This window comes from Acinetobacter sp. ACNIH3, assembly GCF_002918965.1.
GTDB classification, from domain to species: domain Bacteria; phylum Pseudomonadota; class Gammaproteobacteria; order Pseudomonadales; family Moraxellaceae; genus Acinetobacter; species Acinetobacter schindleri.
This window is the reverse complement of record NZ_PQLP01000006.1, coordinates 1-114743: the sequence shown is the minus strand read 5'-3', so window position 1 is coordinate 114743 and position 114743 is coordinate 1. Positions and strand designations below refer to the sequence as shown.

General features: G+C 41.9%; 95 protein-coding genes, 3 tRNA genes, 1 other RNA gene and 3 pseudogenes. 56 read left to right on the top strand and 46 right to left on the bottom strand.

Annotation, left to right across the window (positions count from 1 at the left end; all coding sequences use genetic code 11):
- Nucleotides 1–179: 179 nt before the first annotated feature.
- Both C3420_RS05015 and C3420_RS05010 read left to right on the top strand, forming a co-directional pair.
- Nucleotides 180–776, top strand: coding sequence for a hypothetical protein (locus C3420_RS05015; protein ID WP_103857225.1), 597 nt, complete (start codon nucleotides 180–182; stop codon nucleotides 774–776).
- Nucleotides 777–1862: an SIR2 family protein gene (locus tag C3420_RS05010; RefSeq protein ID WP_103857224.1), complete on the top strand. Its 1086-nt coding sequence runs from the start codon at nucleotides 777–779 to the stop codon at nucleotides 1860–1862.
- A 30-nt stretch (nucleotides 1863–1892) separates the two neighbouring features.
- On the opposite strand, the gene metH is transcribed toward C3420_RS05010, so the two are convergent.
- On the bottom strand, nucleotides 1893–5579 hold the full coding sequence (metH, locus tag C3420_RS05005) for a methionine synthase (RefSeq protein ID WP_103800735.1): 3687 nt from the start codon (nucleotides 5577–5579) through the stop codon (nucleotides 1893–1895).
- Between the two features lie 516 nt (nucleotides 5580–6095).
- Here metH and C3420_RS05000 point away from each other — a divergent pair.
- Nucleotides 6096–7715, top strand: coding sequence for an inorganic phosphate transporter (locus tag C3420_RS05000; RefSeq protein ID WP_103800734.1), 1620 nt, complete (start codon nucleotides 6096–6098; stop codon nucleotides 7713–7715).
- Nucleotides 7716–8022: 307 nt separating this feature from the next.
- Here the strand turns inward: C3420_RS05000 and C3420_RS04995 are convergent, their stop codons facing one another.
- Both C3420_RS04995 and C3420_RS04990 read right to left on the bottom strand, forming a co-directional pair.
- Entirely contained in the window at nucleotides 8023–9564 is a 1542-nt protein-coding gene (locus tag C3420_RS04995; protein ID WP_103800733.1) for a hypothetical protein, read from the bottom strand.
- A 200-nt stretch (nucleotides 9565–9764) separates the two neighbouring features.
- Nucleotides 9765–10382 carry a rhomboid family intramembrane serine protease gene (locus tag C3420_RS04990; RefSeq protein WP_103800732.1) on the bottom strand — a complete coding sequence of 206 codons (618 nt, stop codon included), beginning with the start codon at nucleotides 10380–10382 and terminating at the stop codon, nucleotides 9765–9767.
- Between the two features lie 160 nt (nucleotides 10383–10542).
- Here C3420_RS04990 and nfuA point away from each other — a divergent pair, with 160 nt between their 5' ends.
- Nucleotides 10543–11181, top strand: a complete 639-nt coding sequence (gene nfuA, locus C3420_RS04985; RefSeq protein ID WP_004810902.1) for a Fe-S biogenesis protein NfuA — start codon at nucleotides 10543–10545, stop codon at nucleotides 11179–11181.
- Between the two features lie 177 nt (nucleotides 11182–11358).
- Nucleotides 11359–13422 carry a TonB-dependent receptor domain-containing protein gene (locus C3420_RS04980; RefSeq protein ID WP_103800731.1) on the top strand — a complete coding sequence of 688 codons (2064 nt, stop codon included), beginning with the start codon at nucleotides 11359–11361 and terminating at the stop codon, nucleotides 13420–13422.
- A gap of 39 nt (nucleotides 13423–13461) precedes the next feature.
- Here the strand turns inward: C3420_RS04980 and C3420_RS04975 are convergent, their stop codons facing one another.
- Nucleotides 13462–14469: a hypothetical protein gene (locus tag C3420_RS04975; RefSeq protein ID WP_103800730.1), complete on the bottom strand. Its 1008-nt coding sequence runs from the start codon at nucleotides 14467–14469 to the stop codon at nucleotides 13462–13464.
- A gap of 14 nt (nucleotides 14470–14483) precedes the next feature.
- On the bottom strand, nucleotides 14484–15521 hold the full coding sequence (locus tag C3420_RS04970) for an alpha/beta fold hydrolase (RefSeq protein ID WP_004810894.1): 1038 nt from the start codon (nucleotides 15519–15521) through the stop codon (nucleotides 14484–14486).
- A gap of 306 nt (nucleotides 15522–15827) precedes the next feature.
- Here C3420_RS04970 and C3420_RS04965 point away from each other — a divergent pair, with 306 nt between their 5' ends.
- On the top strand, nucleotides 15828–16442 hold the full coding sequence (locus C3420_RS04965) for a carbonic anhydrase (protein WP_004810892.1): 615 nt from the start codon (nucleotides 15828–15830) through the stop codon (nucleotides 16440–16442).
- A gap of 34 nt (nucleotides 16443–16476) precedes the next feature.
- Here C3420_RS04965 and C3420_RS04960 read toward each other — a convergent pair whose 3' ends face one another.
- Entirely contained in the window at nucleotides 16477–17043 is a 567-nt protein-coding gene (locus C3420_RS04960; RefSeq protein WP_372510645.1) for an arylesterase, read from the bottom strand.
- Nucleotides 17044–17121: 78 nt separating this feature from the next.
- On the opposite strand from C3420_RS04960, the gene C3420_RS04955 reads away from it, so the two are divergent.
- Together C3420_RS04955 and C3420_RS04950 are read left to right on the top strand one after the other, a co-directional pair.
- On the top strand, nucleotides 17122–17847 hold the full coding sequence (locus tag C3420_RS04955) for an ABC transporter ATP-binding protein (RefSeq protein WP_005221214.1): 726 nt from the start codon (nucleotides 17122–17124) through the stop codon (nucleotides 17845–17847).
- Nucleotide 17848: 1 nt separating this feature from the next.
- Nucleotides 17849–20323 carry an ABC transporter permease gene (locus C3420_RS04950; RefSeq protein ID WP_103800729.1) on the top strand — a complete coding sequence of 825 codons (2475 nt, stop codon included), beginning with the start codon at nucleotides 17849–17851 and terminating at the stop codon, nucleotides 20321–20323.
- 18 nt (nucleotides 20324–20341) lie between these two features.
- Here C3420_RS04950 and C3420_RS04945 read toward each other — a convergent pair whose 3' ends face one another.
- Entirely contained in the window at nucleotides 20342–21160 is an 819-nt protein-coding gene (locus tag C3420_RS04945) for a rhomboid family intramembrane serine protease (RefSeq protein ID WP_103800728.1), read from the bottom strand.
- 77 nt (nucleotides 21161–21237) lie between these two features.
- Between C3420_RS04945 and mtgA the strand changes: the two genes are divergently transcribed.
- Both mtgA and ppk1 read left to right on the top strand, forming a co-directional pair.
- Nucleotides 21238–21912, top strand: a complete 675-nt coding sequence (gene mtgA / locus C3420_RS04940; protein WP_103800727.1) for a monofunctional biosynthetic peptidoglycan transglycosylase — start codon at nucleotides 21238–21240, stop codon at nucleotides 21910–21912.
- 127 nt (nucleotides 21913–22039) lie between these two features.
- On the top strand, nucleotides 22040–24121 hold the full coding sequence (gene ppk1 / locus C3420_RS04935; RefSeq protein WP_103800726.1) for a polyphosphate kinase 1: 2082 nt from the start codon (nucleotides 22040–22042) through the stop codon (nucleotides 24119–24121).
- A 113-nt stretch (nucleotides 24122–24234) separates the two neighbouring features.
- Here ppk1 and oxyR read toward each other — a convergent pair whose 3' ends face one another.
- The 4 genes from oxyR to rubA form a co-directional block, all read right to left on the bottom strand.
- Nucleotides 24235–25134 (bottom strand): LysR family transcriptional regulator OxyR, encoded by a 900-nt coding sequence (gene oxyR, locus C3420_RS04930; RefSeq protein ID WP_103800725.1) that lies wholly within the window; start codon nucleotides 25132–25134, stop codon nucleotides 24235–24237.
- 12 nt (nucleotides 25135–25146) lie between these two features.
- Nucleotides 25147–26091 carry an esterase EstB gene (gene estB / locus C3420_RS04925; RefSeq protein ID WP_004893468.1) on the bottom strand — a complete coding sequence of 315 codons (945 nt, stop codon included), beginning with the start codon at nucleotides 26089–26091 and terminating at the stop codon, nucleotides 25147–25149.
- 56 nt (nucleotides 26092–26147) lie between these two features.
- Entirely contained in the window at nucleotides 26148–27326 is a 1179-nt protein-coding gene (locus C3420_RS04920; protein WP_103800724.1) for an NAD(P)/FAD-dependent oxidoreductase, read from the bottom strand.
- 78 nt (nucleotides 27327–27404) lie between these two features.
- Nucleotides 27405–27569: a rubredoxin RubA gene (gene rubA / locus C3420_RS04915; RefSeq protein ID WP_004783011.1), complete on the bottom strand. Its 165-nt coding sequence runs from the start codon at nucleotides 27567–27569 to the stop codon at nucleotides 27405–27407.
- Nucleotides 27570–28066: 497 nt separating this feature from the next.
- Between rubA and C3420_RS04910 the strand changes: the two genes are divergently transcribed.
- Nucleotides 28067–28609: an adenine phosphoribosyltransferase gene (locus tag C3420_RS04910; RefSeq protein WP_103800888.1), complete on the top strand. Its 543-nt coding sequence runs from the start codon at nucleotides 28067–28069 to the stop codon at nucleotides 28607–28609.
- 68 nt (nucleotides 28610–28677) lie between these two features.
- Here C3420_RS04910 and C3420_RS04905 read toward each other — a convergent pair whose 3' ends face one another.
- Complete coding sequence (locus C3420_RS04905) at nucleotides 28678–29184, bottom strand: YqiA/YcfP family alpha/beta fold hydrolase (protein WP_004810867.1); 507 nt, start codon at nucleotides 29182–29184, stop codon at nucleotides 28678–28680.
- Between the two features lie 376 nt (nucleotides 29185–29560).
- Here C3420_RS04905 and lysS point away from each other — a divergent pair, with 376 nt between their 5' ends.
- Nucleotides 29561–31090, top strand: coding sequence for a lysine--tRNA ligase (gene lysS, locus C3420_RS04900; protein WP_004810866.1), 1530 nt, complete (start codon nucleotides 29561–29563; stop codon nucleotides 31088–31090).
- Between the two features lie 394 nt (nucleotides 31091–31484).
- Here lysS and trpS read toward each other — a convergent pair whose 3' ends face one another.
- Nucleotides 31485–32498 carry a tryptophan--tRNA ligase gene (gene trpS / locus C3420_RS04895; protein WP_071319960.1) on the bottom strand — a complete coding sequence of 338 codons (1014 nt, stop codon included), beginning with the start codon at nucleotides 32496–32498 and terminating at the stop codon, nucleotides 31485–31487.
- Between the two features lie 189 nt (nucleotides 32499–32687).
- Between trpS and C3420_RS04890 the strand changes: the two genes are divergently transcribed.
- Nucleotides 32688–33614, top strand: coding sequence for a DUF808 domain-containing protein (locus tag C3420_RS04890; protein ID WP_048882292.1), 927 nt, complete (start codon nucleotides 32688–32690; stop codon nucleotides 33612–33614).
- A 49-nt stretch (nucleotides 33615–33663) separates the two neighbouring features.
- Nucleotides 33664–34566, top strand: a complete 903-nt coding sequence (locus C3420_RS04885) for a neutral zinc metallopeptidase (protein ID WP_103800887.1) — start codon at nucleotides 33664–33666, stop codon at nucleotides 34564–34566.
- Between the two features lie 85 nt (nucleotides 34567–34651).
- On the opposite strand, the gene C3420_RS04880 is transcribed toward C3420_RS04885, so the two are convergent.
- Nucleotides 34652–35206, bottom strand: coding sequence for a hypothetical protein (locus C3420_RS04880; protein WP_103800886.1), 555 nt, complete (start codon nucleotides 35204–35206; stop codon nucleotides 34652–34654).
- Between the two features lie 222 nt (nucleotides 35207–35428).
- On the opposite strand from C3420_RS04880, the gene C3420_RS04875 reads away from it, so the two are divergent.
- Nucleotides 35429–36928: a cation:proton antiporter gene (locus C3420_RS04875; RefSeq protein ID WP_048882295.1), complete on the top strand. Its 1500-nt coding sequence runs from the start codon at nucleotides 35429–35431 to the stop codon at nucleotides 36926–36928.
- A gap of 120 nt (nucleotides 36929–37048) precedes the next feature.
- Nucleotides 37049–37381, top strand: a complete 333-nt coding sequence (locus C3420_RS04870; RefSeq protein WP_103800885.1) for an MGMT family protein — start codon at nucleotides 37049–37051, stop codon at nucleotides 37379–37381.
- Between the two features lie 48 nt (nucleotides 37382–37429).
- Here the strand turns inward: C3420_RS04870 and C3420_RS04865 are convergent, their stop codons facing one another.
- Nucleotides 37430–37876, bottom strand: coding sequence for a universal stress protein (locus tag C3420_RS04865; protein WP_004810852.1), 447 nt, complete (start codon nucleotides 37874–37876; stop codon nucleotides 37430–37432).
- Between the two features lie 259 nt (nucleotides 37877–38135).
- Complete coding sequence (locus tag C3420_RS04860) at nucleotides 38136–38636, bottom strand: hypothetical protein (RefSeq protein WP_103800884.1); 501 nt, start codon at nucleotides 38634–38636, stop codon at nucleotides 38136–38138.
- A 79-nt stretch (nucleotides 38637–38715) separates the two neighbouring features.
- On the opposite strand from C3420_RS04860, the gene C3420_RS04855 reads away from it, so the two are divergent.
- Nucleotides 38716–38792 (top strand) — tRNA-Met (locus C3420_RS04855).
- Between the two features lie 208 nt (nucleotides 38793–39000).
- Here the strand turns inward: C3420_RS04855 and C3420_RS04850 are convergent.
- The 3 genes from C3420_RS04850 to gltA all read right to left on the bottom strand — a co-directional run bounded on the left by C3420_RS04850 (nucleotide 39001) and on the right by gltA (nucleotide 42923).
- Nucleotides 39001–40626 carry an NAD+ synthase gene (locus tag C3420_RS04850; protein WP_005221245.1) on the bottom strand — a complete coding sequence of 542 codons (1626 nt, stop codon included), beginning with the start codon at nucleotides 40624–40626 and terminating at the stop codon, nucleotides 39001–39003.
- A 341-nt stretch (nucleotides 40627–40967) separates the two neighbouring features.
- Complete coding sequence (locus C3420_RS04845; protein WP_171294439.1) at nucleotides 40968–41462, bottom strand: hypothetical protein; 495 nt, start codon at nucleotides 41460–41462, stop codon at nucleotides 40968–40970.
- 186 nt (nucleotides 41463–41648) lie between these two features.
- The gene (gene gltA, locus C3420_RS04840) at nucleotides 41649–42923 is read right to left on the bottom strand and encodes a citrate synthase (protein ID WP_008301877.1); all 1275 of its coding nucleotides are present in this window, start codon (nucleotides 42921–42923) and stop codon (nucleotides 41649–41651) included.
- Nucleotides 42924–43925: 1002 nt separating this feature from the next.
- On the opposite strand from gltA, the gene sdhC reads away from it, so the two are divergent.
- The 13 genes and pseudogenes from sdhC (at nucleotide 43926) to pgaD (ending at nucleotide 62220) form a co-directional block, all read left to right on the top strand.
- Nucleotides 43926–44324, top strand: coding sequence for a succinate dehydrogenase, cytochrome b556 subunit (gene sdhC, locus C3420_RS04835; protein WP_008301879.1), 399 nt, complete (start codon nucleotides 43926–43928; stop codon nucleotides 44322–44324).
- Nucleotides 44324–44689 carry a succinate dehydrogenase, hydrophobic membrane anchor protein gene (gene sdhD / locus C3420_RS04830; RefSeq protein ID WP_103800603.1) on the top strand — a complete coding sequence of 122 codons (366 nt, stop codon included), beginning with the start codon at nucleotides 44324–44326 and terminating at the stop codon, nucleotides 44687–44689. The genes sdhC and sdhD overlap by 1 nt, the downstream gene beginning before the upstream one ends.
- Nucleotides 44690–44698: 9 nt before the next feature.
- Nucleotides 44699–46597 carry an FAD-binding protein gene (locus C3420_RS04825; RefSeq protein WP_004810838.1) on the top strand — a complete coding sequence of 633 codons (1899 nt, stop codon included), beginning with the start codon at nucleotides 44699–44701 and terminating at the stop codon, nucleotides 46595–46597.
- 14 nt (nucleotides 46598–46611) lie between these two features.
- On the top strand, nucleotides 46612–47322 hold the full coding sequence (locus C3420_RS04820) for a succinate dehydrogenase iron-sulfur subunit (RefSeq protein ID WP_004810837.1): 711 nt from the start codon (nucleotides 46612–46614) through the stop codon (nucleotides 47320–47322).
- A gap of 837 nt (nucleotides 47323–48159) precedes the next feature.
- Nucleotides 48160–50982 (top strand): 2-oxoglutarate dehydrogenase E1 component, encoded by a 2823-nt coding sequence (locus tag C3420_RS04815; RefSeq protein WP_008301892.1) that lies wholly within the window; start codon nucleotides 48160–48162, stop codon nucleotides 50980–50982.
- 18 nt (nucleotides 50983–51000) lie between these two features.
- Nucleotides 51001–52221, top strand: coding sequence for a 2-oxoglutarate dehydrogenase complex dihydrolipoyllysine-residue succinyltransferase (gene odhB, locus C3420_RS04810; RefSeq protein ID WP_103800602.1), 1221 nt, complete (start codon nucleotides 51001–51003; stop codon nucleotides 52219–52221).
- 67 nt (nucleotides 52222–52288) lie between these two features.
- The gene (gene lpdA, locus C3420_RS04805) at nucleotides 52289–53719 is read left to right on the top strand and encodes a dihydrolipoyl dehydrogenase (RefSeq protein WP_004893506.1); all 1431 of its coding nucleotides are present in this window, start codon (nucleotides 52289–52291) and stop codon (nucleotides 53717–53719) included.
- 179 nt (nucleotides 53720–53898) lie between these two features.
- A pseudogene (gene sucC, locus C3420_RS04800) lies at nucleotides 53899–55068 on the top strand (ADP-forming succinate--CoA ligase subunit beta); the annotation flags it as partial.
- 11 nt (nucleotides 55069–55079) lie between these two features.
- A complete protein-coding gene (gene sucD / locus C3420_RS04795; protein WP_004810828.1) occupies nucleotides 55080–55970 on the top strand; it encodes a succinate--CoA ligase subunit alpha in 891 nt (296 codons plus the stop codon).
- Between the two features lie 149 nt (nucleotides 55971–56119).
- Complete coding sequence (locus C3420_RS04790; protein WP_103800601.1) at nucleotides 56120–58573, top strand: poly-beta-1,6 N-acetyl-D-glucosamine export porin PgaA; 2454 nt, start codon at nucleotides 56120–56122, stop codon at nucleotides 58571–58573.
- Nucleotides 58573–60378: a poly-beta-1,6-N-acetyl-D-glucosamine N-deacetylase PgaB gene (gene pgaB / locus C3420_RS04785; protein WP_103800600.1), complete on the top strand. Its 1806-nt coding sequence runs from the start codon at nucleotides 58573–58575 to the stop codon at nucleotides 60376–60378. Before C3420_RS04790 ends, pgaB (C3420_RS04785) begins: the two co-directional genes overlap by 1 nt.
- Nucleotides 60375–61637, top strand: a complete 1263-nt coding sequence (pgaC, locus tag C3420_RS04780) for a poly-beta-1,6-N-acetyl-D-glucosamine synthase (protein ID WP_004810822.1) — start codon at nucleotides 60375–60377, stop codon at nucleotides 61635–61637. The genes pgaB (C3420_RS04785) and pgaC overlap by 4 nt, the downstream gene beginning before the upstream one ends.
- Before the next feature lies 1 nt (nucleotide 61638).
- Complete coding sequence (gene pgaD / locus C3420_RS04775; protein ID WP_008301905.1) at nucleotides 61639–62220, top strand: poly-beta-1,6-N-acetyl-D-glucosamine biosynthesis protein PgaD; 582 nt, start codon at nucleotides 61639–61641, stop codon at nucleotides 62218–62220.
- Here the strand turns inward: pgaD and pgaB (C3420_RS04770) are convergent.
- From pgaB (C3420_RS04770) to C3420_RS04755, 4 genes are all read right to left on the bottom strand, one after another.
- Entirely contained in the window at nucleotides 62198–63400 is a 1203-nt protein-coding gene (pgaB, locus tag C3420_RS04770) for a poly-beta-1,6-N-acetyl-D-glucosamine N-deacetylase PgaB (RefSeq protein ID WP_034591915.1), read from the bottom strand. The genes pgaD and pgaB (C3420_RS04770) overlap by 23 nt on opposite strands.
- Before the next feature lie 178 nt (nucleotides 63401–63578).
- Nucleotides 63579–65285, bottom strand: coding sequence for a flotillin family protein (locus C3420_RS04765; RefSeq protein WP_103800599.1), 1707 nt, complete (start codon nucleotides 65283–65285; stop codon nucleotides 63579–63581).
- An 82-nt stretch (nucleotides 65286–65367) separates the two neighbouring features.
- A complete protein-coding gene (locus C3420_RS04760; protein ID WP_004810814.1) occupies nucleotides 65368–66003 on the bottom strand; it encodes a YqiJ family protein in 636 nt (211 codons plus the stop codon).
- A 582-nt stretch (nucleotides 66004–66585) separates the two neighbouring features.
- Nucleotides 66586–67146: a hypothetical protein gene (locus tag C3420_RS04755; RefSeq protein ID WP_376749424.1), complete on the bottom strand. Its 561-nt coding sequence runs from the start codon at nucleotides 67144–67146 to the stop codon at nucleotides 66586–66588.
- Nucleotides 67147–67449: 303 nt separating this feature from the next.
- On the opposite strand from C3420_RS04755, the gene cysD reads away from it, so the two are divergent.
- From cysD to C3420_RS04730, 5 genes are all read left to right on the top strand, one after another.
- Nucleotides 67450–68364 carry a sulfate adenylyltransferase subunit CysD gene (cysD, locus tag C3420_RS04750; protein WP_048882305.1) on the top strand — a complete coding sequence of 305 codons (915 nt, stop codon included), beginning with the start codon at nucleotides 67450–67452 and terminating at the stop codon, nucleotides 68362–68364.
- 144 nt (nucleotides 68365–68508) lie between these two features.
- A complete protein-coding gene (cysN, locus tag C3420_RS04745; protein WP_103800598.1) occupies nucleotides 68509–70122 on the top strand; it encodes a sulfate adenylyltransferase subunit CysN in 1614 nt (537 codons plus the stop codon).
- 142 nt (nucleotides 70123–70264) lie between these two features.
- On the top strand, nucleotides 70265–70531 hold the full coding sequence (locus C3420_RS04740) for a hypothetical protein (protein WP_004810806.1): 267 nt from the start codon (nucleotides 70265–70267) through the stop codon (nucleotides 70529–70531).
- Between the two features lie 240 nt (nucleotides 70532–70771).
- Nucleotides 70772–71290: a PadR family transcriptional regulator gene (locus C3420_RS04735; protein ID WP_103800597.1), complete on the top strand. Its 519-nt coding sequence runs from the start codon at nucleotides 70772–70774 to the stop codon at nucleotides 71288–71290.
- A 32-nt stretch (nucleotides 71291–71322) separates the two neighbouring features.
- Nucleotides 71323–71580, top strand: coding sequence for a DUF2798 domain-containing protein (locus tag C3420_RS04730; RefSeq protein WP_103800596.1), 258 nt, complete (start codon nucleotides 71323–71325; stop codon nucleotides 71578–71580).
- 46 nt (nucleotides 71581–71626) lie between these two features.
- Here the strand turns inward: C3420_RS04730 and C3420_RS04725 are convergent, their stop codons facing one another.
- A complete protein-coding gene (locus C3420_RS04725) occupies nucleotides 71627–74023 on the bottom strand; it encodes a glycerophosphodiester phosphodiesterase (protein WP_103800595.1) in 2397 nt (798 codons plus the stop codon).
- A gap of 258 nt (nucleotides 74024–74281) precedes the next feature.
- Here C3420_RS04725 and C3420_RS04720 point away from each other — a divergent pair, with 258 nt between their 5' ends.
- Both C3420_RS04720 and C3420_RS04715 read left to right on the top strand, forming a co-directional pair.
- Entirely contained in the window at nucleotides 74282–75274 is a 993-nt protein-coding gene (locus C3420_RS04720; RefSeq protein WP_103800594.1) for an NAD(P)H-quinone oxidoreductase, read from the top strand.
- A gap of 357 nt (nucleotides 75275–75631) precedes the next feature.
- Nucleotides 75632–75811, top strand: a complete 180-nt coding sequence (locus C3420_RS04715) for a hypothetical protein (protein ID WP_004810797.1) — start codon at nucleotides 75632–75634, stop codon at nucleotides 75809–75811.
- Nucleotides 75812–75953: 142 nt separating this feature from the next.
- Here the strand turns inward: C3420_RS04715 and C3420_RS04710 are convergent.
- A tRNA-Leu gene (locus C3420_RS04710) sits at nucleotides 75954–76039 on the bottom strand.
- A 10-nt stretch (nucleotides 76040–76049) separates the two neighbouring features.
- A tRNA-Cys gene (locus tag C3420_RS04705) sits at nucleotides 76050–76123 on the bottom strand.
- 153 nt (nucleotides 76124–76276) lie between these two features.
- On the opposite strand from C3420_RS04705, the gene folD reads away from it, so the two are divergent.
- Nucleotides 76277–77125, top strand: coding sequence for a bifunctional methylenetetrahydrofolate dehydrogenase/methenyltetrahydrofolate cyclohydrolase FolD (gene folD / locus C3420_RS04700; protein ID WP_008301933.1), 849 nt, complete (start codon nucleotides 76277–76279; stop codon nucleotides 77123–77125).
- Nucleotides 77126–77386: 261 nt separating this feature from the next.
- Nucleotides 77387–78055: a class I SAM-dependent methyltransferase gene (locus tag C3420_RS04695; protein ID WP_103800593.1), complete on the top strand. Its 669-nt coding sequence runs from the start codon at nucleotides 77387–77389 to the stop codon at nucleotides 78053–78055.
- A 49-nt stretch (nucleotides 78056–78104) separates the two neighbouring features.
- On the opposite strand, the gene C3420_RS04690 is transcribed toward C3420_RS04695, so the two are convergent.
- The 3 genes and pseudogenes from C3420_RS04690 to C3420_RS04680 all read right to left on the bottom strand — a co-directional run bounded on the left by C3420_RS04690 (nucleotide 78105) and on the right by C3420_RS04680 (nucleotide 81059).
- Nucleotides 78105–78527, bottom strand: coding sequence for a hypothetical protein (locus tag C3420_RS04690; protein ID WP_034424215.1), 423 nt, complete (start codon nucleotides 78525–78527; stop codon nucleotides 78105–78107).
- Between the two features lie 197 nt (nucleotides 78528–78724).
- Nucleotides 78725–78921 (bottom strand): annotated as a pseudogene (locus tag C3420_RS17560) (alpha-ketoglutarate permease); the annotation flags it as partial.
- A 308-nt stretch (nucleotides 78922–79229) separates the two neighbouring features.
- Entirely contained in the window at nucleotides 79230–81059 is a 1830-nt protein-coding gene (locus C3420_RS04680) for a phosphoenolpyruvate carboxykinase (GTP) (RefSeq protein ID WP_103800641.1), read from the bottom strand.
- A gap of 1221 nt (nucleotides 81060–82280) precedes the next feature.
- On the opposite strand from C3420_RS04680, the gene C3420_RS04675 reads away from it, so the two are divergent.
- Both C3420_RS04675 and groL read left to right on the top strand, forming a co-directional pair.
- Entirely contained in the window at nucleotides 82281–82571 is a 291-nt protein-coding gene (locus C3420_RS04675) for a co-chaperone GroES (protein ID WP_004810787.1), read from the top strand.
- Between the two features lie 71 nt (nucleotides 82572–82642).
- Nucleotides 82643–84277 (top strand): chaperonin GroEL, encoded by a 1635-nt coding sequence (groL, locus tag C3420_RS04670; protein ID WP_004810785.1) that lies wholly within the window; start codon nucleotides 82643–82645, stop codon nucleotides 84275–84277.
- A gap of 75 nt (nucleotides 84278–84352) precedes the next feature.
- Here groL and C3420_RS04665 read toward each other — a convergent pair whose 3' ends face one another.
- Nucleotides 84353–84835, bottom strand: a complete 483-nt coding sequence (locus tag C3420_RS04665) for a copper resistance protein NlpE (RefSeq protein WP_004810783.1) — start codon at nucleotides 84833–84835, stop codon at nucleotides 84353–84355.
- 213 nt (nucleotides 84836–85048) lie between these two features.
- On the opposite strand from C3420_RS04665, the gene C3420_RS04660 reads away from it, so the two are divergent.
- Nucleotides 85049–86203, top strand: a complete 1155-nt coding sequence (locus C3420_RS04660; RefSeq protein ID WP_103800640.1) for a helix-turn-helix transcriptional regulator — start codon at nucleotides 85049–85051, stop codon at nucleotides 86201–86203.
- 46 nt (nucleotides 86204–86249) lie between these two features.
- Here C3420_RS04660 and C3420_RS04655 read toward each other — a convergent pair whose 3' ends face one another.
- The gene (locus C3420_RS04655; RefSeq protein WP_103800639.1) at nucleotides 86250–87605 is read right to left on the bottom strand and encodes a hypothetical protein; all 1356 of its coding nucleotides are present in this window, start codon (nucleotides 87603–87605) and stop codon (nucleotides 86250–86252) included.
- A gap of 191 nt (nucleotides 87606–87796) precedes the next feature.
- On the opposite strand from C3420_RS04655, the gene C3420_RS04650 reads away from it, so the two are divergent.
- Nucleotides 87797–88384: a 1-acyl-sn-glycerol-3-phosphate acyltransferase gene (locus C3420_RS04650; RefSeq protein WP_103800638.1), complete on the top strand. Its 588-nt coding sequence runs from the start codon at nucleotides 87797–87799 to the stop codon at nucleotides 88382–88384.
- Between the two features lie 67 nt (nucleotides 88385–88451).
- On the opposite strand, the gene C3420_RS04645 is transcribed toward C3420_RS04650, so the two are convergent.
- From C3420_RS04645 to C3420_RS04635, 3 genes are all read right to left on the bottom strand, one after another.
- Nucleotides 88452–88772 carry a hypothetical protein gene (locus C3420_RS04645; RefSeq protein WP_004893562.1) on the bottom strand — a complete coding sequence of 107 codons (321 nt, stop codon included), beginning with the start codon at nucleotides 88770–88772 and terminating at the stop codon, nucleotides 88452–88454.
- Between the two features lie 151 nt (nucleotides 88773–88923).
- On the bottom strand, nucleotides 88924–89685 hold the full coding sequence (locus tag C3420_RS04640) for a 3-oxoacyl-ACP reductase (protein WP_103800637.1): 762 nt from the start codon (nucleotides 89683–89685) through the stop codon (nucleotides 88924–88926).
- Nucleotides 89686–89777: 92 nt separating this feature from the next.
- On the bottom strand, nucleotides 89778–90515 hold the full coding sequence (locus C3420_RS04635; protein ID WP_103800636.1) for a sulfite exporter TauE/SafE family protein: 738 nt from the start codon (nucleotides 90513–90515) through the stop codon (nucleotides 89778–89780).
- Between the two features lie 245 nt (nucleotides 90516–90760).
- Here C3420_RS04635 and C3420_RS04630 point away from each other — a divergent pair, with 245 nt between their 5' ends.
- On the top strand, nucleotides 90761–90964 hold the full coding sequence (locus tag C3420_RS04630) for a hypothetical protein (RefSeq protein WP_004810769.1): 204 nt from the start codon (nucleotides 90761–90763) through the stop codon (nucleotides 90962–90964).
- An 85-nt stretch (nucleotides 90965–91049) separates the two neighbouring features.
- Here the strand turns inward: C3420_RS04630 and rsmD are convergent, their stop codons facing one another.
- Both rsmD and mrdA read right to left on the bottom strand, forming a co-directional pair.
- Nucleotides 91050–91601, bottom strand: coding sequence for a 16S rRNA (guanine(966)-N(2))-methyltransferase RsmD (gene rsmD / locus C3420_RS04625; RefSeq protein ID WP_103800635.1), 552 nt, complete (start codon nucleotides 91599–91601; stop codon nucleotides 91050–91052).
- A gap of 3 nt (nucleotides 91602–91604) precedes the next feature.
- Complete coding sequence (gene mrdA / locus C3420_RS04620) at nucleotides 91605–93653, bottom strand: penicillin-binding protein 2 (RefSeq protein ID WP_103800634.1); 2049 nt, start codon at nucleotides 93651–93653, stop codon at nucleotides 91605–91607.
- A 240-nt stretch (nucleotides 93654–93893) separates the two neighbouring features.
- On the opposite strand from mrdA, the gene C3420_RS04615 reads away from it, so the two are divergent.
- From C3420_RS04615 to C3420_RS04600, 4 genes are all read left to right on the top strand, one after another.
- Nucleotides 93894–94412 carry a hypothetical protein gene (locus tag C3420_RS04615; RefSeq protein ID WP_004893576.1) on the top strand — a complete coding sequence of 173 codons (519 nt, stop codon included), beginning with the start codon at nucleotides 93894–93896 and terminating at the stop codon, nucleotides 94410–94412.
- A 66-nt stretch (nucleotides 94413–94478) separates the two neighbouring features.
- Nucleotides 94479–95795 (top strand): hypothetical protein, encoded by a 1317-nt coding sequence (locus C3420_RS04610; RefSeq protein ID WP_004893578.1) that lies wholly within the window; start codon nucleotides 94479–94481, stop codon nucleotides 95793–95795.
- Between the two features lie 84 nt (nucleotides 95796–95879).
- Entirely contained in the window at nucleotides 95880–96539 is a 660-nt protein-coding gene (adk, locus tag C3420_RS04605) for an adenylate kinase (RefSeq protein ID WP_103800633.1), read from the top strand.
- An 86-nt stretch (nucleotides 96540–96625) separates the two neighbouring features.
- Complete coding sequence (locus C3420_RS04600; protein WP_004810756.1) at nucleotides 96626–96838, top strand: hypothetical protein; 213 nt, start codon at nucleotides 96626–96628, stop codon at nucleotides 96836–96838.
- A 65-nt stretch (nucleotides 96839–96903) separates the two neighbouring features.
- Here C3420_RS04600 and nth read toward each other — a convergent pair whose 3' ends face one another.
- Nucleotides 96904–97608, bottom strand: coding sequence for an endonuclease III (gene nth, locus C3420_RS04595; RefSeq protein ID WP_004810755.1), 705 nt, complete (start codon nucleotides 97606–97608; stop codon nucleotides 96904–96906).
- Between the two features lie 4 nt (nucleotides 97609–97612).
- Nucleotides 97613–98404, bottom strand: coding sequence for an RnfABCDGE type electron transport complex subunit B (locus C3420_RS04590; protein WP_103800632.1), 792 nt, complete (start codon nucleotides 98402–98404; stop codon nucleotides 97613–97615).
- A 347-nt stretch (nucleotides 98405–98751) separates the two neighbouring features.
- Here C3420_RS04590 and gdhA point away from each other — a divergent pair, with 347 nt between their 5' ends.
- Nucleotides 98752–100095 (top strand): NADP-specific glutamate dehydrogenase, encoded by a 1344-nt coding sequence (gdhA, locus tag C3420_RS04585; protein ID WP_004810752.1) that lies wholly within the window; start codon nucleotides 98752–98754, stop codon nucleotides 100093–100095.
- Nucleotides 100096–100168: 73 nt separating this feature from the next.
- Here gdhA and C3420_RS04580 read toward each other — a convergent pair whose 3' ends face one another.
- From C3420_RS04580 to rlmH, 3 genes are all read right to left on the bottom strand, one after another.
- Entirely contained in the window at nucleotides 100169–100939 is a 771-nt protein-coding gene (locus C3420_RS04580) for an META and DUF4377 domain-containing protein (protein ID WP_213064667.1), read from the bottom strand.
- A 184-nt stretch (nucleotides 100940–101123) separates the two neighbouring features.
- Complete coding sequence (locus tag C3420_RS04575) at nucleotides 101124–101900, bottom strand: dioxygenase (protein WP_103800630.1); 777 nt, start codon at nucleotides 101898–101900, stop codon at nucleotides 101124–101126.
- Between the two features lie 113 nt (nucleotides 101901–102013).
- Nucleotides 102014–102496, bottom strand: a complete 483-nt coding sequence (gene rlmH, locus C3420_RS04570; RefSeq protein WP_103800629.1) for a 23S rRNA (pseudouridine(1915)-N(3))-methyltransferase RlmH — start codon at nucleotides 102494–102496, stop codon at nucleotides 102014–102016.
- Nucleotides 102497–102650: 154 nt separating this feature from the next.
- On the opposite strand from rlmH, the gene C3420_RS04565 reads away from it, so the two are divergent.
- Nucleotides 102651–103598, top strand: a complete 948-nt coding sequence (locus C3420_RS04565) for a M28 family peptidase (protein ID WP_103800628.1) — start codon at nucleotides 102651–102653, stop codon at nucleotides 103596–103598.
- A gap of 61 nt (nucleotides 103599–103659) precedes the next feature.
- Here C3420_RS04565 and lon read toward each other — a convergent pair whose 3' ends face one another.
- Together lon and C3420_RS04555 are read right to left on the bottom strand one after the other, a co-directional pair.
- Nucleotides 103660–106086 carry an endopeptidase La gene (gene lon / locus C3420_RS04560; RefSeq protein WP_103800627.1) on the bottom strand — a complete coding sequence of 809 codons (2427 nt, stop codon included), beginning with the start codon at nucleotides 106084–106086 and terminating at the stop codon, nucleotides 103660–103662.
- A 142-nt stretch (nucleotides 106087–106228) separates the two neighbouring features.
- Nucleotides 106229–106819, bottom strand: coding sequence for a 5-formyltetrahydrofolate cyclo-ligase (locus C3420_RS04555; protein WP_103800626.1), 591 nt, complete (start codon nucleotides 106817–106819; stop codon nucleotides 106229–106231).
- A 350-nt stretch (nucleotides 106820–107169) separates the two neighbouring features.
- Here C3420_RS04555 and C3420_RS04550 point away from each other — a divergent pair, with 350 nt between their 5' ends.
- Together C3420_RS04550 and C3420_RS04545 are read left to right on the top strand one after the other, a co-directional pair.
- Complete coding sequence (locus C3420_RS04550) at nucleotides 107170–108360, top strand: YncE family protein (protein ID WP_228152932.1); 1191 nt, start codon at nucleotides 107170–107172, stop codon at nucleotides 108358–108360.
- A gap of 69 nt (nucleotides 108361–108429) precedes the next feature.
- Complete coding sequence (locus tag C3420_RS04545) at nucleotides 108430–108882, top strand: hypothetical protein (RefSeq protein ID WP_005221315.1); 453 nt, start codon at nucleotides 108430–108432, stop codon at nucleotides 108880–108882.
- 89 nt (nucleotides 108883–108971) lie between these two features.
- Here the strand turns inward: C3420_RS04545 and ssrS are convergent.
- From ssrS to C3420_RS04530, 3 genes are all read right to left on the bottom strand, one after another.
- Nucleotides 108972–109156: non-coding RNA, 6S RNA (gene ssrS, locus C3420_RS04540), on the bottom strand.
- A 97-nt stretch (nucleotides 109157–109253) separates the two neighbouring features.
- Nucleotides 109254–109541, bottom strand: coding sequence for a cell division protein ZapA (locus C3420_RS04535; RefSeq protein ID WP_004810731.1), 288 nt, complete (start codon nucleotides 109539–109541; stop codon nucleotides 109254–109256).
- Nucleotides 109538–110095 (bottom strand): hypothetical protein, encoded by a 558-nt coding sequence (locus tag C3420_RS04530; protein WP_004810729.1) that lies wholly within the window; start codon nucleotides 110093–110095, stop codon nucleotides 109538–109540. Before C3420_RS04530 ends, C3420_RS04535 begins: the two co-directional genes overlap by 4 nt.
- A gap of 64 nt (nucleotides 110096–110159) precedes the next feature.
- Here C3420_RS04530 and C3420_RS04525 point away from each other — a divergent pair, with 64 nt between their 5' ends.
- The 4 genes and pseudogenes from C3420_RS04525 to C3420_RS04510 all read left to right on the top strand — a co-directional run bounded on the left by C3420_RS04525 (nucleotide 110160) and on the right by C3420_RS04510 (nucleotide 114228).
- Complete coding sequence (locus C3420_RS04525; RefSeq protein WP_103800624.1) at nucleotides 110160–110795, top strand: UPF0149 family protein; 636 nt, start codon at nucleotides 110160–110162, stop codon at nucleotides 110793–110795.
- Nucleotides 110796–110904: 109 nt separating this feature from the next.
- Nucleotides 110905–112239 carry a Xaa-Pro aminopeptidase gene (gene pepP / locus C3420_RS04520; RefSeq protein ID WP_103800623.1) on the top strand — a complete coding sequence of 445 codons (1335 nt, stop codon included), beginning with the start codon at nucleotides 110905–110907 and terminating at the stop codon, nucleotides 112237–112239.
- Nucleotides 112240–112450: 211 nt separating this feature from the next.
- Nucleotides 112451–113407: pseudogene (locus C3420_RS04515) on the top strand (diguanylate cyclase).
- Between the two features lie 578 nt (nucleotides 113408–113985).
- Nucleotides 113986–114228, top strand: a complete 243-nt coding sequence (locus C3420_RS04510; protein WP_004810720.1) for a DUF378 domain-containing protein — start codon at nucleotides 113986–113988, stop codon at nucleotides 114226–114228.
- Nucleotides 114229–114743 lie beyond the last annotated feature (515 nt).

The window sequence follows — 114743 nt, the reverse complement described above, 5'->3', positions numbered from 1 at the left end:
TTCTTGACTCAAGCATTAATGCAGTACGATCTTCAAAGTTAAGATGATGGTATGACAATTTTATATACTCCATAAACCCTTTAAATTAATTAGGTGGTTTATGTCGCACTTCAAGTTTTACTCTGCCGTTCTATGCATATGCAGTTTGTAGTGATTCATCGGGAGTATTTAATTTTTCTATGTCTCTATCATTTTCTAAAAATAAAGAAAGTTACTTTAATCAATTAAGAGAAAGCTTGATATCAATTAATAAAAAATTTATACAGAACAGATATAATGCAATCGTCTTTCACATAACAACAAGAATATCCTATTATGAAATGACAAAAATTCAAGAAATAATAAAGGAGATATTTAATAGAGACATCAAATTATTGATATTAAAAGTCAGTAAGTCGAAAAAATATATAGGGTTTTCTCTTGATCGCAATGATTGCATTGTAAAGAAAGGAAGTATTTTTTCTGTTGATACTCAGAAAACACTTCTATGGGCTGATGGCTGTATTGGAAATGAAAAAATATCCAATCGCCCCTCTAAGCCTTTAGATATTGAATTATTATATCCCTCTGAAGGTGAAAATCAGATTGATTATCTAGATGATATATACAAACTTTCAAATGCAAATTGGCATGGATTCAATTCTAATTCATTACCTGTAAGTTTGGTTTATTCTAAAAATATAGCTAATTTTGTCGCATTACTTTATGAATATGGAAAAGAAGAAGAGCTTTCAGAGCTTAGTTTAATTCAAACTAATATACCTTGGTTTTTATAAATGAATAGTATTGAAATTTTAGATAGTGAAAGTATTATTTTTGTGCTAGGAGCTGGAGCTAGTGTTGATTCAAATATACCTCATGCAGGAAAAATGGTTTCCAAGTTTGAGGGAATTTTATCAGGGGAAAAGTACTTAAAAGAAAAAGAGCTATATTTATTACTAAAAAGTTCAATTCTATATCAGCGAGGATTAAGAGAATTTAACCCCTCTAGTGTTGTTAGTATTGAGGATATTTTGAATGTAATAGAGTCTTTAAAGCAAAAACAAGAGAATATTTTATATCCATTTATTGGGAATTGGTCTAATCAGCTTATTAAGACTTCTGGGGAAAACTTTGAAATAGTAGATAAGTTAGACGAAATGATTCGTAACTCATTATATGAATGGGTAACTTTGGATAACTATAATATATCATCTTATTATTGTGCTATAGGTAGTTTATCTCGTGAGGTGAGTTTTCCAATAAGAATATTTTCATTAAATTACGATATTTGTGTTGAAGAAGCTTTTAAGAAAAATTCTTATTATTTAGAATCTGGTTTTGATTTTGAGACTTGTATTTGGTCATATGATAGGTTTGATTTACCTTTGGAAAGTAATGTAGATGCATATCTATATAAATTGCATGGATCCATTAATTGGAAAAGAAATGAAAAGGGAGAATTAATTACATCTGCATCTATACCCCAAGATCCTCAAGTGATTTTTGGTACAATGATGAAGATGAAATCTTTAGATCCTTATTTGTTTAGTATATATGAACTTAGGCGTTGTTCATTACATTCAAATCTGAAGTTTATAGTAATAGTGGGATACAGCTTTAGTGATGATCATATTAATAAATTAATACAACAAGCTCTCATAAAGAATGAAAATTTGAAATTATTAATAGTTGATCCTTGTATTGATCAGCTTGCTCAAGAAAGAATCTTAAAGACACTTAATACTGGATTACAATTAGGAAATCCAAAAATTGATATAGAAAAATTAATTCCTATGAAACAGACCGCAAGAATATTTTTTGAAAATTTATCTTTAGATATTTTTAAACAACATTTAAATTCAGAAGATCTCCCATTTTAGGAAGACCTTCTAAATATTCTGTATGTTCAGTTAAACCACTGAATCATCCAAATTCGGCGCTAACCAACGTTTCGCCTCATCCAAGGTCCAACCTTTACGCTTCGCATAATCTTCCAGCTGGTCGCCAGAGATTTTACCCACGTTAAAGTATTCAGTTTCAGGGTTCGCATAATAGAAACCGCTCACTGATGAAGGTGGCCACATCGCAAAGCTAGAAGTCAGATAAGTCCCCATCTTCTCAGTAGTACCTAACCAGTCAAACAATGGCGCTTTTTCAGAATGTTCAGGACAAGCAGGGTAGCCCGGTGCAGGACGGATGCCGACATACTTCTCTTTGATCAATTCATCATTGTTCAGAGTTTCATCTGCCTGATAGCCCCAGAACTCTTTACGGATACGCTGATGTAAATGCTCTGCAAAGGCTTCCGCAAAACGGTCACCCAAGGCTTGAACCATAATTGCATTATAGTCATCACCTTTGGCTTTATATTCCTGAGACAGCTCTTCTGCACCGAAGATCGATACAGTAAAGCCACCCAGATAATCCTGAGTCACATCTTTAGGTGCAATAAAGTCAGCCAAAGAGTAGTTTGCTTTACCAGTCACTTTGTCAGACTGCTGGCGTAAATGCTCGAAAGTATGGGTTACATTGCCAGCTTCATCCGTCACCGCAACGGTATCCGCTGCGACACGGTTGGCAGGGTAGATACTAAAGGTTGCACGCGCATCGAAACGTTTATTCTCGATGATGTCTTTCAGCATTGCTTGCGCTTGTTCATACAAATCACGCGCTGCTTCACCTACCACTTCATCTTCAAGGATTTTCGGGAATTTACCCGCCAGGCTCCATGAAATAAAGAACGGTGTCCAGTCAAAGTATTCCACCAAGGTTTCTAAAGGATAGTTGGTGAATGTTTCAGAACCAATGAAGTTTGGTTTTACTGGTGCATTCTTGTCGAAGTCGATTTTAAAGCCATTTTCAACTGACTCAGCATAAGAAAGCTTCGCAGCTTTCGGTTGCTTGTTGGCTAAACGAGTACGAATTTTTTCATAATCCGCTGCATAGTCTGCCATCAATTGTGGTTTCATTTCGGCAGAAAGCAATTGTGTGGTTACACCTACAGCACGAGAGGCATCAGCCGTATAGAACACACCATCATTTTGATATTGCGGAGCAATCTTCACCGCAGTATGTGCTTTCGATGTGGTCGCACCACCAATCATCAGTGGAATGTTAAAGCCTTTACGTTGCATTTCTTTGGCAACAAAGACCATTTCATCCAATGACGGAGTGATCAAACCAGACAAACCGATGATGTCCACTTTCTCATCAATGGCCGTTTGTAGAATCTTCTCACATGGCACCATTACGCCAAGGTCAACGATGTCATAACCGTTACAGCCAAGTACCACGCCCACGATATTTTTACCGATGTCATGTACGTCGCCTTTTACCGTTGCAAGCAAGATTTTACCTTTGGCTTCGCCTTGGGTTTTTTCCGCTTCAATAAACGGGTTCAACCAAGCCACAGCCTGCTTCATCACACGTGCAGATTTTACCACTTGCGGTAAGAACATTTTACCCGCACCGAACAGGTCGCCGACCACGTTCATGCCCGCCATCAATGGACCTTCAATGACATCTAAAGGACGGGCAGATTTTAAACGAGCTTCTTCAGTATCTTGGTCAATGTACGTGGTGATGCCTTTCACCAATGCATATTCAAGACGTTTTTCAACACTTTCATTACGCCATTCCAGGTTTTCTTCGGCTTTTTGTGCGCCTGCTTGACCACGGTATTTTTCAGCAATAGTCAGTAATTTTTCAGTCGCTTCCTGACCGCTTTCACCTTGATTACGGTTCAAGACCACATCTTCAACAGCTTCTTTCAGTTCTGCATCGATATCATCGTAAATCGCAAGCTGACCTGCGTTGACGATCCCCATGGTCAAGCCTTTCTGGATCGCGTGATACAGGAACACTGCATGGATCGCTTCACGAACAGGTTCGTTACCCCGGAATGAGAACGACACGTTGGAGATCCCGCCTGATACCATTGCATTTGGCAGGTTTTGTTTAATCCAGCCTGTTGCTTCAATGAAGTCTACGCCATAGTTATTGTGTTCTTCGATACCGGTTGCCACCGCGAACACGTTCGGGTCAAAGATGATGTCTTCGGATGGGAAGCCGACTTCATTCACCAGCACATCGTAAGAACGCTTACATATTTCTTTTTTGCGTTCAGCAGTATCCGCCTGACCATTTTCATCAAAGGCCATCACGATCACCGCAGCACCATACTGACGGCAGAGGCGGGCACGTTCTACAAACTCGTCATAACCTTCTTTTAAGGAAATCGAGTTAACAACCGCTTTACCTTGCACGCATTTCAAACCTGCTTCAATGATCTCCCATTTTGAAGAATCAAGCATGATGGGCACACGTGAAATATCAGGTTCAGATGCGATCAGATTCAGGAAATGCACCATCGCACCTTGTGAATCGAGCATACCTTCATCCATGTTGATGTCGATGATCTGCGCACCGGCTTCAACTTGTTGACGGGCAACGTCTAAAGCTTCTGTGAAGTTTTCTTCTTTAATTAGACGAAGGAATTTTTTAGAACCGGTTACGTTGGTACGTTCACCGACGTTCACGAATAATGAATCTTTGGTGATGTTAAATGGTTCTAAACCACTTAAACGGCATGCAGGCTCAATTTCAGGAATCTGGCGAGGAGCAATCCCTTCAACCGCTTGTGCAATTGCGCGGATATGATCTGGCGTCGTACCACAGCAACCACCCGTGATATTGATCAAGCCACTTTCTGCAAATTCTTTAATGAATGCAGCCGTTTCTTCAGGGGTTTCATCATAACCACCAAACGCATTTGGCAAGCCTGCGTTTGGATGTGCAGAAACGAAAGTATCAGCAACGTCAGATATGGTTTTTACGTGTGGACGCATCGCATCTGCACCCAGCGCACAGTTAAAGCCGATTGAAATCGGTTCTGCATGACGCATTGAATTCCAGAACGCTTCAGCGGTTTGACCGGTCAATGTACGGCCTGATGCATCGGTAATCGTACCTGAGATCATGATTGGCAATTCATAACCAATTTCTTTAAACACTTCTTTTACCGCAAAAATGGCAGCTTTGGCATTCAAGGTATCAAATACTGTTTCGATCAGGATGATGTCCGCACCACCTTCAATCAGTGCTTTGGTCGATTCGATATAGTCGACTTTTAATGCATCAAAAGTAATGTTACGGAATGCAGGATCATTTACGTTTGGTGAAATAGAGGTGGTACGTGAAGTCGGACCAATTACACCTGCCACAAAACGTGGTTTTTCAGGGGTTGAATATTTCGCGCAGGCCTCTTTGGCAAGACGTGCTGCCTCACGGTTAATTTCCGGTACCAGATCTTCCATGTGGTAATCCGACATTGAAACACGCGTACCGTTAAAGGTATTGGTTTCAATAATGTCAGCGCCCGCTTCAAGATACGCTTCGTGGATACCTTGAATAATGTGTGGTTGTGTTAAAACCAGAAGGTCGTTGTTGCCTTTAAGGTCATATGCCCAATCAGCAAAACGCTCACCCCGATAATCGGCTTCTTCCAATTTATGGCGTTGGATCATGGTACCCATCGCACCATCGATAATTAAAATTCTTTTGGCAAGAAGTTCTTTCAGGGTGGCAAGTGTGGACATTCAGACTTTCTCAGTAAGCATCAAAAACGGTAATAATCTTAACAGATTAGTGCGCAGTTTTCTGTAGCCATTATTCAGAATGCTGGATATGGCTGATATGAAAATCTGATAAGCAAACTGAACTGTACATAGAAAGCTGAAAACAGATAGAAAACAGAAAGCCCTAAGTCAGTTATGTAGGAATTGAACCGAAAATAAAATATAAATGAGTTTCATGAAAGTGTCATATGGCTGGGGCAATATAGAGTCAATTGTGACAGGCTCAGGAAGATGACAGTTCTGAGAAAATGATCAATTTTATTGCAAAACATGAATGAAGTTGAGTGGATAAACGGTTTCTATTTAAATAAATTATTGATTTTTATTTTTTAATTTTAATATTGATAGTATGTAGCTTTAGGATGAACGGCAGCAAGAAAGTCTAAAAAATTGGTCTATATGACGGCGCTTTGTCATATAATTGTCACAATTAAACTGAACAATATGGGGATTCTTGAATCCTCTATTCCTGCTTGCATGAATTCTAATCAAACTCCCTCAGGTTCAGCCCATCAGTCGCCTTCACATAAGTCGACTAATGTTCATGTGCCAACACCGAAATTTTTTATGCCGGTGTTTCTGACTGTAATTATTTCTACGCTGATTTATATCGGCTTTCAGTTGACTTCAGATCTGGCGCATGTTCCAGCAATCGGTCTGTATTCGATGATTCTTTTAGCCACAGCGCTATTTATTGCGCTGGGCTTTGAATTCGTCAATGGTTTCCACGATACAGCCAACGCGGTTGCCACCGTAATCTATACCAACGCATTGTCTGCACCGGTTGCAGTCATGTGGGCAGGTTTCTGTAATTTCCTTGGGGTAATGGTGGCCAGCGGTGCCGTTGCTTACGGGATCATTGCATTACTTCCTGTTGAACTGATTATGAACGTGGGTACAGGGGCCGGTTTTGCCATGGTCTTTGCCATGCTGATCGCCGCGATTCTCTGGAATCTGGGCACCTGGTTCCTGGGTATTCCTGCTTCGAGTTCACATACCCTGATTGGTTCGATTCTGGGTGTGGGCATCATGAACTATCTGCTCAACGCAGGTGGCGGTGCTTCCGGTGTGGACATGGAACAGGTGATGAAAGTCGGTAAGGCGCTGTTATTTTCGCCTTTGATCGGTTTTGCTTTTGCTGCAATCCTGTTCTTGCTGGTGAAAAAAATCTTCAGAAAGCAGCTAGAACTGTTTAAGCCACCTGAAGGTAACAAGCCACCACCACCACTGATTCGTGCCATTCTGATTTTTACCTGTACTGGCGTAAGCTTTGCCCACGGTTCAAATGATGGTCAAAAAGGTATGGGCCTGATCATGCTGATCTTGATCGGTTGTGTACCTTTGGCATACTCGTTAAACAAGAATCTTGATGCACAGCATATCCAGTCTTTCGGTCAGTTATCTGCTCAAACTGCTGATGTGATCTATCCACAGCATGATGATATTTCGGATGAGCAGGCACGTGCCGTAATTACCAAATATATTCAGACTAAAGAGTTAAATGCTGAAGTTGTACCAGCATTGGCAAGCTTAACGGATCATTTGGGTGAAAAAGTAGGTTCATACACGAACATTAAAGATGTGCCTGAGGCGCAAGTTTCAGAATTCCGTAATGACATGTACTTGAGCACCACAGCATTTAAACGCTTGGATAAAGCAGAAGCTTTACCTGCGATGACTGCTGCACAGGAAAAAACAGTTGACGACTATCGTGATAACCTGGATTCATTCCTGCAATACATCCCGACTTGGGTAAAAGTGGCAGTTGCTTTGGCACTTGGTCTAGGTACCATGGTGGGCTGGAAACGTATTGTAGTGACTGTAGGTGAGCGTATTGGTAAACAACATATGACTTATGGTCAGGGGATGTCTGCCGAGCTGGTAGCCATGACTACAATTGCTGCTGCAGACGGTTTCGGTATGCCGGTATCAACGACTCATGTCCTGAACTCTGCGGTTGCAGGTACGATGGTAGCGAACAAGTCTGGCCTGAACTTCCAGATGGTGAAAACGATTCTGTCTGCCTGGGTGTTCACACTGCCAGCAACGATCTGTCTGTCAGGTGGTTTGTACTGGGTACTGTTAAAAGTTTTCTAAGAAAATTTGATTTAAAAAACGCTGCCTCGGCAGCGTTTTTTATTGGTGATTTTTACCTCTCCCTTTCGCACTCGGAATATATTCTAAGGATGCTCATCTCCTAAAAAGAGAGGAAGAGCTTTATATTTAAATAGAGTGATTTAAGTAGAGAATAACCTCTCCCTGACCCTCACTTGTACTTCGTTTTAAAAGCAGTGCTTTAAAACTTGCTCAGGAGAGGGCTGGGATGAGGGAAAAGTAAAAAAACTTTTTCTCACCAATACCTGTGTAGTGCTTTAAAAACTTGGACAGGAAAGAGCGATTACTATTATTTCTTCAACTTGCCTAACAATCCTTTCGGCAACTTATCCGTCGCAAAACCATACAGCGCCGCAAAAGGCAGTGCAGTACGTGCCAGATAAGCCACTCGCCATAAACCACCATGATTTGCACCAGACATCATCAGCTCAAGTGGATGATTCAGTTTTACATCTGGATTAGCAACAGACTCCGGATTACGCAGATCATGAATCCATAAGGCTGCCATAATCGCATTGGTAGTTTCCGGTGCAAAAGCTTCGACATCAAACAGGCTGGCACCATTAAACGCAGCTTTAAGCAGCGGATTCTTGGTTACAGAATAAGTGGTTGTAGAAGGTGCGATATTAATACTGACACGTTGGCCATTGGCACGTGCCAGTGTCGCACGCCATTGCTGGATGCGTTTTGCCAGCGCATAGTTCGGGCCTTGTTCAACGACCAGACAGTCACATATGCCATAGGATTGATCAGCAACTTTGAATAAATCTTGTGCATTTTTCTTAAAGAAATATTTGCGTGAGATTAGCGAAATACCTTTGGTCAAAGTGCTTTCCAATTTAGACAGTTGCTGGTATTTGCTTTGTGATGCTTGAACCACTTCTTCTGGCACAGCATAGACGTCAGTTGGCGTGCACATATACATCAAACTGGTATTGGCTTTCTGCTCGCTAACGTGTTTCATGATTGCATCCATTGCCATGGAAACACGCACATGTTTTTCACCATCCAGATAGGCGATTGCTGCCAGATCCAGGTTTTGCTCGAACTGAATCAGCCCTTGGGCAATTTCTGGAATTTGCGTCAGCAGGTTGGCACCGAGCTTTTCTTTTAGAATTTCAATTGAAGTATCCGCTGGCAGAGTTTCAGCTGAAGGCGCATATAAAGTAGCATTACCTTCACTTACCGTATCCAGAATCTTGCTCCAGATACGGGTATTTGGCAGGTCAATTGCCACGATATTGGCTTTCCATTTAGATAACCAGGTCAGTGGACCTGCTTCAGAAGCAGCACCGAACAGCACCGTGGTACGATCTGACAGATCAAACCATTCCGGGTGAGCAATACATTCACGCAGGGCATGGGCATGACTTGGCTCGACGATACCACGTTCTTCCCATAGTTGGATCTGGTCCAGTAGGGCTTGTCCCTGCAATTTTTTACCATGATAAGGCACATACCATTCAGGAGCTTTTTCAGACTGACCTTTCAGCTGAAAGGTACTCAGGTTTTGCGCAGGTAAAGACATTACATCTTTAAGTAGATGCTTCTGGCCATCACGGTAATATTCAAAACTGGCATGCGCTGTTTCCAGACCTTGTTGGGCAATATTCAGTGCTGCACTTGGAGAGCGCAGGCCGTCTTCAACTAGATGTTTAAAATGAACCGGATATTGCTTACGCCAGTTTTTTTCCTGTTGAGCTGCGCTGGCATGTACAGGATCAACAGCGTTTAAGGCTTCAGAAATGATAGTGCGGCCAATTTTTGAAGTGCTAGGTTTTTGTTGTGAAGCAGAAATAGGGAATTGAAGACCGTCTGGGGAATTGGACATGCAAAATATCTCGTGATTTACAGCAATTAATATACAGATGTATACATTATCACTGCAAAATCCACTCCAAGGTTGGCAATATATGACATCCTGACTTTTAAAATTATTACGAGATGTTTCGAAATAAAAGGAAGCATATGGCTTCCTTATCATCACTCGTTTAAAAACTAATTCTCAGTACCCTTGATGAATGAAAGAATCTAGAAGGGGAGTTGAGCCAGTTTATTCAGGAAGTGTGCAATAAGTCGAGGTTCCAGGATAATGGTCATAATCACACCATAAGCCGCCCCCCAAAGATGGGCGCTGTGATTGATATTGCTGTTCCCACGTTTGCCAGACCAGACACTATAAGCGACATAAAGTACTGCAAAAATAATGGCTGGCACAGGAATAAAAAACACGAAAATCAGTTTCCATGGCTCAAACAGAATATAGGCAAATAATACTGCTGATACTGCACCCGAGGCACCCAGACTTGCCCAGCGTGGATTATTTTTATTTTGCAGATAACTCGGAATAATGGCTGCAATCAGACCACCCAGATAGAACAGGACAAAGCCCAGATCATAAAGATACTGGCGATAAAAGCTCTCGATAATACTGCCAAAGAAGAACAGCGTAATCATATTGAACAGTAGATGTGTGCCATCTGCATGAATAAAGCCATGCGAAATAAAACGGTCATATTGACCACGTTGAATTGCTGGTGGCCAGAAAATCAAACGGTTCATGACCTGCTCTTTGGAAAAGGCAATAAAAGAGATGATGCAGGTAATCAGAATAAGGGTAACGGTATGATTAAAGGGTAAATGCAGCATAGACGGCAGTTCTAATTCTGAAGTAGTGATCCCTAATCTTGCCATTATTCTGACATTTAAGTAGTACTTTTATAATAAATCCGACAATTTTAGTTGAAATTTTAAATTTACCCCGCATCTTCAGTTAAAATGGCAGCTTCAGCTTGAGGAAATTATTGTTATGTCGACTGAGAACAGCAGCACTGCAGTTACAGAAGAAATTCCAAATCTATTGATTACACCGACTGCACAAGAGTATTTAAAGGATCTACTGGAAAAGCAAAATACACCAGGTATTGGTGTACGCGTTTTCGTGGAAAATCCGGGTACACCGCGCGCTGAATGTTGCATGGCTTATAGTGCACCAGATGAAGTTGTACCGACAGATTACAAACAGGATTATCCAGAATTCCCTGCGTACATCGATACTCCATCTATTCCTTATTTGCTTGATGCAGTAATTGATTACAACAAAGACCGTTTTGGTGGTCAGCTGACTTTCCGCGCACCAAACTCTAAAGTGCCACGTGTAGGTCCTGATGCCTCTGTAGAAGAGCGTATTACTTACGTGCTTCAGTCAGAAATTAATCCAGGTCTGGCAGGTCATGGTGGTAACTGTGCACTGGTTGAAGTGGTTGAAGATCCTGAACACGGTTTGACTGCTGTACTTAAATTTGGCGGCGGTTGTCAGGGCTGTTCAGCAATTGACGTGACTTTGAAACAAGGCGTTGAAACGACTTTGAAACAGCACGTTCCTGAACTTGCACGTGTGGTTGACCAGACTGACCATAGTCAGGCTGAAGGTGCATACTTCAAGTAAGTAGCGAATAAAATTTAGCTTATAAAAAAGGCCTCAAATATTGAGGTCTTTTTTTATTTGTATTTAATAATGATAATAATTATCAATATTAATTGTATTTAGAGTAACATTTGATACAATGCGTCACAATTCCATCAATATTTCTTCATAAATCTACTTTTGGGGCGTAAATAGAGTATGAACACACCGTTTTTGAAATCGACGTTAGCTTTTGCAATCGGCTCGGCAATGGCGGGCAATACATTTGCAGTAGAAGTTGGTGCTCCACAAGTTGAAGCTGCGAAACTGCAAACGATTGTGGTAACTGCAACAGGTTATGAACAAGACCTGGCTAAAGCACCTGCATCCATTACGGTCATTGATCGTGAAGAATTAGAAAAGCGTGAATATAACGACATTACCGATGTATTGCGTAATACGCCAGGGGTCGTAGTTTCAGGTGCAGGTTCTGCACAGACCATCAGTATTCGTGGCATGAGCTCAAATTACACCTTGTTTCTAGTAGATGGTAAGCGTCAATATGGTAAAGATGTGAACCCAAATGGTGATGACGGTGGTTTTGAAAAAAATATCCTGCCACCAATTGCCGCAATTGAACGTATTGAAATTATCCGTGGTCCAGCATCAACTCTTTATGGAACAGACGCCATGGGCGGGGTAGTCAATATCATTACCAAAAAAGTGTCTGATGAATGGTCTGGCAATATTGAGTTAGGGACCATCATTCAGGATAGTAACCGCTCAGGTGATATCAAAAATGGTTCTGTATATCTTACCGGTCCTTTAATTGCAGATAAGCTTGGCTTGCAACTGGCAGTCAATAAGCAGGAACGTAATGAAGATCGTTATGTTGGCGGCTTCCGTGGCACCGAGCGTGAAAGCTTAAACTCGCGTTTGACCTATGCGATTAATGATGATCATGATGTGCAAGTTGAAGCCAATTTTGTACAACAGGAATCTACGACTTCAGTCGGTAAAACGGTAGCACCCGCTCAAGGTGCTGCAGATTCGTTTTCGCGCAATTATCGTAATGTTTATTCAGTAACTCATAATGGCCGTTATAACGATAACTTGGACAGTTCATCATATATTCAATATGAAAATTCAAAAAATCCGGATCGAGGCAATACGGAACTGGGTACCAAAGGAATTACCTTGGATACCTGGACTGCTAACAGTCAATGGAATTTGTTATTGGGTGACCATACTTTATCATTTGGTGGATATTTTAAAGATGAAAAGCTCGAGGATAAAGCCACTAACCGTAATCCGAATTCACCTGAGTTTAGTGAATTGACGCGATGGTCTGCTGCAGCATTCTTGGAAGATACCTGGAGCATGACAGATCGTTTCGATTTAACAGCCGGCCTACGTTATGACCATGATGAAAACTATAGTGGTCATTTATCACCACGTCTGTATGGGGTGTACGCTATAAATGATAATTTTGTTGTAAAAGGCGGTGTAGCTACAGGTTATAAACAACCTGATATTCGTGCAGCCACTGAAGGTTTCTATAGTGTTACCGGTGGTAGCGGTTCACCATTACCAACAGGGCGTGGCATCATTCGTGCGAATCCGGATTTAGAACCTGAATCGAGTCTATCTACTGAACTGGGCTTCAACTGGAAAAATGATTATATCAGTACTTCTATTACCGGCTTTATCACTAAATATGAAGACCGTATTACCGAAGTGCGTGCCTGTGAAACCGATACCGATGGTACAACGACAAACCGAAATAACTGGCAAAACTGGACATGTTTCGAAGGAGACACGCCGTTTTACTTCATCAGTGAGCGTATTAACGTGGATGAAGCAGAAATTCGTGGTGTGGAAGCTACTTTAGAAGCTACTTTAAATGACTATACGACATTAACTGCAAATTATACTTATACAGATTCCGAGTTTAAGTCGGGTGATTTTAAAGGTCAGCCACTGAACCAGATGCCAGAACATATGTTCAATATCGGGGTAGATTATGAATTAAGCGATGCATTAAATGTATGGAGCCGCTTGCACCATCGTTCTGAAACATCTGCTTACCTGAGTCGTACCTCTATAGCCCAGCCGAATCCAGGCTATCAATTTATAGACCTTGGTTTTAACTACAAATTTAGCCCGAGCCTGACAGGTAAATTTGGGGTCTATAATCTGCTGGATGAAAAAGCAGAAGATATTGATGGTGACCAATTATTAGATGGTCGTCGTTACGGTATCAGCTTAAATGCAAAATTCTAAATCTGTGAGTATAAAAAAAGCCGCGTGAAGCGGCTTTTTTTATACTTCAATCTTTAAGATATTCAGTGTACTTTTGGAATAATAAAACTGTTCCAGATATTGGCGTGCACGTTCACGTAAATAGCCTTGTGAAATCATCTGCTGAATAATCGGTGTCAGCAAGGCATTCAGTTCATGTTGAATCAGCGACTCATTGATATTCAGATCACGAAGTAGCAAATCAAAAGTGTGTTCCTGATTACGGACATACCAGGCATGTACGCCATCCTGTATCTGCTGTTGCAGATAATCGGTCTGGCGCATGTGATCCCAGATCTCATGGCCCAAATTCACAGTCTGGGTCAGGTCTTGTACTTCAATATAATTCTTTAATACGGACAGAGGCATGTCTTTGATTTTATGCCAGAGATTTGCTTGAAAATGATAGAGTTTTTCATCATCAAAATGCTGGTTCAGGATATTTTCACTCAACTGGCCAAGCTTCAGAATATTCTTTTGCAAGTATTTGGCAATGGTATTGTCCAGACTGGTATCAGTGACATTTTCCAGTACAGACTTGCCCATTTTCATGAAGCGGGAAACGCCCGGTACACTCTTGGCAATCACCGAGTTGTCCAGATAATCCTGAATTGAATGTTGGATCAATTGGCTGATCATGGCAGAGAAGGCCGGATTACTCACTACTTTCTTGATCAGGCGCTGACGATGACCACTTTTACTTGCGACATACTGAGCAATCTTATCAATGGTCAGTACAGGAATCACATCGGCAATCTTGGTGTTGTCATTTGCAGGATGGACCAAAGCAAAACGGATATGTTCTGCAATTTGTTCAATCAAAAAAGAGCTGGCTGCTGTGCCTAATATTTGTTTTTGCAATAGCAGGTTAATTTGCATTGGACTCCACAGATCTTTCAGGGTCTGTTTGCGGAACCAGAGATAAAAAGTCTGAAACTCATTTTGAATCGTTTCAGATTGAGCAAATGACTGATCTAGAAAGTCAAGCTGAGCTTCGATCAATTGCTCAATCATCGGGTGTTTCTGCATATTGATTCTAAAAGTTAATTTAAAGGGATGAGTTTATCAGCAAGTGGATTTTTTAGGGTCTGTGTCTTTGCAAGAAAAGGTAAATAATACTGTGCAACCTGTCTTTCTGCTTCAAGAATCGGTATATGACCAACATTGTTCAGAATCACTGGTGTTTCGGCACGTTTAAATAGAGAGTGCAGCTCTTTAGCTACTTCAACATTAATAATACGATCCTGCTTACCCCATAAAATCAACGTTGGTGCTTCTACAGTACGGGTCAAACGAGCAAATGTTTCCGGGGTATAAATCCGGCTCAGCATGACAATTTGATCAATAGCTTTGCTGGTCTGCTCGGAACGGGAAATCAGCAGTTTTTCCTGGGCGTGTTTTAACTGATCTGAGAGAGCAGGCGGATGCTGCATCAGTTTATGACTGACATCTTCCAGATCTCCCGGTTTGCTTACAATCAGGTTCTTTAAAGCATATGGATCACGGGTATAGCGCGTATTGGCGTTTTTATAGATTCCGGCACTATTCAGTAAGAACAGGCTTTGCGTATCGAAAGGATATTGAGAAGCATAAACTGTGGCAATCGACCCCCCTAGAGAATGTCCAGCAACATGCAGATTCTCATCGACATCCAAAGCTTCCAGAAAGATACGCAGTTGAGAGGTTACATTCGGTACTGAGAAATCAAAATCTGCGGGTGTACGGGTGTCACCATTATTGGGTAAATCTGGAACGATCACATGATAATAAGGCGTAAGAAACCGTGCGACACGATTCCAGTCGTCTTTGGTGCCCGCCAGACCATGAATCAGTAAAATAGAGGGTTTATTGACATTCCCGCCCTCGTTATAGCTCCAGGAAATATGACCGACTTTCAGCGTTTTGCTTTTCAGACCCGCCTGTAGCCGTTCCTGAACCAGATACTGGCTAAGAATATTATTGCCTGGCTGAGCACGCGTAGGAAAACTGACTTGGGCCTGACTTAGTGTGCTGAAGCTTGGGGCTAATATTAGAGTCATGGCGCAGAGTAATTTTGAGCGCTTTATTAATTTTCTTATCATGGCGTCACATTCCTTGTCTTGCATCCAGTGTACTGTTCAAAACAGTTTTATCCTGAAGCAAATCCACCTTGTTCGGATAAAATCATAGAGTTATTTCTATTGTAAATAATTGTGAAGTAATGTCACCAATAAGTTATCCACATAAGTGAAAAAAATTCAGTTTTCATGTGAACTCTGATTAAAATTGAAATATTAGTGTGATACAGGTCTACTGATAGAAATTTAGACAAGCTGATTTTTTGCAAGTGACATTCATAAATCAGAGGATTAAAATATTGCAACTTAAAACAACGGTGGTAAACACGAATGCTCACAGCTCAGGAAGCTATAGAACGTCTTAAAAAGGGTAACCAACGCTTTGTCAACGGTGAAACGCAGCATTTAAAATTATTATCGCATCAGCAACGTGCTGAAATGGCAGAAAGTCAGGAACCATTTGCTATTGTTTTAGGATGTTCAGATTCACGTGTGCCAGCAGAAATGGTATTTGACCAAGGTCTGGGTGATCTGTTTGTCATTCGCGTAGCAGGGAATATTGTCGCGCCGTCTCAGGTTGGTAGTGTTGAGTTTGCTGCAGAAAGCTTTGGTTGTCCTGTAGTCATTGTTTTGGGTCATACCCATTGTGGCGCAATTCATTCTACGATTGAAGCACTAACCAATCCGGCAACTCCGCCATCTGCAAATCTGATGTCAATTGTTAACCGTGTACGTCCATCAGTTGAAATTCTAATGCAGACTGAACTGAAGGATGACCTGAACAAACTGTCTAAGCATGCAGTACGTTCGAATGTATTTGCTTCTGTGAACCAGTTACGTCATGGTTCAGCAGTACTGGAAAATCTCATTGCACAAGGCAAATTACTGGTGGTGGGTGCTGAATACTCACTGGAAACTGGTGAAGTCACCTTTTTTGATTTCTAATTTGAATTTAAGAATGAATGATATTAAAGGCGCCTTAGAGGGCGCCTTTAATATATGGATAAGCATTGTTTAACAGGATACTTTGTGCCTTGGCATTTGGATGTACCAGATCCTGTTGCATCAAGTTTTTATTTCCTGCTACCCCATTCAAAAAGAATGGTAACAATTTCACTTTATATTGCTGGCTCACCACCTTGTAATTATTTTCAAAAGCTTTTGTATAACTTTGACCATAATTTGGCGGCATTTTCATGCCAAAAAGAATGACTTTTGCTTTGGCTTTCTGACTTTGCTGAACCAGATTTGCCAGATTTTTCTGAATCATCTGTGGCGGCTGACCACGTAGGCCATCATTACCACCCAGTTCAATCACGACAATATGTGGCTTGTGGGTCTGGAGCAGTTTAGGCAGACGTGCCAGTGCACCGCTGGTGGTTTCACCGCTCACACTTGCATTGACCACTTTATGCTGTTTCGGATACTGTTGGTTTAAACGTTTTTGCAACAGATTGACCCAACCCTGTTCAGGTTGAATACCATAACCCGCACTTAAGCTGTCACCCAGAATCATAATGGTCTTTGCTGAAACCAGCACCGGCATCAGGCACAGGCCAAACAGTGCTAAGCTGCGGAATAGATAAGACTTTAGAATTTGAATATTCAGATGCATAGGAAAAGTATGATTCAAGATCGCCAGAAAGCTACCATCATGCCACAGCCAATAATTTCTGCTCAACAATTGACACAAAAGATACAACTATCACAAAAACAGTTGACGATTTTTGAGGACCTCAATCTGGAGATTCTGGCTGGAGAACAGGTAGCGATTACCGGACGATCCGGCTCTGGAAAGTCCACCTTGCTGGGCATACTGGCAACCCTGGATCAGGCCAGTTCAGGTCAGTTACAGGTCTGTGGTGAATCGATTACTGAAATGAATGAAGAACAGCGAGCCAAGGTCAGACTGGAAAATATTGGTTTTGTATTTCAGTCTTTTCAGCTGTTGCCACATCTGACTGCATTAGAAAATGTGATGTTGCCCTTACGTTTACAGCCAAATTTCAATTATGCCGCAGCTGAACAAAAGGCGTTGAATCTGTTGCAAAGAGTAGGGCTGGACCGTCAGGCCCAGCAAACCCCTAAAGTGCTTTCTGGCGGGGAACAGCAACGTGTTGCGATTGCCCGTGCCTTGGTGAGTGAGCCAAAAATCATTTTTGCTGATGAACCGACTGGAAATCTGGATGGGGAGACCGCCAAGGAAATTGAACAGCTGTTATTTCAGTTAAACCATGAATTGGGTACCACTTTAATTCTCGTGACCCATGACCAGAAACTGGCACAACTATGCCAGCGTCATTTTGAGTTAAGCAATGGTCAGTTGACTAAACATGTGAATGGAGGATGATATGAACCTCTTCCGTCCTTTACTGACTCAAAGTTTTAAGACTACGGGCATTTATCTGCTGATTATTGCATTGACCCTGGCAATTAGCGCGACCACAGCGCTTAAGTTCAGTAATGAGCAGATTCAGAATGCCGTGGCATTGCAAGCTGCGGAAATGTTGGCTGGAGATCTGCTACTCAGTAATAACGAGCCAATCGAAGATGCCTGGCGAGAAAAGGCTGATCAGCTGGGTTTGCAGCAATCGGAGGTTACTGTATTTGGCAGTATGGCACATACCAATGACGAATTTGTCATGGTCAATGTCAAAGCGATTGATACTGCTTTTCCTTTACGCGGTGAGCTAAGAGTCAAACCTGAAGCTAAACAATTAAAACCGGGTGAAATCTGGCTCAGTCAGCGTGCCATGGATCTGCTCAAAGTTAAAGTGGGGGATCAGGTCAATATTGCCGATGCCTCATTCAAGATTACTGCCGTGATTGACTATGACTCTAATCAGGAATTAGGCTTCTCAGGTTTCTCACCGACCGTAATTATCTCTCAGGCAGATGTGACACGAACCAATGCGATTCAGGTTGGTAGCCGGATTGATTATCGCCTGCTCATGGCAGGTGATCCGGACAGTATTCAAACCTATCAAAAAGACTTTAAGAAGATTGTTAAACCGGGTGTGGATACAGAAGCTGAGGAACAACAGTTTGAGGAGCAGAATAGTCTGCGTCTAAGAAATGCCAGTGAAAGCAATACCCGTTTGATGAAGCCGATTGCTAATCTGGATACCTTTTTGCAGTTGGCAAATATTTTGACCATCTTGCTTTGTGGTATCGCGATTGCCTTAACCGCACAGCGCTATGTACAGCAGAATCAGGATCATATTGCGTTAATGCGTTGTATCGGCGCGACGAAACAACAAATTTTGGCGGCTTATCTGGCATTACTTGGACTGGTACTGGCAATCGCGATGCTCATAGGCACCATTGTTGGCATCAGTTTAGGTTATGCTTTGCTGCAACTCATGTTACAGCTGATTCCACATCTGCAGCTACAATTCTCGGCGATGGCGATGCTCTCAGGTCCATTACCGATTGCGATGCTGACCAGTGCTGTGGTGTTGCTTGGTTTTGTGCTACCAAGTTTGTGGCAATTACTCAATACTGCACCGATCCGGGTCATCCGTCAGGAAGAAAAATCCGTACATTCCATGTTGTGGATGCTGGTGAGTGGGACACTGAGCCTGATTATTTTCAGTGTGGTGCTCACCGAGAATATTGTATTAACGGCTTGGGTAATTGGTGCCATTATTCTGCTTTGCGCTGTGCTGTATCTCACCGTATGGGGATTGCTGAAAGTCCTGCGTAATACAAAATCCCGGATTTCCGCTTATGTACGGACACCGTATCAGACTGCATTACAGATCACCGCTTTGGCACTGGGCTTGAGTCTGATTACTGTATTAGCCGTATTGCGTACCGATCTGCTGGAACGCTGGCAACAGCAGTTACCAGAAGGTACACCGAACCAGTTTGTCTATGGCTTGCCGCCTTTTGAGATGCCACAGTTGAGGGCCGAGTTAGAGCAAAATGGCTGGAACAGTACGCCGCTATATCCGAATATTCGTGGCCGTCTGATTGCCAAGAATGATCAGCCATTTGCTGCAGACTTAGTCAAGAAGAGTAATACACTACGCCGTGAACTGAACCTGACCCAGACCGATCAGTATCCACAAGATAATGTGATTTTAACTGGCGAAGCGCAATTGAAACAGCCGGGAGAAGTTTCGGTTGAAGCCACGACTGCGGAAGAGCTGGGAATCAGGATTGGAGATAAGCTGACGTTTAGCTTACCTGAGGGACCACTGGAAGCCAAAGTAGTGAATCTACGTAGTGTGGAGTGGGAAAGCTTTAGTCCGAATTTCTTCTTTATCTTTACTCCGAATACCATGGATGCCAATGCCGGTAGTTATCTGGGCAGTTTCTATGTACCGGAACAGGAACGACCAAAACTGGTTCAGTTGATCCAGCAGTTTTCTAATACGGTCTTTATCGATGTCAGCCTGATTCTGAACGAGATCAAGCGTATTGTGAATGTATTGGTGCAGATCGTGACGATCCTGGCCTTACTGGTGAGTGTAGCAGGGATACTGGTTCTGATTGCCTGTCTGAATCTGCTCATGGATGAACGCAAGCGGGAAGTGGCTTTACTTCGCTCATTCGGAAGTTCCAAACAGAAACTGAAAACCATGCTTAGTCTGGAAATTGGTTTTATTGGTCTATGTGCCGGAATTGTATCTTGCCTGTTTGCCGAAGTGATTAGCGCCGTCGCCAGTTACCGCATGGAATTACCGATTCAGCCACACTGGGAAATCTGGCTGATTCTACCGATCTTTATGACTTTACTCTGTGCGCTGATTGGTCGTTATCGACTGAGTTATCTGAGTGATATTCCACCGCTGCAAAGTCTGCGCGAACTGAATCAATAAAAATCGAAGATGCGTCAGTTACAGCTTTAACTGCTGACGCATCATCTCCAGAATTTCCTGCCAGAGCGGCTTAATAGGATCAATCAGGATCAAGTTATATTGATAAAGCCCATAGCAGGCTGCTAAAGCAGCTATGAGTGCGATGAATTGAATAAAACCTGCGCGTTGCAGCCTTTGCCCGGCATACCAGAGTGTAGCCAGCACAGCGCCCATAATCATGCCACCAATATGTGCAGCATTGTTAATGCCAGCAATCATAAAGCCCATGAACAGGTTAATCCCCATCACCATCAGCAGGGTTTTTTTATCTAAAATAAAGCGCTGACGTGGAAGAACTGGCAGAATCGACAAGATTGTCAGTGCACCGCCCAGGCCCATGACAGCACCCGATGCACCAGCACTTACGCTTGGTAAAAGTCCTGGATTGGCGACCCCACCTTCAATTAAGGCATAACTATCCTGAATATTCATATAACCGCTGAACAGACTGCCCATCAGCCCAGCACAAAGATAGAGGCCAACAAAATACCAGCGCCCAAATAGCTGTTCTGCCACGCTTCCAAAAATATAAAGCGCCCACATGTTTAACATTAAGTGAATCAGGCCAAAATGAAAAAACATGCTGCTGAATACGCGAATGGGTTCCGCCAGATAAGTCAAAGGTGCATAATCAGCACCCCAGCGGATGGCATCTTGCGTACTTGGATGGCTGGCATCTGTGCCAGTAAAAATCTGCCAGGCAAACAATCCGACATTGACTGCAATCAATACCGCAGTAAACCACCAGGTGTGGACGTCCAGTTTACGGTGAATGGAAGGAGGTGCGTATTCAGACATGCTATTCTTGCGCTGTATGAGATATTTCAAATAAGCTTAACACGAAAAAATAACATCTTCAGGAGTAACCCACTGACATGAAAGCTTTCCTAATCCGAATATTCTTGCTGCTGTTCAGTGTGGTTTTATGTATTCAGCTCTGGATCTTTGCCAGTCTGGCCTGGTGGCGTTTTAATCCGGTCAATACCACGATGATGATGCGGATCGATTATTGGACTGAACCCTCCAAGCCCATTCAACATCAATGGCGTCCTTATGATGAGATCAGTACCAATCTGAAAAAAGCAGTGGTAACTGCGGAAGATGGAAAATTTGTGCATCATCATGGTTTTGACTGGGATGGGATTCAAACAGCTTTAAGCCGTAATAAAGAGCAGGGTAAAGTTGTTGCGGGGGGATCTACCATTTCCCAGCAGCTGGCAAAAAATCTGTTCCTGTTCAACAAACGTTCTTTCCTGCGTAAAGGTCAGGAAGCGGTTGCCACCTGGATGATGGAACGCATGTGGTCGAAAGAGCGTATTCTTGAAGTGTATTTAAACTCGATTGAGTTTGGTCATCATATTTACGGGGCGGAAGCGGCAGCCAAACATTATTTTGGTAAAACTTCAGAAAGTCTGACCAGAGAAGAGGCAATTTTCCTGGCGGCAATTTTGACCAATCCAAAATATTTTGAAGAAAATCGCAATGCTTCTGCTTTAAAAGCACGTAAACGCATGATTCAACGTTATATGCGCTATGCAGAATTACCCTGACATTAAAAAATCGTTATAAAAAAATTGCCATAAAGCCCGAGAATTCGGGCTTTTTTTATGAAATTGTCATAAATTTGAAGCATACTGATACTAATGACTCAGGCTTTAAAACGATTAAAGGTTCGATATGAATACGGCAGCCAACAGCCCTTCGGTACAAACTGAATATACCTATAATGACCGGTACATTAACCGGGAATTGTCTATTCTGGATTTCCATTTGCGTGTCTTGGAACAAGCTGTCGATCCTTTACATCCACTGCTTGAACGCATGAACTTTCTGCTGATTTTCTCGCGTAATCTGGATGAGTTCTTTGAAATTCGTGTGGCTGGGGTGATGGAACAGCTGGATCTGGGCAATGAAAGTCGTAGTCCGGATGGGCTAACGCCGAAGCAGGTGCTGGATCAAATTTCCAGAACTGCGCATGCTGCCATTGAACGCCAGTACCGCATTCTGAATGAAGAAATTCTGCCTAAACTGCGTGAAGAAGATATCTGTTTCCTGCGCCGCGGTGAACTGACACCAGCACAGTCACAATGGATAAAAAAATATTTTCAGGAGCAGGTGGCACCAGTCTTAACCCCGATCAGCCTGGATCCAGCCCATCCATTTCCACGTTTAGTGAATAAGTCGCTAAACTTTATTGTGACGCTGGAAGGGAAGGATGCTTTTGGGCGTCAGATCGATCTGGCTGTTGTTCCTGCACCACGTTCACTACCACGTGTGGTGCGTTTACCGGATGAATTAACAGGTGGCAAGGAACATCATGTGATGCTTTCCGCAATTATACATGAACATGTTTCTGACCTGTTCCCGGGTATGACTGCAACAGGTTGCTATCAGTTCCGTGTAACCCGTAATGCTGATCTGGCTTTAAACGAAGATGTCGAAGATCTGGCGATTGCCTTAAAAGGCGAATTGAACTCGCGTCGTTTTGGGCGTGCAGTACGTCTGGAAGTTACAGAAAACTGTCCAAAGCATATTTATGAATACCTGCTGGATGAATTTGATCTAGAAGAAGAGCATCTGTACAAGGTTGCCGGACCGGTCAATCTGGCACGTCTATTATCGAATTTTAAACGTCCACATTTACGTTATGATTCACATACGCCAATCGTACCGAAAGTACTAAAGAAATCAGAAAATATCTTTAGCGCGATGCAGAAACAGGACATCCTGCTACATCATCCCTTTGAATCATTCTCGCCCGTAATTTCATTATTGCGTGAGGCTGCGCGTGATCCACAAGTCTTGGCGATCAAGCAGACCTTATACCGTAGTGGAGCAGACTCGGAAATTGTTCAGGTACTGGCTGAAGCAGCACGGAATGGCAAGGAAGTGACTGCGGTCATCGAATTGCGTGCGCGTTTTGATGAAGAGTCCAATATCGCCGTAGCCAATGTCCTGCAAGAAGCGGGGGCCGTAGTTGTCTATGGCATTGTTGGCTATAAGACTCATGCCAAGATGATTCTGGTGGTACGCCGTGAAAATAACAAGCTGGTGCGCTATGTACACTTGGGTACCGGGAACTATCACGCGGGTAATGCGCGCATCTATACCGATTATGGACTGTTAACCACAGACAAAGAACTGTGTGAAGATGTACACCGTATCTTCCAGGAACTCACCGGTATGGGAAAAATGGCCAAGCTGAAAAAGCTGTTACATGCTCCATTTACACTACATACCCAGCTGGTGAATTACATCGACAATGAAATTGCCAATGCCAAAGAAGGCAAAAAGGCTCAGATTATTGTCAAAGTGAATGCGCTGACAGAACTACAGCTCATTAATAAATTGTATGAAGCATCGCAAGCAGGCGTGCAGATTGACCTGATTATCCGTTCGATCTGCTGTTTACGTCCTGGTTTGCCGGGCTTGTCGGAAAATATTCGCGTTCGTTCCATCGTCGGACGTTTCCTGGAACATACTCGCGTGTATTACTTTAGCAATAATGGCAATTCCCGTATCTATTGCTCAAGCGCAGACTGGATGGACCGTAACCTGTTTAATCGTGTTGAAGCCTGTTTCCCGATTGAAGATGAAACATTGAAAAAACGCATCTATCAGCAAGGCTTATTGAACTATCTCAAAGATAATCAACAATCCTGGTTACTGCAAAGTGATGGTACCTGGATCCGTGCACAACCTGCGCAAGGTGAACAGCCGCATAATGCACAGCGCGTGTTACTGGAAACCTTTAAATAAGACATAATCTTTTAAAAAGAGACTGAATTTTCAGTCTTTTTTATATAAATATGCTGTCTCTAAAAACAAAAAAAGGAGCCAGTGTGGGCTCCTTTTTTACGCTAGCAGTATCATTATTGCTGCGCGATCTTTTGCAGAATGGGTAGCAGTACATCAAATTCGCTTTGTAGCGGTGTACTCTTGCGTGTCACCAATGCCAAGGTGCGGCTTGGTGCAGCAGCAATCTTTTTCACCTGAAGTTCAGGATTGGCTTTAATCATGTTGGTATGAAGTGCAATTTCAGGCAACAGGGTAAAACCAAGATTGGAAGACACCATCTCGATCAGCGTTGGCAATGAGCTTGCTTTCAGGCGATGATCATTCTTACGCTCACCAATTGGACAAGCACTTAAAGCATGATCACGTAGACAGTGGCCTTCTTCAAGTAACATCAAACGAGAAAGATCCAGATCTTCTAAGGAAGTTGCCTGAGCTGCATTCTGATCTGACTTGTGATGAACCACATGCAGATCTTCTTTCACAATTTCAGCAACTTTCAGGCTGCGTGTATCAAAAGGCAGGGCCAGTACAACCATATCCAGGTTGCCATGTTCCAGCTTTTCAACAATTTTTTCACTTTGTGCTTCGTGCAGATGCAGCTGAATTTTCGGCAACTGTTTATGCACTTCATCAAGAAGTTGCGACAGAATGAATGGCGCAATGGTCGGAATCACACCTAAATGCAGATCACCTGTTAAAGGTTCACTCATCTCACGACTTAAACGCATTAAGTCCTGAGCATCAGCCAGTAGAACACGAGCGCGTGCAACCACTTGCTCTCCGAGTGGAGTCAAGCGTACATTCTGGCGATCACGTTCAACAAGAACGCCACCGAGTAAACGCTCCAACTCCATGATCCCGCCCGATAGGGTGGACTGGGTCACAAATGAACGGCGAGCAGCTTCTGTAAAATGCAGCGTCTCAGACAGTGTTACGAGATATGACAGCTGTCTTAGGGATGGTAATGCAGCCATAGTGTCCTAATTTTATGATTTAAAATGATCAGCAAATAATTCGCTAAGATATGGAATAAAATGCGGTGGGATATCATGCCCCATTCCATCAATTAATTCAAATTTAGCACCAGATATTGCTTTCGCAACAGCCTTACCATGGCTGGGTGGTAGCAAGCGATCTTGAGAACCATGAACTACAAGTGTCTCTTGTCGGATTTGCTTATCCAGTTGCAGCAACGAGCCCGTACATAATATTGCTAAAAACTGTTGAAGTACACCCGCTGGGTAATAACTTCGATTATATAATTTACGGGCGGTCTGCATTGCCTCAAGCTGATTGATATAACCAGGCGAGCCAATGATGTTAAACAGTTTCAAACTATGGTCAATTATACCATTTTCATCCTGCGAAGCGGGTTTGCCAATCAGACTAAAGAGCTGTTTTGGAAATGGTGGAGGTAACAGACGCTGATTGTTACTGGTAAATAACAGGGCCAGCTTTTTAACCTTTTCAGGATAACGTGCTGCCAGAATCTGGGCAATCATACCACCCATCGAAGCACCGAGCACATACACCTCGTCCAGTTCCATTTTATCAATCAGTAGACTGACGTCATCTGCCATGTCATACAGGGTATAAGGTGCTCCTTGGTTACCCAGGCCTAGCATGAAGCGACCCATTAGTTTAATGGTATTTAATCGTGGACCTTTATGATGGACTTTAGAAGATAGGCCAATATCGCGGTTATCAAAACGGATGACCCGGAAACCTTGGTCGATAAAAGATTTACAGAAAAAGTCCGGCCAATACAGCATCTGTGCACCCAGGCCCATAATCAGCAACAAGGTCGGGTGATTCTCCTGACCACCTACCTCTACATGCAATTCAATACCATTGCCAAGGTCAACCTTGGTTTCATGCATGAAAGCAGTATATGGTGATGGTAATAGACTCGATTGCACATGACTATTCATGTTAAGTTCCCTATAAAAGGACATTCTGTACAAAGAATGTCCTTTGTATTTAAACCTTAAACTGATACAGGAATCAAGTCAGGAACCTGCTTAGTCAATGTAAGACGCTGTTTCGCTGCGGTAGCGCCTAATAGTACAAAGCCGCGCAGGGTTCCTTCAGTATCTGTGGCTTTGGCAATCATGCCATCCTCAAACTCTTCAGTGTCCCAGCTTACATCAACATTGGCGGGTGCAGGCAGTACAGTCAGGGGGGCAGCAGGTGTTTTTACTGCAACAGGCATTGCTGGATAATGCACTGCTGTCGTTTCACCATTCAAGGTTTTAGCCAGCGCACGCGCCTGCTGCATGATTGGCATCACATAAGGCAATAAAGTACCATTCACTTCAGCACAGTCACCGACAGCGAAAATATCAGCTAAATTCGTTTCGAGCTGGCTATTGGTCAAGATACCGCGACCGATTTGTACACCAGACTCTTTGGCTACTGATGCATTTGGTTGCAAGCCCACCGCCGACAGAACCACATCTGCAACGACTGATTGACCATTGGCTAATGTCACCAGGTAGTCACCATTTTCAACTTTAGAGACTTTCTCTACAGTCGTGCCTAATACAAAGTTAATACCAGTTTCTTCCAGGTTTTGCTGGAAAACATCTGCAACATGTGAAGGCAATAAACGGGCTAGAGGCTGAGGTGCCAAGTCAATTACAGTCACTTGATGGTCCGTGTGCTGAAGGTCATTGGCAAATTCACAGCCAATCAAACCAGCACCCAAAATCACTACGCGCTTATCTTCACGTTTTTCCAGGCTGGTACGGAAAGCTTTATAATCAGTCAGGTTGTTGACCACGTGAATATCGTCACTGCCATCACCAGCAATTGCCAGACGAATTGGCTGTGCACCCACGGCAAGAACCAGTTTTGAATATGCCTGTTTTTGCTCAGACTGATCTTTTACAACAGTCAGTTCATGTGCAGTAGCATCAATGGCTTTAACCCAGGTATGCGTTTCAATACGCATATTTAACTGAGCTGCCATTTTGGCAGCATCGCCCAAGGCAATATTTTCGGGTGCTTTTTTGCCCACTAAAGCATTGGAAAGTGTCGGTTTGGCGTAGTTGGTTGCATCATCGGCACAAATCATGACGAGTTCATGGTCTGGATTCAGCTTGCGGAATTCGCGTGCAACAGCATAGCCTGCCATACCTGAACCAATGATGACGATAGGATGCATATTTAACTCCATGCTTTTTTATAGATAGTAGAAAGGCATAAAAAAAGACCACTCAATATGGCCTTTGTTTGGGCGAAATCAGATTTCGATCATTTCAAAATCGACTTTAGAAACGCCACAGTCTGGGCAGGTCCAGTCATCTGGAATATCTTCCCATTTAGTACCAGGGACGATCCCGTCCTGAGGCCAACCTTCCGCTTCGTCGTAAATCCATCCACAAACGATGCATTGATATTTTTTCATGTAACTCTCCAAAACCAGCGAATATGGAAGCTGGCTCAAAAATCCTAAACAGGCAAGACTCTAATAATATGGCATTTAATAGCGGACATATTTGGCTAAATTTTTACGCAGTTCTGTTTAGAAAGTAAAGTAGATAACAGTTTAAACAGCAAAATTAAAAGCAGAATAGTTATCCGGGCCAGTAAAAGTCCTTTACTCAAGCTTTTTATTCTCTTAGAAATGCCGGAATATAATTTTATTTATGCAAATAAATAAAAGCTTATTGTTTCTCACACTGAGAGAAATAAAACAATATTTTACCGTCGGGTAATGATTCATGGATTTAAAACAATCATTAAAGTTTTTATGAAAAAAGTGCTCTTATAAATTAATGAAATATAAGTAAATAATTGCATGTCAATAGGGGTGCTGCTGCAATAATACTCGATTTTCCCTATCCTTTAGTCGTAATTCAGTTTAAAATTTGCCGGTTCCTTTTTCTTATCTAACGATCTCCCATGAGCAATATGTCTACTTCATTGTGGTCTCACATTCGTACTGTCCAGAATTTTCCAAAGCCGGGTATTAGTTTCTTTGACTTAACACCGCTTTTCATGAATAACATCGGTTCATTAACTGATGCTTTGATTGCAAGCATTCCTGCTGAAAAACTGGCAGAAGTAGATAGCTTTATTGCTGTTGAAGCACGTGGCTTTGTATTGGCAAGCTTGTTGGCACAACGTACCGGCAAGGGCCTGTTGTTGGTTCGCAAGGCAGGTAAATTACCACCTCCAGTGGTTGGTGTGGGTTATAGCCTGGAATACGGTCTGGACCGTCTGGAAATGTCTGCTGAGGTTCAATCACAAAAAGTGATTATTGTAGATGACGTATTGGCTACTGGCGGTACATTGAAAGCTGTCAATGAACTGGCTGAAAAATGTAATCATAAAGTACTCGGCGCGAGCATTTTTCTTGATCTACCTGATTTACATAGTGATCTTGGGCTGAATATCTGGTCTGTATTGGATGACAAATCTAAGCCTCAAGCTAATGCCGCTTAAGCGCAAAAGATGAATAAAAAGCCCTGCAATATGCAGGGCTTTTTTTATGGCTTCTTTAAATGTAATACTTAACTTTTTTGCAGATTCTGTTGGATTTGCAGGATCAGGGGATTGATCCGTTCCGGTGTTTCAAGGCGATGATGTCCACCGGGAACCGCTTCTACCTGCATATAATCTTCTAGTTGGGACTGTACTGCATGCATATCCAGTATTTCATCGCCTAACTCAATATAGGCAAGCTGAGGAATATCATGTTGTAGGTCATTATCACAAATTGCAGGATAATCATCGCGGAAATAGGGGGCTAGGCTTGGATTGGCAATTACACAAGGAATCTGGTGTTGCTGTGACATTTTCAGTGCCCAGTAACCCCCCAGACTGTGCCCAACCAGAATATCGGGATGAATTTTTTCAATCATCTCGTTATAAAACTCTGCCACAGTCGCATAATTGAGGTTGCGGTAATCCACATCAATGCAATATTTATGATCGGCATCGATGGCATGGAATTTCGTAGATTCTCGTGAAGAATCAAGTCCATGAAAAAACAGGATTTTAGAGGTGCATTGGCTCATTATGGTGGTTCGTATCAATTCGTTTTATGGTCCGGCAATCATTTGCGTCAGAGAGCATTGTAGAACTTCTATACAGGGAATGAAGTTAGCATTTGGTCTAAAGACTTTAGTCCAAGCCGACCTTAGTCAAAAAGACTGAAAGGTTCTGTAAAGAATTTGATATTAAAACGTTATTTTTTGATTAATTGGTCAATTAAAACTGTGCATTCCTCGGCTTGGTTAGGGTGAAAGGCCCTGCCCAAAAGAGGAATTTGAGCCTTCCCCAGATATTTGAAAAGAAAAGCCAATTGAGATGCTGCTGGACGCTACGATTTAACTGCAAAATCTGCTATTGTATGCACCTTCTATTTTTTAACTAATCTTATTCGAGGCAGAGATGACGCAAACTAACGCTCAATCGACTTCTGAACAAATCATTTCCGAAAACGATTTAATTGCACAGCGTCATGCCAAGTTAAAGCAAATCGAAGATCAAGCCAAGGAAACCGGCAAGAGCCCATGGCCAAATACTTTCAAGCGTGAGCACTACGCGCAAGATCTTCAAGACCAGTTCGCTGACCAGTCAAAAGAAGAAATTGAAGCAGGCGAAAAGGTGTATGTAAAAGTTGCGGGTCGTGTGATGTTGAACCGTGGTTCATTCATCGTGATTCAGGACATGACTGGCCGTATTCAGCTGTATGTTCCTCGTAAAGAATTAGATGCTGAAGTACTTGCTACAATTAAAGGTCTAGACCTTGGTGATATCATTGCCGTTGAAGGTTATATCGGTCGTTCGGGTAAAGGCGACCTGTATGTACATATCGAACAATTCGAATTATTAACAAAATCACTTCGTCCACTTCCAGACAAATTCCACGGCTTAACAGATACAGAAGTGAAGTATCGTAAGCGTTATCTGGATCTGATCGTGAACGAAGAAACACGTAAGACTTTTGAAATCCGCGCTAAAGTTGTCGCTGGTATCCGTAACTTCCTAACTGAAAAACGTTACATGGAAGTGGAAACGCCAATGATGCACGTGATTCCTGGTGGTGCTTCTGCGCGTCCATTTGAAACGCATCACAATGCGTTGGACATGCCACTGTTTTTGCGTATTGCACCTGAGCTTTATTTGAAACGTCTGGTTGTCGGTGGTTTTGAGCGTGTGTTTGAAATTAACCGTAACTTCCGAAATGAAGGTGTTTCAACTCGTCATAACCCGGAATTCACCATGATCGAGTTCTACCAGGCTTATGCAGACTATAAAGACCTGATGGAACTGACTGAGCAAATGCTGGAAAAACTGGCATTGGATATTTTGGGTACAACTGATGTGCCTTATGGCGAAGAAGTATTTAGCTTCAAAGGTCCATTCAAGAAAATCTCAATGTTTGATGCAATTCTTGAGCACAACCCACAGTTCACGCCTGAAAATGTAGGCGACCGTGACTTTCTGGCAAAATACGTTCAGGAAGAGCTGAAAGAACAGGTGAAACCAGGTTTTGGTTTGGGCAAACTGCAAACTATCGTGTTTGAAGAAACGGTAGAAACCAAACTGCGTCAGCCAACATTCATTACTGAATATCCAGCAGAAACTTCTCCACTGGCGCGTCGTAATGATGACAATCCACACATCACTGACCGATTCGAATTCTTTATTGGTGGTCGTGAGCTGGCAAATGGTTTCTCGGAGTTGAATGACCCGATTGACCAGGCTGAGCGTTTCCAGGCGCAGGTTGCCGAGAAAGATGCAGGGGATGATGAAGCAATGCACTTCGATGCAGATTTTATTGAAGCATTAGAATATGGCTTACCTCCAACAGCGGGCGAAGGTATCGGTATTGACCGTCTGGTGATGATCTTTGCCAATGCGCCAAGTATCCGTGATGTGATCCTGTTCCCGCACATGCGTCATAAACACGCTTAAGGATAAAAACAAAAAAAACCCGCACATGTTGCGGGTTTTTTTATTAGCTTTTTTTGCTACATAAGCTAGACATTGTAAAAGAGCAGCGTGAGCTAAAATGATTTTTATAAAAGTTTAAAACAAAAAAAACGCAATGATTGGGGTTGTCATTGCGTAGAAAAAGGAAAAACTTGTTGCAAATGAAACTGTGGAGAATGTTTCTTGCTATTTCCTAAATATGTTTTCATATTAAAACTGGCTTGTTATTTTTACATTGGTAAACGTGTAAAAAGCTGTTAACTAAAGTAAGTTTTTCTACCTTTGTGTGACAGAAAAAAGCAACTATGAATCAAATGTGTAGGAATTCAATAAAAAAGCCCTTCATGTGAAGGGCTTTTCAAACTTTATCCAAGCATTAGAAGTGGAACACGCCAAGGGCAGTTTTAACTTCATCCAAAGTCGCTTGAGTAATATCACGGCATTTGTCTGTACCAGTCTTGAGTACATCCATAATGTAGTCAGGATCTTTAGAAAGTTCCATACGACGTTCACGAATTGGACCGATTAATTCTTTCAGAATACCTTCAAGACGTTTTTTCACTGTACCATCACCCAAACCACCACGGCGGTAATGGGCTTTTAGTTCTTCCAGTTCTTCTTTGTTGGTATCGAACGCATCCAGGTAAGTAAATACCACGTTACCTTCAACCTGACCTGGATCTTCAATACGCAGGTGGTTCGGATCCGTATACATTGCGTTAACGGCTTTTTTGATATCTTTGTCTGATGCATCTAGCACAATGGTATTGCCCAGAGATTTAGACATTTTCGCTTTACCATCAAAGCCTGGCAAACGGCCAACGTTAGATAGCAGGGCTTTACATTCTGGAAGTAGCTCACGACCTACCTGACGGTTCAGACGACGCACGATTTCGTTAGTCTGTTCAATCATTGGGATCTGGTCTTCACCCACTGGAACCACAGTCGCTTTGAATGCAGTAATGTCCGCGGCCTGCGCCACTGGATAGCACAAGAAGCCTGCCGGAATATCACGCTCAAAACCACGCATCTGAATTTCAGACTTAATCGTTGGGTTACGCTCGAGACGTGAAACAGTCACGAAGTTGAGATAAAGCATGGTCAATTCATTGAGGGCAGGAAGGCAAGACTGAACACAGATTGTGGTTTTGGTCGGATCAATGCCTACCGCAAGATAATCTGTTGCAACTTCAATGATGTTACGACGTACTTTTTCGAAGTTATCTGCATTGTCTGTCAAGGCCTGTGCATCTGCCAGCAGAAGATGCTGATGGTGAGAATCCTGTAAACCCACGCGAGAGCGTAATGAACCAACAAAGTGACCGAGGTGAAGTTGTCCGGTAGGACGGTCGCCAGTCAAGATCACTGGACGATTATCTTGATTACTCATTATTTATTCCAAAACAGTAGTCGTACTACATTCAAATTTTTAGGATCGCAACATTGTACGGCATTCTGTTTTTGAATGTCAGTCACAATGAATCACAGTAATAAAAAATCTCTGAAATTAAAGAAGTAAATACAATCTTTCTGCTGCTTTTTGATTAGAATATTTTTACATTTATAAGGAATAACAAGAATGGCGAGTAGCTTATTAATATTATTGGATGATATAGCCACAGTTCTAGATGATGTTGCAGTCATGAGTAAAATGGCAGCAAAAAAAACGGCCGGGGTCTTGGGAGATGATCTGGCGCTCAATGCTCAACAGGTAAGCGGTGTACGTGCCGAACGTGAACTTCCGGTGGTATGGAGCGTCGCCAAAGGTTCTTTTGTCAATAAACTCATTCTTGTTCCTTTGGCTCTGCTGATCAGTGTGGTTGCACCATGGTTAATTAATCCTTTATTGATGATTGGCGGCTTGTTCCTGTGTTATGAAGGCGTAGAAAAAGTCCTGCATAGCTTAAAGCATAAGAAAGCCAAAACTGAAGAAGATGCTGAGGCTGAATTCACTACGATCGAAACTGACTTAGCCACATTTGAAAAAGAGAAAATTAAGGGTGCGATCCGAACTGACTTTATTTTGTCTGCGGAAATTGTAGTGATTTCTTTGGGCACCGTGGCAGCCGCAGCTTTTACCACCAAGGTCATCGTACTAGCAGGGATCGCCATATTAATGACAGTCGGGGTGTACGGCTTCGTTGCCATGATTGTTAAAATTGATGATTTAGGTTTGCACTTGAGCAAGCAGGCATCGAGTTTCAAGCAAAGTGTAGGACGAGGCTTGTTAGCTTTTGCACCCAAACTGATGAAAACTTTAACTATTGTGGGAACAATTGCCATGTTCCTGGTCGGTGGCGGGATTATTGCTCACGCGATTCCATGGTTTCATCATTTCACTGAAGATTCAGTCGAGTATGTAGAGCATATTCCTACAATGGGCAGTATTATAGGTGCTCTTACACCAACACTCATTAATTTAGTCATTGGTTTTATCGCAGGATTATTGGTATTCATTGTGATTGGCTTTATTCAAAAGATCAGAGCAAAATCAAAGCAGGCATAATTTTGGTTGGCTAGAAGTAAGTCAAAAATAAACTATAAGGAATCTTACTATGCGCTGGAAAGGTCGTCGAGTTAGTAGCAATGTTGAAGACCGCCGCGGTGGGGGTGCCAAAGCGGGTGGTATCAGTATTCTAGGGCTGATTGTAGCCTTTGTTGCCTGGAAATTTTTTGGTGTAGATCCGCAACAAGCTTATCAAGCCACCAAGCAGGTGACACAAGGCGTTTCTAGTGCTGAAACGCGTGGTCTGGAAAATCCAACGCCAGAGCAGCAAGAAGCAATTGACTTTGTCGGAACTGTTCTGGCCGATACAGAAGATACCTGGTCACAAGTGTTCCAGCAGCAGCTAAATCAGCAGTATACCGCCCCTAAACTGGTACTCTTCAGCGGTGTGGTGAATTCTGGTTGTGGTGCGGCGCAATCCGCCATGGGACCGTTTTATTGTCCGGCAGATCAGAAAGTGTATATCGACACGACCTTCTTTAGGGATATGCGTAGCCAGATGGGCATTAGTGGTGAGCAGAATTCAACTGAGCTATCGCGTAATGATCAGGCTGGTGACTTTGCTCAAGCGTATGTCGTGGCACATGAGGTTGGACATCACATTCAGACCATCCTGGGTATTTCTTCTCAGGTGCAGCAGGCACGCCAGCAAGCCACAAAGGTGCAAGCGAATCAGCTGTCAGTCTATCAGGAGCTGCAAGCCGACTGTCTGGCGGGGGTATGGGCTTATCATAATCATGAGCGTACTCAATTCCTGGAGCAGGGTGATGTACAGGAAGCCATGGATGCAGCGCATAAGATTGGTGATGACTATTTACAGAAAAAAGCCCAAGGACATGTGGTGCCAGATAGCTTTACTCATGGGACCAGTGCGCAGCGCGTGCAATGGTTTAATACCGGCCTGAAATCTGGTCAAATGGCAGATTGTGATACTTTTAATAAAGGCATTTAATATCGTAAAGGTATTTAGATCTATTTAAAGCGCCAGATGAAATCAAAAAGGAGCAGTTGCTCCTTTTTCTTGAGCATAGAAAAACTTATTTATTCAGAAATCGCTGAAAATTCCTGATCAGCTTGAAGCTGACAAATAAAGCAGCTAAAGCAAATAAGCTAATACCAAAGACTACATATTTCAACCCAGCAATGTCCTGCTGATAAAATTGCTGGATCTCATTAGCAGAATAGGAAAATTCTGAAACCTGACCAGTGCGGCTATCTTTATATTTAACCTGTTGAATATAAGAAAACTCACCTGCCTTAAACAGTTTTACCTGATCAATCTGACGGGTATGAGACTGATTAAAGTCATCGCTACACAACGCCGTATAATGGGTACAACTACTTTTGGAAATATAACCATTCCCTGCAATCAGAACAAAAATGGCATGATCTGGTTTCTGGTTATTGGACAGCAAAACATACTGCTGATCTGGTGAGCTGGTTAAGTTAAGTGACTTGCCTTGTTGATAATACTGCTCGGCCTGCATGATCTCCTGAATTTTGGCAAAACAGGTAAAACACAATGCAAGCGTGACCAAAAAAATCACAGTAGCAAGAAAAAGACGGAAAACAAGTTTAACGGTTTGATGCATGGGAGAAGGATTCAGAAGAACTGGTAAAAGAATACAGCAAAGTACTAAGATAGAATTGTATGATAAACCACCATTTGGAACTATTGAAAAGAAACTTAACTAAATAGCAAAATAAACAGGATTAAAATTATTTCATCCAGAAATGCTTTTTCATTTGATATTTTATTTTTAAATAAGCCAAATCACTCATTTTCAGGAATGAGGCGCGCTTTAAGGGAACCCATGGGCAATTTCTTTTTCTTGCAACTTTTGACCGTTGTTTTTGCATTATCTATTGCCACGACATTATTTAATAAAAGAGTGCTAGGTTTTCCTCAAGCGATTGGTGTTCCGATTGTTTCTGCAATTTTTGTATTTATCCTGCAATGGGGCGCGAGCCTGCTGCAGGGCAATCCTTTTTTCAGTATCAATATTGCCAATATTGAAAATGCAGTCCGGCATATCGATTTTTATGATTTTCTGATTAACGGCGTCATCTGTTTTATTTTGACCTCATCTGCGCTGAAATTTAAGGTTTCCGATTTGCGCAATCACTGGCGTCCGATCGGAATTCTAGCCAGTCTGGCGCTGGTGATCTGTGCAGTCTTGTTTGGTCTAGTCCTGTATGGTTACCAGTTCCTGATCGGTAAGCATGTTGATCTGTTGGTATTGCTATTACTGGGTGCAGCATTAGGTGCAACGGACCCGATCGGAATTAAAGGGGTGCTCAGTTCAGTTCGTGCACCGCATCACTTAATGGTAAAACTGGAAGGTGAGTCATTGTTTAACGATGCGATGTGTATTGCCTTGTTTATGACGCTTTTGAATGTATTACAGGGTGAGAACTTTACTTTATTGGGCGTACTGCAAACACTGCTCTACGAAATTGTGGTGGCTGTATTCATTGGCGTGGTATTCGGTTGGGCAATCCTACGCATTCTTCGCGGCAAACATGAAATGGAATCCCTGATTCTAACCACTGCATTACTGGCTTGTGGTTCCTATCTAGTGGCCTTGCTAGCGCATGCTTCTGCACCAATTGCCTGTGTGATTGGAGGCCTGATCGTTGGTAATAAATGGAAGGAAATTCTGGCAGATGCCGATATTGGTGATGTGAACCATTTCTGGCATACGGTTGAAGGAATTATTAACTCTTTCCTGTTTACCCTGATTGGTCTTGAACTGTTTATTCTGGATTTAAGCACTAGCCTGATTCTGGGTGGAATCGTGGCTTTTATTATTCTGCATGTGGTGCGTTTCGCAGCAAACTTCCTGTCTTTTTCCATGTTTCCACATTTGCGTAAAAAACGTTATAACGGCAGTCTTGCGATTCTCTCTTGGGGTGGTGTCCGTGGTGGGATTTCTTTAGCTTTGATTCTGGCTGTTGCCAATGTTCCGCAACTAAAAGAGTACAGCAGTATTCTGGTCGGTTATACCTTTATTGTGGTGCTGTTATCCGGTGTGGTTTGTGGTCTAGGTTTACCAGCTGTAATGAATGCCTTTTATTATAATCCGAATGAAGAGAAAGAAGGCTGGAAAGGCTGGTATCAGCGAATGTGCCATAAAATGAACCGTAAAGGCTTCCAATACATTATCGGTGAAGATGCAAATGGCAATGAAATTATTACGGTGTACAAGCCTGAAAGCCTGATTGATGAAAAAGATGAAGATGGCGTAGCAGCAGTGCATAATCCTGAAAAAGTACACGAAGTGAAACGTCTGGAAAGTCCGGATAACTTCTGAAATAATTTTGATTTAAAAAAAGAGAATTTTTGGATTCTCTTTTTTTATTTCCTAGATATTAACTTGGTGAGTTTGAATCCAAATATTATGATCAAAGCAGCTTAAATGGATATATTGAAAATGCCAGCCAAACCCAGTGATGAACTTGCTCGAATGATTCTTGGTGTGATTGCATTAATCCCTCGAGGGAAAGTTGCCAGCTATGGTCAGCTGGCCCAGCTTGCAGGATTGCCACGACATGCACGTCTGGTTGGACGGGTACTGAGAGAGATGGATGAAGCATCTGATCTGCCTTGGCATCGCGTCGTTAGTTCGCAAGGTAAAATCAGTGTGCAAAAACTGGATGAGCAGGGGATGAATATTCAGGCAAGTAAATTACTAGAAGAAGGCGTTGCAGTTATTAATGGTAAAATTAATCTGAAACTATACCAATGGAATGGCAGCATCCAATAAAAATACCCCATGTGTACATGAGGTATTTAAAGAGGATAAAATAATAATTTATGCCTGACCACGAACCACAAGCACTGGAACATCGGACTGTCCTAGAATGCTTTGAGCTACACTGCCAAGGAAGAATTTCTTGAACCCGGTACGGCCATGTGATCCAATCACAATCAGGTCGGCACCTAAAGTTTTTGCTGCTTTGGCAATCTCGGTATTTACCACCTGACCTTCAAGCAACTGGGTATCGACCTGTACACCAGCTGTTTCAAAACGTTTTTTCGCTTCATCCAGGTTTTGCTGGATTGCAGTACGTGCACGTTCAATTAAATCATTGGTTTGTGCTGCGGTAATGTATTCAGCCGCAATATAAGGGTCTAAGGTCATCACCTGAACCACAGTGATTTTACCATTAAAAGTTTTCGCCAGTTGTACTGCCTGATCTACCGCAGCATAAGCCGTTTCTGAACCATCAATTGGAACTAAAATATGTTGAAAAGCCATGATCATTCTCCACATGTGTTTATGGGTATTATAAAAATTTTAAACAATGCCTAGGATCCGTCGGGCATGGTATTTTTTAAATAATAACGCTAATTAGGTTAAAATAAAACCAAGTAAATCCATATGGTTAAATAATGTTTTAGTAAAAATATTTTTTATAAATTATTGTTTTATATTAAAAATAATAAACTATAAATTCGTTTGAATTTTAAATGCTTCAAGCTGTCAGACTAAGGTCGCGCCTAATAGATCATCTGCATTATTCACATTGAATTTGTGTCGTATCTATTTTAAATTTTAATGCGAGCCGTTGATACTGTTGTTGAATAGAGGCATTGGCTGATCCATAAATTTGTTGTTGAAGTTGGGAGATTTTGGATTCTGTAATATGTATGCGTGCACAATGCAGGGCGATTTGGTTTTCTTGGGTAACTTTCATTTGTTCAGTTGCATCATATTCAGCAAAATGCTTCAGTTTTTGCTGTGCTTTACTCAGTTGAACCAAACTTCGTTTTTGTTGCATGCTCATAAGTTGATGATTATTAATCCAATGTGCAACATCACGGCGTACACCGTTATAATCCACCATAAGTGGTGAAATCAATTGGCAAGAACTCAGGTTGAGTGCCGTAGAAATGGTCAAGAAAATTTTAGTTTTAATCATATCTGAGTAACTTAAAACGGTTTTAAAATTCATATTAATACGTGAAATACATAATAAAAACTGATTTTGGTTAAAGTTTGATGCAAATACACGCATTTGCCTAAAGACTGAACATTTGTGAATTAAAATGCTTGACGGGGAATGCGGAAGTTACGATAATGCGCACACAGTTTACGGCTATGTAGCTCAGTTGGTTAGAGCACCGCACTCATAATGCGGGGGTCACAAGTTCAAGTCTCGTCATAGCCACCATTTTTATAGACCAAGCTCTCAGCTTGGTCTCTTTTTTTGTGTCAAATAAATATATTCAAGCCTATAAAATTGTTGCACTATTCTTGTTAATTTAAATTTTCCAGCGCCAACTTATTAATATATTTGAGTTATACATTTATCTTAAATCACTACCAATAAAAAAACGCCTAAGCGGACTTGGGCGTTTTTCTGAATAAACAGGGTTAAATCAGATACCCGCTTTCCATCCATTTACGATTGGGTAGCGACGTTCGCGGCTGAAAGCACGTGAGCTGATACGAGGACCTATCGCACCTTGACGACGTTTATATTCATTCACGTCAACCAGACGAATCACACGTTTTACCACTTCTTCCTCAAAGCCTTTCTCAATGATGTCATCCTGACTCATGTCTTCTTCGATATAAGAGTAAAGGATTGCATCCAATACTTCATATGGAGGTAATGAATCCTGATCAACCTGATCTGGGCGTAATTCTGCCGAAGGTGGACGGGTAATCACACGCTCAGGAATCACTGGTTTGTCTGCAATACTGTTACGATATTTCGCCAGTTCAAACACAATAGTCTTATACACATCTTTCAGTACTGAGAAGCCACCAACCATGTCACCGTACAGAGTGCAATAACCCACAGCTACTTCTGATTTATTGCCCGTCGATAGTACCAGGTTGCCAAATTTATTCGACAAAGCCATCAATAGTGTGCCACGTGAACGAGCCTGCAGATTTTCTTCAGTTGCATCCACTGGAGCATCACCGAAGAACGGATACAGGGTTTGCAGGAAACCATTTACGATCGGGTTGATCTCGGCAATACCAAAAGTCACGCCCAGTGTTTTCGCCTGTTCAGCTGCATCTTCCACACTGATCTGAGCCGTATAGGTGTAAGGCATCATTACCGCTTGTACTTTATCTGCACCGATGGCATCTACAGCAATCGCAAGTGTCAAGGCAGAATCAATGCCACCAGACAGACCTAGAATTACACCCGGGAAACCAGAACGTTGTACATAGTCGCGTGTTGCCATGACCAGGCTTTGATAGATCTCTGCCATGGTGTCAAGAGTAGGGGTAATGCTGGTTTTGCTAAACGCAAGGTTAGTTGCATCATATTCAGCAATAGATAGATTTTCCTGGAAACTTGCTGCTTGCAGCGCAACTTCGCCAGATTTATTCAGTACGAAACTCGTGCCGTCAAAAACAAGATCATCATGACCGCCGACCTGGTTGCAATATACCAGGTTGATATTGAGCTGTTTAACCAAAGCTGCCATGGTTTCAATACGGTGCTGTGGCTTACCGACTTCATATGGAGAAGAGTTCAGTACCACCACAGTATCAACATTCAGCTGAGCCAGCTGTTGAACCACATTCAGAGACCATACATCTTCACAGATCAGCACTCCAAATTTATGACCGAGGTATTCAAATACCAGATGTTGATGACCTTCATTAAAATAACGCTTCTCATCAAATACAGCATAGTTTGGTAAAGTCTGCTTGTTATAAATTCCCAATACCTGACCGTCTTTCATCACTGCAGCAGAGTTAAAACGCTGACCATCTTCAGTCTGGTTGACAAAGCCAAAGACCATTACGATATCTTTGACTTGTGCCAGTTGATCAAATGCCTGTTGGGTACGTTTAGTCAAGCTTGGACGCAGAATCAAGTCATCTGCAGGGTAGCCCAGAGTCGAAAGTTCTGGAAAGATAATCAGGTCTGCATTGTCTTTTTTAGCCAGATTGGCCTGTTCGATCATTTTTTGCGTATTTGCATCGATATTGCCAACATGTGGAGAGAATTGAGCAAGGGCAATTTTAAAACTTTTCATTCCAACTAAATCCTAATCCTGATAGATTTTTTGCACTAATCGGCTATTGTTTAAAATTATAGTTATTTAGCCGAATGCAATCTGGTACTTACATAATGCCAAATGGCGGGAAACATGAACACAATAATAAAAGCTTGATACCTAATCTCATTTTTGGAAATAAAATATCATACAAGAGTTATTCTATCGAAATTTGAAGCAGATGCTAGCGTTGTTTGCATAGATTTATTGTTGAAATGCAACTGGATGATTAAAAATAAAGGGATCACATATTGTTTTGTATCGAATCTGCCTGGCCAGGGCGAAAAGATTTATATATAAAAATTTTAATATATTACTCTCTAATCCGTTTCCTGAATGATATTTGGCAGCTTTTGAAGATAAATATCACGTGCAATATCACCTTGCTGCTCAATATTGTAGGTCCAGAAAGACTTGCCGGGAATATAGGAGTATTGATAAGGATTATAGCGGCCAAAACTCAAAAAATAAGCGGTTTGTAATATCGCGCCACGCAATACCACATTAATGCCATGCTGATGCTGGAAAATATGCGTCATCTCATGAATAAATACTGCACGATAACTTGCAGTCTCTTTGGAATAATCATCTTTAAAAAGTGCATTGCGTACATGAATATAGCCATTAGGTGCCATCAGAATATGCTTGGGTTGCCACGGCAGGAAAGGATGGTTCATAACATGCACCTTGCCGTAATCAATCCGGTCTCCAAACACTGAACGGCACATCTGGATTTCGCCCACAGTCAGCTGACGGCATTTAAATTGTGGAAATCGGATCAGTCTTAACAGCAGGACTAAAAAACGGTAGGGCATAGTATTTATGAATAGTCAGGATGACCTGATTATAACGGGATTATAGGCTTGGATTTGTAAGCATCTTTATCATTCTATTTAAGACAATAATCTCAACTTTTTATTTGCTGCTGTGCTTAATATTTTCATTGCCCATAAAAAACCGCCCGAAAGGGCGGTTTTTTGGGTCTTTCGACGCGATTCGAATTAACGAGCGATATCGCGTTGAGTTTCGCCAGTATAAAGCTGACGAGGACGACCGATCTTGTAAGGACCGCTGTGCATTTCTAACCAGTGGCTGATCCAACCAACTGTACGTGCAAGCGCAAAGATCACAGTAAACATTTCTGTTGGGATACCAATCGCTTTAAGGATGATACCTGAGTAGAAGTCTACGTTAGGGTAAAGGTTACGTTTGATGAAGTATTCGTCAGAAAGCGCGATACGTTCAAGTTCCATAGCAAGAGCAAGCTGTGGATCGTTGATGCCAAGAGCACCAAGAACTTCGTCACAAGTTTCTTTCATTACTTTCGCACGTGGATCGAAGTTTTTGTACACACGGTGACCGAAGCCCATGAGTTTAACTTCTTTAGTTTTCACTTTTTCCATGAAGCCAGCAACGTTTTCTACAGTGCCGATTTCATCCAGCATCTTAAGAACAGCTTCGTTCGCACCACCGTGAGCAGGACCCCAAAGTGCAGAGATACCAGCAGCGATACATGCATATGGGTTAGCGCCAGTAGAACCAGCTAAACGTACTGTAGAAGTAGAAGCATTTTGTTCGTGGTCAGCGTGAAGTGTGAAGATACGGTCCATTGCTTTCGCAAGGATTGGATCTACTTTGTAGTCACGGTCTGCTGGAGTAGCAAACATCATGTACAGGAAGTTTTCAGCGTAAGTCAAATCGTTACGTGGGTAAACGAATGGTTGACCAACAGTGTATTTGTAGCTCCAAGCTGCCAAAGTAGGAATCTTAGCGATTAAACGAATCGCAGTGATTTCACGATGGTTAACATCTTCGATGTCCAGATTATTGTGATAGAACGCAGACAACGCACCAACAACACCAACCATGATTGCCATAGGGTGAGCATCACGACGGAAACCGTTATAGAAGCGGCTTACTTGATCGTGAACCATAGTGTGGTTACGAACTTTAGCGTCGAATTCTTCTTTTTGCTCAGCTGTTGGAAGCTCGCCATTAAGAAGTAAGTAGCAAGTTTCTAGGTAATCAGCTTTAGTTGCTAACTGGTCAATTGGGTAGCCACGGTGTAAAAGAACACCTTTATTACCATCGATGAAAGTGATTTTAGACTCGCATGCAGCTGTTGCCATAAAACCAGGATCAAAAGTAAAGTGACCTGCAGCCAACACATCTTTAACGTCGATTACATCTGGGCCCAATGTGCCGCTGTAAATTGGTAATTCAATTTCTTTGCCATCAAGCTGTAAAACGGCTTTCTTGCCAGTTGCTTCAGACATTCAATAGATCTCCTGTCCTGGTGAATGTTTATCCGAGTTGTCTATCAATCTTTTAATGTACAAAACGGACGGATCAAAAATTTGCTATAAGATTAGTGAGTACTGAAATTTTGTCAATTATACTTATGGATAAAAAATGACGTTACACAGCGGCTTAGTCACATAATCTCTGTATAAAAAGCTTTATTAAAATCACAGCATCAACGCGCTATAATAAGATAAAACATGCAGGAGGTGCAGAAAAAAATGCATTGTTTGCAGCGATAATCATCATCTTTTAATCGTAAAAAAATGTTTAAAATGATTAGGTTTATAATGATAAAGTGGCTAAAACTATATAAATTTCACTACTTACAGCTTTTTCAAGGGTTGGTAGTTTTTGTCAGGTCTTATAAATAAAAGCACTTAATAGAATATTTGAAAATGTCTGTTTGATTAAAAAATGACTTATTTTTGCTCGATTAAATCATGCTAATTTGATTTATTTGGAGACCTGTTTCACATTTTTAAGTTGAATAGTATAGATCGGTACTGAAATGCGTTTTATCTGCCTAAGTGACGTATTCATTCAACTATTATAAAGATAGTTTTGTATTTACCATTTGGCTTATCGTAAATCTTTAAAAAATAGAGGGTTCTGTATAGTTTGAGTGATATTTTCAATCGAGCGCTAAGTGCTTGAATCTTCACCTTTAGTCTAAAGAACAGATGTTTCTATTATGTCTCCATATCGGACTAAATTAATCGGCTTTATTATTTAAAAACATATATATAAGTATTGATTAGAAGGCAATTATAAAATTATTGCAGATTAATCTTATTGTTAATGATTCTTATTTAAAGGATTTTTAGCCAAAAAGCTTATGAGAGTTGTTTGTATTTTGATAGTGAGCGTTTTATAATTCAGTGTCGTTTTACGTTTAGGCATGTATTTGCCTAATCAATGCCAGCTTTCCTTCGAATTAATTCCAACAAACTCCGGATGGAGTTTTTAACTACAGGATGCCCGCTGTGAAAAGCAACAGACCTGTCAATTTGTCCATGGGTCAAGTTTTAGAAGTAAACTTAAAATCACCTGTGGCTATTGCATCAATTCTACACCGTCTTTCTGGTGTGATCGTATTCTTACTCGTACCGGTCCTTTTATGGATTTTAGACAAGTCATTGTCTTCGCCTGAAGGTTTTGCTCAAGTGCAAGAAATCTTTAACGGTTTCATCGTGCGTTTTGTTGTATGGGTATTTGTAGCCGGCTTAATTTATCATACGTTTACTGGTATTAAGCACTTACTTGCAGATGTTGGCGTTGCAGAAGAACTGCAAAGCGGCCGTACTGCAGCTACTATTTCATTAATCTTGTCTGCGATCGGTATTGTTGCAGCATTTGTATGGATCGTACTCTAATGAAAAGTGCTACTGGTTTAACGGGTTCAGGTTCTCGCGATTGGTTTCTTCAACGTGTGAGTGCAGTGGTTCTAGCTGTGTATACTGTTATCGTTTTGGGTTGGATTCTACTGAATGGTGGCTTCAACTTTGAACAGTGGTACGGCTTTATGATGACTACACCAATGAAGATTTTGTCTTTATTGGCAGTATTCTCTCTTGTTGCACACGCATGGATTGGCATGTGGCAGGTTTTCACTGACTATGTGACTACTCGTCAAATGGGTCCATCAGCATCAGGTTTACGCATTGTATTGACTTCAGCAGTGATTATCGCTGTATTAGCATACGCAATCTGGGCAATCCAGATTTTCTGGGCTCGATAGGAAGAGATCATGGGCGCAATTAACCCTAAAGAAGATTACACAAATATTCCACATGAAACTTTCGATGCTGTCATCGTCGGTGGCGGTGGTTCAGGTATGCGTGCATCTTACCAACTTGCTCAAGCTGGTTTAAAAGTTGCTGTACTGACTAAAGTATTTCCGACACGTTCACACACTGTTGCGGCACAGGGTGGTATTGGTGCATCTCTTGGTAATATGCAAGAAGATAACTGGCACTACCACTTCTATGACACAGTTAAAGGTTCTGACTGGTTGGGTGACCAGGATGCGATCGAGTTTATGACGCGTGAAGCACCTCAAGTGGTATACGAATTAGAACATTTAGGTATGCCATTTGACCGTAACGCAGACGGTACGATTTACCAACGTCCATTCGGTGGTCACTCTGCAAACTATGGTGAAAAAGCGGTTCCTCGTGCATGTGCTGCAGCTGACCGTACAGGTCACGCACTTCTTCATACGCTTTATCAAAGCAACGTGAAAATGGGTACACAATTCTTCGTAGAATGGATCGCACTTGATTTGATCCGTAACGAAGCTGGCGATGTACTTGGTGTAACTGCTATCGATCAGGAAACTGGTAAAATTGCAGTATTCCAGGCGAAAGCTACTCTATTTGCTACTGGTGGTGCAGGTCGTGTTTACCGTGCATCTACTAACGCGTATATCAATACTGGTGACGGTCTTGGTATGGCAGCTCGTGCAGGTATTCCATTACAAGATATGGAATTCTGGCAGTTCCACCCTACAGGTGTTGCGGGCGCAGGCGTATTGCTAACTGAAGGTTGTCGTGGTGAAGGTGCAATCCTTCGTAACAAAGATGGCGAACCGTTCATGGAACGTTATGCTCCAACTTTGAAAGACTTGGCACCACGTGACTTCGTATCACGTTCTATGGACCAAGAGATCAAAGAAGGTCGTGGCTGTGGTCCTAAAGGTGATTATATTCTTCTTGATATGACGCACCTGGGTGCGGATACGATCATGAAACGTCTTCCATCTGTATTTGAGATTGGTAAGAAATTCGCGAACGTTGATATCACCAAAGAGCCAATTCCGGTAGTGCCAACAATCCATTATCAAATGGGTGGTATTCCTACGAATATTCATGGTCAGGTCGTTGTTCCAGAGTCTCCGGAAACTGAAGCACTGGTTACTCACTACGACAAGAACACTGATACATACTCGACTAACCAAGAAGGCCGTAACTTCACTAAACCAGTGAAAGGTTTCTATGCGATTGGTGAATGTTCTTGTGTATCTGTACATGGTGCAAACCGTCTAGGTACAAACTCACTGCTTGACTTGGTTGTATTTGGTAAGGCTGCTGGTCAGCACATCATCGATTATGTGACTAAACATCACGGTGATGAATATGAGCCGCTTCCTACCACTGTACTTGAGCAAACTGTTGCACGTATTCGTAAACTTGACGAATCAACGACAGGTGAAAATGCTCAAGAAGTTGCTGATGCGATTCGTGACATCGTTCAAGACCACGCTGGTGTATTCCGTACATCTGCACTTCTTGAAGAAGGTGTGAAACAGATTCTTGCAATTGAACCGCGCGTGCGCAACATTCACTTGAAAGACAAATCTAAAGTATTCAACACAGCACGTATTGAAGCGCTTGAAGTTGAAAACTTGTATGAAGTTGCTAAAGCGACTCTAATTTCAGCTGCAGCGCGTAAAGAATGCCGTGGTGCGCATACGGTAGTAGACTTTGAAGAGTCTCCTGACCATCCTGCATACCCATACGGTCGTCGTGATGATGAGTGGATGAAGCACACATTATGGTTCTCTGCGGACAACCGTCTTGAGTACAAACCAGTGCGTTACCGTCCATTGTCGGTTGATGCAATTCCACCTAAACCACGTACATTCTAATTCGGAGAAGTAAGATGAGTAGAGGTACTCGTACATTTAATATCTACCGCTACGATCCTGATAAGGATGCAGCACCGTACATGCAAACTTTTAAACTGGAATTGACTGACAAGCACCGTATGTTGCTTGACGCACTTCTGGCATTAAAAGTACAAGACGAATCTTTAACGTTCCGTCGCTCATGTCGTGAAGGTATTTGTGGTTCTGATGGTGTAAACATTAATGGTAAAAACGGTCTTGCATGTCTGTGGAACCTGAATGATTTACCAGAAACAATCACAATCCGTCCACTGCCAGGTCTTCCAGTAGTTAAAGACCTTGTTGTAGACATGAATCAGTTCTACGATCAGTACAACAAAATTCATCCGTTCTTGATCAATAATCAGCCTGCACCGCCTAAAGAGCGTCTACAGTCTCCTGAAGAACGTGAACATCTTGATGGTCTGTACGAATGTATTCTTTGTGCATGCTGTTCAACTTCATGTCCGTCATTCTGGTGGAATCCTGATAAGTTCTTGGGTCCTTCAGCATTGTTGAATGCTTACCGCTTCATCATTGACTCACGTGATACAGCAACTCAAGAGCGTTTGGCTCGTCTTGACGACCCATTCTCGCTGTTCCGTTGTAAAGGCATCATGAACTGTGTATCTGTATGTCCTAAAGGCTTGAACCCTACGAAAGCAATCGGTCACATCCGTAACATGCTTCTAGATATGGCTGGCTAATTCAGACTGCGAATAACAGTTTGTCAAAAAAGCACACCACTTGGTGTGCTTTTTGCTTTATAGGGGCGCTGAAAAGGGTAAGACTAGTCGAAAAGCAGGTGTTATCAGCAGGAGTTCTGGTGCAATCATAAAGGGTGATGAATCATTTCAGAGCATTTTACTCAGGTTTGTGCACTAATATGATGTAGTTCGATTTATTTATGATTTTTAGATGTAAAACTGACCTGAAAAAGATTCCCGATAATGTTATTATATAACGCAAGATTGCAAAGGGAGTGGATTGGAAGATTTACTCTCTTTTTGTTTATCAGTGGTATGGTGGATGGATGTAGGACTTTAGTCTACGGAGATTGTATTTTTCATTTAAAGCTCCCTATGTTAGAGTAATTTCTGGTTGATGTATTTGACTAAAAAACACACATTTCTCGTCAAAAAAATCAATTGATTAGTCGAGATCGTGATAGCATTTAGCATAAGACTATATCCAAAAAATGTAAGGATTAATGTACACTTTTTAAACACGGAAAAACCTGCGACTGGTATATAAAGGTAAGTTAGAGTCGCTTTAGAAAAAATACAGCTTAAGCCTTTGTTTTTTCTAAGTCGATTTGCAAAAAATTGCTCGGTTTTTATCGGGTATTCGATGAGTGATGATGCCGCTGAGGGGCGTTATTGTTCATTAAACATATCAAGAGTTGCTCTTGGTGTGGTGATAGCGCCTCATGGCTTATGCCTTATGGGGGACTAATGTCATCTTACCAATTTGACATTACTAATCCTGGGTTTTGCTTAAAAAGCATCCTGAAAATGTTTTTGCAATAGGAAATGGGTCCACAAATGCAAGAAGTTGCTGACGCTCTGCGTCTTGACACTGAACTTAGCGCTGATAGTGCAGCGTATATTGAAGAACTTTATGAGCAGTATCTGACCGCTCCAGACTCAGTGGGTGCTGACTGGCAGGAATACTTCGGTAAGTTCCCTAAAGGTGACCAACCACACAGCAATGTACGTGAGCAATTCCTACTGTTAGGTCGTAATTCAAGCCGTGTTCAGCCTGTCATTCAAGCGACAGTAAGTTCTGATCACGAGCGTCGTCAAATTGGCGTATTACAACTCATTGCGGCTTATCGTAACCGTGGTCACCAGAAAGCTAAATTAGATCCATTAGGTCTTGCAAAACGCGAACAAGCATTTGACTTAGAACTGGATGCACATGGTTTAACCAAGTCTGATTTAGACACAGTATTCAATACTGGTAATCTTGCGATCGGTAAAGAAGAAGCAACGCTTGCTGAAATTCTTGCTGCATTAGAGTCTACATACTGCGGTACTGTTGGTTCAGAATACATGCACATCGTTGACACCAAGGAAAAACGTTGGATTCAACAACGTCTTGAAGGTGCACGTGGCCAGTTTGGTTTCAACACACAACAGAAAAAACATGTACTTGAGCGTTTGACTGCAGCAGAAGGCTTGGAAAAATACTTAGGTAACAAATTCGTTGGTGCAAAACGTTTCGGTGTTGAAGGCGGTGAGTCTTTCATTCCGATGGTTGATGCAGTGATTCAACGTGCAGGTTCTGTTGGCTGTAAAGAAGTTGTAATCGGTATGCCACACCGTGGCCGTCTGAACCTTCTGGTTAACATCATGGGTAAAAACCCGGCTGACCTGTTTGGCGAATTCGAAGGTAAGTCTCTTCATAAGAAAGGTTCTGGTGACGTTAAGTATCACCAAGGTTTCTCGTCTAACGTGATGACTCCAGGTGGCGAAGTACACCTGGCATTGGCGTTTAACCCATCACACCTTGAAATCGTTGGACCGGTAGTTGAAGGTTCGGTACGTGCTCGTCAGGTACGTCGTAAAGACATCGGTGGTGATGACGTATTACCAATCATCGTTCACGGTGATGCAGCATTTGCAGGTCAAGGTGTCAACCAGGAAACCTTCCAGATGTCACAAACGCGTGGTTACACCGTTGGTGGTACAGTGCACATTGTTGTGAACAACCAGGTTGGTTTCACCACTTCTGATCCACGTGATGCGCGTTCTACAGAATACTGTACTGACATCGCGAAAATGATTCAGGCACCGATCTTCCATGTCAATGGTGATGATCCGGAAGCTGTATTGTTTGTTGCTCAGCTTGCACATGATTTCCGTCATACTTTCCGTAAAGACGTGGTTATCGACATGTTCTGTTACCGTCGTCGTGGTCACAACGAAGCGGATGAACCGGCTGCAACTCAGCCAATGATGTATCAAGTCATCAACAAGAAAGCGACGACTCGTACTTTGTATGCTGACAAACTTGTGCAAGAAGGGATCCTTGACCGCGCAACTGCAGATCAAATGGTTGAAAACTATCGATCCGATCTTGAAGCAGGTAAACACGTTGCCAATGCCTTGGTGTTAGAGCCAAACAAGAAAATGTTCGTAGATTGGTCTCCGTACTTAGGTCACGACTACACAGACGAGTGGGATACAACTTGTGATCTAGAACGTCTTAAAGAACTTGGTCGTAAAATGCGCGAGCTTCCAGAAGGCTTCGTGATGCAGCGTCAGGTTTCTAAAGTGATTGATGACCGTCTGAAAATGCAGACTGGTGAAATGCCACTGAACTGGGGTGCTGCTGAAACTCTAGCCTATGCATCGCTTCTAGACGATGGCTACTTGGTTCGTTTAACTGGCGAAGACGTGGGTCGCGGTACCTTCTCACACCGTCATGCAAAACTGCATAACCAGGTAGATGGCTCAACCTATATTCCACTTTGTCATATCAAAGAGAATCAGCCACGCGTTGCGATCTATGATTCATTATTGTCTGAAATGGCAGTATTGGCATTTGAATACGGCTATGCGACGACTCTTCCTAAGAGCTTGATCATCTGGGAAGCTCAGTTTGGTGACTTCGCGAACTGTGCACAGGTTGTGATCGACCAGTTCATCTCATCTGGTGAAACCAAGTGGGAACGTGTGTGTGGTCTGACTATGCTTCTGCCACACGGCTTCGAGGGTCAAGGTCCAGAGCATTCATCTGCACGTCTTGAGCGCTTCCTGCAGTTATGTGCAGAAGACAACATGCAAGTGATGACTCCAACTACACCTGCACAGATCTTCCATGCATTACGTCGTCAGGCAATCCGCCCAATCCGTAAGCCAATGATCATCATGTCGCCAAAATCATTACTGCGTCACAAGTTAGCTGTGTCTAACCTTGATGAACTTGCAAGCGGCACATTCCAGACTGTGATCGATGAAGTAGATAACATCAACAAATCAGACGTAACTCGTCTGGTGCTGTGTGGTGGTAAGGTTTACTACGACCTAGTTGAAAAACGTCGTGAAAAAGAATTGAACAATACAGCGATCGTTCGTATTGAACAATTGTATCCGTACCCAGAAGCACGTCTTGCTGAAGTTCTTGCTCAGTATCCAAACCTGAAAGAGCTGGTTTGGGCTCAAGAGGAACCGAAGAACCAAGGTGCTTGGCTGTTCATCGCGCCACGTCTGTATGACGACGTGATGAAGTCTGGTAAACAGGTTCGTATTAGCTACGCTGGCCGTGAAGCTTCTGCTGCACCGGCGTGTGGTTCACCATATTTGCATGCAAAACAACAAGCTCAGCTCGTTAACGACGCTCTAGCGATCGATGCTGAATAATCCAGGAGATTCTAAGTAATGGCAACCGAAATTAAAGCACCGGTATTTCCAGAGTCAGTTGCGGACGGCACGATCGCAACTTGGCACAAGCAACCAGGTGAAGCAGTATCACGTGATGAAGTGATCTGTGATATTGAGACTGATAAAGTTGTTTTAGAAGTTGTTGCTCCTGCTGACGGTACAATTGCATCAATCATCAAAAATGAAGGCGACACAGTGCTTTCTGCTGAAGTGATTGCACAATTCGAAGAAGGTGCTGTTTCTGGTGCTGCGCAAACTCAAGCAGTTCAATCTGAATCTGAAGCATCAGTAGAACAAGCAGCTGCGAAAACTGAAGCAGGTAATGCACCGATCGTTGAGCGTCAACAGGTTCAAGACCAAGCACCTGCAGTTCGTAAAGCGTTAACTGAATCTGGTATTGCTGCATCTGACGTATCTGGTACAGGTCGTGGCGGTCGCATCACAAAAGAAGATGTTGCAAGCCACCAAGCGAAACCAGCGGCTCCTGCTGCTGCACCGTTAAGCGTTGCAGTTGGTGAACGTATTGAAAAACGCGTTCCGATGACTCGTCTTCGTAAACGTGTTGCTGAACGTCTGCTTGCTGCGACTCAAGAAACAGCAATGTTGACTACGTTCAACGAAGTAAACATGAAACCAATCATGGAAATGCGTAACCAGTACAAAGATGCGTTTGAAAAACGTCATGGTGCGCGTCTTGGCTTTATGTCATTCTTCGTTAAAGCAGCGACTGAAGCGCTTAAACGCTACCCAGCAGTGAATGCGTCTATCGATGGTGACGACATCGTTTACCATGGTTACTATGACATCGGTGTAGCGGTTTCTTCTGACCGTGGTCTGGTGGTTCCTGTACTTCGTGATACAGACCGCATGAACTATGCTGAAGTTGAAAATGGTATCCGTGCATATGCTGGTAAGGCACGTGAAGGTAAACTTGCAATTGAAGACATGACTGGTGGTACTTTCACAATTACCAACGGTGGTACTTTCGGTTCATTGCTTTCAACTCCAATCTTGAACACGCCTCAAACTGCGATTCTGGGTATGCATAAAATCCAGGAACGTCCTATGGCAGTGAATGGTCAAGTTGAAATCTTGCCAATGATGTACCTAGCGCTTTCTTATGACCACCGTCTAATCGATGGTAAAGAAGCTGTAGGTTTCCTTGTAACAATCAAAGAATTGTTAGAAGAGCCAGCACGTCTTATCCTTGATCTATAATTTTAGTTTTTAAGAATAATCAGAGCGAGTTCGAAGCGATCCTTTGAACTCGTTTTTGGAGATACAAATGTCTCAGTTTGATTTAGTTGTAATCGGTGGTGGTCCAGGCGGCTATGAAGCTGCTATTCGTGCAGCTCAACTTGGTTTTAAAGTTGCGTGTATCGAAAAACGTATTCATAAAGGTAAACCTTCTTTAGGTGGTACTTGCTTAAACGTAGGTTGTATCCCTTCTAAGGCACTTTTGGATTCTTCTCATCGTTATGAAGATACTGTTCATCACTTAGATGATCACGGTATTACGACTGGTGAAGTCGCATTTGATTTGTCTAAAATGCTTGCGCGTAAAGATAAAATCGTAAACCAATTGACCATGGGTATCGACGGTCTGCTTAAAGGCAATGGCGTTGAATGGTTAAAAGGTACTGGTAAATTACTTGCTGGCAAAAAAGTTGAGTTTGTTTCACATGAAGGCGAAACTCAAGTTTTAGAACCTAAATACGTGATTCTTGCAACTGGTTCTGTGCCGGTAAATATTCCTGTTGCTCCTGTAGATCAAGACATTATTGTTGACTCTACTGGCGCGCTTGAATTCCAGGAAGTGCCTAAGCGTTTAGGTGTCATCGGTGCAGGCGTAATTGGTCTTGAACTTGGTTCAGTATGGCGTCGTCTGGGTGCTGAAGTTGTTGTATTTGAAGCAATGGATGCATTCTTACCAATGGCTGATAAAGCATTGGCAAAAGACTATCAAAAAGTATTGACTAAACAAGGTCTGGATATCCGTGTTGGTGCGAAAGTATCTGGTACTGAAGTTAACGGCCGTGAAGTTACTGTTCAGTACACTCAAGGTGGCGAAGACAAAACTCAAACTTTCGACAAGTTGATCGTTTGTGTAGGTCGTCGTGCTTATGCTGAAGGTCTATTGGCTGAAGATTCAGGCATTAAATTGACTGAACGTGGTTTAGTTGAAGTAAACGATTGGTGTGCAACTTCTGTTGAAGGCGTATATGCAATTGGTGACTTGGTGCGTGGTCCAATGCTTGCACATAAAGCAATGGAAGAAGGCGTAATGGCAGTTGAACGTATTCACGGTCACGCTGCGCAAGTCAACTACGACACGATCATTTCTGTAATTTACACACATCCAGAAGCAGCGTGGGTAGGTTTAACAGAAGAGCAAGCGAAAGAAAAAGGCATTGAGGTGAAAACTGGTCAATTCGGTTTCGCTGCGAACGGCCGTGCAATGGCTGCTGGCGAAAATGCTGGTTTCGTGAAGTTTGTTGCTGATGCGAAAACAGACCGTCTACTTGGTATGCACGTGATTGGACCTGCTGCGTCTGACATCGTTCATCAAGGTATGATCGCACTTGAATTTGTATCTTCAGTAGAAGACCTACAGTTGATGACTTTTGGTCACCCAACTTTCTCTGAAGTCGTACATGAAGCTGCTCTGGCAGTGGATGGTCGTGCAATTCACGCGATCCAGCGTAAGCGTAAATAATCTAAAAAAGAGCGGCTCCGGCCGCTCTTTTACATTTGGTGGTTGTTTTTGTATGAATAATCATCTAAAAATAAAGATAAGAATCAAAACATCGTTTTAATAAATTCCAATATCGATGTTGCAGCGCCACAGGATATTGGACGCAGTAATAACAAAGTGAAAAAGTAGTAAAAGGTCAATCAATGAATTTACATGAGTATCAAGCAAAAGCGTTATTAAAAAAATATGGCATGCCAGTTCAGGAAGGTATTCTTGCCACAAATGCTGAAGAAACCGTGCAGGCTTTTCAACAGCTGGGCGGAAAATTTGCCGTATTAAAAGCACAGGTGCATGCCGGGGGGCGTGGTAAGGCGGGTGGGGTAAAGGTAGTTAAATCTGCCGACGAAGCCGCTGAATATGCCAATCAAATTATTGGCTCACGTTTAGTGACTTATCAAACCGATGCCAATGGTCAACCAGTCAACAGCATTCTGGTCTCTGAAGATGTTTATCCGGTAGAGCGTGAACTTTATCTGGGTGCTGTGGTAGACCGTTCAACTCGTCGCATTACCTTTATGGCATCGACTGAAGGCGGTGTTGAAATTGAAAAAGTGGCAGAAGAAACGCCTGAAAAAATTATTAAAGTTGAAGTTGATCCACTCGTTGGTTTATTGCCGTTCCAGGCACGTGAAGTTGCATTTGCTTTAAACCTTAAAGATGGACAAATCAACCAATTTGTTAAAGTCATGACCGCGGCTTATCAAGCCTTTGTGGAAAATGATTTTGCCCTGTTTGAAATCAATCCGTTATCAGTCCGTGAAAATGGTGACATTCTTTGTGTCGATGCCAAAGTAGGGATCGATTCGAACGCGTTGTATCGTTTGCCTGAAGTGGCGGCACTACGCGATAAATCACAAGAGAATGAGCGTGAGCTAAAAGCCTCTGAATTTGATCTGAACTATGTTGCCCTGGAAGGTAATATTGGTTGTATGGTCAATGGTGCTGGTCTTGCGATGGCTACCATGGATATTATCAAGCTTTATGGTGGTCAGCCCGCTAACTTCCTCGATGTCGGTGGTGGTGCAACCAAAGAGCGTGTGATTGAGGCGTTCAAAATTATTTTGGCAGATACTTCTGTGCAAGGTGTGTTGATTAATATTTTTGGTGGAATTGTACGTTGCGACATGATCGCTGAAGCAATTATTGCAGCAGTTCAAGAAGTAAATGTCACTGTGCCGGTTGTGGTTCGCCTTGAAGGGAACAATGCTGAGCTTGGTGCCAAATTACTGGATGAATCTGGTTTGAAATTAATTTCTGCAAATGGCCTGGCCGATGCTGCAGAAAAAATTGTTGCTGCAGTAAAAGCTTAAGGAGTATCACAATGAGCGTATTAATTAATAAAGACACCAAAGTTTTAGTTCAGGGCTTTACTGGTAAAAACGGAACTTTTCATTCTGAGCAGGCAATTGCTTACGGTACTAAAGTGGTCGGTGGGGTAACACCGGGTAAAGGTGGTCAATCACATCTGGATCTGCCAGTATTTAATACCATGCGTGAAGCGGTAAAAGAAACTCAGGCCGATGCTTCTGTAATTTATGTACCTGCACCATTTGTATTAGACTCTATTGTGGAAGCGGTTGACTCAGGTATTGAGCTGATTGTAGTGATTACTGAAGGTGTACCAACACTGGACATGCTAAAAGCCAAGCGCTATCTGGAAACCAATGGTAATGGCACGCGTCTGATTGGCCCAAACTGTCCGGGTATTATTACGCCTGAAGAATGCAAAATCGGAATTATGCCAGGCCATATCCATAAGAAAGGCAAGATCGGGATTATCTCTCGTTCAGGTACTCTGACTTATGAGGCTGTATCGCAAACGACTAAACTAGGTCTAGGTCAATCGACTTGTATCGGTATCGGTGGTGATCCAATTCCAGGTATGAACCAGATTGACTGCTTGAAACTGTTTGAAGAAGACCCTGAAACAGAAGCTATTATCATGATTGGTGAGATTGGTGGTACAGCTGAAGAAGAAGCTGCTGAATATATCCAGTCTAATGTAACTAAGCCTGTGGTGGGTTATATTGCGGGTGTGACAGCACCGAAAGGAAAACGTATGGGGCATGCAGGTGCGATTATTTCAGGTGGTAAAGGCACCGCGGAAGAAAAATTTGCAGCCTTTGAACGTGCTGGCATGGCTTATACCCGTAGTCCTGCTGAGCTTGGTTCAACCATGTATCAGTTGCTGAAGGATAAAGGCTTAATCTAAACAATAAAAATCCAATATAAAGCCCTCTTATTGAGGGCTTTTTTTAGAAGAAATACATAATAGTTTAGTCTGACAGGATGAAATTGTGAGCTAAATCGCACTTTGTTATAATGTTTGTATAAATAAAATACATAACAAGACAAATGCCAATGCTAAACAACAATAACTATTATTCAATCGCCTATGTGTTACTTGCTACAGGAATCAGCTTGAATCCTTTATATGCAGCTATTACAGACACGCAAAGGCATCAGGTGGTCAAGCAAATTAAGTCTGGGGATACCCAAAAAGGTCTAAAAATACTCGCAGAAATGGTACGCAAAGATCCTGCGAACATGAACCTGCTGGCTGACTTTATTTTGTTAAGCCGACAATATAATTTCCCCCTAATTCAGCAAGATTACAATCTGAATCACTTAAAAATTTCAATATATCCAGTCTATGGGCAACTGCCTCTGGTGATGTTATTGCGTGATCAGGGTAAATTTTTGCTGGCTGAACAATATGCAGCAAAATTTCAGAAAAACAGCACAAGTGATATTCCATGGGATTTATACCGTGGCATGTTGCTCGCGGAAAGTGGTCAGTTGGAGCAGGCAGAGCAACAAATCAGAAAAGTTGACCAGAAACAGCTGAATGCTGATCAGCTAGTACAATTGGCTTATACCTATCGCTTATTAAGACAACCTATACAGGCACTGAATACCGCAACTCGCGCTTTATCGATGAGTCGTTCGGAAAGCGTGCAGGAACAGTATGTGCTGGCTTTGGCAGCCAGTGCTGATTATGACAGTGCAAACCGTTATCTACAGCAGCAGGGTAAAGGGCAAAGTCGTCTCAAGCATGAAGTACAGCTGATCAAGTTTAGTCAACATATTCGGAATGCCATTGATTTCTATAAAGTACAAAGTGAAAAGGATCAGGGCAAAATTGCCTATACAGAGCTGGATCAGGTGATTTCGGAAATGCAGGCTTATGAAAATGAGCTAGCCCAATATCCCGAGTTACGTCAAAGATTTTATTATGAATATATTTTTGCCTTAAGTGCACGGCAACGTTCTACTGAAGCTTTGGGCCAACTGGCTAAAATCAATCAGCCGGTAGAACAGATGCCTGCTTATACCAGACATGCACTAGCTGATAGTTATTTGCGCAACCATAAACCAAAGCAGGCGGAAATATTGTACCGCAGTCTGTTTAAAGAAAAGAACTATGTGGACTATGACGTCTATGCAGGTTTGTACTATAGCTTGATTGAACAAGAAAAATTTAAAGCCGCTGATGAAGTAATTAAGGAAATGGATCAGCGCTTACCAATATTCTTCTATAGTCAGGCTAAAGGTGTAGACCGTACGATTCATATGGACCGGGATGAGTATATGATCTTAAGAGGTCTTCATTATAGTTATAAAAACCAGTTGGATAAGGCAGAACTGTATTTTCAGGACCTGGTAAATAAATCTCCAGGAAATCGTAATTACATCAATTATCTTGCGACTATACAGCGTTGGCGTGAAAAACCTTTGCAAGCACAGGCAACGGTTTCCTTACTCAATGGTACAGAGCCATCAATACAAGCAACCCGAATTAATAGCATGCAAAATGCACAAGCTGTCTTTGATGTGCAGACATGGCGTAGTAGCAATACTGATCTTTTAGAGCGGGCAGGAACTGATACCGGGGTAGTACGTAGTCATAAGGAGCTCAAAGATCGTGAGCGGTTTACCATTTCACATAATAGTCTTTATGCGAAAAGTGAAACGGATGATCAAGATCTGGTCAATAATCTGAATGGTTCTCGTGAGAAACAAAGCTGGACGCGACTCAATACCCCATGGTTTTCAGATTATTACCGGGCCTTTGTGGAGCATCAGTACCGTAGTGGAGAGTATGAAGAAGGTAAGCAAGATGATCAACGGATCGGTGTAGGACTGGAATGGGTCGATAACCGTAAGTATGCCACTGTAGCACTTTCACAAGCGACCGAGGGTGATCGCTTTGGTGTGAATATAACCTGGAATCATTGGTTAAGTGATCACTGGAATTATGGTCTGGCTTATAACAGCCAGGCAGAGATTCCATTGCAGATACAGGATGAACATGAAGGGCAGTCTTATCGTTTCGACTTAAACTGGCAACAGCATGAATCTACAAAGGCTGGATTGAGCTATCAGTTTACTGATATTGATGACGGAAATGAGCGTGAGGAACTAGGTACCTATTTCAAGCAACGTATTTTCCAGGCTCCACATCATTTAACCCATCTGAACTTATATGGATTTTGGGCATCGAATAAAGATGATGTAGAAACTTCCTATTTCAATCCATCTTCAAGTTGGAGTGCAGAAGCAGGTCTGGAACATGATTGGGTAACCTGGCGTAGTTATGATCAGTCGTTGACTCAACGTTTTTCATTAAATCTTGGTGTATTTGACCAGGAAGATTATGACTCAGGCCTGATTTATTTGGCGAAATATCAACACCTCTGGCAAATCACCAGAACTTGGTCCCTGAATTATGGGGTGTCCTATGGGCAACACCCTTATGACGGTGAAGATGAAAATAGACTCGAAGCAAGTTTTGGATTTGAAGGGAGATTCTAATGAAAACAATAAAAAATACACTCGCTCTATTAGGATGCTTAAGTCTTTTTATGGCATATAGTCATGCTGAAAATAAAGCGATGGATCTGCCTGAAAACCAGTTCGTAACACTCACTTTTCATGATGTCAGGAATGATGTAGCACGTCAGGGTGATCGTGATCAATATGCAATTAGTACTGAATATTTGGCGCAATATTTTGCTTGGTTAAAACGTGAAGGTTGGAAAACTATTTCTTTGGAAGATATCCGCCGTGCCCGTGAGAAAAAAATTCCATTACCAGAAAAATCGGTACTTTTGACCTTCGATGATGGGGCGCTAAGCGGATATACCCAAGTATTTCCTTTATTAAAGCAATATAAATTACATGCCGTTTTTGCTATTCCAACCAGCTGGATTGGTACCAAGCATAAAGATGCCATAGAGTCCTATGGGGCAAATAATCTGATGAATTGGGACCAGATGCGGGAAATGCAAAATAGTGGCTTAGTCGAGTTTGTATCGCATTCACATAATTTGCATCGTGGAGTTATTTCGAATCCACAAAGAAATATGCAGCCTGCTGCAACTGCACGTATATATGATTTGACAAAGGCACGTTATGAATCTGACCTTGCTTATAGGCAGCGTGTGCTGGAAGACTTAAAGCGTTCTAAAGCCATTCTGGAACAGGAATTGTCAGTACCGACTCATGCTATTTTCTGGCCCTATGGTGCTGTAACAGCAGAAACAGAAGATATTGCTAAGCAGGCAGGACTAAGCATGTCTTTTAGCCTCGGGACTATGGCGCCATTGGCTGATTCAGTAAAAACCTATCAGCGTGCCTTGATTATGAATAACCCGAACCTGGCAGAAATTAAAGAGGCAATGTCTGAGTTTTTGTATCACACCAAGCAACCCTATCTGGAGCAGAAGAGCTTTATTCAGTTTAATTTGAAAGATCTTGCGCAGCCCAGTATAAAACAGGCTGATGAAAAACTCGGTCAGTTCCTCAACCAGTTAGATGCGCTGAAAACCAATCAGCTGATCTTGAAACCTGTTGCCGATCTCGATGGTAATGGCACGGTCGATGTGGCTTACTTCCCGAACAGCCAGTTAAAAATGCAACAGGATTTACTGAACCGTACTTTATGGCAAGCACGTACCCGTACGTATCAGCGTGTTTATGCAGAGTTACCGCTCAGTATGATGAATCAGGGCTATAATATGGTCCAGCTGGTTGAAGATATATTCAAATATAACAGCAATCTGGAAGGCTTGGTGATAGATGCTGGCCAAGAGTTAAATTGTGCTGTAGAGAGTACACAGTGGTCGGCTGAATGTAAGAAACAGATTGAGCGAGTTATTAACTTAAAACAAAATACTAGTCGACGTGCCAAATACTATACCAATATCAGTAATGTCTATTTAGCAGTACTGAAAATAAATACTCATAAAACTATGGGGCTGAAGGCCTTATTTGAAACCCTGGCAGATGATTCAGACTATATCTATCTGGTTTTGGATCAAAAAACCAGCAAAGCTGAGCATAACCAGTTGCTCAAAAATATTCAGCAGTTGACCTCCGTACAAAAACAACGTTTGATGATCGGTTTTGATCTGGCAGGTCAATCAGAACAAGATCAATGGATTACTAATAGTATTGCGAATTTACGTAGACAAGGTATCCAGAAAATTTCGCTTGAAAATTATAACTTTAAAAATGCCGGGCAGGTTCAACAAAGACTTTATGCATCGATTAGCTTAAACAGTAATCCTTTCGTTTATCGTGATCCCTTTCAGGCTCAGCAGGGAGAACGTAAATGATTAATAGTATCAGTTTACATGATGTCATCTTTGGCTTTGCTTTTTTCTATCCATTGTTTATGGCCTGGATGTGGATTGCTGGCGGAATCTGGTTTTTTATAAAACGCGAATTGAATCAGAAAGCATTACCTGAACCCAAAGAAGCAGGTTGTAGTATTTTAATTCCCTGTTTTAATGAGGCTGAACAGGTCAAGCAAACTATTCGCTATGCCATGCAAAGTCAGTATCCAAAATTTGAAGTGATTGCGATTAATGATGGCAGTTCGGATCAGACAGGAGAGATTCTGGATGAGCTAGCAGAAAAATATCCAAAATTACGTGTAGTACATTTGGCCGAGAACCAGGGTAAAGCGTATGCACTACGTGCAGGCGCAATGGTAAGTGGTTATGAGTACCTGATCTGTATTGATGGCGATGCTTTAATGCATCCACATTGTGTACTCTGGATGATGCACCACTTAACCATGTTCCCGCGTGTCGGAGCGGTAACGGGTAACCCGCGTATTATCAATCGCTCCAGCATACTAGGCAAAGTCCAGGTTGGAGAATTTTCCTCTATTATCGGATTGATTAAGCGGGCACAACGTACTTATGGTCGTATTTTCACTGTCTCTGGTGTTTGTGCCGGATTTAGAAAAACTGCTCTGGATCGTATTGGTTACTGGCGTGATGACATGATTACCGAAGATATTGATGTGTCATGGCGTTTGCAGTTTGATCATTGGGATGTGCAGTATGTCCCTCAAGCACTCACCTATATTTATATGCCCGAAACTTTTAAAGGGTTGTGGCAGCAGCGATTACGCTGGGCACAAGGTGGTATTGAAGTACTCTTTGCCTATATTCCTAAAATATTTAAATGGCGTTTGCGCCGCATGTGGCCGATCGCACTGGAATCTGTGATTAGCGTGTTATGGGCATATACCATGTTTGGTGTATTCGTCTTGTTCTTTTATGGTTTGTTCTTTCCTGTGGCCCCAGAGTGGTATATCAATTCTCTGTTGCCGCAGTGGTATGGTGTGATTCTCGGCGCAAGCTGTTTGATTCAGTTCATGGTCAGTCTATGGATTGACCGCAGATATGATAAAGGTCGAATGTTTAGAAGTTATTTCTGGGTAATCTGGTACCCACTATTTTTCTGGATTTTAACCATGTTAACGACCGTTGTATCGTTGCCGAAGACCATTTTTAAAACCCAAACCCGTGCACGGTGGATCAGTCCAGACCGAGGCTTCCGTGGTGAAACAGAGGTAAAATAAGGTGAAAAACAATAAAAATATTCCTGCCAAGCCGCAGGTTAAAATTGCCGAGTATATGGAGCTACCAACAACTGTTGAACTTTCTGAACTCAGTGTCGCAGCAACTGTTAAAGAATCTAAACTCGATATTCCGGAGTATATCGATGTTCCAGAATATGTAAGTGGTCGAACGAGTGGTTATAGCCTGATGGCACTAGGCTGGATGGCGTGGATATGGTTATTTATGCCATTGGCCTCCCTGGGTTTATGGTGGTTTGAATCGAGTCTGATTGTTGATCATGTGTTAATAGACCATAAACCTTATCAGGGAATGACGCTACTTGAACTGGCCCTACTGATTATTATTGCTTTTTCAAGCTTGTTGTTATGGGCGTGTTATAACTGGATCCGATTCAATCGAGTAGATCGACGTTCGGCACCTAGACCGGTTGAACTTCAGGAGATTGCTTATAGCTTTGAGGTTGAAAAGCATGCTCTACTAGAAATGGTACAGGCCAAACAATTGACTCTGTACTATAATCAGGAGGGGAGATTAGAGCAGTACGACATACAAGGTAGGCCTATGAAAATTTCTTTGGCTTAAAAATCGTTGCATGTGGGTGTGGCATAAAAGGATCTTCTGGATAATAGCCAATATGCTGCACTCCTTGTTCTTTTAATAGATGTACCGTTTCTAATAACTCCTCATTTGAAAGTTTGTGCTGTGTATTCCAGTCTATGGTTTGAATTTCAAAAATGGTCCGAGATAAAGTAGGGTCATACTGCCGTGCTTTTTCTACCAAATTAAGATAGAACTTGGAGTGGTCTGGGGCTTTTTCCATATAGGGCATAGCCATAACAGCATTATAATCATAATGTTGTAGGGTACTTGAGGTTGATTGTGCAAACCATTTCTCGCTTTCAGGATTTAACATCACAGGCGCATAAGAGTTTCGGGCGAATTTGAGGGAGGGATGGGTGATTTTAAGCTTATTACTCAATTTTAAAGCAAGGTTATCTAAATAGGCGGTTTTAGCTTTAGCAAACTTCATTTGTTCTGGATGTTGAGGATGACGTAATATTTTTTCAGCATCTTTAAATCCCCAATATTTATATACTTGCATGGCAGAGGGGGAACTATCCTCATAGTCATTCAAGGTAATATCATCATGATACAAAATACCGTCCACAGTTATCTTATCTGTTAATGCCTTATAGATATCATAGACATAATCAAAGTTTTTTGGATCAAATGGCGACAGGCGAATATAACCTTTTATGTTCTGGTTTGTAGTTTCTACATAATTTGCCCGGTAGTGCTTTGGCAGTTCCCAAGCCCACATGGGTAACCAGGCATAGATTTTTTTAACAGTGGTGCGATTTCGAATCTGTTCAGTGACTTTTTTAAATAAATCTTCCCTGACAGGCATATGTGGGTTAGGGAAATACACTTCATTTGCTGAACCATTAGCATCCTCATCAGCATAAGCCTGTAAAAAAATAGTATTAGGCTGGACAGTCTCTATACGCTTGATTAACTGGTTAATATTACGTGTCATCTGACGTGGATCAGGGTCATAAATATAGTCTAAATCAAGATGCATAATTGACATCTCTAATTGTTGGTTCTTCTGGTACCTTTCAATTAATGATGAAAAAGATAAAGGTTTGGTCAGGGCATTTGACGAGCTAGAAAAGGTGCTAAGTAAACTTAAAGAGGTAATTAAACCTAAGCTTAAAGTTATATTGAGTGCAGATTTTCTGGAAGGAGTTGTATTTTTCATTATGCTATCCAGTAATTATCGTTGTTATAAATTTTCTTATCTTAATAATCCATCATAAGAATGATGCTTATTCGCTTTCTTTACTGATAGCATGTTTATTTGAAAATATATGTGTAATTTTTGAAAAAAGCTTCCATCTTGGAAGCTTTTTTGTTTTAAAAATTTTAGCGATAAATTTTTAGGTTTTCGTTTTTAAACTTTGTGTCATCCCATTAATATCACCACCCTGAATGCCTAACTCACTCATCAGACTGTCAATGAGCGGAGCTTGACTACGGTAGCGTAGAGCACTATTTACAACTTGGTCGGAAAGGGCAACATTACTGCTTTCATGATGGGCATCTGCCTGACAAGAACTTGCATGTGCCCCATGTAAACCATTGACTTGTAGAATCTTGATGTCATCAATGTTTTCCATCGGCTTAACACTTTCACGAATGATTTCAGGTAAGTATTTCAGCATGGCTAGGCGGATTTGCATTTCCACCTGTTCAGATGACAGTACATTATTTGCTTCATTCACTGCGCGGGTACCTTCAGCATCGACCTGATACTGTTTCTCCATCGCTTGGGCAAGTAATACTTTCGCATCCGCTTCACCTTTGGCTTTCAGGCGAACTTTTTCAGCTTCGGCTTCAGCGGCAATACGAACCGCTTCAGCATCATCAGCCGCTGCCTGTTTACCTGCTTCAGCAGCCACGGTAATCGCAATTGCATCTTTCTCGGCCTGTTCTTTGGCAGCCACCAGTTCAACTGCTTTTTGACGTTCTGCCTGCTGAATCTGACGTACTGTTACGACTTCTTCTTCAGCTTTTACTGCTTGAGCACGGGCAAGATCTGCTTGTGCTTTGGCTTCAGATTCGGCACGAGATTTTTCAGCAATCGCAATCGCGCGGTCCTGTTCAGCCAGTTCAATGGTTTTCTTTTGTTCAACCTGAGCTTTTTGAATAATCTGTGCTTTCTGGATATTTTCATTTTCTACATCACGGGCAGCCAGAATACGTTTTAATTCTACTTCGCGTTCAGCCGCAATACGTGCTTCCTCAGCTTCACGTTTTTTAGCAGCTTCTTGGGCGGCAATCTCAGCCAGCTGTTCAGCGCGACGAATCGAAATCTCACGTTCCTGTTGCAGCTTGGCGTATTCTTCTTCACGAATAATCTGTAAGCGTGCCTGTTCAGCTTCAAGATTCTTGGTTTTAATTGCCAGGTCAGTATCCTGTTCAATATGGTTGCGTTTACGGCGACGGTCTTCAATGGTTTCAGTCAGTTTGGTCAGACCTTCAGCATCGAAAGCATTTTGTGGATTGAAATATTTGAAGCCAGTCTGATCCAGACCTGTTAAAGAAACAGTTTCGAGTTCAAGACCATTTTTATGCAGATCTTCCGACACGACTTGCTGTACTTTTTGTACAAAGTCGACGCGCTTTTCATGAAGCTCTTCCATCGCCATTTCAGCAGCTACGGCACGTAACGAGTCCACGAATTTGCCCTCTACCAGATTTTTCAGCTCGTTCGGCGACATGGTTTTTTGACCAAGGGTTTGTGCTGCCGTTGCAATTGAATCTGCGGTTGGTTTAACCCGGACATAGAATTCGGCCATAACATCGACACGCATACGGTCGCGGGTAATCAGTGCCTGATCATCAGCACGGCGAACTTCCAGACGCAGGGTATTCATATTTACCGGTATAATTTCATGCAATACCGGCAGAACCAACGCACCACCGCCTAGAATGACTTTCTCCCCGCCAAAACCGGTACGGACAAAAGAAATTTCCTTACTTGAACGACGGTAAAGGCGAGCGATGATTAAACCAAAGGTGATCAGGCCGGCAAAGATAACCCCAGTAATGATTAAAATGTTATATAAATCAAAATTTAGCATTGTTATTTGTTCTCTGTTTTAGCGTATTTGAAAATATAATTTTGGATTAAATAATAAATATAAAGTAAGAAAGAATAAGTATTTAGACTTTCATGGCCTGGAAGCCATTGCGGGTTTTATCCATTAAAATCACAGATTGGCCCTGTTTCAGGATTTCACCATTGGCAGGTTCGACCAGCACATAATGGGTATGGCCATACTGATCTTGAACTTTGGCTTGTGCTGGTGAGTTGGCACGAGCATCGCCGAGGATAATGATTGCAGTTCGGCCAATCAGTTCTTCAATATGAATCGCAGTGGTTTCATCTTTTGGCAGGATCTTTTCCGCTATTTTGGCATTAAAACGGACCAGAGGCATGCACAGGAACAGGCAGGCGGGAGAAATGATCCAGCCATTAATTAAATGTCCAGTAAAACGTTCAAATATACCTTGAATCAAAAGACCGCTTAAGCCATAGGTGGTCAGGAAAATGATCAACCAGATAAAGAGAGGAAGTTGTCCCAGATACAGCCAGTCAAATACCTTGCTAAAGATATTAGGGTTATTGGCGGGATGAAAGTCTACATGATGCGAGTCTTCAGGTAAGAGTTGGTCAAAAACACTTTGTGAACCACCACCCAGAAACAGCAATATACATTCCAGCGCTGCAAACATCAGCATCAGGCTAAGACTGATACTGAAAACAACATTCGACGGTTCGGTAAAAAGCTCCCACATTCCTTCGGGTCTCTATCTATAATTATGTTTGGCAAAATGAGTAACAATAATTCTTACTTATAAAAAGATAACATTGATTATACATTTTGCAATCTAAATACACACAAAAGTAGCGGATATGAAACTTGAAAAATTTAAATATTTGGAAATTAGATTGAATTCTTGTATGAGTTATCAAATTAATATTTTAGAAAACAATAGCTTCAAAAATATGACAATATCTTAATAAATTTATGAATAAATGGATAAAAAATTAACATGGTCACAGTTTTGTTGAAGCTGAAATTCGAATGAAACAGGCATTTAGGTCAGTGACAATGACTTTATTTGATCGAAGGATATCTTAATAAGCACTTTCTAGTATCGGATAGGAGGTATGTAGTAATGAATGCGAGAAAGCACAATATTAAACATTTTTAATATTCATCCTTCTTTTTAAAAGTATATGTCTGTCCTACTGATCTTAAAATATTTGATTTATATAAATATTTTGACATAGGGATTGCCTAAAGAAGGCTAAATTGAATCGAGTTGATCGCATGTACATCGACTCTATATTTAACTCAATTAGCCTAAGTAGAGTTACAACAATGACGTCTGAATCCGTACTTTCATATCTAAAGCTTGCTGAAGAATATACGCTTTCATCCATTGTACCTGTTCACCCATAGGGTTGGTTTTCACCGCTGTATTAAGGAACTCTAGTTCAGGTTTGCTAAATAGCTGGTCTTCAAGTGCCTGTTCAAGTGTTTGGCTATTTGCGGCTAAAGGCAGGGCAACCAGATAAAATGCTTTAGGGTAGTTATAAAAAGCATATAAAAGGTTGAAGGCTTTCTGGTCACCTTTCAGATTGCCTGCACCAATTTCATATTTCGGATTCTGGTTACTATGCGTCAGGCCGATAACGTATTCAGCATTATTGTCTTGCAGGCGCACTCCGAACTGTAGACCAATCTGATCTGCAGTCAGTTCATGCTGTATATAGACGTTTAAAGCATTACCATCATCAGCAAAGGATTCTTGTAATACCAGCATGTGCTGTTGATGCTGATAGATATAGCCAGCCAGTTTGGCCTGTTCAAGACGGGTCTTTAAAGTGTCTAAGGTATATTGAGTAAATGGCATGTCTAAATTTAGATCCATAGGTACTAGGATTACTCTAGGTGGTTTTGCTACCGTTGGGAACAGGTACTTTAGATGATTTATCTATGAAGTTATTGCTAAAAAATAGTAAGTTTAAAAAGCTAAATAGAAGAAAATACTAAAATTCAAAGTATTAAAAATCACTAGATTGAATAAAACTAATAATAGATATCAGTGAAGTTTTATATGATGTTTTGATATATGGATAGCACAAAACAAGAAAACGTTATGAAAACTTAATCACTATAATGAATATAAATTTTATAAAGTGTAATAAGTACACGTGTAATACGCAGGTTGTCCATGTCATTAAATGAGGAAAGACTTACTCATCTTAAACAGCTTGAAGCTGAGAGTATTCACATCATTCGCGAAGTTGCTGCCGAGTTTGAAAACCCAGTCATGCTTTATTCGATTGGTAAAGATTCTGCGGTAATGCTGCATCTAGCATTAAAAGCGTTTTACCCTGCAAAACTTCCATTCCCGCTACTTCATGTAGACACAGGCTGGAAATTCAAAGACATGATTGCCTTCCGTGACAACATGGCAAAAACTCATGGCTTTGATCTGATCGTGCATCAGAACAAAGAAGGTCGTGATGCGGGCGTAAACCCATTCGACTATGGTAGCTCTAAATATACTGACATTATGAAAACCCAAGGCTTGAAACAGGCTTTGGACAAATATCAGTTTGATGCTGCTTTTGGTGGTGCACGTCGTGACGAAGAAAAATCACGTGCCAAAGAACGTGTTTATTCATTCCGTGACTCTAAACACCGTTGGGATCCGAAAAACCAGCGTCCAGAACTTTGGAACCTTTACAACGGTAAAGTGAACAAAGGCGAAAGTATTCGTGTATTCCCATTGTCTAACTGGACTGAGCTGGACATCTGGCAATATATTTACCTAGAAAATATCAAACTTGTTCCATTGTACTTAGCTGCTGAACGTCCAGTCGTTGAGCGTAATGGTACGCTGATTATGGTTGATGATGAGCGTATGCGCCTGAATCCAGGCGAAGTACCACAAATGAAATCGGTTCGTTTCCGTACTTTAGGTTGTTATCCATTAACGGGTGCAGTTGAATCCACTGCCAACACCTTGCCGGAAATTATCCAGGAAATGTTGCTTGCAACCAGCTCTGAGCGTCAAGGCCGTATGATTGACCATGATGAGGCAGGTTCAATGGAGAAGAAGAAGCAGGAAGGCTACTTCTAAGCATCTTCAAATCTTCCCCTAACCCCTTCTTTGATAAAGAAGGGGAACTCCCAACGGAACGGAGCCAAATCTCCCTTTATCAGAGGGAGACTTAGAGGAATTCAAGATTAAACCGATTTCTTAAGCATTTGTGGAGTTTGAGCGATGTCTCATCAATCTGAATTAATCAGCCAGGATATCCTGAGCTATTTAAAACAACATGAAAATAAAGACTTACTGCGTTTCTTGACTTGCGGTAACGTTGATGATGGTAAATCTACTTTAATCGGTCGTTTGCTTTACGATTCAAAATTGATTTATGAAGATCAGTTGCAAGCTGTAACACGTGATTCTAAAAAAGTCGGTACGACTGGCGATGCACCTGACCTGGCTTTGCTGGTAGATGGTCTGCAAGCGGAACGTGAGCAGGGGATTACCATTGATGTCGCTTACCGTTATTTCTCTACTGAAAAACGTAAGTTCATTATCGCGGATACTCCGGGACATGAGCAATATACCCGTAACATGGCGACAGGTGCATCTACTGCAGATCTTGCAATTATCCTGATTGACGCACGTTATGGCGTACAGACTCAGACTCGCCGTCATAGCTTTATTGCCAGCCTGCTGGGTATTAAGAACATTATTGTTGCGATCAACAAAATGGACCTAGTGGAGTTCTCTGAAGCTCGTTTCAACGAGATCAAGGCAGACTATACTGACTTCGTGAACCAGTTAGGTGACCGTACGCCAGTGAATATTATCTTCACACCGATTTCTGCCCTGAATGGCGATAACGTGGTGAACAAGTCTGAAAATACGCCGTGGTATACAGGCCAGACCCTGATGGGTACTCTAGAAACTGTTGAAATTACCCACAGTGTAGATAAAGAAGAATTCCGTTTCCCGGTTCAGTATGTTAACCGTCCTAACCTCGACTTCCGTGGTTTCTGCGGTACTGTAGCGCTGGGTGAAGTGGCTGTAGGCGATGAGATTGTTGCTTTACCATCAGGCAAGAAATCTACTGTTAAGGAAATTGTAACTTTTGACGGCAATTTGCAACGTGCATTTGCAGGTCAAGCAGTGACTTTAACCTTGAACGATGAGATTGATATCTCTCGTGGCAACATGCTGGTGAAAGCGGGTGATCAGCCTTTAGCTTCACGTTCGGTTCGTGCTTCTGTGGTATGGATGAATGACCAGCCATTGGTTAAAGGTAAGTTGTATAATGTTAAGCTAGGTACGCAAACGGTTCCTGCAAAAGTTGCAGAGATCAACTACCGTGTAAACGTCAATACACTTGAGAAAACTCAGGTAGAGCAGCTGGATCTGAATGCAATTGCTGATGTTCAAATCGAGTTTGATGCGCCAGTGGTATTCGACCGTTACCGTGAAAGCCGTCATACTGGTTCGTTTATCTTCATTGACCGTTTAAGCAACGTCACTGTTGGTGCGGGCATGATTGAAGATGCAATCGAATGGACTGCACATACCAATCCTGTGACTGCTGAAGATCGTGCTGCACGTTTAGGTCAAAAACCAGCTGCGGTATCTGTATCTGCAAAAGCGCTTGAAAATGCTCAAGCACTTGAAAGCCTGTTAATTCAGCAAGGTGTGGTTGCGATTGCAAAAATTGGTCTTTCAGCTGATCAAGTTGCGCTGGTTCGTGAAACTGGTGTGGTTGTGGTGACTGAGGCAACTGAAGGTACAGATGTGACTTTTGCTCAGGAATCTGCTGAAGAACTTGCTGAGAAAATTGTGGAATTGGTTCGTCTATAAGACAGTACTGATTTTAAAAACCCGCTGAAAAGCGGGTTTTTTATTGCATAAATTTTGTTTGCATGAAAATCGCTCAATTAGTCAAAATGTGATCTTTCAATTTATTAGTTACTAAATACAATTCTCCCTAAATGGGGGATTTATGAAAAAATTATTATTGCTGGCTGGCTTGTGTATGACTTTTGGAGTTGAAGCCAAACAGAGTAGCCAAAGCGTTGAAGCAATCAAGCAGAAGATTATTAAAGAATCAATTGAGAGTTATCCGGGCAATTGCCCATGTCCTTATAATACAGCGAGTAATGGTAGTCGTTGTGGTAAGCGTAGTGCTTATAACCGAGCGGGTGGATATGCGCCACTTTGTTATCCGGAGGATGTAAGTGACCGGATGGTAAGGGAATATAAACGTTAAAATTCTAATGTGTGAGATTATCAATCATCCACATTTAAGCATTCATATAAGGCGGTAACCATACACATTGTGGGTTTTCCATTAATTTTTCAATATGATCTTAACTAGGAATGAGCCTGTATATTGATGTTCTTCAAAAAACATTTTTTGTCGAATTTCTTTATCTGTAAATCTGACTTTTATCGCTTTGCTTAAGTATGAGAAGATATATCTTAATTAATTTTAAGATATATCTTTGCTATGTCTAGAATTTCTAATTCTGTTCTAACAGAAGAACAAGAGAACTCTCCAAAACCTCGCAAACGCCTGTTTGAAGCAGGTGAAATGAAATTGCTGGTACTGCATTTTATTGCTCAAGCGCCCAAATTTAGCTACGACATTATCAAAGAAGTGGCTGCTTTAGTGGGCGGAAACTACAAGCCGAGCACCGGCACAATCTGCCCAACCATTAATTATCTGGAAGAACAGCAATATACGCAAATGACTATGAGTGCTGATGAGCGCAAGCAGTATCACATTACTGAAAAAGGTCAGGCACATCTCAAAGAACGTCAGCAAACCTTACAAAAGGTACTAGACCGTTTTAATACGCGTAAACAAATTCAATTGAATGAACAATATGTTGATATTAAACATGCGATGGAAAATTTAAAAACCTCACTGCGTTTAAAGATTCAACATAGCAAACTTAATGAAATCCAAATACGTGAAATTGCAGAACAGATTGATCAAGCAGCCATAAACATCACACGTCTGTAATCCGATTCACGATTTAAAAATCAGGTAAAATGATGAAAAAAATAGTTCCCAAATTTCATGTCAAACATTTGAATTGGCTCATGCCCTTGATCCTTTCCGGCATTATGAGTGGGGCAATTTCCTGCTTTAACATGCTACTCAACAAAGGCTGGAGTGATCAGTTTATTTCATTATGGCTGCATGCCTGGAGCATGTCATGGCTGATGGCATTTCCATTAATTTTGGTAGTACTGCCCTTAGTACGTCGTACCCTAATGAAATTCGTGGATGTGCCTAAAGGAAATCTTTAAATGAAAACACCCAATTCGTGAATTGGGTGTTTTGCTTATAAAACGATTATTGGATAGTGACAGTTACAGGTTCTGCATACAGGGTATATGTATAGTTTGGAGCGATTGTATAGTCATAACGCGGCATCACATAAGCTGTGCCTTTCTCTGCAAATGTTACACTCTGACCATTTTGCGTATATTTAGCCGAGCCAGGTAGAACCAGCATATTTTTAAAGATATAAGAGGATTTACCACCAACTTGTGTTTGAATTTCACCCGGAATTTCCAGAGCTTGACCTGCTGTAGCATTGAGCTGTTTTGGCGTATTCAGTTTTACCACAAAGTCGGATGCATCATGTGCATAATCTGTGGTGAGACCATGCGTTCCTTGGACATACATGCGATTAAAATCATCTTTGTTTAAACGGAACGTCCACGGCCAGAAAGTGACTCCGCGCTGGGAGGCAGTACGCATTAAATTCGCACTCAAGCCGCTAAAAGACGGATTGAAAGTGGATGAATACTGTTGAGTTGCATCCAGAATTCGCCGTGTATTGACCAAATCGCTTTGTGCGGCTGGAGTACTGGTAAGGAAACCGGTTGATACACCTGGAAGCACATTCTTCATTTGTAAAATCTGGTCGCCACTAAAACTGATCACAATAGCTTGATCATAGGCATCATGTTTATCTAGCAGTGCTTTGATCTTTGGTACGATCTCGGGCTTGTAGCTTTTAATTTCAATAAAGTTGGTGACATGTGGGTACTTTTTCACCTCAGCCAGCACTTCATCCATGGTAGGAATCTGACGGTTATAGTTCAGTGTTCTGAGCTCACGTACTTCTGCCAGTGTCATATCCTCAATGTTGCGGTTGACACCAGTCGTGCGTAACACAGAGGTATCATGCATAAGAATGACATGATCATCTTTAGTCAGATACACATCATATTCTACTGCATCAGCTCCTACAGTGATCGCTTTGAGGGTGCCCTCCAGTGTGTTTTCATCGTCTTGCGCCGGGATACCGCGATGTCCGGTAATCAGCGGCTTACGCAACAGGGTGTTGGGTGCCATGCGCTGCATAATTTCTTTATATAGGTCAGGATGGTTACTATAAATTCCATTAACACCTGTAGCTAGAATTTTTGCTGCGTCTAAGACCTGTGCACTGTCACTCTTGGCCCAAGGCGTAATCAATAAACGTTGTAGATGACTAACTGCTTCACGTGTTAGTAATTGTGGTGGCAAGATGACGATTTTGGACAGCGCTACATTGGTATTGTGGGCGATGGTCACGATATCTTTGCTGTTATAACCCAGCCCGGTCTGCTTGGAATAATCCAGAGCTGTTCGGAGCATCGGTAAATCAATACGGGCCTGACGCAGTAAATCTACATTATCGGAAATGAGGGTGATATCAGCCAGATTATAATTTTCTGTCAGTCCTTTCAGTGCCTGAACGGTTGCCGAATTTTGGATAGTGAGTAAAGGTAAAGTTCGACGCTGGGTATCTTTAAGATAATCAGTCAGGTGGCTTACTTTCTGATTGTTGCTTAGTAAATTAAGATCTGCATCAAGCTGATAAGCAACATGGGTAGCCGCGGTCGAGACTGGGCCATTAAGCGGTGCAGCCTGGGCTAAAGTCGGTGCCATTGAAACCGGGAGTTGCTGGTCAATAATGTCAGTGACTTTATTGGATTCAGGCAAGGCATCGAGTTGTTCAGTGACTTTGAGGTGGCTTACTTTCATCAATAAGCCGGCACTAGATAAACCAATGCTGCCTTGAGCCAGGTTATAAGGCAAGGTGCTATCCAATACCAGTTGATCATCCAGATAATGCCGTACACGATTTCCATACACTACAACGCTGGCCTTATGAGTTTTCTGAAGGCCAATATCTTCGCTATGAGCAGATTTCTGTAGCACATTCCAACTATTGGTCGGCATGCGTAAAGATAGTTCCAGACCGCTAGCACTCGTAGTAGCAACCCGCATGGCAAACTGATAATAGGGGGTAAAAGACGGATCAGCGAACTGATCTGCGCCTCGGTAGATGATACTGCCCCAGCGGGCTTCATTGAGTGCTTCTTCAAATGAAAATTCCATATCGATACGGTAATTGCGTAATTGCTGGAATTTCTCTGGCAGATGCAGGGTTGTCATTTGTGTGCTATGAGCACGACCATCGATATACAAGTCGCCATTTTCAAGATATACCTGGCCCGCGTTATTTTTAGGTTGTATCCAGTCGCCAGGAAGAGCCGCCCATTTATCAAAATTCTCATCCAGTAGAACCTCTGGAATGGGAACTTCTTCATCAGGAATATTGGGCTCAGGAGCCGGCTGATCTGGCTGGGTTACCGGTGGCTGTGAGGAGCCTGAATTCTTGTCGTCATCATCAGAACATGCGGTGAGGCCCAAGGACAGCAAAATAGACAGGTAGAGATGAGCAGGTTTCATACTTTTAATATTCTCAAGTCATTTATATTTGAATTTGAGAAATTAAAAGCAGAACATGACATTTATATGGATTTGTCATAAATGAAAATAATTCTTACAGATTAAAATTTCTTTTTTAAAGAATAAGGTGAGATCTCAATGCCATGCATTTTTCTTAATGATGGCCAGGTCTTCGACATAAGTCCGACTTGGCTTTAAAGCTGGAATTATCTATGTTCAAATAGGGTTAGGAAACAGTTAATACATGCGGAATGATCTATGTCACAAAAAACTATGCAACACGTCATCATTACAGAACCGGGTGGAGTGGATAAACTCGCTTATGAAACGGTTGTCATTCCTGAACCGAAGGCCGATGAGGTGCTGGTCAAGGTTCATGCCTTTGGAATTAACCGTCCGGATATTTTGCAGCGTCAGGGCTTGTACCCGATGCCAAAAGGGGTGACGCCTGTTCCAGGTCTGGAAGTAGCCGGTGAAGTGGTTGAAGTTGGAAGTGACGTAAATCAGTTTAAAGTCGGTGACAAGGTGTGTGGCCTGACCAATGGTGGGGGCTATGCAGAATATTGCGTCGTACCTGAAAGCCAGACTTTGAATATTCCTGAAAACGTAAGCTTTGTTCAGGCCGCTGCTATTCCTGAAACCTTCTTTACGGTGTGGGCAAATGTATTCCAGATGGGTAAAGCCAAGGCAGGAGAAACGGTGCTGGTGCATGGTGGAACCAGTGGGATTGGGACTACGGCACTCATGCTATGTAAATCACTGGGTATTAAAACCTTTGCCACAGCAGGTAGTGACGAAAAAATCCAGGCGATTTCACATCTGACCACAGGAATTAATTACAAAACTCAGGACTTTGAGCAGGTAATTAATGAAGCGACAGACAATGCTGGTGTAGATGTGATTCTGGATATGGTTGGTGCGCCCTATCTGGAGAAAAACCTGAATCTATTACGCCGTGATGGTCGTCTGGTGTATATCGCATTCTTGGGGGGGGCTAAGGCTAAGGAAGTGAAGCTGGGTCAGATTATGATGAAGCGCCTGACGATTACCGGTTCAACCATGCGTGCGCGTAACACAGCGGAAAAAGCTGAAATTGCACAAGGTCTGAAAACGCATGTAGCACCTTTATGGGCAAAAGGTGAATGTTTGCCAATGATTTATAAGACTTTCAAATTTAATGAGATTCAGGATGCACATGCAGCTATGGATACAGGCGAACATATCGGAAAAATTGTGGTAGAAGTGATCTAGTTCACATATTATTAAAATACTTAAAGGAGGGGGCTAATGGCTTCCCTCCCTTTTTTTGTGCAAAAAATGACAAGGTATGTCAGTTTTTAGCAATACAATAACAGCTGAAATTTATAGCATTTAAACTTGAAAGAAAACATACTTATTTATGTGAAAATTTTCCCAAAGTCTTTTTTTATAAAAATATATAAATAACAAATATTTAGAATTTTTATTTGAGAGCTGTTTTATTAATTCCGACGAACGGTAGTTATGTTTTTGAACTTTAAGTAAAAAATGGTCAGGTTTTTGCAATCCTTATAGAGACTGTTTATCCAATAGTCACCTTGTTCTCCTTTATCCAAGAGAGTAATAGCGATGATGATTGCAAAAGGACCATTTAAACGGATCCATCAAACTCGAGCACTAACACAAGTGATTCAAGCCAGATTATTTAACCGGGTTACGACACAGCAGGCTAAAATTTTCTATTTGGCATTATTAAATCTTGAAAGTTATATGACCAAATTGTCTAAGCCTAAACGCAAACGTCGTTAAGCCGATTCAAGCTATCTTACCCTCGCAGAAGGCAAATCTATTTTATTGATTTCGGCTGTAAATAGATTTCACTAAATTTCAGGCATAAAAAAACCAGCTTTCGCTGGATTCTTTATTTGCACCATCTTCAGTAGTAGAAGAATGGTGCCCGAGGCCAGACTCGAACTGGCACGCTTTGTGGGCGGGGGATTTTAAATCCCCTGTGTCTACCGATTTCACCACTCGGGCTTTAACAAGATGGAGGCGGAGGTCGGAATCGAACCGGCGTCCACGGAGTTGCAGTCCGCTGCATGACCACTCTGCCACCCCGCCGCGTCTTGTTGATGCGTATATTATCAAGCTCTGAAAAAAAAACAATAGTGTATTCATTCATATGCGCATAAAAGCAGCATATGGCGGAAAATATTAAGAATTATCATGTAGAATGTGCAAAATTGATTCATATCAACACTTGGGAGAAGTGCCGTGGCATTAGTTCTAGACGGTCGTGCATTGGCGAAGCAAATTGAAGCTGACTTGTTAACTCGCGTGGAAGCGCTGAAAGCAAAATCAGGTCGTACTCCAATTCTTGCGACTATTTTGGTAGGTGACGATGGTGCATCTGCAACTTATGTTCGTATGAAAGGCAATGCTTGCCGTCGTGTCGGTATGGATTCATTGAAAGTTGAGCTTCCAAAAGAAACCACAACTGAACAACTTCTTGCAGAAATTGAAAAACTCAATGCCAATCCAGATGTTCACGGTATTTTGTTACAACACCCAGTGCCTGCGCAAATTGATGAGCGTGCTTGTTTCGACGCAATCTCTCTTGAAAAAGACGTTGATGGCGTAACTTGCCTTGGCTATGGCCGTATGGCGATGGGTGAAGCGGCATATGGTTCTGCAACACCTGCTGGCATCATGACCATTCTGAAAGAAAATAACATTGAAATTGCAGGTAAACATGCTGTTGTTGTCGGCCGTTCTGCAATTCTGGGCAAACCAATGGCAGCGATGCTGCTTGAAGCGAATGCCACTGTGACGATTTGCCATTCACGTACTCAAAACCTGCCAGCATTTGTGAAACAAGCGGATATCATTGTTGGTGCGGTAGGTAAAGCTGAACTGATTCAAAAAGACTGGATCAAACCAGGTGCAGTAGTGGTTGATGCTGGCTTCCATCCACGTGATGGTGGTGGTGTAGGTGATATCCAGTTAGTTGGTATCGAAGAAATCGCTTCTGCTTACACGCCAGTTCCAGGTGGTGTAGGTCCAATGACGATCACAACATTGATTCGTCAAACAGTTGAAGCTGCTGAGAAAGCTTTAGGTTAATTGAGATTAAAAGTAGTTGCGGTGGAGTCTTACCATTGTGACTACAGATTTAAGAAGCTCGATCGTTACTTTTGTTTCGGCAAAAGTAACCAAAACCATTTGTCATTTGCAGAACTCGTCTTATTCCTTCAGCGATGAATAAGTCGCAGAAACAGAGCGAATCAAATTTTAGGTGGCCTCGGACAGCTGCGAATGACATGGTCAAGTATTCTGGTTAATTTATAAATTCCAATAAAAGATTTTTTGCACCAAGGCTTTTATATGAGCTGTACTTTCCAATTTCTTAAAGCTCCTGAGCATCTTCTACAAGCCTTGCATGATGTGATTCCACATTGTGAATTGCAAGCACAGCAATTGCCGGATACACCTATTTCACTTTGGCTAATTCCGCCAGTATTTCCAACTGATAAGCTGGATGATGAAGTCATCCGTCGTATCTGGAATGATACGCCGTATTGGATCTTTTGCTGGGCATCTGGTCTTGCGATGGCGCAGTGGCTGCTGGCAGAACCACATCATGTAAAAGATAAAGTAGTGCTGGATTTTGGTGCAGGTTCAGGTGTCGTTGCAATTGCAGCAAAAATGGCAGGTGCTAAGCGTGTGATTTGCTGTGACATTGATCAAGTGAGTTTAGATGCTTGTCGTGCTAATGCTGAGTTGAATGGTGTTGAGCTTGAATACTTGGATGATCTGTATAAAGCAGAACAGGTTGATATCCTGTTAGCCGCCGACGTACTTTATGACCAATGCAACCGTTTCTTCCTGGATGAGTTTTTAAAATTTGCGCCTGAGGTGTGGGTTGCAGATAGTCGCGTGAAAAACTTTAGCCATCCCAAATATGAAAAACTGGATGAGCGTAGTGCTACCACCTGGCCGGATTTGGATGAATCTCCAGAATTCAGAAACGTCAGTTTCTATAAGACACTTTGAAGCGAAAAATAAAAAAAGGGCATTAAGCCCTTTTTTCATATCTTAGAGATTATGAGCAGGTGAATTGAATCACGCGTAATGTGCTTGGGCGGGCATTCAGGGCATCACGTGCGCCTGGATTTTCAGTATTGTACAGGTCAGGCGTGTTGCTTAAGCTGATTTGAGTGCGACTATTGCCGAGCTGGCGACCATACTGTTCATCTGGTAATGCAGTATTACTAATTTCGTTGCTGCTGAGTACGCTTACATTCCAGTTTTTAGAAGTACCAAGTGCCTGTCTGCAAGCAGCCTGCAATTTTCCTTCATCCTGACTGGTACGACCAGAAAGTGTATAGCGCAATGTTGCAGTATTTGCACCTTGCTCAATGACTTCGTAACCAGATTGACCGTTATAAGGTTGAGGTGTGCTTTGGCAGGCAGTAAGCACCAAAGTGCCGAAACCCAAACCTAGTAGAAAAACTGTTTTTTTCATCATGATGATTTCCCATTTTTTATACAGCAAGTATGCCATAGCATTGAAAAGACAAAATGGCAGTAAACTTAAAAATCCAATAAAAAAGCTTTCTGAATGTTTCTACTCAGAAAGCTTAAACAGCTCAAGCATTAATTAGTCGTCAGTAATCATGCTGTATTTTTTAGTGTCCTTCATGAAGATATAAGTCAGTAATATGCATAAATTCCCATAATCCATCCGCCAATCGGCGCATTAAAAAAACTAAGGTAAAACAGCAACAGCTTTACGGTGTCATCGTCCTTAGGGGAAACTTACGAAGCAAAATATAAAGTAAAGGCTGCATAAACATACCAGTCGTGCATTCGACCAGGTTTCCTGTGAAACCGCCGAGAATAGAGTTGACACATGTTTTATCGAAGTAAAGTTAAATAATTACAGTGTCTTGTGCTTATGTAGTTTTTAATTTTTTATAAAACTTTAGTTTTAATAAAACAAAAAAGATAGTTTTTATAATTCAAATCATTAAATTATTTATTTTTATATTAATTTTTTGATTTTTAGAATAAATTTTATTGATTAAATGTTGTTCTTGAATAATTTAAGAGGTATTAGAGAGATCTAATAAGTACAGAAATTGGAAAAATGAAAGTACTTAAATTTAATGAATAACTATTAATAAAAAAGGCCGCTTATGCGACCTTTTTTAAATTAAACCAGCAATTATGCAGATTTAACAGCTTCCAGTAATTCAGCTTGACGTTTTTTCAACGCTTCTGGCATACGGTCACCTAGTTTTTCGAACAATTCAGTATGGCTTTCAAGTTCTTTGATCCATTGATCTTTATCTTGAGAAGTTACAAGGTTAAACTGCTCTTTAGAGAAGTCAGTGCCAGTCCAGTTCAACTGTTCATAAGTTGGAACACGGCCAATTGGAGTGTCAACAGCAGTTGCACGGCCTTCACAACGATCGATGATCCACTCAAGAACACGCATGTTTTGACCGAAACCAGGCCATACGAAGTTGCCTTCAGCATCACGACGGAACCAGTTCACGTTGTAGATACCTGGAAGCTTGTTACCAGCAGCAGCAGCTTTCTCGCCAACTTTCTCACCTATTTCTAACCAGTGAGTGAAGTAGTCAGCCATGTTGTAGCCAGCAAATGGAAGCATTGCGAATGGATCACGACGGACAACACCTTGTTGACCAACAGCAGCAGCAGTAGTTTCAGAGCCCATAGTTGCAGCTTTATAAACACCGTCTACCCAGTCAAATGCTTCTGAGATTAGAGGCACTGTGTCCGCACGGCGACCACCGAAAATGAACGCAGAAATTGGAACACCTGCTGGATTTTCCCAGTCAGCATCGATAGAAGGGCATTGACCCGCAGCAACGGTGAAGCGAGCATTCGGGTGAGCTGCTTTTTCTTCGCCAGTGTGTGGTTGACCTTTCCAGTTAGTCAGGTTTGCAGGCGCTTCTTTAGTCAGACCTTCCCACCATACTTCGCCGTTGTCAGTCACAGCAACGTTTGTATAGATCACGTCTTTATGAAGTGTCGCCATACAGTTCGGGTTAGTTTTGGTATTTGTACCAGGCGCTACACCGAAGAAACCAGCTTCAGGGTTAATTGCATATAGACGGCCGTCTTCACCTGGTTTGATCCAGGCAATATCGTCACCTACAGTTTCAATCTTCCAGCCTTCGTAGCCCGCTGGTGGAATCAGCATCGCGAAGTTTGTTTTACCACACGCAGAAGGGAATGCCGCTGCGATGTAATGTTTTTCACCTTGTGGATTCGTCACGCCAAGGATCAGCATGTGTTCAGCTAACCAACCTTGTTGACGACCCATGTAAGATGCAATACGTAAAGCTAGACATTTTTTACCTAGCAATGCGTTACCGCCGTAACCGGAACCGTAAGACCAGATTTCACGCGTTTCTGGATAATGTACGATCCATTTGTCTGGGTTACATGGCCAAGCAACGTCTTTTTGACCTTCTTCCAATGGTGCACCAACAGTGTGTACACATGGAACGAATTCGCCGTCAGTACCTAAAACGTCATAAACCGCTTTACCCATACGCGCCATTTTAGACATGCTAACAGCAACATAAGGAGAATCAGTCAGTTCGATACCGATGTGTGCAATATGAGAACCTAAAGGACCCATAGAGAAAGGAACAACATACAAAGTACGACCTTTCATTGAACCGTCAAACAAACCATTTAGACGTGCACGCATTTCAGCCGGAGCTTCCCAATTATTTGTCGCGCCAGCGTCTTCTTTGTTTTCTGAACAGATATAAGTACGACCTTCAACACGAGCAACGTCAGAAGGATCAGAATTTGCAAGGTAAGAACCTGGATGAGTTTCCTGGTTAAGCGCTTGCATTGTGCCGTTAGCGATCATCAAGTCGATATAACGTTGATACTCTTCTGCGCTACCGTCACACCATTCAATTTTTGCTGGTTTTGTTAATTTAGCAATCTCTTCCACCCAAGCAATAAGCTTAGGGTGACGAACGAATTCTGGTGCGTTCACTTGGGTCATGGTGAGGCCTATCTCAAAAGTGTACAAAACTATGTACAAAGTATAGTCTGAGTGATGAAAACATCGCCCAGATGAAATATGAAAAAAAAGTGGCTGTATTAAAGCATAAAATGACAAAAAAAATAAGACCAAAGCAGGGTTAGAGTTAAATTGTCACATAATGCAATATTTTAAATAAGTATTTAAAAAACAGTAGTATATAAAATAACATTGCAAAGTAATCTTGTATTTATTTTAATTATGGTTAATATTTTTAATAAATATAATTATAAAAAACATTTACTTATTATTTTTCTAGGAATGACTCTTATCATTGATTAAATAAATGAGGGTAATTTGAATTTTGCATAGTACCTAATGACATCTGTTTAGCATTTAGACAGTTTGCCAGAAAAATAATCAATGCTGATGATTTTCCGAACCATTATAAACGATATATATCTAATTTCTATCACATAAAAGGCTGTAGTTATAGAATGTTGGGGTCATTCCTATTTAAGATCATAATTGAACTCTGCTATATAGCTTCTTGTGGTTTTAAATTTTTGATTTTAAAAATAAAATTTATAGTTTCTGCTTTCTTAAAGCGCCTAAGAAAAACCACTTTAAGATTAGTTTTTAATTGGTTAGTAACTTACGATTAGTAGGTATTAAAAAGTCAACCTTGATCTTTTATGGCCTAGCTCTATGAAGCCAATAACAGTATTCTCCAGGTAAGTATCTTCAACGAATGTGGGCATAGAAATGATCATCCTGTACAAGGCTGAAGCACTTTATAAATAGTATTCATTATCTGGAAAAAACTATCTATATACCAGGTTCATGCCAAAAAAGATTTTTGTATAAAAGATGAGTTTAAGGTGTTTGCACTGCTTATTTTAAATTATTTATCAGATAGGAAGGAGGAGTAGCGCTGTATCTTCTGACTGTTCAAATATAACCTCTATTTTGCTTCACCACGTTCTTAAAGAAGCTTATGGAAAGATGAAAAATTCTGAAAACTGAAGGCTATACTCTAATTTCAGACTGGCCTTGAAGAAAAAAGCAGCAAAAGTATATGCACATGATAAAAAAATAAAAAAAATGAATTTTTTTTCAGTTTTACCCTTGAAGCGATTTATTCCATCTCCATAAAAGTGACATCTAAAAGTTTTGATGACGACCAGGGAATAACTAAGTCGTCATCAGTAATCAAAAAGACTTAGTCTGATGGAGTTAAAAATGAGCAACATTCGTCCATTACATGACCGCGTTGTTATTCGTCGTGTTGAAGAAGAAACTAAAACAGCTGGCGGTATTTTACTTCCAGGTTCTGCAGCAGAAAAACCAGCGCAAGGGGAAATTATTGCAGTTGGTAATGGTCAAATCACTGACAATGGCGTACGCGCGTTAGACGTTAAAGTTGGCGACAAAGTATTGTTCGGCACTTATGCAGGTACAACTGTAAAAGTAGACGGGGAAGAACTACTTATCATGAAAGAATCTGACATTTTAGCGGTTCTTGAAGGTTAATCTTCGCTAAAACAGTCTTACATATTCCATATCAGATTTTGTAAAGCTATTAAAAATACTCGGAGTCAAATATGTCAGCTAAAGACGTAAAATTTGGTGATTCAGCTCGTGCGAAAATGATCGCTGGTGTGAACATCCTTGCAGATGCAGTAAAAGTAACACTTGGTCCTAAAGGTCGTAACGTTGTCATCGACCGTTCTTTCGGTGCACCACATATCACTAAAGATGGTGTAACTGTTGCTAAAGAAATTACTTTAAAAGACAAGTTCGAGAACATGGGTGCCCAACTTGTTCGCGAAGTATCTTCAAAAACCAATGACATCGCTGGTGACGGTACAACGACTGCGACTGTTCTTGCTCAAGCAATCTTAAATGAAGGTATCAAGTCAGTAACTGCGGGTATGAACCCAATGGATCTGAAACGTGGTATCGATATCGCAGTGAAAACTTTAGTTGCTGAAATCAAGGCGACTGCTCAGCCTGCTTCTGATTCTAAAGCAATTGAGCAAGTAGGTTCGATCTCTGCTAACTCTGACACTACTGTTGGTAAACTGATTGCGCAAGCAATGGAAAAAGTAGGTAAAGAGGGTGTGATCACTGTTGAAGAGGGTTCAGGCTTCGAAGATGCACTTGACGTTGTAGAGGGTATGCAGTTTGACCGTGGTTATATCTCTCCATACTTCGCAAACAAACAAGACACGCTAACTGCTGAACTTGAAAACCCATACATTCTATTGGTTGACAAGAAAATCAGTAACATCCGTGAATTGATCACTGTACTGGAAGCAGTTGCGAAAACTGGCAAACCACTTCTGATCATTGCTGAAGATGTTGAAGGCGAAGCGCTTGCAACTCTGGTTGTCAACAACATGCGCGGTATCATTAAAGTATGTGCTGTTAAAGCACCTGGCTTCGGTGACCGTCGTAAAGCAATGCTACAAGACATCGCGATCCTGACTGGCGGTACTGTGATTTCTGAAGAAATCGGTATGCAGTTAGACCAAACGACTCTTGAACACTTGGGTACTGCGCACAAAGTAACAGTTTCTAAAGAAAACACAGTGATTGTGGATGGTGCTGGTAATGCAGCTCAGATCTCTGACCGTGTTCAACAGATCCGTGCGCAAATCGAAGAATCTACTTCTGAATACGACAAAGAAAAACTTCAAGAACGCGTAGCTAAATTGGCTGGCGGTGTTGCTGTTATCAAAATCGGTGCTGCAACTGAAGTTGAAATGAAAGAGAAGAAAGACCGTGTAGACGATGCACTTCACGCAACTCGCGCAGCGGTTGAAGAAGGTGTTGTTGCGGGTGGTGGTGTTGCACTGGTACGTGCTGCAGCTGCACTTGACGGTGTGAAGGGTGCAAATGATGACCAGAACGTAGGTATCAGCATTCTTCGTCGTGCAATTGAAGCGCCACTTCGTCAAATCGTATCTAATGCTGGTGATGAGCCTTCAGTTGTGATCAATGCAGTGAAAAATGGCCAAGGTAACTTTGGTTACAACGCTGCAACTGGCGAATACGGCGATATGCTTGAAATGGGTATTCTAGATCCAGCAAAAGTAACACGTTCTGCGCTTGAGCATGCTGCTTCTGTTGCTGCATTAATGTTGACAACTGAATGTATGATCACTGATATCCCAGAAGACAAACCTGCTATGCCTGATATGGGCGGCATGGGTGGTATGGGCGGCATGATGTAATTCATCAACCGGTCATTGATCTAAAAAATCCCCGCATTTGCGGGGATTTTTTTCATTCAGGTTAGCTGAAAAATATTAATGTTTGATTAATCTGTAATTCAGATTACTGTTAATTTTCTCGCCAGTTTGAATATCTCGAGCTTCTAAGAAATTTTCACCGACAAAGAATTTACGATTTTCACCTTTTTCATCCAGCGTAATAATTGAAGTCATTTTAGGGTCAAAGCTAAAACTTCCTTTGGTTTTGGTTTCTGTGCTTTTGGTATCGGAAACATACTCTTCTTTCAACTCATAGGTTTTGTCAGGATGAAGTTCCAGCTCAACTTTAATGGCTTCACAATCCGCACATGGGAAAGTTCCTTCGTATTCGCCCGCCCAGTCAAGAGAAGTTTCTGCAGTATCGCCTGCAGGTAAGCTGCGTGATGTCGCTGGCGTATTCATCTGAGCAGAATTTTCTGAATCCATATTTTCATTGCTAGAGGGTTCTTGGGTTTTAGAACAGGCACTTAAACCTAGCGTGATTGTGGTCATTGCGACGATAAGGAGAGACTTTTTCATTTCTATGCCCGTTTTGCATTTGCTAATATTCAACATAAAAATTTAAAAATCATAAGGGTAGTACAACTTTGTAAATGATGTATTGATTAAGTGAAATTCACTCTGCACGTGTGATGAGGTAAAGGAATTGCTAAAATAATAAAAAATAAAATCACTATCATCTCAAATAAATAGTGCTTTCACAGGTTTAAAAAAATAATAATGAGGGCAATGATGGATTTGAATAAAGAAAATAACATTATTGCGCATATCTATGATGCAGCACTGGATCCTCAGTTGTGGAATCAGGTTATGCATGAGTTAGTGGAATACACACAAAGTAAGACAGCCATCTTTACTGCGATGGATCAGCTCAACCCAGCTTACAACTTTGTCCATACCTATAATATTCCTTATGAAGGTCTAGCAGCTTATCGGGATGAACGTATTCAAGTCATTGATATGAAGCTGCACCTGCCGCTATGGAATGAGATTGCAGTGGGAGAGGCTTTACAGATCAATTGTCAGCATTATCCCTCCATGAAAGGCTCGGAAGAGCATATCTTTTATGAAAAATGTTTAAAGCCTACCGGTATTTTACATCTTGCAGGTGTATTGCTGGATCGCGGTGATTTTAGTTGGGCAGTACTGGGAATTCACCGGGCACCTGAGGCCATCCCTTATGGTAAAGAGCAACTGGATTTTCTGAAGCGTATCAGTATTCATTTAAGGCGAGCGCTACAGATTTATCGTCAGTTCAGTTTAGTTATTCAGGATAAGTACAATGCTTATCAGGCCATGAATGCTCTAAAGGTCGGGATTGTATTATTACTTGAGAATTTCGAGATAAAGTTTGCCAATATTGAAGCAAAAAAAATGCTGAGGCAGAATCAGGAAATTGAAATAGATCAGTACAATTATCTGAAGCTTAATAGAGCCTATCATCTGCAATTAGAACAACTTATCAGAGGGTCTTTACAGCAGGGGAGTGGGGGAATAAGTAAAATCGGTGGAGTAATGGCTGTAGAGGATGCAACAGGTCATTGCATCATGCTGACGATCGTACCTTGGTCGAAACAGTCAATGACACCTATTGAAGAATCGAGACGATATCAAGTTGCAATATTTTTGACGGATCGAAATCAATATCACATCTTGTCACAAAGTTATTTAAGGCAGCATTATCAGCTGACATGTCGGGAGATCGCATTATGTGAATACCTGATCAATGGTTATAAACCTGAAGAGATTGCTGAACAGATGCAACTCAGTATTCAAACCATTAGAACTTATATGAAAAAGATTTATGAAAAGCTAGAAGTGAATAGCCAGATTGAGCTGATACATAAGTTGATGAACTGTACGTTACAGTTTCAGCATATTGCATAAAAAGCCAGGTTAGTTACCTGGCTTTTTAAAGTTATACCAAGAGATATTACGTTGTTGGCTGTGGCTGTGGCTGTGGCTGTGGCTGTGGCTCAGGAGCGGGTTCTGGATCACGCTGGAAATCAGCCCGAGTGAAAGTGACAGGGGGTTCACCTGTTGGGGTTAATGTCATGGTAGTTGCATTAACTGTATAGGTTCCAAGAACGAATGGAGAGTTTTGACCATCATATAGACCACAACTTTCATTTGTATCGAACAAGTTATCGGTGACTGTGAGGGTGTTGTTCGAAGTAGTGTATTGACCATATTCAATACCCTCTGGGCCACAATCCTCTCCTCCTGTAGTATCAATCAGGAAGTAGTAGCCGTCGTTCAAGAATACCAGTACATGAGTATCATCCAGCTCCCACGTACCTACGAGGCCATTGGTTGAATTTTCTACTCGTGTAAGGGTAGAGGTATCATCTTCATCCAAACCAGTTTCAGTAAGAACTAAGTTTGTACCGTCAAAAGTTAGGGTATAACCTTCGTCACCTTCTGAATCTGAAAGCCCCCATGATCCATTGGTGTCACCATTTTCATCAATCACAGGTGTGATAACACCACCTTTCCAGTTCCACTGAAGATTCCCAAGTTCATAACCTGGTTCTCCATCATCATCTGCATTATCAGCTTCGCCCAGTTTGTAACTACCATCGGTATAAACCACTAGAATGACTTTGTCCGATTTATCTGCAGAGCCTAATTGCCATGTGCCAGCAATATCTTTATAGAAAGCTTCTTGAATATTAGCTGCAGCTTCATCAGAAGTAACTGGAGTTACGTCGCTAAGCTGTAATTGGTCTTGAATAAGGGTTGTTATACTGTTATCAGAATCCTCTAGTGCTGTCTCGAATGTAGTTGCAGAGGTGAAAGCTGTGTTAATTCGATTAATGACATCTTGAGTAATTTGAATACCATTATCATGAGCATTGTAATCTGCGGGAGCACCTGTTGGCGGTGTAATATAATCTGCATCAATCGATTGCAGGAAGATTGTTAATGCTTCTTCTAATTCTTCATCTTCATTTCCAGGTATGTCCGGATCATTCTCATAAAGATCTGTCGGAGTAATCCGTGCTTGAGCTGGAACTCCATCCTGTTCACCTAGCTGAAGGTTTCCGATAAAGAATCTAATTGTATCACCTGTATTATAATTAAATTTACCTTCCGCATTGGTAGAGCCTTTTACACCACTTGATGTTTCATAGCGGACGTTTTCAATTGGGCCATCAGTCAAGATACCTTGCTGTGTTCCAGGTGGGTTGCCACCATTTCCTGGTGAGTGATGGTCATCGTCATCATCATTACATGCGGTTAATGCAAGGGTGGAAAGCATTACTGCGAGTATAGTTTTTTTCATCATTGACCCCATGGGTGGTTTATAATTGTCCACCTGAGTCTAGGGAAGCCAATGATTAAGGAATATCCCAATATTGGGAGGTTGATTGTATAAAAAGTGCATCAAATAATGTATTTACAATCGATTACAAAGCGAATTAAACTCTAATATTGGTACACTATCACATAATTTTTTATTTATTTTGCGATTGAATTGTGTTTGAAAATTTAGCTGAAAAAGCACTTAAATTGATGGGCTGGGAAACAGACAATCACTGGCCTGAAAACCTGAGCCAATGTGTCATGATTGCTGCGCCGCATATCAGTAATTGGGATGCATTATATGCACGGCTAGCGTTGAAGGCATTAGGTGTCAATGTGCGTATTACCATTAAAGACAGCTACATGCAGTTCCCATTGGGTCCTTTTGTACGTGCGATGGGGGGAATCGGAATTGATCGCCGTCCCAAGCAGGCAGGTGAGCCGCGTCCAAGTATGGTTCAGGTGATGACAGACCTGTTTAAGCAGCATCCTGAACTGGTCATGTTGGTTACACCTGAAGGAACACGTGCCCGTCAGGAGCAATGGAAAACCGGTTTTTATTATGTTGCGGTAAATGCTGGCCTCCCGATTGCATTGGCTTATATGGATTATGAACAAAAGAAGGCAGGTGTAGGAAAAATCATTCATCCCACAGGAAATTTTGAGGAAGATATGGCTGAGATCATGGATTTCTATGCAGGCATCCAGGCCAAATTTCCTAAAGAATTTAGTGTAGATCAGCGATATTACAAAGCGAGTTAAAATGAAAAAACAGGAGAATACTCCTGTTTTTTTAGCATTAAGATTTTATTTCATATTGCATTAAAGATCAGAATGCTTCTTTGGCTGGAATGCCCCCCAGATTTTGACAGGCCGATTTGTATAGTTCATATTGCTGATTCACGATTTCAGAGAGCGGGATTTCAAAAGATTCCTCGCCATTTTTATACTGTTCTATATAAGCCTCTGCTTTGCTTTTTGAGCTATACAGAGAATGCTCATAATATTGAGTCACACTATTATGCTGCATTTGTGAAGGTTCAATACCCTTACAATGGAAGAGTTTTAAAATGTGTTCGGCTTTTTGGGCATCATGTGACATACAAGCTGTCAGTAGCAGAGTCAGGCTCAATACTGCTAAGGCTTTCATAGGGAGAAGTCAAACGGTTTTGAAAGGTCTCGATATTTTAAAAGGTATTTCGAGTTTCAAAACCGTTTTTTTTGAACAGTTGGTTAAAATATGAGGCATCGTACAATCGGATTCAGTATTGAACGATTCTATGATCATGTATTAAGGTTGATTAACCTTTGACTAAGCCTCCATCTACAATCAAATTTTGACCTGTGACAGCGCGTGAATAAGGAGACAGGAACATCAGGATTGCCGACGCGAATTCTTCAGGGGTAATAACACGGCGTAATGGCGTTGACTGAGCTATCAGATCAAATACAAAATCAGGTGTGGCTTTGCTGGCATCTGTGGTTTGTAATAGCCCGCCTGAAAGTATATTTACATTAATTCCATATTGACCGAGATCCTGTGCAGTAGTACGGGTAAATGCCAATAAAGCCGCTTTAGCAGTCGTATAGTCATGATAAGGCACCACCGGATTTTGGACCAGATTGGTACCGATATTCACAATCCGGCCAAAATGTGCACGCTTCATATCTTCTAGCGCCGCCTGAGTCGTATTGAGGCAGGCCTGAACAGCACCACTGAATTGATGCGACATCATCTCCCAAGTCAAATCTTCTACCTTGGGGCGATCATCACCATTAAATTCAAACTGTACCAGGGCATTGTTCACAACCGAATGAATGCCTTCACCAAAATGTGCTTTGCTTGCGGTAAACAGGGCTTTGACCTGATCTGCTTGAGTAACGTCTGCCTGATAGGTAAATACCTGATCGGGATACTGCTTCTGTAAAGCTTCAGCCTGCGTTTTACTACTAAGATAGTTCACCACTATACGTGCACCTTCTTCAATCAGAAGCTGGCTAATTGCCAAGCCAAGTCCACGTGCACCGCCAGTTACAAGCACAATTTGATCACGAATTTGCATAGCTCATTTCTACAGAAAAATCATTCAAGTTACCTTAGCAGTAAACTGGCTGAAAGCAAAGTAGGACAAGACTTTGGCCTTTTTGGAACAGTTTAATGGATCAACTCTTTAAGCAGCAGGAAACATCCTGAACTGAAGAGTAGTCCAAGAACAATTTGCTTAAAGTGCAGTTCTGAAATGTGATGGAATAATCGTGCACCCAAAATAGCAGGAATACTGACTGCAAGAATCAGTACAGCCATATAGGGCAAGTGACTCTGATTTAAATTGCCCTGATATAGATAGGCTGCCAAGGTAAACATCTGAATGGCGAAATTAAAATGACGTAAAATATAGCGCTGCTGATCTTTGGGGAGCTGTTTGAGCATTAACCAGGCAGAAGGTACGGAACCACAAAATCCCCCCAAGCCACCTAAAATGCCACCTACCAAACCGATACTGGCATCTGCAGTTTTGCCTGAATGTTGAATCAGTCGAATCTGAGGATTCAACAACATGAGTGGACACCAGATCACGAGGAACATACCCAGTAAGATACGGAAAGTATGTGCCTCAATGATATTCAGTAACCAGGTGCCGAGCGGGACGCCGATCAGTCCGGCAATTAAATACGGTAAATAAAGTGCTTTATACAAATGAACATGCTTTTGTTCATTCGATAATGAAATAACATGGCTCCAAATCGAAGCAAACACAAGCAGGGGGGCAGCAACTTGAGGGCTGAGTACCCATACCCAAAATGACATGGCAATTAAAGCGAAGGCAAAACCGGTAAGACCTTGTACAAATCCTGCGATCATTGCACCTAAAATAAATAACAGCCAAGTCATTCTGATCAGTCAATAAATAAAGCCAGCAGTATTCAAAAGATTGCTGAAAAAGCCAAGCTAATATTTAGCTGTATTTGTGCACAGCTTAGTCGAAGTTCAGATAAATAATTTATTTGAAGATAGTTGAATTGTTTTAATGGTGAATAAAAGCAAACAAATCGGTACAGGAGACCAACAATGGCTGCGTGCACTCTCCATGAAATCGCTTGATACTGGCAGAGTGCAGGAAGGAAGAGGTGATGAAAATGAAAAAAATGATATTACTGTCATCTGTGCTGGCAGTGGCTTTAACCGGTTGTATGGTCGATCCTTGGGATGATGATTATCGTGGCCATCGTGACCGTAATGGACATTATGACCGTAACCATGGTGACCGGGACTGGAAAGATAGAGATCATCGTGATTGGAAACGTGATCGGGAAGACCGTGACTGGCGTGATCGCCGTTAAGAGATCAGCTGTTTATAATTTACATTTCACAAAAAAGGATTCCATATAGGAATCCTTTTTTAATATTTATTGTGCAAATGTTCATTTACTTTTTCTGATATAAGCCTGCACGTACTGTCCCAGCTTTGGTATTTTTAATCAGTTGCCAAGAAGAGGGGAGCTGCAAAGTATTTAAATCCCGATCTGCTTCGACATAAATCAGGCCTTCAGGTTTGATTAGCGGATCAGCAAGTTCAGCCAGAGAAGTCCATAAGTCCAAGCTGTAAGGCGGGTCTAAAAAGACCAGATCAAATTGATCTTTCAAAGTTTGCAAAGCCTGTTGCGCCGTGGTTACTTTCAGTTGTGCACGTGCTTTGGTGACTTGAAGCAGCTCCAGATTCTGGCTCAGAAATTGTGCCTGAGTACGATCCGGTTCAATCATCACCACGCTAGTCGCACCGCGGGAAAGTGCTTCCAAGGACAAAGCACCAGAACCGGCACAGATATCCAGCACCTTGGCATTCTGTACATCCCACATCAGCCAGTTAAACAGGGTTTCACGGACACGGTCTGGGGTGGGACGTAAACCGTCAATACTGGCAAAGGCTAGCTGACGGCGTTTCCAGTCACCACCAATAATTCGTAGCTGATTTTTCATATATTAATCTCCTTCTACAGCTGGTGCAGAGTTTGCAGATGAGCTCGAACGAGATGTATTCGATGTTGCGTTTGAGGAAGTTTGTGGTGCATCCGTGCTGTTAGGTGTTGCCGCAGCATCAGGGCTAAGCATACTTGCACCACTTGGTAGCTCGCCAGGTTTAATACCGGCGGTCATCAGTCCCCCACTTAATTGATGATTGAGTGGGCGTACCGGATTCTTATCTTTATGCAGTAACCAGTAATCAAAAATAGGGCGGGCGAGTGCAGTGGCTGCACTACCGCCGCGGCCATTCTCCAGAATGACTGCAATGGCAATTTCAGGCTTTTCTGCAGGAGCAAAACCGACAAACAGACCATGGTCAAGCTGGCGATCAGTCAGCAGGGCTTCATTGTAGCGTTTACCCTGCGCAATACTTTTTACCTGTGCTGTGCCGGTTTTACCGGCAATACTATATTGCAGGCCGCCTTTAATACCGCGACCCGTACCCGACTGAATAACATCAACCATGGCGTCGCGCATTTTGAACCAGTCTTCTTCTTTACCATTAAAATCGATCTTGCCATGGGTACCATTATGGACTTTAAATGCTTTGGCGCCACGGCTTTCACGCAAGACATGCGGTACGACTTTATTGCCATGGTTGGCAGTAATTGCTGTTGCCATCGCTAGCTGTAATGGTGTTGCTGTAAAGGCACCCTGACCAATACTCACAGAAATCGTTTCACCACGTGACCATTTAGATTTGCGGGTACGCATTTTCCATTCAGGACTTGGGTACAGACCAGAGCTTTCACTTGGTAAATCTACCCCCGTTTTTTCACCAAAACCAAACTGACGCATCCAGTCATTCATCTGTTCAATGCCCATACGATAGGACATGACATAGAAATAGGTATCGCAGGAAACCACCTGGGCTTTATGCAGATTTACAGTACCATGACCAGTTTTCTTGTGGTCGCGGAAACGGTGACTATCACCCGGTAAAGTAAAATAGCCGGGATCGGAAATCGCTGTATCCCAATCGACCAGGCCATAATGAAGGCCACCCAGGCCAAACATCGGTTTAATGGTCGAACCTGGAGGATAAGTTCCTTGCACCGCCCGGTTATACAACGGCTGATCAAGGTTATCACGTAAGTAAGAATAATCTTTGGTGCTGATTCCGGTTACAAACAGGTTCGGGTTGAAACTTGGGCTAGAAACCAGTGCTAAAATTTCCCCTGTACCTGGATCCATGGCAACAATAGCGCCACGACGTCCCGCCAGTTGCTCGGAAGCAACCATTTGCAGGCCATAATCTAAAGATAAAAACAGGTCATTCCCGCGTACCGGATCCTTACGTCCAAGATGACGCAGCACATTACCATGTGCATCTGCTTCGACTGATTCATTTCCTGGAACACCGTGGAGCAGCTCTTCATAGGATTTTTCGACCCCGATTTTCCCGATCAGGTTGGTACCCGCGTAAAGGTCCTTATCAATACTTTTTAATTCTTTGTCATTGATACGGCCCACGTAACCAATCACATGTGCAAACAATTCACCATGTGGATAGTAACGGGTCATCTGGGTATCAATTTTTACCCCTGGGAACAGGTGCTTAATTTCACTAAAGCGGGCAATATCGGTTTCGGTCAGATTCAGTTTGATAGAAACACGTTCTGTTTTTTTTGCGGTTTTAATCCGGCTATTAAAACGCTCGATATCTTCTTCGTTCAGTTCCAGAATCGGGATCAGGCGCTTAATCGTATCATCAATATCCTCAACATCGGCACGACTTAAGGTCGCGGTAAATACCGGATAGTTATCTGCCAAAAGGACGCCGTTGCGGTCATAGATATAGCCACGTGCAGGCGCAAGTGGTTGCAGGCGGATACGGTTCTGGTCAGAAGCCGTGTTGAACTCATCGAAGCTGACAATCTGCAAATAGGCATAGCGGCTGATTAGTAGCAGCATGCAGATGATGACCAAGCCAATCGAGAAAAACACACGATTGCGATAAATGCGTTTTTCTTGCTGTACATTTTTTAATGGAAAATGCTGCTTCATACGAGATCGACTTAGACCTGAACACGGATAGGAATGAAAGTGCGTTATTCTAACCCAACTGACCTGGTTTGGATATTGAAATACGAGTGGGCTACCCATCTGCTAAACGTTGACTTTGCAGACATTAAAATTGTCTGCAGTTGTATACAACTGTGTTGATAATTCTGCTAAAGTCCAAATTGAATAAAAAAAGAACGATACCTTAAAACTATAATGAATCAAGGATATTGGTGAAAAGGAATGAATAAATTATACCCTTTGCTGGCATTTGCTTTCATCGCAAATACGGCTTATGCAGATGATTCTACGTATAGATCTGAAGCAAAACTGAGCGATAGTCAGGCAAGTACCTGGAATGTGGGAGCAGGATTTACCCGGAATATGATTCATCTGAATACTGAGTGGGTGAATCCGTATGGAATCGCATATGTCAAAGGTGGTGTTTTTCTGGACGATGACAAGCCATTTGGTGCACAAGTTGGCTTTCGGTACCCGGCACACCTCACAGGAAAAGATAAAAATGGGTATTATGTCGGGGCTTATGCCGGACATATCCAGAGTAAGAAAGTAGATGGAGAATATGAAGCACGTCTGGGTGGGGGCGTAGATTTATCCTATGTCATGCTGAGTTCAGAACGAATCAGTACCTTCAGTGTTGGAATCGGTGCTGGTGAGGAAATGAAAAGCCGAAGTGGACATGTTGTGGCCGAAATCGAACCTCAACTACAATTTTCCTATACTTTAAGTATCGGTTTATAGAGAAAATATTCGACTTGATAAGAAAATTGTATTCTGTGAACAAAGAATTAAATATGGAAGTTATACATGCTTGAGTACGTTAACGAGTTGTGGCAAGCCTTTCTGATGCGTCCAGATTTCTGGGCTGTGCTCAGTATCATTCCTGTCACTGCATTCGTTACCTGGGCACACGTATGGATGGCCCTGAAAATGGTGTTCTATCCAATCACGTTCTGGGGATTCCATATTGGTCCATTGCCTGTCGGCTGGCAGGGCATTGTGCCACGCAAAGCAGGAAGAATTTCAGGAATTATCACAGACAATACCTTGTCTAAACTGGGATCGATCCAGGAATTTCTACAGGCGATGGACCCGGATGATATGGCACGCATCATCGGTGAACAGGTCGGTTTCGAACTTGAACATCTGATTGATGAGGTCATGATCGACCGTAATGCAGTTTTGTGGGAAAACTTGCCGTATTCTATCAAGCGCCGTATTTATTCCCAGGCACACAAACAGTTGCCGGATGTGTTGCGCGAATTAGTGACTGAGCTGACCATGAACGTCGAGTCACTTGTGGATATGCGTGACATGGTGGTCAGTCAAATGGAGGGTGACCGCCGTCTGATGGTACGCATGTTCCTAAAGGTTGGACAGAAAGAGATTAACTTTATCTGGCATATCAGTGCTTTAATTGGTATGTTCTTTGGTCTGTTCCAGATGATCGTATGGTTCGTGGTGCCTTGGCACTGGACCGTACCATTCTGGGCAGCAATTTGGGGTTTCCTGACCAACTGGATCGCCATCTGGATGGTCTTCAATCCAATAGAACCACACTATGTGAAATACCCGCAGTTCTTCGCTCGCACGCAGAGCCGCAAGTTTCCATGGATCAAACCGGTTATTCCACGTATTGGCACCTATAACATACAAGGTGCTTTTATGAAACGTCAGGAAGAAGTCTCTGACGTCTTCGCAAGTGTAGTGACAGAAGATCTGATTACGTTAAAATCGATCATGACAGAAATGATGTATGGTGGTAAGAAAGAAAAAACCCGCCGGATCGTCAAGCGTCACATTAACGAAATTATGGAAACTCCATTGGTTCGCACCTCTTTACAGCTATCCTTGGGGCCAAGAGAGTATGCAAAACTCAAGACAGACTTGATCGATCGCTCAATTGAAATTACGATGGTGCCTGTATGCGACCCTGCGTTTAATGCGAGCCGTGCACAGAAAATCTATCAAATGTTTAGAGACCGCATACGCGAGTTAACACCGAAGGAGTTTCAGAATCTTTTACGACCTGCGTTTCAGGAAGATGAGTGGATTCTGATTGTATTGGGTGGAGTAACCGGCTTTGTCGCGGGTTTAATCCATTTGTTTGTGGCTTTCTTATAACGAGACGCTGAAATGCTGGATACCTTTGGGGATGTCCAGACATTTGGTGTCCTATACATTGTTAAAAAATGAGGATGTTTATATATGCGCATTATCTTACTCGGACCACCTGGAGCAGGTAAAGGTACACAAGCTCAGTTGATCTGTAAGCGCTACAATATCCCACAAATTTCAACCGGTGATATGCTCCGTGCTGCAATTCGTGAAGGAACTGAGTTAGGTTTAAAAGCTAAAAGCGTCATGGACAATGGCGGTTTGGTTTCTGATGAGTTGATCATTGGTCTGGTTAAAGAACGTATTGCACAGCCTGACTGTGTAAATGGCTGCATCTTTGATGGCTTCCCGCGTACTATTCCACAAGCTGAAGCACTTGAAAACGAAGGCATCAACATCGATCACGTGATTGAAATTGATGTACCGGACGAAGAAATCGTGCAACGTCTTTCTGGCCGCCGTCAGCACCCGGCTTCTGGTCGTGTTTACCACATTGTTTACAACCCACCAAAAGTGGAAGGTAAAGATGATGAAACTGGTGAAGATCTGGTTCAACGCCCTGATGACCAGGAAGAAACTATTCGTAAGCGTTTAGGTTCTTACCATACTGAAACTGAACAGCTGGTTGGCTTCTATCAAGGCCGTGCTGCATCAGGTGAAAATGCACCGACTTATGACAAATTGAACGGTCTACGTCCAATTGAACAAGTTCAAGCGGATCTGTTCACGATTCTGGATCAGTCAAAATAATCATTTCACGATAATTTTGACATTCAGGGAGCCCTAAGTCATATTAGGGCTCTTTTTATTTCTGCGTCTTTAAAGGAATTACGACTGTGAAAATTGGTTTGTTATTACTCATGGTGGTGTTCTTGGTTGTTCTAGCAGGCCTTCTGGTCATGAGCTACCGAATGCTAAAAAAAGTGCAGAAACAGGAAAAAATCGAAAATAGAGGCAAAACTCCAGAGCGACAATTGCACCCGAAATTACAGGCTGAATTAGAGCAGCGCAAGAAAATGCAGCAGCAGTTAGAGGAAAAGCAAAAATAAGCATTCTTATCTGCTGAACGAGACAAAAAAAGCTGAACCAGAGTTCAGCTTTTTTATTTAAGGGATCAGTCAATATTTTTAACTGCAATTGGTTTGAGTGCGCCAAAGTCGAAACGGTCCGGCCAGTTACAGACATCAGCGACCACACATTCATGACATTTTGGTTTGCGTGCAATACAGCAATAACGCCCATGCAAAATTAGCCAATGATGCGAATCAATAATAAATTCTTTGGGAATCACCTTAACCAGACGATGTTCAACCTCAAGCACATTTTTACCCACAGCCAAGCCAGTCCGGTTACCCACCCGGAAAATATGGGTATCGACCGCCATTGTCGGTTGGCCAAAGGCAGTATTCAGTACCACATTTGCAGTTTTACGACCTACGCCCGGTAAAGCTTCCAGATCAGCACGATTATCCGGTACCACGCTGTTATGTTTCTTGATCAGCATCTCACAGGCTTTAATCACGTTTTCTGCCTTGGAGTTATACAGCCCGATGGTTTTGATATATTCCTTCAGCCCATCCACGCCAAGGGCATAAATCGCTTCTGGCGTATTTGCAACAGGAAATAGCTTGTCAGTCGCCTTGTTGACGCTGACATCAGTTGCTTGTGCCGAGAGTGTCACTGCGACCAGTAATTCGAAAGGATTAGAATAATTCAGTTCAGTTTTTGGATTCGGACGTTGTTCACGTAAGCGTTCAAAAAAAGTCTGAATCTGTTTTCTGGTCATGTTCTTTACAGGTTTGCCGCTCATGCTTGTCATTATCTTATCCCTGTAAATCCTGTAATTGCTGCATTAGTTCGGCAAGCTGGGTGCGTTTACCTGTATCTTCGCGGACAGACAGCTGTTTCTCAAGTTTCTTGATCTGGGTACGCAGTTTGGCCAGCTCAATCGTAGTTTTGGCGTCTTGAATCAATCCATCCTCATTTGGCTTTTCCACCACTTCAATCACGGGTACATTTTGACTTTGTGCAGAGAACTCGGCAAATAGTTCGGTATTGATTTCAGCACGTACCACAGGACCTTTACGGTCAATGCGGCGTTTTTCCTCACGTTGGATATGTGCATAGTAACGTTGGCGCAGATCATTCTGTTCCTGCACATGCTGTTCATCTGACATGAGTGGATGGGTATCTTCCACCAGATCAATACAGTCGACCGGGCAGGGTGGAATACACAGTTCGCAGCCAGTACACAAATCTGTCAGTACCGTATGCATCAGTTTTCCTGAGCCAATAATGGCATCGACCGGGCAGGCACTAATGCATTTGGTACAGCCAATGCATTCATCTTCACGAATCACTGCCTTCATGCGCTGAGGACGCCCATCAGCCTGAATGGGCCAGACACTTGGCTCAACACTAAGTTTAGGACGATTTAACAATCTGGCGAGGGCATCTGCCACCGGCTGTCCACCGGGTACACATTTGTTGGCTTCTTCTCCCTCGGCAATGGACTGGGCATAGGGTAGGCAGCCATCACGATGACCACATAGACCGCACTGGGTTTGGGGCAATAAAGCATCAATAGACTGGACTAGAGAGATTTGCGAATTCATGAATAACCTAGGCTGCTCAGGCTGAGCCTTAGAGTGAATGAAACAAAATATGTCAATTTAATGATTTTAACATGTTTTTAAGGAACTAAGTTATGCACGAATAAGGGTCACTTTGTGCATTATTATCAGGCATAAATTAACAATTAAGCATTGATTCAATTGGCATTTAAGCACACAGAAAAAATATTCATAATCAATATAAATAATTGTTATCAAATTAAATTTAAACTATTTTTAAAAAAAGTATTGTAGATTAGTTACAAAAGATATTTAATATTTTGCGCCAAAATTTAACATTGATTGTAAATTTGACCAATTTTGATCCATTTTCTGCTGAGGATTAAGCGTTGAAATACAACACACTTAATGAGTTCCTAGATTACGTTAAAACACGTGATGCACATCAACCAGAATTTCTTCAAGCTGTAGAAGAAGTGATGACAAGCTTGTGGCCGTTCATTCAAAAGAACCCACAATATGCAGCTCACGGTTTACTAGAACGTCTAGTTGAACCAGAGCGTGCGATCCAGTTCCGCGTTTCTTGGGTAGATGACCAAGGTCAAACTCAAGTAAACCGTGCGTTCCGCGTACAGTACAACTCAGCGATTGGTCCATTTAAAGGTGGTATGCGTTTCCACCCATCTGTGAACCTTTCAATTCTGAAATTCCTGGGCTTTGAACAAACGTTTAAAAATGCTTTGACTACTTTGCCTATGGGCGGTGGTAAAGGTGGTTCTGACTTTGATCCTAAAGGCAAGTCAGAAGGCGAAATCATGCGTTTCTGCCAAGCGTTAATTATCGAGCTTTACCGTCACCTTGGTTCTAATACTGATATCCCTGCGGGTGACATTGGTGTAGGCGGCCGTGAAGTAGGTTATATGGCGGGTATGATGAAGAAGCTCAGTAATGACACTTCATGCGTATTCACTGGTAAAGGCTTGTCTTTCGGTGGTTCATTGGCTCGTCCTGAAGCAACTGGTTACGGTACTGTGTATTTCGCTGAGGAAATGCTGAAAACTCGTGGCGATAGCTTCAAAGATAAAGTCGTGACCATTTCTGGTTCAGGTAACGTTGCGCAGTACGCTGCTGAAAAAGCAATGTTCTTAGGTGCTAAGGTCGTTTCTCTATCTGACTCTGCGGGAACTGTTTATGTTAAAGACGGTTTCACTGATGAACTTCTTGCTGAAGTGATGGAACTGAAAAACGTTAAGCGTGGTCGTATCTCTGAGTTCGCGTCTAAACACGGTTTCGAATACCTTGAAGGTCAACGTCCTTGGGGTATTAAGTGTGATATCGCGCTTCCATGTGCAACTCAAAACGAACTAGATGCTGATGATGCTGCTAAACTTCTTGCAAACGGTGCAATCTGTGTTGCTGAAGGTGCAAACATGCCATCTACTCTAGGTGCTGTAGAGAAATTCGTTGAAGCGAAAATCCTTTACGCTCCAGGTAAAGCATCGAATGCAGGTGGTGTGGCAACTTCTGGTCTTGAAATGTCTCAAAATGCATTGCGTCTTGGCTGGACTTTCGAAGAAGTTGATGAACGTCTTCATGCAATCATGAAAGAAATTCACCGTAACTGTGTGAAATTCGGTACTAAAGAAGACGGTACTGTGAACTATGTTGACGGTGCAAACATTGCGGGCTTCGTAAAAGTTGCTGATGCAATGCTTGCTCAAGGCGTATTCTAAGTCTGACTTAGTTTAAGCTTTAAAAAAACCGAGGCCATCGCCTCGGTTTTTTTGTCTCTGTTATAAAAATATTTTATAGCGAGCCTTTTACTGCTTCACGCTCGACGGCCATATCAAATATATAGGCATATTTAGACTGATCTGCTGCCGGATTCTTGATTTCAAAGCGTTTTACGCGAATTACCTGACGCTCATTTGGCGTATGCTGGAAGCCTTCGATTTGGTCATAGAACAGGTTCCAATCTTTATCGACCTGAGTTTTTAAGCCCTGCTCATTGTATTTGACTTCGCGCACCTGAAGGCAGGTTTGCTGTGCTACACCCGTACAAGCTTTGGTTTTAGGAGAAATTTCCAGGAAAATGATATCAGCCTGACCATTATAACGGGCTTCTGGCGTCATCTTCCCTGTGAAGACGTAAGCCTTTCTGTTTACGGTCAGAGTCAAAACCGGATTTTGAGCATCACTGGTATTTAAGCTAAATGGAATACGGGCATCATTAAAAATTTCGCCTGCCAGCTTTTCCTGTTGCATGGCATTGGTATCACAAGCTTTCATGGTTGAGATTAGGGTGCCAGTTTCCAGCTGACCCTCAGAGATTTTCCAGCTACCACCCAAGCTATTGCAGCTGGTAGTGACACTAAAACGATTCTCATCATGGAAGCTCAGTACCATATGTTCTTTTGCACCGGTATCAATGTGCCATTCATAAGCACTCAAAGTATTGGCGGCATTTTGTTGCTGTAATACAGACACGGCAAGATCTCCTACTTTTTGGACATCATTGGACTGACAAGCTGCAAGGGTTAAAGGGAATAATGCAATAATTAAGTATTTTAATTTCATTGATTGAATAGTCATGAAGCAAATAAATCAGACTTAAGCTTAAACGATTCATTTTTAAAAAATATGGATACATTCTGAAGCTTTAGGTAGCAAAATGTATCCATGAAAATTGCATGATGAGTAAAATAAGACAGGAAGATTTTCTTAGACCTAAGAAAAAAGGCTCAGATAGAGCCTTTAAATCCTAGTCAAAACGATAGATATCCATACCCAGTGAACCCATGCTAAAGCTGCTATGCACCAGACTGAAACGGGTACCAGTTCCCATTGCAAAGAAAATCGGTGCAAAGTGTTCCAGGGTCGGGTGATTACGTTCCAGGTAAGGAATACTTGGCCAATCCAATACTGCTTCATAGTCACTATGAGCGAGTTTGCTTACCACATAATTGCGGAAGGTTGAGGCCCATTCTGGAACAATATTGGATAGTCCAGTACGATCCAGCTCTCGCAGGTTATGCGTGATACTGCCTGAACCAATCAATAGGACCTGCTGCTCACGCAGGGGGGCTAGCGTTTGACCAATTTTATAAATGTCATGTGCAGTCAGGTTGATGGGCAGGGAAATTTCTACCACCGGAATATCTGCATCCGGATACATATGTAGCAGTGGCATCCACACGCCATGATCACGCGGGCGTGAATTATTGGCATAGGCGCTAAAGCCAGCTTCAGACAGCAAGCCGAGAATCTGTTCAGCCAGTTCTGGTTGACCCGGCGCAGGATAACGTAGTTGATATAGTTGAGGCGGGAAGCCACGGAAATCATGCCAGGTTTCTGGACGAATACCGGTATTTACTTCCAGTGCATTACTTTCCCAGTGGGCAGACATTACAATGATTGCCTCTGGACGTGGCAAATTGACACTTAAACGCTCCAGTGCTGGACCTACCTGTTCAGGATTCAGGGCAAGCATTGGAGAGCCATGGGAGATAAACAGGCCGGGAAGCGTTTGTAAGTTCATAGTTCAAGCCACATCTGGAAGATGTCTTCAATAATGCATGAAAGCAAGCGAAGTAAGGAGGGGAGATTGTTCAACAATTCGTTGCGGAAATAGAACAATAGCCAATTCTCACCTTAACCCGCACGGTGATAAGGGTGATTATGATTAATGCTCATGGCACGGTACAACTGTTCAATCAGCATGACACGAACCAGGGGATGCGGCAAGGTCAGTTTGGATAGTGACCAGTGCCATGCAGCTGCCTTACGTACCGCTTCAGAATGACCATCCGGCCCACCAATGGCTAAAGCCACATCATTACCTTCCAGCATCCAGCCTTTCATGGTTTCAGCCAGTTTTTCGGTACTGAATTCACGACCGCCGACTTCCAGTGCGATCAGGGTTTCATTTGACTTTAATGCATTCAGGATACTATCGCCTTCGATATTACGATATTTCAGGATGTCGGCTTCTGAATCATTCTTGCCACGTTTCGCCATCGGCAATTCAATGATTTGTGTTTGAACAAATGGCTGTATGCGCTTGAAATAATCTTCAAAACCAGTGAGCACCCAAGCTGGCATTTTTTGACCAATGGTCAGAATACGGATTTTCATACAGACATCGTGTAGTTCAGAAGTGCTTATTATAACGATGAAACAACATGAAGTTGAATATAGAAACAAATTGAAATTGCATTAGAAAAAGCACTGCTGCATAAATATCCAGAGTTCAAGTTTCTGCTTGATCATGTCATGGAAATAATAACAAATGCGGATTGTAGCCATTTTAAGAAAAAGTTATCTGGGTTTGCTGATCAGTCTGTCTTTAATCTTCCCGAGCTGGGCCTGGGCCAATCCAGCCAGAAATGCTCAAGTCAAAAATTTCGAGCTTTACTTTAGCCAGATCCTGAATGTGGATGAATTTAGAAATCACAAGAATACGGCTGAACTGAACCGGGTATCCGGTTGGTTGAAAGAGCAGATGCGACGCTTTGGTATCCCGTGTCAATTTCAAAGCTATATTGTGAATAGTCAGGGCTATCGCAATCTGGTTTGCCAGCTCAATATAAAAGCCAAAGATAAAATCGTTATTGGTGCTCACTATGATGTTTTTGCCAATCATCTCGGTGCGAATAATAATGCTTCTGGCGTCGTAGGAGTGGTGGAAGCTGCACGATTGTTGGCCCTGCAAAAAAATAAACTGAAAAATAATATCGAGTTTGTTTTCTATGGTCTGGAAGAACCGCCGTATCTCAACACAGAGCATATGGGCAGTGCGATCCATGCCAAGTCATTGAGAAAACAAAAGCAGAAAATACGTGGCGTCTTTGTACTGGACTCTATTGGTTACTATGATGAAAATCTGGTACAGAGTTATCAGGCAACTCTAAAATGGTTTTATCCTCGGCATGCCAATTATATTGCCAGTATTGGACATCTAAGTTCAGTAGGACTTACAGGAAAATTTTGCGAAGCTATGCAGACGCGTCAGCGTTTAGAGTGTGAACGTTTTATTATTCCTACTTTTATGCAGGGACTGGATTATTCGGGCTATCTCAGTTATGCCAAGCAGAATTTTCCAACTGTACTGATCAGTGACACAGCTCATTACCGTTATCCTTATTACAACACTGAGCAGGACACTCTAGATAAACTGGATCTGAAAAAAATGGCTTATGTGGTAGACGGATTGATGCAAACCGTTCTAAATCCATAAAATTTAGGTAGAGATAATAAAAAAAACCTGCCGGAGCAGGTTTTTTTTATGAGCAGATCACTTAGTGACGTGCGGCTTTAGATTCATCAGTCGCTTTTACAATTGGGGTTTTTACCAATGCTTTCGGCATAGAGGTAAGTGCCAATGGTAAAATCTCATCGATTGATTTCACGGCTTTGATTTCCAGACCTTCTTTCACATTTTCAGGAATTTCAGCCAAGTCACGTACGTTGTCTTGCGGAATGAATACCAGCTTGATCCCACCACGGTGAGCAGCAAGCAGTTTTTCCTTCAGACCACCGATACGCATCGCACGACCACGTAAGCTGGTTTCACCGGTCATCGCGATATCAGGACGAATCGTAATACCTGTGAATGCAGACACGAGAGCAGTGGTTAGTGCCAGACCAGCAGATGGGCCATCTTTCGGTGTCGCACCTTCAGGTAAATGTACGTGTACATCGGTTTCTTCAAAGCGGGAAGCTTCGATACCCAATTCAGCTGCACGCGTACGTACTACGGTCATCGCGGCGGTAATCGATTCTTTCATCACATCACCGAGAGAACCGGTAGTAATGAATTTACCTTTACCCGGAACCGCTGCTACTTCAATTGTCAGTAACTCACCACCAACCGAAGTCCAAGCCAGACCATTTACGCGACCCACTTCTGGTTCTTCTTCAGCCATGCCGAAATCGAATTTGTGAGGACCCAGGTACTCTGGCAAGTTGTTCGAATTCACTTCAAGCTGAAGATTTTTCGCTTTCTTGCTCACCGCTTCTTTAACTACCTTACGGGCAATTTTAGAAACTTCACGTTCCAGGCTACGCACACCAGCTTCGCGGGTATAACGCTGTACGATGTCGCGAATCGCCTCTTCATGAATGGTCAATTCTTTGCTGCGTAAACCATTGTTCTTGATTGCTTTCGGAACAAGATAGCGTTCAGCAATATTGACTTTTTCATCTTCGGTATAACCCGGTAGACGAATCACTTCCATACGGTCAAGCAAAGCTTCCGGAATATTCATGCTGTTCGCAGTACAGATGAACATCACTTCAGACAGATCCAGATCCAGATCCAGGTAATGATCGTTGAACTTACTATTTTGTGATGGATCTAGTACTTCAAGCAGTGCAGAAGCAGGGTCACCACGGTAGTCCTGAGCCATCTTGTCGATTTCATCAAGCAAGAACAGTGGGTTTTTTACACCAACTTTGGTTAAAGACTGCACAATTTTACCTGGCATCGCACCGATATAAGTACGACGGTGACCACGGATCTCAGCTTCATCACGTACACCACCTAGGGCCATACGCACGAATTCACGACCAGTTGCTTTGGCAACAGATTCACCCAGAGAGGTTTTACCTACACCCGGAGGACCTACTAGACATAGAATCGGGCCACGCAGTTTTTTCACACGTGACTGAACTGCCAGATATTCCACAATACGATCTTTGACATCATTCAGACCATAATGATCAGCATCCAGAATTTCCTGAGCCTTGTTCAGGTTAATGCTGACTTTGCTCGCTTTATTCCAAGGTGTATCTAAGATCACTTCAAGATAGTTGCGAACAACCGCAGCTTCACTTGATGCAGGTTGCATTGCTTTCAGCTTGCGGAACTCAGCTTCCGCTTTTTTACGTACGTGCTCAGGCAGGTCTGCTTCAGCCAGACGTTTTTCAATCTCAGCGACATCATCTTCTGCACCGCCATTCAGGTCAGAAAGTTCGCGTTGAATCACCTTCATTTTTTCATTCAGGAAATATTCACGCTGATTCTTTTCCATTTGGCGTTTAACTGAATCATGCAGGGTTTGCTCAATCTGCTGTTCTTCAGACTGTTGCAATAAATAAGTCATGAGTTCAGTTAGATGTGCTTCAAACTCATCGTGCTCAAGGAATTTTTGCTTGATTTCGATGTTCAGCGGTACACGGGTTGCCACGAAGAACAATAACTGAAGCAAGTCTTCAATTTTATTTGCAGCTGCAATCAGTTCACGTGCATTACGTAACTTCGCTTCTGCATACTGGGCAAATAACGCACGCAGTTCCTCTACACGGGTATCCTGAGTATCATTGTCCATCTTGACAGTGATCGGACTAAGCTCATGTTCAGCAGTCAGATAATCAGTGTCATCAATGATTTTAGTTAATTTGGCACGATAAAGGCCTTCAATGAGTACCTTGATACAGTTTTCATCATTTTCATGATTCACAACCTGCACAATCTTCGCGACAGTACCGTATTGATATAAGTTGTCGTGATCAATTTCTTCTGTAAGCGAATCTTTTTGCGCAACCACAAATACCAGATTGTCACTGTTACGAGCCACATCAACTGCATTGATCGATTTTTCACGACCGACAAATAGCGCGATTTGCATGTGTGGATATACCACTACATCACGTAACGCTAAAAGTGGTAATACACTTGGAACCTGAGGCTCAAAGCTTTCTTCATTCATAATAATTTCAGACATGGGCACTCCTAATGAGTGACAACGATGTTGCCATGTATTTTATAGTGATGGGTATTTTTAAAATTACAAGGGCCGTTCAGATGAAATTGTATAATTATTGACTAATTATTTGATTTAAAAGTAACTTAGTCAATGAATTGATTTACAAACGCTTAAAATGTAATAAGCGTGTAGGAGTTAAAAGTGCATCTACAGGCTGATCCCATTTTTCCCGGGGTAATGATGTTTCTACAAGCTGTAAATCATGTGCCAAACCAAGACGATAGGGTTTTTTATACGCTGTCGCCAAGGTACGGTCATAATACCCACCACCCATCCCGATCCGGGTACCTCGATAGTCACAGATCAATAACGGCATAATTAATAAATCAAGTTTTGATACATGCAAACCACGACTTTGCATAGGTTCACGCATGCCTAAACGGTGATGGAAAAAACGCTTGTTTCGGTATAGGTGTTTGTTAATCCGTACCCATTCTAATCGCTGATTCATGTTACAGATCACTGGCAAATAGACTTTTTTATCGACAGAGAAACAATATTCAATAATTTGCTGAGTGCGAATTTCACCAAAAGCATCTAAGTAAAGACCGACATGCTGTGAGTGAATAAATTGAGAATTTGATCTAAGCAGATTTAGCACCTGCTGGGCAGATTTTTTTTGTTCAAATCGGGAAATGCGACGACGGGCTTGGCGGATTTTTTTTCGGAGTTCCTGAACGGTCGTATACATAAATTATCTGAACTTTAGATGGTGCTGAGCATAAGTCTAAGGCAGGAAAAGAAAAAAGTAAAAAAGAAGACCTAAAGAAGATAAATTTTGAGTAAAAGCAGGTGATGACTAAGAATTTTCACAGCTAGTCGAGTATTGAAAAATATTTTATTAATATACATAGAATTAATTTATTTATCGGAAACTTCCCCAACAATCCAAATACCTTTGTATATTGGAACAGCTTGAAGTTTTGCCCTGGTCGAAGAGCTAAAACTCAACTCAAGAATAATATAAAAAACAATTCAGGATTGAATAATAAAATCAAGCCATTAACACGGTTTACACAACTATTTTTTGGTCTCGGTAGCATGCTGGCAGGATTAAGCTATGCTGCAGTGCCTAACTTGCCCGCACCACCGAATACACAACAGGTTTTTTTTGTCGGTAATAACTGGGATGGTACAGTCACGGTGATCCGTCCATCAGGTGATTTTGGTAAAGTCGGGGTGATTAATATGATTCCGGATCGCAAAGAGCGCTTACTTGAGATCCATCTTAATCCAATCAAATTAATTGCTTATACTTATATCCAGGCGACGGCAGGGGAAGGTAATGATCAGCTGGTAGATGATATGTATTCCACACCAGACGGTCAGTCCGTTGTGGCTTCACGTCCAAGTTTTGCCGATGTGGTATCAATTAATATCAAAACTGGCAAAATTAACTGGCGTACACCAGTCGAAGGCTTCCGGGCAGACCATATGGCAGTTTCACCAGATGGACAGCGCGTGGCTGTTTCTGCATCCTCGGGCAATGTGGTACATGTCCTGGATATCAATACAGGCAAGGAATTAGGACGCTTCGCGACAGGGGATAAACCCCATGAAAATATCTACTTTAATGGTGGAAATAAAATCCTGAATTCTGCAATCGGTAATGTCGAAACATCCATGGATGCCCAATGGCAGGACTTTACTAAGGGTAAACGTTTTATCACTATTGCCGATGCAAATACTTTTAAGGTTTTAAAGAAAATTGATTTCCGGCCAGCTTTAGATAAATTTGGGCGTAAAGATTTGTCCAATTCAGTTCGTCCAATGGTCTTGAGTAAGGATGAAAGCAAAATCTATGCGCAGGTCTCTTTCTTTAATGGTCTGATTGAATATGACCTAAATCAGGACAAAATTACCCGTATCGGTCAGCTGCCAGGCAGCAGTACGATTCCAAGTGATCGTACCAAATGGGTCAATGATTCCCGCCACCACGGACTTTCAATTAGTGGCGATGGTGAAAAACTCTGTGTTGCAGGGACAATGGATAATTACGCCACTATTGTGAATCGTAAAACCTTAACAGCCGGTCCTTTAATTCCAGCCGGTAAACCATATTGGGCTACCCTAAGCCCAGATGGCAAAAACTGTGTCATTTCTGAAAGTGAAACAGATGTAGTGACAGTGATTGATTTTGCTACAGGCAATAAAGTGATGAGCGTGCCTGTAGGCAATCATCCGCAACGGGTTCGTATTGGTTATGCACCTAAAGACTGGTCTACCCCATAAAAATAAAAGTGTTAAAACAGTAGAGAACCTCTCTGCTGTTTTAATATGAATTTTTAGGATAAACGCGAAATGCTGAATAACAATAAAAATATGATCATCGGTATTGCAATGATCTTCTTCAGTGGTTTAGCACTGATGCTTCTTTTAATGAAAGATGAAGACAGTATTGCAAAAGCAGAACACTCGAGTTTGGATGAACAGCCCGTCTTGATCCAGCAAGAATCACAGCTACCTGATCCAACTCCTATGCTTGAAAATGAGCAGAAAATTGCACAACAGAATCAGCAAATCATACAGAAGCGTGATGATCTCTATATGCAATTGGCAGATATTTCGAATCATCTCAGCCAAGGCAGAAAACCAGACCTAAGAGAAGTAAGTAGAATTTTGGAAATGCAGCGACAGCTGGTAAAGGTAAAAGTGATTTCTGTACAAGAGGCAACCGCGACCATTCAATTTTTACAAAAAGTGTTACCTGAAATGGAGGGTGAATTGGCGCGTGAAATCAAGCTAATTGAATAAAAGATGGTGTTAAATAAGATTAGATTTTGAAAATTAAAATGTTTTTATAATACTGCCAAGAATTGAGCTGCTCATATTCTCAAAAAATAAAACACTCCGAAGATGCCGCTGCATGTGTCGTTACCCTGAACCCGATGAGTTCAAGGTGGACGCGACGTATACTTGCTGGGTTTCCCACTCGAAGGTGGGCATACACTCTAAATATACAGAACGCAATCCATAAGTTTAAGTATCGGCAGGGGAATAGACCCGCTGGCGAACATCCCAGAGTTAGACTTAGTATAAACGATAAAGTTTATGTGGCAACTCTATGCTGTGTTGGAACTGTAAACTTGACCATTGATCGAATGAAGTTTAAACAAAAAGTCTGCTTATTCAGTCAGTTCTTCAACTTCTTCTAAAATAGTTTGTAACAAACGTTCGCAGTGGGCATATTGTTGCAGTGATTTATTCATGCTCAATACTTCCTGCATCAGTTCTAGCGCTACCATAATCACCAGTTTGCTTGGTTCCATACGAGGTGCTTTACGGCGAAATTCATCGTATTTGTCATTCAATAGTTGCGCTGCACGTTCAAGTTCTTCGCGTTGATCTGCGGTGGAGGCCAGACGGAAACTGTGGCCAATTACTCTTAAATCAATAGCAATCTGTTCGCTCATGTTGACGCTTCCTCAGTCGTTTCAGTCGGATGGGCCAATTGCTGAATTTCCTGTGCATGATGATCTTGAGCTGTGCCCAGAATCGCCAGACGCTGGATAATCGCTTCAACCTTGGCTTTAGCATGCTCATTCTTCTGGGTCAGACGCTCAGTTTCCTGATGCAGGCGCTGAATTTCCTGACGTGCCTGTTGCTGTTCATTCAGCAGCTTTTCTTTTAAAGCACGCAGTTCATTACGCTCAGCCAGAATTTCCTGAAAACGGTTTTTCAGATCGGTGCAGCTTTTTTCTAGACGGCCATACCGGTCTGCGAGTGCAGTCGCATCATTATTAAGCTGTTGATATTGCGAGCGAGACTCAGCTAACTGCTCAGTTAAACTGTCATTTTCTTGTTGTTTTTGGCTAATAATGCTGTTTTTTTGAATGATTTCGGCTTGATGCTGACTCAGAGAGGAGTCCTGTTCTTCACGCAGGCTGGAGTTTTCGTTCTCCAGATGTGCAAGGCGCGTTTTTAAAACGCCAATATGCACTTGTAGACGCTGTAATTCTTCTAACATATCGAGGTCGCACAGTATTGCAAACAAAGGTAATATATAAGCAGTATAGAGATTGGATAAACGAATGCAAGACGATATTTCAGGTTGGTCAGATTGGCACCGCAATTTTTCTTCAATTGAGGAAATTTCCAGCCCAAGCGAACTTCAGGGTTTGCTTACCGGTATTGTTTGTGTGACCCAGGCGCCGAGTAGCGAAGAATGGTTACAGATTCTGGAAACTTTAGATGTCCCTGAGCTTGATGCGGAAGCATTGGAATTACTAACAGGTGAAGCAGAAGACGTATTCCACTCACTTTCTGAAGATGAGCTGGATTATCTTCCATTACTTCCAGATGACGAGCATAGCCTGGCAGAACGTGTGCAGGCATTGGCAGACTGGTGTGCCGGTGTAGTGCTTGGTTTTGGTCTGGCAACAGGCTATATTCGTGATGATGAAATGGAACTGATTGAACATTTACAAGATGTTGCAGCAGTTGAATTTGAAGATTCTGACGACGATGCTGAAGGTGAGGAAAGCTATCTGGAGTTGTACGAATTTGTACGTCTGATTCCAGTGAGTTTGTCTGTGGGTCGTAAAAAAGTTGAAGTTGAGGAAACGCCACTTTTGAAACGTTTTACAGCTAAAGTAAAAACTGAGTCTACGGATCCAGCTCAGGCACAATCTGTAGTTGAAATTTTCTCACCACATCGCCCAAGCTGAACTATAGCTATTTAGCTTTAGAAAAACCGGAATAAGTCCAGTCATCCTCTGGCTTACTCTGGTATCAAATCATATTCAAGAACAGCATTGATATAAGAAGTAAGGACCAATGAAGAAACTGACACAAGCAGAATTTCAGGAACGTCGTGATATCCTCGCCGGGGAAATAGGACTACGCAGTATTGCCATTATCGCCACCAGCCCAGTGGCCCTGCGTAACCGTGATGCTGACTATAAATATCGTGCCGATAGCAGTTTCTTTTATTTGACGGGCTTTGCTGAACCAGAAGCTGTGGCTGTGATCGAAACCTTTGACAGCGAAGAAGAAGGTTATACCTACAGTCTATTCTGTCGTGAACGTGACCGCGAGATGGAAATCTGGAATGGTTATCGTGCCGGGGTGGATGGTGCTGTCGATGACTATGAGGCAGATGAAGCTTATGCGATTGATCTGCTTGATGAAGAAATTCTGGAAAAATTGCAAAACAAGGACAAATTATTCTACCGGGTCGGCCATAGTGCAGAGTTTGATGCGCGTGTCGCGAAATGGATTGCACAAGCCAGTGGTGAAAGCCGTCGAGGAAAATCTGCACCTGCTCAAATCGTTCAGTTAGACCGTATTGTTGATGAAATGCGTCTGCATAAAGATGCCAATGAAATTGAACTGATGCAGATCGCATCAGATATTTCTGCGGAAGCACATACCAGAGCGATGCAGACTGTACGTCCGGGTATGATGGAATATGCACTGGAAGCAGAGCTGAACTATGTATTTGGCAAAAATGGCTGTGTACCTTCTTATAACAGTATTGTCGGTGGTGGTGAAAATGCCTGCATCCTGCACTATGTGGAAAATGACAAAGAACTGAAAGACGGTGATCTGGTGCTGATTGATGCAGCCTGCGAATATCAGTTCTATGCATCCGACATTACCCGTACTTTCCCGGTAAATGGTAAATTCAGTCCTGAACAAAAAGCACTTTATAACATCGTGCTTGATGCACAGATTGCTGCGATCAATGCAGTTCAGATCGGCAACTCCTATAAAGAACCACACAATGTGGCAGTGCGAATTCTGGTTCAAGGTTTGCTGGACTTGGGGATTATGCAGGGCAAGATTGAGGAAATTATCGAAACCGAAAGTTTCCGCCAGTTCTATATGCATGGTACTGGACACTGGTTGGGGATGGACGTGCATGATGTCGGTGCTTATAAGGCAAATGGTGAATGGCGTCCTTATGAAGAAGGTATGGTCGTGACTGTAGAACCCGGTCTGTATATTGCACCTGATGATGAAACGGTTGATCCAAAATGGCGTGGCATCGGAATTCGTATTGAGGACGATGTAGTTGCGACTCAAAATGGCCCATTGGTATTAACTGCCAAAGTGGTCAAAACTGTGGAAGATATTGAAGCCTTAATGGCAAAAGCTTATGCTGCTTAAAAATACGATAGCTTGAAAAAAGCTGGTCATTTGACCAGCTTTTTTATTTTTTAAAATAATATGAATCTAATCAAATAAATAATGAATTAATCTTTCACTGAATGATTTTATTAGAAATAATCTGGATATTTTTTGATTCAATTCTTATATAATTCTTTTTTTAATCTCCCTAAGCAGTATTTACAAATACTCATCATTCTGAGTGTTCTCCATGCACAGTATAAAATTTCATAATTTTGAAGAAGCGGGCAAGCAGGTACTTCAATATCTTCATCAGCATTTGGGTTTTGGCTTATGGATGATCACTCGTGTAGAAAATGATGATTGGATTATTCTCCAGGCAGAAAATCAAAAATATGATATTAAGCCAGGCGAAGTATTTGGTTGGGCGGATTCATTTTGCTATCACATGGTACAGGGAAAAACTCCTAAAATAGCGCCATGTTCTAACGAAATCGAACTCTATTCAAAAGCACCGATAAATAACAAACTGTCGATCAAATCTTATATTGGTGAGCCACTATTTAATGAAGATGGATCAATTTTTGGAACAATTTGCGCTATTGATGATAAGCCCCATTCTGAAGATATTTTAAAAGATGCGGCACTCATTTCGCTTTTAGGCAGTTTATTGAGCTCAATTTTACAAAGTGAATTGCGGGAAAATAAACAGAGACGTTTACGTGAACGTTATGAGGTAGAAGCACTCACCGACAGTTTAACCGGACTGTATAATCGCCGCGCCTGGGATCAGCTGTTAGAAGCTGAGGAGGGACGCTGTCAACGTTATGGCTTACCAGCTGCAATATTTAGCATCGACCTGAATGATTTAAAGCAGGTGAATGACTAGTTTGGACACGAAGCAGGAGACCAGTTAATTCAGCGTACTTCAGATGTACTGGTAGAACATATGCGTGTTAATGATGTGATTGCATGTATGGGTGGGGATGAATTTACGATCTTATGTCCTGAGACCAAAGCTGAAGACGCAGCGATTTTATATCATCGTTTAAGTGAAATATTTGCAGCTGCCAATATTCATGTGGCAATTGGCTATGCAGTCCGTCAGCTGACTAAAGATCTACATGAGGTCTTAATAGAGGCAGATAAGAATATGTATCAACATAAGAAAAAAGCGAAACTGGAAGCAGATGATTTTATAAGCTAAAACTCGTTGAAACGAAACCATCCAGGCTTGATGATCTGCAAGAAACTTCCCTAATGTATATTTGTTGAGAGACAGTATCAAAGTATCCCTTTGCTCAGATAAAAAGCACAATAATTGCCTTTCATCTATTTTTATCAATTACTGGATTTAGATATTCAATATCTGATTACTGCATAGGAAAATATTTTGAGCGGAAAATTAAAATCTAAACTAATGAAATTTATTACTCATACTTTTAAACAAGCAATTTTTCCATTCGTGATAGAATATTAAATCAGAATGTAGAAGAAATAATTCATAGTCTTTAGTTGTTTTTAAATCAAATAAAAAATATTAAAATCAATAAATTAAATATCATTAATAAAATATTCAAAGCTTAATTCTGATTTGATTTACGTAAAATATGAACAATTCAAAGAAAACCAACCCAATTAAAATTTAATGCTTATAACATGACATTTATTCAACATAGATCAACACAGAATAGGGACTTTTAGCATCAAGACTACATATTCATTTTACTATGGCTTGCATAATTTTGGATGAGAATTAGTCAAACATTAGCTTGGAGAAAAATCATGAGAAGACTTGGAACTTTAGACTGGATCGCCTATGCATTAGCCATTATTGGTGGCCTGAATTGGGGCTTAGTTGGTGCATTCGACTTTAACTTGGTCGCAGCAATCTTTGGTGAGCAGAGCGCTCTTTCTCGAATTATTTATGTCTTGGTTGGTCTATCAGCGATTTACCTGATCTATACTGCAACTAAGTTAGGCCGTCATGATGTCCATCATGAAGCTCATACACGAACAATGCATTAATAAGTCAGTATAAACTCACTTATTATTAGGTTAAAGAAAATAAGTAGTTAGAGTGAGTTGATTGCTAAATAAAAACGGAGCTTATGCTCCGTTTTTATTTTAAAAATAATAGCTAGATATATATTTATTTCTGATAATCAATTATTTAATTTTATAATATTTATATTGTGGATTTTTGTCTTTATATAGAAATTTTCAATTTTTGTTTTAAGAAATTAAATTAAAAATATTTTAGTCAATGATTTTTACCTAATTTAATATCCGTTTTATATATTTGGCTCACAAAATTAGATCTCTTTCATAAATCAAAAAACGATCTTCTTTTTGGTTGATATTTGCACTCCGGATTTCTTGGCATTCGTGCATAATCTGCGAATGAAATACATCAATTCAAACAAGCTTTCTGATCCTCAGTTCAAGCGATACACAGGCATCTCATGGTCAACTTTCTATTTGATGGTTGAGCAATTGCAGAAGCATGTCTCTGCCAAAGGCAGACCGCCCAAGTTAAGCCT

Bases quoted from the DNA above. Each gene is read 5' to 3' on its own strand.
- C3420_RS05015 (WP_103857225.1), top strand. From the start codon at position 180: ATGTCTCTATCATTTTCTAAAAATAAAGAAAGTTACTTTAATCAATTA.
- C3420_RS05010 (WP_103857224.1), top strand. From the start codon at position 777: ATGAATAGTATTGAAATTTTAGATAGTGAAAGTATTATTTTTGTGCTA.
- metH (WP_103800735.1), bottom strand. From the start codon at position 5,579: ATGTCCACACTTGCCACCCTGAAAGAACTTCTTGCCAAAAGAATTTTA.
- C3420_RS05000 (WP_103800734.1), top strand. From the start codon at position 6,096: ATGAATTCTAATCAAACTCCCTCAGGTTCAGCCCATCAGTCGCCTTCA.
- C3420_RS04995 (WP_103800733.1), bottom strand. From the start codon at position 9,564: ATGTCCAATTCCCCAGACGGTCTTCAATTCCCTATTTCTGCTTCACAA.
- C3420_RS04990 (WP_103800732.1), bottom strand. From the start codon at position 10,382: ATGCTGCATTTACCCTTTAATCATACCGTTACCCTTATTCTGATTACC.
- nfuA (WP_004810902.1), top strand. From the start codon at position 10,543: ATGTCGACTGAGAACAGCAGCACTGCAGTTACAGAAGAAATTCCAAAT.
- C3420_RS04980 (WP_103800731.1), top strand. From the start codon at position 11,359: ATGAACACACCGTTTTTGAAATCGACGTTAGCTTTTGCAATCGGCTCG.
- C3420_RS04975 (WP_103800730.1), bottom strand. From the start codon at position 14,469: ATGCAGAAACACCCGATGATTGAGCAATTGATCGAAGCTCAGCTTGAC.
- C3420_RS04970 (WP_004810894.1), bottom strand. From the start codon at position 15,521: ATGATAAGAAAATTAATAAAGCGCTCAAAATTACTCTGCGCCATGACT.
- C3420_RS04965 (WP_004810892.1), top strand. From the start codon at position 15,828: ATGCTCACAGCTCAGGAAGCTATAGAACGTCTTAAAAAGGGTAACCAA.
- C3420_RS04960 (WP_372510645.1), bottom strand. From the start codon at position 17,043: ATGCCGGTGCTGGTTTCAGCAAAGACCATTATGATTCTGGGTGACAGC.
- C3420_RS04955 (WP_005221214.1), top strand. From the start codon at position 17,122: ATGATTCAAGATCGCCAGAAAGCTACCATCATGCCACAGCCAATAATT.
- C3420_RS04950 (WP_103800729.1), top strand. From the start codon at position 17,849: ATGAACCTCTTCCGTCCTTTACTGACTCAAAGTTTTAAGACTACGGGC.
- C3420_RS04945 (WP_103800728.1), bottom strand. From the start codon at position 21,160: ATGTCTGAATACGCACCTCCTTCCATTCACCGTAAACTGGACGTCCAC.
- mtgA (WP_103800727.1), top strand. From the start codon at position 21,238: ATGAAAGCTTTCCTAATCCGAATATTCTTGCTGCTGTTCAGTGTGGTT.
- ppk1 (WP_103800726.1), top strand. From the start codon at position 22,040: ATGAATACGGCAGCCAACAGCCCTTCGGTACAAACTGAATATACCTAT.
- oxyR (WP_103800725.1), bottom strand. From the start codon at position 25,134: ATGGCTGCATTACCATCCCTAAGACAGCTGTCATATCTCGTAACACTG.
- estB (WP_004893468.1), bottom strand. From the start codon at position 26,091: ATGAATAGTCATGTGCAATCGAGTCTATTACCATCACCATATACTGCT.
- C3420_RS04920 (WP_103800724.1), bottom strand. From the start codon at position 27,326: ATGCATCCTATCGTCATCATTGGTTCAGGTATGGCAGGCTATGCTGTT.
- rubA (WP_004783011.1), bottom strand. From the start codon at position 27,569: ATGAAAAAATATCAATGCATCGTTTGTGGATGGATTTACGACGAAGCG.
- C3420_RS04910 (WP_103800888.1), top strand. From the start codon at position 28,067: ATGAGCAATATGTCTACTTCATTGTGGTCTCACATTCGTACTGTCCAG.
- C3420_RS04905 (WP_004810867.1), bottom strand. From the start codon at position 29,184: ATGAGCCAATGCACCTCTAAAATCCTGTTTTTTCATGGACTTGATTCT.
- lysS (WP_004810866.1), top strand. From the start codon at position 29,561: ATGACGCAAACTAACGCTCAATCGACTTCTGAACAAATCATTTCCGAA.
- trpS (WP_071319960.1), bottom strand. From the start codon at position 32,498: ATGAGTAATCAAGATAATCGTCCAGTGATCTTGACTGGCGACCGTCCT.
- C3420_RS04890 (WP_048882292.1), top strand. From the start codon at position 32,688: ATGGCGAGTAGCTTATTAATATTATTGGATGATATAGCCACAGTTCTA.
- C3420_RS04885 (WP_103800887.1), top strand. From the start codon at position 33,664: ATGCGCTGGAAAGGTCGTCGAGTTAGTAGCAATGTTGAAGACCGCCGC.
- C3420_RS04880 (WP_103800886.1), bottom strand. From the start codon at position 35,206: ATGCATCAAACCGTTAAACTTGTTTTCCGTCTTTTTCTTGCTACTGTG.
- C3420_RS04875 (WP_048882295.1), top strand. From the start codon at position 35,429: ATGGGCAATTTCTTTTTCTTGCAACTTTTGACCGTTGTTTTTGCATTA.
- C3420_RS04870 (WP_103800885.1), top strand. From the start codon at position 37,049: ATGCCAGCCAAACCCAGTGATGAACTTGCTCGAATGATTCTTGGTGTG.
- C3420_RS04865 (WP_004810852.1), bottom strand. From the start codon at position 37,876: ATGGCTTTTCAACATATTTTAGTTCCAATTGATGGTTCAGAAACGGCT.
- C3420_RS04860 (WP_103800884.1), bottom strand. From the start codon at position 38,636: ATGCGTGTATTTGCATCAAACTTTAACCAAAATCAGTTTTTATTATGT.
- C3420_RS04850 (WP_005221245.1), bottom strand. From the start codon at position 40,626: ATGAAAAGTTTTAAAATTGCCCTTGCTCAATTCTCTCCACATGTTGGC.
- C3420_RS04845 (WP_171294439.1), bottom strand. From the start codon at position 41,462: ATGCCCTACCGTTTTTTAGTCCTGCTGTTAAGACTGATCCGATTTCCA.
- gltA (WP_008301877.1), bottom strand. From the start codon at position 42,923: ATGTCTGAAGCAACTGGCAAGAAAGCCGTTTTACAGCTTGATGGCAAA.
- sdhC (WP_008301879.1), top strand. From the start codon at position 43,926: ATGCCCGCTGTGAAAAGCAACAGACCTGTCAATTTGTCCATGGGTCAA.
- sdhD (WP_103800603.1), top strand. From the start codon at position 44,324: ATGAAAAGTGCTACTGGTTTAACGGGTTCAGGTTCTCGCGATTGGTTT.
- C3420_RS04825 (WP_004810838.1), top strand. From the start codon at position 44,699: ATGGGCGCAATTAACCCTAAAGAAGATTACACAAATATTCCACATGAA.
- C3420_RS04820 (WP_004810837.1), top strand. From the start codon at position 46,612: ATGAGTAGAGGTACTCGTACATTTAATATCTACCGCTACGATCCTGAT.
- C3420_RS04815 (WP_008301892.1), top strand. From the start codon at position 48,160: ATGCAAGAAGTTGCTGACGCTCTGCGTCTTGACACTGAACTTAGCGCT.
- odhB (WP_103800602.1), top strand. From the start codon at position 51,001: ATGGCAACCGAAATTAAAGCACCGGTATTTCCAGAGTCAGTTGCGGAC.
- lpdA (WP_004893506.1), top strand. From the start codon at position 52,289: ATGTCTCAGTTTGATTTAGTTGTAATCGGTGGTGGTCCAGGCGGCTAT.
- sucD (WP_004810828.1), top strand. From the start codon at position 55,080: ATGAGCGTATTAATTAATAAAGACACCAAAGTTTTAGTTCAGGGCTTT.
- C3420_RS04790 (WP_103800601.1), top strand. From the start codon at position 56,120: ATGCTAAACAACAATAACTATTATTCAATCGCCTATGTGTTACTTGCT.
- pgaB (WP_103800600.1), top strand. From the start codon at position 58,573: ATGAAAACAATAAAAAATACACTCGCTCTATTAGGATGCTTAAGTCTT.
- pgaC (WP_004810822.1), top strand. From the start codon at position 60,375: ATGATTAATAGTATCAGTTTACATGATGTCATCTTTGGCTTTGCTTTT.
- pgaB (WP_034591915.1), bottom strand. From the start codon at position 63,400: ATGAAAAATACAACTCCTTCCAGAAAATCTGCACTCAATATAACTTTA.
- C3420_RS04765 (WP_103800599.1), bottom strand. From the start codon at position 65,285: ATGCTAAATTTTGATTTATATAACATTTTAATCATTACTGGGGTTATC.
- C3420_RS04760 (WP_004810814.1), bottom strand. From the start codon at position 66,003: ATGTGGGAGCTTTTTACCGAACCGTCGAATGTTGTTTTCAGTATCAGT.
- C3420_RS04755 (WP_376749424.1), bottom strand. From the start codon at position 67,146: ATGGATCTAAATTTAGACATGCCATTTACTCAATATACCTTAGACACT.
- cysD (WP_048882305.1), top strand. From the start codon at position 67,450: ATGTCATTAAATGAGGAAAGACTTACTCATCTTAAACAGCTTGAAGCT.
- cysN (WP_103800598.1), top strand. From the start codon at position 68,509: ATGTCTCATCAATCTGAATTAATCAGCCAGGATATCCTGAGCTATTTA.
- C3420_RS04740 (WP_004810806.1), top strand. From the start codon at position 70,265: ATGAAAAAATTATTATTGCTGGCTGGCTTGTGTATGACTTTTGGAGTT.
- C3420_RS04735 (WP_103800597.1), top strand. From the start codon at position 70,772: ATGTCTAGAATTTCTAATTCTGTTCTAACAGAAGAACAAGAGAACTCT.
- C3420_RS04730 (WP_103800596.1), top strand. From the start codon at position 71,323: ATGAAAAAAATAGTTCCCAAATTTCATGTCAAACATTTGAATTGGCTC.
- C3420_RS04725 (WP_103800595.1), bottom strand. From the start codon at position 74,023: ATGAAACCTGCTCATCTCTACCTGTCTATTTTGCTGTCCTTGGGCCTC.
- C3420_RS04720 (WP_103800594.1), top strand. From the start codon at position 74,282: ATGTCACAAAAAACTATGCAACACGTCATCATTACAGAACCGGGTGGA.
- C3420_RS04715 (WP_004810797.1), top strand. From the start codon at position 75,632: ATGATGATTGCAAAAGGACCATTTAAACGGATCCATCAAACTCGAGCA.
- C3420_RS04695 (WP_103800593.1), top strand. From the start codon at position 77,387: ATGAGCTGTACTTTCCAATTTCTTAAAGCTCCTGAGCATCTTCTACAA.
- C3420_RS04690 (WP_034424215.1), bottom strand. From the start codon at position 78,527: ATGAAAAAAACAGTTTTTCTACTAGGTTTGGGTTTCGGCACTTTGGTG.
- C3420_RS04680 (WP_103800641.1), bottom strand. From the start codon at position 81,059: ATGACCCAAGTGAACGCACCAGAATTCGTTCGTCACCCTAAGCTTATT.
- C3420_RS04675 (WP_004810787.1), top strand. From the start codon at position 82,281: ATGAGCAACATTCGTCCATTACATGACCGCGTTGTTATTCGTCGTGTT.
- groL (WP_004810785.1), top strand. From the start codon at position 82,643: ATGTCAGCTAAAGACGTAAAATTTGGTGATTCAGCTCGTGCGAAAATG.
- C3420_RS04665 (WP_004810783.1), bottom strand. From the start codon at position 84,835: ATGAAAAAGTCTCTCCTTATCGTCGCAATGACCACAATCACGCTAGGT.
- C3420_RS04660 (WP_103800640.1), top strand. From the start codon at position 85,049: ATGGATTTGAATAAAGAAAATAACATTATTGCGCATATCTATGATGCA.
- C3420_RS04655 (WP_103800639.1), bottom strand. From the start codon at position 87,605: ATGATGAAAAAAACTATACTCGCAGTAATGCTTTCCACCCTTGCATTA.
- C3420_RS04645 (WP_004893562.1), bottom strand. From the start codon at position 88,772: ATGAAAGCCTTAGCAGTATTGAGCCTGACTCTGCTACTGACAGCTTGT.
- C3420_RS04640 (WP_103800637.1), bottom strand. From the start codon at position 89,685: ATGCAAATTCGTGATCAAATTGTGCTTGTAACTGGCGGTGCACGTGGA.
- C3420_RS04635 (WP_103800636.1), bottom strand. From the start codon at position 90,515: ATGACTTGGCTGTTATTTATTTTAGGTGCAATGATCGCAGGATTTGTA.
- C3420_RS04630 (WP_004810769.1), top strand. From the start codon at position 90,761: ATGAAAAAAATGATATTACTGTCATCTGTGCTGGCAGTGGCTTTAACC.
- rsmD (WP_103800635.1), bottom strand. From the start codon at position 91,601: ATGAAAAATCAGCTACGAATTATTGGTGGTGACTGGAAACGCCGTCAG.
- mrdA (WP_103800634.1), bottom strand. From the start codon at position 93,653: ATGAAGCAGCATTTTCCATTAAAAAATGTACAGCAAGAAAAACGCATT.
- C3420_RS04615 (WP_004893576.1), top strand. From the start codon at position 93,894: ATGAATAAATTATACCCTTTGCTGGCATTTGCTTTCATCGCAAATACG.
- C3420_RS04610 (WP_004893578.1), top strand. From the start codon at position 94,479: ATGCTTGAGTACGTTAACGAGTTGTGGCAAGCCTTTCTGATGCGTCCA.
- adk (WP_103800633.1), top strand. From the start codon at position 95,880: ATGCGCATTATCTTACTCGGACCACCTGGAGCAGGTAAAGGTACACAA.
- nth (WP_004810755.1), bottom strand. From the start codon at position 97,608: ATGACAAGCATGAGCGGCAAACCTGTAAAGAACATGACCAGAAAACAG.
- C3420_RS04590 (WP_103800632.1), bottom strand. From the start codon at position 98,404: ATGAATTCGCAAATCTCTCTAGTCCAGTCTATTGATGCTTTATTGCCC.
- C3420_RS04580 (WP_213064667.1), bottom strand. From the start codon at position 100,939: ATGAAATTAAAATACTTAATTATTGCATTATTCCCTTTAACCCTTGCA.
- C3420_RS04575 (WP_103800630.1), bottom strand. From the start codon at position 101,900: ATGAACTTACAAACGCTTCCCGGCCTGTTTATCTCCCATGGCTCTCCA.
- rlmH (WP_103800629.1), bottom strand. From the start codon at position 102,496: ATGAAAATCCGTATTCTGACCATTGGTCAAAAAATGCCAGCTTGGGTG.
- C3420_RS04565 (WP_103800628.1), top strand. From the start codon at position 102,651: ATGCGGATTGTAGCCATTTTAAGAAAAAGTTATCTGGGTTTGCTGATC.
- lon (WP_103800627.1), bottom strand. From the start codon at position 106,086: ATGTCTGAAATTATTATGAATGAAGAAAGCTTTGAGCCTCAGGTTCCA.
- C3420_RS04555 (WP_103800626.1), bottom strand. From the start codon at position 106,819: ATGTATACGACCGTTCAGGAACTCCGAAAAAAAATCCGCCAAGCCCGT.
- C3420_RS04550 (WP_228152932.1), top strand. From the start codon at position 107,170: ATGCTGGCAGGATTAAGCTATGCTGCAGTGCCTAACTTGCCCGCACCA.
- C3420_RS04545 (WP_005221315.1), top strand. From the start codon at position 108,430: ATGCTGAATAACAATAAAAATATGATCATCGGTATTGCAATGATCTTC.
- C3420_RS04535 (WP_004810731.1), bottom strand. From the start codon at position 109,541: ATGAGCGAACAGATTGCTATTGATTTAAGAGTAATTGGCCACAGTTTC.
- C3420_RS04530 (WP_004810729.1), bottom strand. From the start codon at position 110,095: ATGTTAGAAGAATTACAGCGTCTACAAGTGCATATTGGCGTTTTAAAA.
- C3420_RS04525 (WP_103800624.1), top strand. From the start codon at position 110,160: ATGCAAGACGATATTTCAGGTTGGTCAGATTGGCACCGCAATTTTTCT.
- pepP (WP_103800623.1), top strand. From the start codon at position 110,905: ATGAAGAAACTGACACAAGCAGAATTTCAGGAACGTCGTGATATCCTC.
- C3420_RS04510 (WP_004810720.1), top strand. From the start codon at position 113,986: ATGAGAAGACTTGGAACTTTAGACTGGATCGCCTATGCATTAGCCATT.